115 protein-coding genes, 1 tRNA gene and 1 riboswitch (2 of these 117 only partly in view) are annotated in these 111,527 nt (G+C 71.4%); of the genes, 54 read left to right on the plus strand and 62 right to left on the minus strand.

Translation table 11 applies throughout. From position 1 onward, the window contains the following. The 5 genes in view from moaC to L1857_RS34005 are tightly spaced (at most 30 nt apart) and all read right to left on the minus strand, a layout consistent with a single transcriptional unit that may run on beyond the window. Nucleotides 1-294, minus strand: the 5' portion of a protein-coding gene (moaC, locus tag L1857_RS33985) for a cyclic pyranopterin monophosphate synthase MoaC (RefSeq protein ID WP_094005777.1). Its footprint begins 177 nt before the window's first position; only the first 294 of its 471 coding nucleotides appear in the window; the start codon lies at nucleotides 292-294; its stop codon lies off the left edge, out of view. Between the two features lie 30 nt (nucleotides 295-324). Continuing rightward, entirely contained in the window at nucleotides 325-741 is a 417-nt protein-coding gene (locus L1857_RS33990) for a VOC family protein (RefSeq protein ID WP_094005776.1), read from the minus strand. A 14-nt stretch (nucleotides 742-755) separates the two neighbouring features. Further along, nucleotides 756-1,178, minus strand: a complete 423-nt coding sequence (locus tag L1857_RS33995) for a helix-turn-helix domain-containing protein (RefSeq protein WP_094005775.1) — start codon at nucleotides 1,176-1,178, stop codon at nucleotides 756-758. Beyond that, nucleotides 1,178-2,572, minus strand: a complete 1,395-nt coding sequence (locus tag L1857_RS34000; protein WP_094005774.1) for an NAD-dependent malic enzyme — start codon at nucleotides 2,570-2,572, stop codon at nucleotides 1,178-1,180. Before L1857_RS34000 ends, L1857_RS33995 begins: the two co-directional genes overlap by 1 nt. Before the next feature lie 19 nt (nucleotides 2,573-2,591). Then, nucleotides 2,592-2,780 carry a hypothetical protein gene (locus L1857_RS34005; RefSeq protein ID WP_094005773.1) on the minus strand — a complete coding sequence of 63 codons (189 nt, stop codon included), beginning with the start codon at nucleotides 2,778-2,780 and terminating at the stop codon, nucleotides 2,592-2,594. An 88-nt stretch (nucleotides 2,781-2,868) separates the two neighbouring features. Here L1857_RS34005 and L1857_RS34010 point away from each other — a divergent pair, with 88 nt between their 5' ends. After that, a complete protein-coding gene (locus tag L1857_RS34010; protein ID WP_116111325.1) occupies nucleotides 2,869-5,103 on the plus strand; it encodes a helicase-associated domain-containing protein in 2,235 nt (744 codons plus the stop codon). 41 nt (nucleotides 5,104-5,144) lie between these two features. Here the strand turns inward: L1857_RS34010 and L1857_RS34015 are convergent, their stop codons facing one another. From L1857_RS34015 to L1857_RS34040, 6 genes are all read right to left on the minus strand, one after another. Further along, nucleotides 5,145-5,489, minus strand: coding sequence for a DUF742 domain-containing protein (locus tag L1857_RS34015; protein WP_233157288.1), 345 nt, complete (start codon nucleotides 5,487-5,489; stop codon nucleotides 5,145-5,147). A gap of 536 nt (nucleotides 5,490-6,025) precedes the next feature. After that, nucleotides 6,026-6,451, minus strand: coding sequence for a roadblock/LC7 domain-containing protein (locus L1857_RS34020; RefSeq protein ID WP_094005770.1), 426 nt, complete (start codon nucleotides 6,449-6,451; stop codon nucleotides 6,026-6,028). 128 nt (nucleotides 6,452-6,579) lie between these two features. After that, nucleotides 6,580-7,188, minus strand: a complete 609-nt coding sequence (locus tag L1857_RS34025) for a GTP-binding protein (protein ID WP_116111324.1) — start codon at nucleotides 7,186-7,188, stop codon at nucleotides 6,580-6,582. After that, nucleotides 7,169-7,885 carry a DUF742 domain-containing protein gene (locus L1857_RS34030; RefSeq protein WP_116111323.1) on the minus strand — a complete coding sequence of 239 codons (717 nt, stop codon included), beginning with the start codon at nucleotides 7,883-7,885 and terminating at the stop codon, nucleotides 7,169-7,171. Before L1857_RS34030 ends, L1857_RS34025 begins: the two co-directional genes overlap by 20 nt. A gap of 26 nt (nucleotides 7,886-7,911) precedes the next feature. Then, complete coding sequence (locus L1857_RS34035; protein ID WP_249467272.1) at nucleotides 7,912-8,364, minus strand: roadblock/LC7 domain-containing protein; 453 nt, start codon at nucleotides 8,362-8,364, stop codon at nucleotides 7,912-7,914. After that, complete coding sequence (locus L1857_RS34040; protein ID WP_429728461.1) at nucleotides 8,361-11,267, minus strand: sensor histidine kinase; 2,907 nt, start codon at nucleotides 11,265-11,267, stop codon at nucleotides 8,361-8,363. The genes L1857_RS34035 and L1857_RS34040 overlap by 4 nt, the downstream gene beginning before the upstream one ends. A gap of 529 nt (nucleotides 11,268-11,796) precedes the next feature. Here L1857_RS34040 and L1857_RS34045 point away from each other — a divergent pair. The 3 genes from L1857_RS34045 to L1857_RS34055 all read left to right on the plus strand — a co-directional run bounded on the left by L1857_RS34045 (nucleotide 11,797) and on the right by L1857_RS34055 (nucleotide 15,197). Beyond that, a complete protein-coding gene (locus L1857_RS34045; protein WP_116111320.1) occupies nucleotides 11,797-12,726 on the plus strand; it encodes a glutamate ABC transporter substrate-binding protein in 930 nt (309 codons plus the stop codon). Beyond that, entirely contained in the window at nucleotides 12,723-13,367 is a 645-nt protein-coding gene (locus L1857_RS34050) for an amino acid ABC transporter permease (RefSeq protein WP_116111319.1), read from the plus strand. The genes L1857_RS34045 and L1857_RS34050 overlap by 4 nt, the downstream gene beginning before the upstream one ends. Before the next feature lie 927 nt (nucleotides 13,368-14,294). After that, nucleotides 14,295-15,197, plus strand: a complete 903-nt coding sequence (locus tag L1857_RS34055) for an amino acid ABC transporter permease (protein WP_249467279.1) — start codon at nucleotides 14,295-14,297, stop codon at nucleotides 15,195-15,197. Here L1857_RS34055 and L1857_RS34060 read toward each other — a convergent pair. Beyond that, entirely contained in the window at nucleotides 15,100-17,640 is a 2,541-nt protein-coding gene (locus L1857_RS34060; RefSeq protein ID WP_116111317.1) for a sensor histidine kinase, read from the minus strand. The genes L1857_RS34055 and L1857_RS34060 overlap by 98 nt on opposite strands. A 232-nt stretch (nucleotides 17,641-17,872) precedes the next feature. Further along, on the minus strand, nucleotides 17,873-18,511 hold the full coding sequence (locus L1857_RS34065) for a TetR/AcrR family transcriptional regulator (protein ID WP_116111316.1): 639 nt from the start codon (nucleotides 18,509-18,511) through the stop codon (nucleotides 17,873-17,875). A gap of 72 nt (nucleotides 18,512-18,583) precedes the next feature. Here L1857_RS34065 and L1857_RS34070 point away from each other — a divergent pair, with 72 nt between their 5' ends. The 5 genes from L1857_RS34070 (at nucleotide 18,584) to L1857_RS34090 (ending at nucleotide 24,515) form a co-directional block, all read left to right on the plus strand. Continuing rightward, complete coding sequence (locus L1857_RS34070) at nucleotides 18,584-20,056, plus strand: FAD-dependent monooxygenase (protein WP_116111315.1); 1,473 nt, start codon at nucleotides 18,584-18,586, stop codon at nucleotides 20,054-20,056. An 8-nt stretch (nucleotides 20,057-20,064) separates the two neighbouring features. Continuing rightward, complete coding sequence (locus tag L1857_RS34075) at nucleotides 20,065-21,702, plus strand: DNA repair helicase XPB (protein WP_116111314.1); 1,638 nt, start codon at nucleotides 20,065-20,067, stop codon at nucleotides 21,700-21,702. A gap of 572 nt (nucleotides 21,703-22,274) precedes the next feature. Continuing rightward, nucleotides 22,275-22,724: a hypothetical protein gene (locus L1857_RS34080; protein WP_116111350.1), complete on the plus strand. Its 450-nt coding sequence runs from the start codon at nucleotides 22,275-22,277 to the stop codon at nucleotides 22,722-22,724. Between the two features lie 137 nt (nucleotides 22,725-22,861). Next, nucleotides 22,862-23,638: a DUF4253 domain-containing protein gene (locus tag L1857_RS34085; protein ID WP_094005758.1), complete on the plus strand. Its 777-nt coding sequence runs from the start codon at nucleotides 22,862-22,864 to the stop codon at nucleotides 23,636-23,638. Between the two features lie 37 nt (nucleotides 23,639-23,675). Continuing rightward, nucleotides 23,676-24,515: a DUF72 domain-containing protein gene (locus L1857_RS34090; protein ID WP_094005757.1), complete on the plus strand. Its 840-nt coding sequence runs from the start codon at nucleotides 23,676-23,678 to the stop codon at nucleotides 24,513-24,515. 28 nt (nucleotides 24,516-24,543) lie between these two features. Here L1857_RS34090 and L1857_RS34095 read toward each other — a convergent pair whose 3' ends face one another. After that, nucleotides 24,544-25,116, minus strand: a complete 573-nt coding sequence (locus L1857_RS34095) for a type 1 glutamine amidotransferase domain-containing protein (protein WP_198958240.1) — start codon at nucleotides 25,114-25,116, stop codon at nucleotides 24,544-24,546. A gap of 64 nt (nucleotides 25,117-25,180) precedes the next feature. Between L1857_RS34095 and L1857_RS34100 the strand changes: the two genes are divergently transcribed. Then, entirely contained in the window at nucleotides 25,181-26,002 is an 822-nt protein-coding gene (locus tag L1857_RS34100; protein ID WP_116111312.1) for an IclR family transcriptional regulator domain-containing protein, read from the plus strand. Between the two features lie 248 nt (nucleotides 26,003-26,250). On the opposite strand, the gene L1857_RS34105 is transcribed toward L1857_RS34100, so the two are convergent. After that, nucleotides 26,251-27,216: a zinc-dependent alcohol dehydrogenase gene (locus tag L1857_RS34105; protein WP_116111311.1), complete on the minus strand. Its 966-nt coding sequence runs from the start codon at nucleotides 27,214-27,216 to the stop codon at nucleotides 26,251-26,253. A 433-nt stretch (nucleotides 27,217-27,649) separates the two neighbouring features. On the opposite strand from L1857_RS34105, the gene L1857_RS34110 reads away from it, so the two are divergent. Beyond that, nucleotides 27,650-28,606 (plus strand): o-succinylbenzoate synthase, encoded by a 957-nt coding sequence (locus L1857_RS34110; protein ID WP_249467540.1) that lies wholly within the window; start codon nucleotides 27,650-27,652, stop codon nucleotides 28,604-28,606. Nucleotides 28,607-28,726: 120 nt separating this feature from the next. Then, nucleotides 28,727-29,200: a nuclear transport factor 2 family protein gene (locus L1857_RS34115; protein ID WP_116111310.1), complete on the plus strand. Its 474-nt coding sequence runs from the start codon at nucleotides 28,727-28,729 to the stop codon at nucleotides 29,198-29,200. Here L1857_RS34115 and L1857_RS34120 read toward each other — a convergent pair. Next, entirely contained in the window at nucleotides 29,162-31,516 is a 2,355-nt protein-coding gene (locus tag L1857_RS34120) for a xanthine dehydrogenase family protein molybdopterin-binding subunit (RefSeq protein ID WP_116111309.1), read from the minus strand. The genes L1857_RS34115 and L1857_RS34120 overlap by 39 nt on opposite strands. 104 nt (nucleotides 31,517-31,620) lie before the next feature. Between L1857_RS34120 and L1857_RS34125 the strand changes: the two genes are divergently transcribed. Beyond that, entirely contained in the window at nucleotides 31,621-31,821 is a 201-nt protein-coding gene (locus L1857_RS34125) for a PspC domain-containing protein (protein WP_094005751.1), read from the plus strand. Between the two features lie 55 nt (nucleotides 31,822-31,876). Here L1857_RS34125 and groL read toward each other — a convergent pair whose 3' ends face one another. From groL to L1857_RS34145, 4 genes are all read right to left on the minus strand, one after another. After that, entirely contained in the window at nucleotides 31,877-33,508 is a 1,632-nt protein-coding gene (gene groL / locus L1857_RS34130) for a chaperonin GroEL (protein WP_094005750.1), read from the minus strand. 210 nt (nucleotides 33,509-33,718) lie between these two features. Further along, nucleotides 33,719-35,494, minus strand: a complete 1,776-nt coding sequence (locus L1857_RS34135) for a protein kinase domain-containing protein (protein WP_249467282.1) — start codon at nucleotides 35,492-35,494, stop codon at nucleotides 33,719-33,721. 23 nt (nucleotides 35,495-35,517) lie between these two features. Continuing rightward, on the minus strand, nucleotides 35,518-35,724 hold the full coding sequence (locus L1857_RS34140; RefSeq protein ID WP_094005748.1) for a cold-shock protein: 207 nt from the start codon (nucleotides 35,722-35,724) through the stop codon (nucleotides 35,518-35,520). Nucleotides 35,725-35,818: 94 nt separating this feature from the next. Further along, nucleotides 35,819-36,406 carry an AIM24 family protein gene (locus tag L1857_RS34145; RefSeq protein ID WP_094005747.1) on the minus strand — a complete coding sequence of 196 codons (588 nt, stop codon included), beginning with the start codon at nucleotides 36,404-36,406 and terminating at the stop codon, nucleotides 35,819-35,821. Between the two features lie 70 nt (nucleotides 36,407-36,476). Between L1857_RS34145 and moeA the strand changes: the two genes are divergently transcribed. Next, entirely contained in the window at nucleotides 36,477-37,700 is a 1,224-nt protein-coding gene (moeA, locus tag L1857_RS34150; RefSeq protein WP_116110855.1) for a molybdopterin molybdotransferase MoeA, read from the plus strand. 53 nt (nucleotides 37,701-37,753) lie between these two features. Here the strand turns inward: moeA and L1857_RS34155 are convergent, their stop codons facing one another. Next, a complete protein-coding gene (locus L1857_RS34155) occupies nucleotides 37,754-37,963 on the minus strand; it encodes a hypothetical protein (protein WP_094005745.1) in 210 nt (69 codons plus the stop codon). A gap of 214 nt (nucleotides 37,964-38,177) precedes the next feature. Between L1857_RS34155 and L1857_RS34160 the strand changes: the two genes are divergently transcribed. Both L1857_RS34160 and L1857_RS34165 read left to right on the plus strand, forming a co-directional pair. Beyond that, a complete protein-coding gene (locus L1857_RS34160) occupies nucleotides 38,178-38,897 on the plus strand; it encodes a phosphatidylserine decarboxylase (protein ID WP_116110856.1) in 720 nt (239 codons plus the stop codon). 2 nt (nucleotides 38,898-38,899) lie between these two features. Continuing rightward, complete coding sequence (locus L1857_RS34165; RefSeq protein WP_094005743.1) at nucleotides 38,900-39,850, plus strand: CDP-alcohol phosphatidyltransferase family protein; 951 nt, start codon at nucleotides 38,900-38,902, stop codon at nucleotides 39,848-39,850. On the opposite strand, the gene L1857_RS34170 is transcribed toward L1857_RS34165, so the two are convergent. Beyond that, nucleotides 39,847-40,458: a TetR/AcrR family transcriptional regulator gene (locus L1857_RS34170; RefSeq protein WP_116110858.1), complete on the minus strand. Its 612-nt coding sequence runs from the start codon at nucleotides 40,456-40,458 to the stop codon at nucleotides 39,847-39,849. The genes L1857_RS34165 and L1857_RS34170 overlap by 4 nt on opposite strands. Nucleotides 40,459-40,505: 47 nt before the next feature. Here L1857_RS34170 and L1857_RS34175 point away from each other — a divergent pair, with 47 nt between their 5' ends. Next, nucleotides 40,506-41,123, plus strand: coding sequence for a nitroreductase family protein (locus L1857_RS34175; RefSeq protein WP_116110859.1), 618 nt, complete (start codon nucleotides 40,506-40,508; stop codon nucleotides 41,121-41,123). Here L1857_RS34175 and L1857_RS34180 read toward each other — a convergent pair. Further along, nucleotides 41,116-42,051 carry a zinc-binding dehydrogenase gene (locus L1857_RS34180; protein WP_116110860.1) on the minus strand — a complete coding sequence of 312 codons (936 nt, stop codon included), beginning with the start codon at nucleotides 42,049-42,051 and terminating at the stop codon, nucleotides 41,116-41,118. The genes L1857_RS34175 and L1857_RS34180 overlap by 8 nt on opposite strands. An 83-nt stretch (nucleotides 42,052-42,134) precedes the next feature. On the opposite strand from L1857_RS34180, the gene L1857_RS34185 reads away from it, so the two are divergent. Together L1857_RS34185 and L1857_RS34190 are read left to right on the plus strand one after the other, a co-directional pair. Further along, nucleotides 42,135-42,728 carry a TetR/AcrR family transcriptional regulator gene (locus tag L1857_RS34185; protein WP_116110914.1) on the plus strand — a complete coding sequence of 198 codons (594 nt, stop codon included), beginning with the start codon at nucleotides 42,135-42,137 and terminating at the stop codon, nucleotides 42,726-42,728. A 4-nt stretch (nucleotides 42,729-42,732) separates the two neighbouring features. Further along, nucleotides 42,733-44,937 carry an AAA family ATPase gene (locus L1857_RS34190; RefSeq protein ID WP_249467285.1) on the plus strand — a complete coding sequence of 735 codons (2,205 nt, stop codon included), beginning with the start codon at nucleotides 42,733-42,735 and terminating at the stop codon, nucleotides 44,935-44,937. A 28-nt stretch (nucleotides 44,938-44,965) separates the two neighbouring features. Here L1857_RS34190 and L1857_RS34195 read toward each other — a convergent pair whose 3' ends face one another. Both L1857_RS34195 and L1857_RS34200 read right to left on the minus strand, forming a co-directional pair. Next, on the minus strand, nucleotides 44,966-45,637 hold the full coding sequence (locus L1857_RS34195; RefSeq protein WP_094005738.1) for a LytR C-terminal domain-containing protein: 672 nt from the start codon (nucleotides 45,635-45,637) through the stop codon (nucleotides 44,966-44,968). Next, entirely contained in the window at nucleotides 45,634-45,951 is a 318-nt protein-coding gene (locus L1857_RS34200; protein WP_094005737.1) for a DUF3263 domain-containing protein, read from the minus strand. The genes L1857_RS34195 and L1857_RS34200 overlap by 4 nt, the downstream gene beginning before the upstream one ends. A gap of 128 nt (nucleotides 45,952-46,079) precedes the next feature. Here L1857_RS34200 and L1857_RS34205 point away from each other — a divergent pair, with 128 nt between their 5' ends. Together L1857_RS34205 and L1857_RS34210 are read left to right on the plus strand one after the other, a co-directional pair. Continuing rightward, nucleotides 46,080-46,634 (plus strand): peptide deformylase, encoded by a 555-nt coding sequence (locus L1857_RS34205; RefSeq protein ID WP_094005736.1) that lies wholly within the window; start codon nucleotides 46,080-46,082, stop codon nucleotides 46,632-46,634. 148 nt (nucleotides 46,635-46,782) lie between these two features. After that, nucleotides 46,783-47,697 (plus strand): S1C family serine protease, encoded by a 915-nt coding sequence (locus tag L1857_RS34210; protein WP_094005786.1) that lies wholly within the window; start codon nucleotides 46,783-46,785, stop codon nucleotides 47,695-47,697. On the opposite strand, the gene L1857_RS34215 is transcribed toward L1857_RS34210, so the two are convergent. Further along, nucleotides 47,694-48,242 (minus strand): Uma2 family endonuclease, encoded by a 549-nt coding sequence (locus L1857_RS34215; protein WP_116110862.1) that lies wholly within the window; start codon nucleotides 48,240-48,242, stop codon nucleotides 47,694-47,696. The genes L1857_RS34210 and L1857_RS34215 overlap by 4 nt on opposite strands. A gap of 64 nt (nucleotides 48,243-48,306) precedes the next feature. Then, nucleotides 48,307-49,029 carry an alpha/beta fold hydrolase gene (locus tag L1857_RS34220; protein WP_116110863.1) on the minus strand — a complete coding sequence of 241 codons (723 nt, stop codon included), beginning with the start codon at nucleotides 49,027-49,029 and terminating at the stop codon, nucleotides 48,307-48,309. An 87-nt stretch (nucleotides 49,030-49,116) separates the two neighbouring features. Here L1857_RS34220 and L1857_RS34225 point away from each other — a divergent pair, with 87 nt between their 5' ends. The 4 genes from L1857_RS34225 (at nucleotide 49,117) to thiD (L1857_RS34240) (ending at nucleotide 53,166) form a co-directional block, all read left to right on the plus strand. Further along, complete coding sequence (locus L1857_RS34225; protein WP_116110864.1) at nucleotides 49,117-49,671, plus strand: TetR/AcrR family transcriptional regulator; 555 nt, start codon at nucleotides 49,117-49,119, stop codon at nucleotides 49,669-49,671. A gap of 177 nt (nucleotides 49,672-49,848) precedes the next feature. Further along, nucleotides 49,849-51,492 carry a phosphomethylpyrimidine synthase ThiC gene (thiC, locus tag L1857_RS34230; protein WP_162831059.1) on the plus strand — a complete coding sequence of 548 codons (1,644 nt, stop codon included), beginning with the start codon at nucleotides 49,849-49,851 and terminating at the stop codon, nucleotides 51,490-51,492. Further along, a complete protein-coding gene (gene thiD / locus L1857_RS34235) occupies nucleotides 51,492-52,307 on the plus strand; it encodes a bifunctional hydroxymethylpyrimidine kinase/phosphomethylpyrimidine kinase (protein WP_116110865.1) in 816 nt (271 codons plus the stop codon). Before thiC ends, thiD (L1857_RS34235) begins: the two co-directional genes overlap by 1 nt. Nucleotides 52,308-52,332: 25 nt before the next feature. Beyond that, nucleotides 52,333-53,166 carry a bifunctional hydroxymethylpyrimidine kinase/phosphomethylpyrimidine kinase gene (gene thiD, locus L1857_RS34240; RefSeq protein ID WP_094005731.1) on the plus strand — a complete coding sequence of 278 codons (834 nt, stop codon included), beginning with the start codon at nucleotides 52,333-52,335 and terminating at the stop codon, nucleotides 53,164-53,166. A gap of 122 nt (nucleotides 53,167-53,288) precedes the next feature. Here thiD (L1857_RS34240) and L1857_RS34245 read toward each other — a convergent pair whose 3' ends face one another. The 4 genes from L1857_RS34245 to thiO form a co-directional block, all read right to left on the minus strand. Then, nucleotides 53,289-53,720, minus strand: a complete 432-nt coding sequence (locus tag L1857_RS34245; RefSeq protein ID WP_094005730.1) for a MarR family winged helix-turn-helix transcriptional regulator — start codon at nucleotides 53,718-53,720, stop codon at nucleotides 53,289-53,291. Nucleotides 53,721-53,805: 85 nt separating this feature from the next. Continuing rightward, entirely contained in the window at nucleotides 53,806-54,567 is a 762-nt protein-coding gene (thiG, locus tag L1857_RS34250; RefSeq protein WP_116110916.1) for a thiazole synthase, read from the minus strand. A 4-nt stretch (nucleotides 54,568-54,571) separates the two neighbouring features. Beyond that, nucleotides 54,572-54,772: a sulfur carrier protein ThiS gene (gene thiS, locus L1857_RS34255; protein ID WP_094005729.1), complete on the minus strand. Its 201-nt coding sequence runs from the start codon at nucleotides 54,770-54,772 to the stop codon at nucleotides 54,572-54,574. Continuing rightward, the gene (gene thiO, locus L1857_RS34260; RefSeq protein WP_116110866.1) at nucleotides 54,772-55,878 is read right to left on the minus strand and encodes a glycine oxidase ThiO; all 1,107 of its coding nucleotides are present in this window, start codon (nucleotides 55,876-55,878) and stop codon (nucleotides 54,772-54,774) included. Before thiO ends, thiS begins: the two co-directional genes overlap by 1 nt. After that, nucleotides 55,874-55,982: riboswitch (TPP riboswitch) on the minus strand. It overlaps the preceding gene by 5 nt. 31 nt (nucleotides 55,983-56,013) lie before the next feature. On the opposite strand from thiO, the gene thiE reads away from it, so the two are divergent. Beyond that, nucleotides 56,014-56,670: a thiamine phosphate synthase gene (gene thiE, locus L1857_RS34265; protein WP_116110867.1), complete on the plus strand. Its 657-nt coding sequence runs from the start codon at nucleotides 56,014-56,016 to the stop codon at nucleotides 56,668-56,670. A 175-nt stretch (nucleotides 56,671-56,845) separates the two neighbouring features. Here the strand turns inward: thiE and L1857_RS34270 are convergent, their stop codons facing one another. After that, the gene (locus L1857_RS34270) at nucleotides 56,846-57,430 is read right to left on the minus strand and encodes a TetR/AcrR family transcriptional regulator (protein WP_116110917.1); all 585 of its coding nucleotides are present in this window, start codon (nucleotides 57,428-57,430) and stop codon (nucleotides 56,846-56,848) included. Nucleotides 57,431-57,510: 80 nt separating this feature from the next. Between L1857_RS34270 and L1857_RS34275 the strand changes: the two genes are divergently transcribed. After that, nucleotides 57,511-57,744, plus strand: coding sequence for a hypothetical protein (locus tag L1857_RS34275; RefSeq protein WP_116110868.1), 234 nt, complete (start codon nucleotides 57,511-57,513; stop codon nucleotides 57,742-57,744). A gap of 132 nt (nucleotides 57,745-57,876) precedes the next feature. Here the strand turns inward: L1857_RS34275 and L1857_RS34280 are convergent, their stop codons facing one another. Continuing rightward, nucleotides 57,877-58,779 (minus strand): hypothetical protein, encoded by a 903-nt coding sequence (locus L1857_RS34280; protein ID WP_205413260.1) that lies wholly within the window; start codon nucleotides 58,777-58,779, stop codon nucleotides 57,877-57,879. A gap of 169 nt (nucleotides 58,780-58,948) precedes the next feature. Further along, nucleotides 58,949-59,677 (minus strand): GntR family transcriptional regulator, encoded by a 729-nt coding sequence (locus tag L1857_RS34285; RefSeq protein ID WP_094005725.1) that lies wholly within the window; start codon nucleotides 59,675-59,677, stop codon nucleotides 58,949-58,951. A 127-nt stretch (nucleotides 59,678-59,804) separates the two neighbouring features. Here L1857_RS34285 and L1857_RS34290 point away from each other — a divergent pair, with 127 nt between their 5' ends. Together L1857_RS34290 and L1857_RS34295 are read left to right on the plus strand one after the other, a co-directional pair. After that, the gene (locus L1857_RS34290) at nucleotides 59,805-60,812 is read left to right on the plus strand and encodes an SIS domain-containing protein (protein WP_094005783.1); all 1,008 of its coding nucleotides are present in this window, start codon (nucleotides 59,805-59,807) and stop codon (nucleotides 60,810-60,812) included. Continuing rightward, complete coding sequence (locus L1857_RS34295) at nucleotides 60,809-61,723, plus strand: N-acetylglucosamine kinase (protein ID WP_116110869.1); 915 nt, start codon at nucleotides 60,809-60,811, stop codon at nucleotides 61,721-61,723. Before L1857_RS34290 ends, L1857_RS34295 begins: the two co-directional genes overlap by 4 nt. Nucleotides 61,724-61,830: 107 nt before the next feature. On the opposite strand, the gene L1857_RS34300 is transcribed toward L1857_RS34295, so the two are convergent. Next, a complete protein-coding gene (locus L1857_RS34300) occupies nucleotides 61,831-62,484 on the minus strand; it encodes a DUF3159 domain-containing protein (protein ID WP_249467287.1) in 654 nt (217 codons plus the stop codon). A gap of 220 nt (nucleotides 62,485-62,704) precedes the next feature. On the opposite strand from L1857_RS34300, the gene L1857_RS34305 reads away from it, so the two are divergent. The 3 genes from L1857_RS34305 (at nucleotide 62,705) to L1857_RS34315 (ending at nucleotide 65,250) form a co-directional block, all read left to right on the plus strand. Further along, a complete protein-coding gene (locus tag L1857_RS34305; RefSeq protein WP_167481460.1) occupies nucleotides 62,705-63,508 on the plus strand; it encodes an SGNH/GDSL hydrolase family protein in 804 nt (267 codons plus the stop codon). A gap of 381 nt (nucleotides 63,509-63,889) precedes the next feature. Then, nucleotides 63,890-64,369 carry a DUF6932 family protein gene (locus tag L1857_RS34310; protein WP_162830506.1) on the plus strand — a complete coding sequence of 160 codons (480 nt, stop codon included), beginning with the start codon at nucleotides 63,890-63,892 and terminating at the stop codon, nucleotides 64,367-64,369. A gap of 2 nt (nucleotides 64,370-64,371) precedes the next feature. Further along, nucleotides 64,372-65,250 (plus strand): hypothetical protein, encoded by an 879-nt coding sequence (locus tag L1857_RS34315; RefSeq protein WP_198958241.1) that lies wholly within the window; start codon nucleotides 64,372-64,374, stop codon nucleotides 65,248-65,250. A 420-nt stretch (nucleotides 65,251-65,670) separates the two neighbouring features. Here the strand turns inward: L1857_RS34315 and L1857_RS34320 are convergent, their stop codons facing one another. From L1857_RS34320 to L1857_RS34355, 8 genes are all read right to left on the minus strand, one after another. After that, on the minus strand, nucleotides 65,671-68,379 hold the full coding sequence (locus L1857_RS34320) for an AfsR/SARP family transcriptional regulator (RefSeq protein WP_249467290.1): 2,709 nt from the start codon (nucleotides 68,377-68,379) through the stop codon (nucleotides 65,671-65,673). 246 nt (nucleotides 68,380-68,625) lie between these two features. Continuing rightward, on the minus strand, nucleotides 68,626-69,519 hold the full coding sequence (gene thpD, locus L1857_RS34325) for an ectoine hydroxylase (protein ID WP_369806799.1): 894 nt from the start codon (nucleotides 69,517-69,519) through the stop codon (nucleotides 68,626-68,628). Nucleotides 69,520-69,585: 66 nt separating this feature from the next. After that, complete coding sequence (locus L1857_RS34330) at nucleotides 69,586-69,999, minus strand: ectoine synthase (RefSeq protein ID WP_020416992.1); 414 nt, start codon at nucleotides 69,997-69,999, stop codon at nucleotides 69,586-69,588. A 22-nt stretch (nucleotides 70,000-70,021) separates the two neighbouring features. Next, complete coding sequence (gene ectB / locus L1857_RS34335) at nucleotides 70,022-71,275, minus strand: diaminobutyrate--2-oxoglutarate transaminase (RefSeq protein WP_094005718.1); 1,254 nt, start codon at nucleotides 71,273-71,275, stop codon at nucleotides 70,022-70,024. 68 nt (nucleotides 71,276-71,343) lie between these two features. Then, nucleotides 71,344-71,844, minus strand: a complete 501-nt coding sequence (gene ectA, locus L1857_RS34340) for a diaminobutyrate acetyltransferase (RefSeq protein ID WP_162830505.1) — start codon at nucleotides 71,842-71,844, stop codon at nucleotides 71,344-71,346. A 209-nt stretch (nucleotides 71,845-72,053) separates the two neighbouring features. Beyond that, a complete protein-coding gene (locus tag L1857_RS34345) occupies nucleotides 72,054-72,830 on the minus strand; it encodes an Abi-alpha family protein (protein WP_116110872.1) in 777 nt (258 codons plus the stop codon). A 33-nt stretch (nucleotides 72,831-72,863) separates the two neighbouring features. Next, nucleotides 72,864-73,208, minus strand: a complete 345-nt coding sequence (locus tag L1857_RS34350; RefSeq protein ID WP_094005716.1) for a LapA family protein — start codon at nucleotides 73,206-73,208, stop codon at nucleotides 72,864-72,866. Nucleotides 73,209-73,250: 42 nt separating this feature from the next. Next, a complete protein-coding gene (locus tag L1857_RS34355; RefSeq protein WP_116110873.1) occupies nucleotides 73,251-74,045 on the minus strand; it encodes a class I SAM-dependent methyltransferase in 795 nt (264 codons plus the stop codon). Nucleotides 74,046-74,107: 62 nt separating this feature from the next. Between L1857_RS34355 and L1857_RS34360 the strand changes: the two genes are divergently transcribed. Genes L1857_RS34360 through L1857_RS34370 form a run of 3 tightly spaced genes read left to right on the plus strand, consistent with a single transcriptional unit; the run spans nucleotide 74,108 to nucleotide 76,547 of the window. Continuing rightward, nucleotides 74,108-74,674, plus strand: a complete 567-nt coding sequence (locus L1857_RS34360) for a helix-turn-helix domain-containing protein (protein WP_116110874.1) — start codon at nucleotides 74,108-74,110, stop codon at nucleotides 74,672-74,674. Continuing rightward, complete coding sequence (locus L1857_RS34365; protein WP_116110875.1) at nucleotides 74,671-75,822, plus strand: NADH:flavin oxidoreductase; 1,152 nt, start codon at nucleotides 74,671-74,673, stop codon at nucleotides 75,820-75,822. The genes L1857_RS34360 and L1857_RS34365 overlap by 4 nt, the downstream gene beginning before the upstream one ends. Before the next feature lie 5 nt (nucleotides 75,823-75,827). After that, entirely contained in the window at nucleotides 75,828-76,547 is a 720-nt protein-coding gene (locus L1857_RS34370; RefSeq protein WP_240323205.1) for an SDR family oxidoreductase, read from the plus strand. A gap of 387 nt (nucleotides 76,548-76,934) precedes the next feature. Here the strand turns inward: L1857_RS34370 and L1857_RS34375 are convergent, their stop codons facing one another. Together L1857_RS34375 and L1857_RS34380 are read right to left on the minus strand one after the other, a co-directional pair. Beyond that, on the minus strand, nucleotides 76,935-77,336 hold the full coding sequence (locus L1857_RS34375) for a DUF4259 domain-containing protein (RefSeq protein ID WP_116110876.1): 402 nt from the start codon (nucleotides 77,334-77,336) through the stop codon (nucleotides 76,935-76,937). A 98-nt stretch (nucleotides 77,337-77,434) separates the two neighbouring features. After that, entirely contained in the window at nucleotides 77,435-78,388 is a 954-nt protein-coding gene (locus tag L1857_RS34380; protein WP_249467294.1) for a ring-cleaving dioxygenase, read from the minus strand. Between the two features lie 95 nt (nucleotides 78,389-78,483). Between L1857_RS34380 and L1857_RS34385 the strand changes: the two genes are divergently transcribed. Both L1857_RS34385 and L1857_RS34390 read left to right on the plus strand, forming a co-directional pair. Continuing rightward, nucleotides 78,484-78,936: a MarR family winged helix-turn-helix transcriptional regulator gene (locus tag L1857_RS34385; RefSeq protein ID WP_116110878.1), complete on the plus strand. Its 453-nt coding sequence runs from the start codon at nucleotides 78,484-78,486 to the stop codon at nucleotides 78,934-78,936. Between the two features lie 62 nt (nucleotides 78,937-78,998). Further along, nucleotides 78,999-79,382 (plus strand): VOC family protein, encoded by a 384-nt coding sequence (locus tag L1857_RS34390; RefSeq protein ID WP_116110879.1) that lies wholly within the window; start codon nucleotides 78,999-79,001, stop codon nucleotides 79,380-79,382. A gap of 170 nt (nucleotides 79,383-79,552) precedes the next feature. On the opposite strand, the gene L1857_RS34395 is transcribed toward L1857_RS34390, so the two are convergent. From L1857_RS34395 to boxC, 4 genes are read right to left on the minus strand one after another with little or no spacing between them, the layout of a single operon-like run. After that, complete coding sequence (locus L1857_RS34395) at nucleotides 79,553-80,410, minus strand: amidohydrolase family protein (protein WP_116110880.1); 858 nt, start codon at nucleotides 80,408-80,410, stop codon at nucleotides 79,553-79,555. Continuing rightward, a complete protein-coding gene (locus L1857_RS34400; RefSeq protein ID WP_116110881.1) occupies nucleotides 80,407-81,969 on the minus strand; it encodes a benzoate-CoA ligase family protein in 1,563 nt (520 codons plus the stop codon). Before L1857_RS34400 ends, L1857_RS34395 begins: the two co-directional genes overlap by 4 nt. Nucleotides 81,970-81,990: 21 nt before the next feature. Continuing rightward, complete coding sequence (gene boxB, locus L1857_RS34405) at nucleotides 81,991-83,409, minus strand: benzoyl-CoA 2,3-epoxidase subunit BoxB (protein WP_116110882.1); 1,419 nt, start codon at nucleotides 83,407-83,409, stop codon at nucleotides 81,991-81,993. 1 nt (nucleotide 83,410) lies between these two features. Then, a complete protein-coding gene (gene boxC / locus L1857_RS34410; protein ID WP_116110883.1) occupies nucleotides 83,411-85,027 on the minus strand; it encodes a 2,3-epoxybenzoyl-CoA dihydrolase in 1,617 nt (538 codons plus the stop codon). Between the two features lie 76 nt (nucleotides 85,028-85,103). On the opposite strand from boxC, the gene ilvD reads away from it, so the two are divergent. The 4 genes from ilvD to L1857_RS34425 all read left to right on the plus strand — a co-directional run bounded on the left by ilvD (nucleotide 85,104) and on the right by L1857_RS34425 (nucleotide 88,565). Then, complete coding sequence (gene ilvD, locus L1857_RS34415) at nucleotides 85,104-86,771, plus strand: dihydroxy-acid dehydratase (RefSeq protein WP_094005779.1); 1,668 nt, start codon at nucleotides 85,104-85,106, stop codon at nucleotides 86,769-86,771. Nucleotides 86,772-86,855: 84 nt separating this feature from the next. Continuing rightward, on the plus strand, nucleotides 86,856-86,990 hold the full coding sequence (locus L1857_RS35530) for a hypothetical protein (protein ID WP_283258029.1): 135 nt from the start codon (nucleotides 86,856-86,858) through the stop codon (nucleotides 86,988-86,990). A 40-nt stretch (nucleotides 86,991-87,030) separates the two neighbouring features. Then, nucleotides 87,031-87,684: a TetR/AcrR family transcriptional regulator gene (locus L1857_RS34420; RefSeq protein WP_116110884.1), complete on the plus strand. Its 654-nt coding sequence runs from the start codon at nucleotides 87,031-87,033 to the stop codon at nucleotides 87,682-87,684. Beyond that, entirely contained in the window at nucleotides 87,681-88,565 is an 885-nt protein-coding gene (locus L1857_RS34425) for a TIGR03564 family F420-dependent LLM class oxidoreductase (RefSeq protein WP_116110885.1), read from the plus strand. The genes L1857_RS34420 and L1857_RS34425 overlap by 4 nt, the downstream gene beginning before the upstream one ends. Here the strand turns inward: L1857_RS34425 and L1857_RS34430 are convergent. From L1857_RS34430 to L1857_RS34445, 4 genes are all read right to left on the minus strand, one after another. Beyond that, entirely contained in the window at nucleotides 88,562-89,041 is a 480-nt protein-coding gene (locus L1857_RS34430) for a hypothetical protein (RefSeq protein WP_094005701.1), read from the minus strand. The two genes, L1857_RS34425 and L1857_RS34430, sit on opposite strands and share 4 nt — an antisense overlap. Before the next feature lie 72 nt (nucleotides 89,042-89,113). Then, a complete protein-coding gene (locus tag L1857_RS34435) occupies nucleotides 89,114-90,811 on the minus strand; it encodes a SelB domain-containing protein (protein WP_249467297.1) in 1,698 nt (565 codons plus the stop codon). Then, nucleotides 90,799-92,079, minus strand: coding sequence for an L-seryl-tRNA(Sec) selenium transferase (gene selA / locus L1857_RS34440; RefSeq protein WP_094005699.1), 1,281 nt, complete (start codon nucleotides 92,077-92,079; stop codon nucleotides 90,799-90,801). Before selA ends, L1857_RS34435 begins: the two co-directional genes overlap by 13 nt. A gap of 18 nt (nucleotides 92,080-92,097) precedes the next feature. Then, a tRNA-Sec gene (locus L1857_RS34445) sits at nucleotides 92,098-92,192 on the minus strand. A gap of 66 nt (nucleotides 92,193-92,258) precedes the next feature. Between L1857_RS34445 and selD the strand changes: the two genes are divergently transcribed. From selD to L1857_RS34460, 3 genes are read left to right on the plus strand one after another with little or no spacing between them, the layout of a single operon-like run. Beyond that, nucleotides 92,259-93,251, plus strand: a complete 993-nt coding sequence (gene selD, locus L1857_RS34450) for a selenide, water dikinase SelD (protein ID WP_116110887.1) — start codon at nucleotides 92,259-92,261, stop codon at nucleotides 93,249-93,251. A gap of 15 nt (nucleotides 93,252-93,266) precedes the next feature. Continuing rightward, nucleotides 93,267-95,414, plus strand: a complete 2,148-nt coding sequence (locus L1857_RS34455; protein WP_249467300.1) for a KAP family NTPase — start codon at nucleotides 93,267-93,269, stop codon at nucleotides 95,412-95,414. 28 nt (nucleotides 95,415-95,442) lie between these two features. After that, complete coding sequence (locus L1857_RS34460) at nucleotides 95,443-95,847, plus strand: CoA-binding protein (RefSeq protein ID WP_116110889.1); 405 nt, start codon at nucleotides 95,443-95,445, stop codon at nucleotides 95,845-95,847. Nucleotide 95,848: 1 nt separating this feature from the next. Here the strand turns inward: L1857_RS34460 and L1857_RS34465 are convergent, their stop codons facing one another. After that, nucleotides 95,849-96,625: an SDR family NAD(P)-dependent oxidoreductase gene (locus L1857_RS34465; RefSeq protein WP_094005695.1), complete on the minus strand. Its 777-nt coding sequence runs from the start codon at nucleotides 96,623-96,625 to the stop codon at nucleotides 95,849-95,851. Between the two features lie 108 nt (nucleotides 96,626-96,733). Here L1857_RS34465 and L1857_RS34470 point away from each other — a divergent pair, with 108 nt between their 5' ends. The 3 genes from L1857_RS34470 to L1857_RS34480 all read left to right on the plus strand — a co-directional run bounded on the left by L1857_RS34470 (nucleotide 96,734) and on the right by L1857_RS34480 (nucleotide 100,238). Then, the gene (locus L1857_RS34470) at nucleotides 96,734-97,840 is read left to right on the plus strand and encodes a PucR family transcriptional regulator (protein ID WP_116110890.1); all 1,107 of its coding nucleotides are present in this window, start codon (nucleotides 96,734-96,736) and stop codon (nucleotides 97,838-97,840) included. Nucleotides 97,841-97,960: 120 nt separating this feature from the next. Further along, a complete protein-coding gene (locus tag L1857_RS34475) occupies nucleotides 97,961-99,256 on the plus strand; it encodes an MFS transporter (RefSeq protein WP_094005693.1) in 1,296 nt (431 codons plus the stop codon). A 127-nt stretch (nucleotides 99,257-99,383) separates the two neighbouring features. After that, nucleotides 99,384-100,238 (plus strand): endonuclease/exonuclease/phosphatase family protein, encoded by an 855-nt coding sequence (locus L1857_RS34480; RefSeq protein WP_205413265.1) that lies wholly within the window; start codon nucleotides 99,384-99,386, stop codon nucleotides 100,236-100,238. Nucleotides 100,239-100,278: 40 nt separating this feature from the next. Here L1857_RS34480 and L1857_RS34485 read toward each other — a convergent pair whose 3' ends face one another. From L1857_RS34485 to L1857_RS34495, 3 genes are all read right to left on the minus strand, one after another. Next, the gene (locus L1857_RS34485) at nucleotides 100,279-100,716 is read right to left on the minus strand and encodes an ester cyclase (protein WP_116110893.1); all 438 of its coding nucleotides are present in this window, start codon (nucleotides 100,714-100,716) and stop codon (nucleotides 100,279-100,281) included. A 305-nt stretch (nucleotides 100,717-101,021) separates the two neighbouring features. After that, a complete protein-coding gene (locus L1857_RS34490; protein WP_249467301.1) occupies nucleotides 101,022-102,122 on the minus strand; it encodes a Glu/Leu/Phe/Val family dehydrogenase in 1,101 nt (366 codons plus the stop codon). A gap of 13 nt (nucleotides 102,123-102,135) precedes the next feature. After that, nucleotides 102,136-102,948 (minus strand): HpcH/HpaI aldolase/citrate lyase family protein, encoded by an 813-nt coding sequence (locus L1857_RS34495; protein WP_198958238.1) that lies wholly within the window; start codon nucleotides 102,946-102,948, stop codon nucleotides 102,136-102,138. 332 nt (nucleotides 102,949-103,280) lie between these two features. Between L1857_RS34495 and L1857_RS34500 the strand changes: the two genes are divergently transcribed. From L1857_RS34500 to L1857_RS34515, 4 genes are all read left to right on the plus strand, one after another. Then, nucleotides 103,281-104,117: an HpcH/HpaI aldolase/citrate lyase family protein gene (locus tag L1857_RS34500; protein WP_116110895.1), complete on the plus strand. Its 837-nt coding sequence runs from the start codon at nucleotides 103,281-103,283 to the stop codon at nucleotides 104,115-104,117. Nucleotides 104,118-104,382: 265 nt separating this feature from the next. Then, on the plus strand, nucleotides 104,383-105,672 hold the full coding sequence (locus L1857_RS34505) for an ArsB/NhaD family transporter (protein ID WP_249467304.1): 1,290 nt from the start codon (nucleotides 104,383-104,385) through the stop codon (nucleotides 105,670-105,672). A gap of 803 nt (nucleotides 105,673-106,475) precedes the next feature. Beyond that, a complete protein-coding gene (locus L1857_RS34510; RefSeq protein WP_116110897.1) occupies nucleotides 106,476-106,658 on the plus strand; it encodes a hypothetical protein in 183 nt (60 codons plus the stop codon). An 11-nt stretch (nucleotides 106,659-106,669) separates the two neighbouring features. Beyond that, a complete protein-coding gene (locus L1857_RS34515) occupies nucleotides 106,670-106,981 on the plus strand; it encodes a hypothetical protein (RefSeq protein WP_205413261.1) in 312 nt (103 codons plus the stop codon). 38 nt (nucleotides 106,982-107,019) lie between these two features. Here L1857_RS34515 and L1857_RS34520 read toward each other — a convergent pair whose 3' ends face one another. Next, complete coding sequence (locus L1857_RS34520) at nucleotides 107,020-107,553, minus strand: hypothetical protein (protein ID WP_162831061.1); 534 nt, start codon at nucleotides 107,551-107,553, stop codon at nucleotides 107,020-107,022. 546 nt (nucleotides 107,554-108,099) lie between these two features. Between L1857_RS34520 and L1857_RS34525 the strand changes: the two genes are divergently transcribed. From L1857_RS34525 to L1857_RS34535, 3 genes are read left to right on the plus strand one after another with little or no spacing between them, the layout of a single operon-like run. Next, nucleotides 108,100-108,342, plus strand: coding sequence for a hypothetical protein (locus L1857_RS34525; RefSeq protein ID WP_116110900.1), 243 nt, complete (start codon nucleotides 108,100-108,102; stop codon nucleotides 108,340-108,342). Then, nucleotides 108,335-108,844 carry a DUF6879 family protein gene (locus tag L1857_RS34530; RefSeq protein ID WP_116110901.1) on the plus strand — a complete coding sequence of 170 codons (510 nt, stop codon included), beginning with the start codon at nucleotides 108,335-108,337 and terminating at the stop codon, nucleotides 108,842-108,844. The genes L1857_RS34525 and L1857_RS34530 overlap by 8 nt, the downstream gene beginning before the upstream one ends. A 12-nt stretch (nucleotides 108,845-108,856) precedes the next feature. After that, complete coding sequence (locus L1857_RS34535; protein ID WP_116110902.1) at nucleotides 108,857-109,684, plus strand: helix-turn-helix domain-containing protein; 828 nt, start codon at nucleotides 108,857-108,859, stop codon at nucleotides 109,682-109,684. 53 nt (nucleotides 109,685-109,737) lie between these two features. On the opposite strand, the gene L1857_RS34540 is transcribed toward L1857_RS34535, so the two are convergent. The 4 genes from L1857_RS34540 to L1857_RS34550 all read right to left on the minus strand — a co-directional run. Further along, nucleotides 109,738-110,109, minus strand: a complete 372-nt coding sequence (locus tag L1857_RS34540; protein WP_116110903.1) for a hypothetical protein — start codon at nucleotides 110,107-110,109, stop codon at nucleotides 109,738-109,740. A gap of 378 nt (nucleotides 110,110-110,487) precedes the next feature. Continuing rightward, the gene (locus L1857_RS34545; protein ID WP_116110904.1) at nucleotides 110,488-111,048 is read right to left on the minus strand and encodes a hypothetical protein; all 561 of its coding nucleotides are present in this window, start codon (nucleotides 111,046-111,048) and stop codon (nucleotides 110,488-110,490) included. Then, nucleotides 111,045-111,173, minus strand: coding sequence for a hypothetical protein (locus L1857_RS35535; RefSeq protein WP_275895902.1), 129 nt, complete (start codon nucleotides 111,171-111,173; stop codon nucleotides 111,045-111,047). The genes L1857_RS34545 and L1857_RS35535 overlap by 4 nt, the downstream gene beginning before the upstream one ends. Nucleotides 111,174-111,189: 16 nt before the next feature. Continuing rightward, a protein-coding gene (locus L1857_RS34550; RefSeq protein WP_162831062.1) for a hypothetical protein crosses the window boundary here: on the minus strand, nucleotides 111,190-111,527 show its 3' portion. Its footprint extends 22 nt past the window's final position; 338 of the gene's 360 nt are visible here — the last part of the coding sequence; the start codon falls outside the window, past its right edge; its stop codon occupies nucleotides 111,190-111,192.

Raw genomic sequence — 111,527 nt, forward strand, 5'->3', positions numbered from 1 at the left:
CGTGATGCGCACTTCCGCCGGCCCCAGGTCGAACTCGACCGTCACGCCGGACAGGGCGATCTGGTGGCACAACGGGATCAGCTCCGGGACCTTCTTGGCCCCCATGATCCCGGCGATCCGCGCGGTCGCTAGAGCGTCACCCTTGGGCAGGCCGTCGCGGGACAGCAGGTCGATCACCTCGGCCGTGGTGCGCACGACCCCGGTGGCGACCGCGGTGCGCGCGGTGGCCTCCTTGCCGGAGACGTCGACCATCCGGGCAGCGCCCTTGTCGTCGACGTGGCTCAGTTCACTCACGCCGACAAGGCTAAACGCCCGGGGACCGGCTCAACCCACCCGCACCGGCTGGTTGATGCGAATCGCGTTGCCGAACGGGTCCCGCAGCCCGCAGTCGATGCCGTACGGGCGCTCCGTCGGCTCCTGCGTGAACTCCACGCCCTTCGCCAGCAACTCCTCGTACGTCTTGCGGCAGTCGTCCGTCGTCAGGCCGATCCAGCCGCCCGTCGCGCCCTTCGCCAGCAGCTCGCGCACCTGCGAAGCGGTCGCCTCGTCCATCGCGGGCGGGCCGGGCTTCTCCAGGAGGATCTCGCGCCCGGGCTCGCCGGGCACGCACACCGTCAGCCATCGCATGAAGCCGAGGTCCTGGTCGATCTTGACCTCCAGCCCGAGCTTGCCCACGTAGAAGTCGAGCGCCTCGTCCTGGTCGGTCACGAAGATCTGGGAGAGAGTGATCGCGTTGAACATGCCCGCAACGCTAATCAGCCGGCCCCGCCCCTGGCTTCTCCGAAACTGCTCGGTCGCGTCCAGGCCATCGCGAAGCACGTGGGCGCCGCCACCGCCCCTGCGCCGCCGGCGCGGTACTCCGACGGCGACTGCCCGACGATCTCGCGGAACGTGCGGCTGAACGTGCCCAGGCTGGTGAACCCCACGGCGAGGCAGATGTCGGTGATGCTGCGATCGCTCTCCCGCAGCATGAACATCGACCGCTCCACCCGCCGCCGCTGCAGGTACCGGTGCGGCGTCTCGCCGAAAGTGGCGCGGAACGTGCGGATGAAGTGCGCCTCCGAGACGTGCACCATCCGGGCCAGGGCCGCGACGTCGAGGGGCTGCGCGTAGGCGCGGTCCATCGCGTCGCGGGCCCGCAGCATCCGCCGGTTCGACTCCTCGACGGCGCGGCTCATCAGCTCGTGGCGCCGGACTTCCGCGCCGCCGCCTTGACCGCCTCCGCGACGGCCGGGGCCACCGCCGAGTCGAACACGCTCGGCACGATGTAGGAGGCGTTGAGCCGGTCGTCCACCACGTCGGCGATCGCGTTCGCGGCGGCGAGCAGCATGTCGTCGGTGATCTCGTGCGCCTGCGCGTCGAGCAGGCCCCGGAACACGCCGGGGAACGCGAGCACGTTGTTGATCTGGTTCGGGTAGTCGCTGCGCCCGGTGGCGACGACCGCCGCGTGCTTCTGCGCTTCGAGCGGGTCGATCTCCGGGTCCGGGTTGGCCAGCGCGAACACCACCGGGTTCGGCGCCATCGTCGCGACCTGCTCGGCCCCGAACAGGTTCGGCGCGGACACCCCGATGAACACGTCGGCACCGACGAGCGCGTCGTGCAGCGTGCCGGACACGTTGTCCTTGTTGGTGTTCTCGGCCAGCCACCGCAGGTTCTCGTCCAGATCGGACCGGCCCAGGTGGACGATGCCGTTGATGTCGGCGGCGATGATGTCGCCCGGCTTCTTGTGCATCAGCAGCCGCATGATCGCCGAGCCGGCCGCGCCCGCGCCGCTCACCACGATCTTGCAGTCCTCGATCTCCTTGCCCACCACGCGCAGCGCGTTGCGCAGGGCGGCGACCACGACGATGGCGGTGCCGTGCTGGTCGTCGTGGAACACCGGGATGTCGAGCTGCTCGCGCAGCCGCTTCTCGATCTCGAAGCAGCGCGGCGCGGCGATGTCCTCGAGGTTGATGCCGGCGTACACCGGCGCGAGCGCCTTGACGATCTTGATGATCTCCTCGGTGTCCTGGGTGTCCAGGCACACCGGCCAGGCGTCGACGTCGGCGAACTTCTTGAACAGCGCCGCCTTGCCCTCCATCACCGGCAGGGCCGCGGACGGGCCGATGTTGCCGAGGCCGAGGACGGCCGAACCGTCGGTGACGACCGCGACCGTGTTGCGCTTGATGGTCAGGCGCCGCGCGTCGGCCGGGTTGGCGGCGATCGCCTGGCACACCCGCGCCACGCCCGGCGTGTACGCGCGGGAGAGGTCGTCACGGTTGCGGAGCTGGACCTTCGGCGACACCGACAGCTTGCCGCCGAGGTGCATGAGGAAGGTGCGGTCGGAGACCTTGCGCACCCGGACGCCGGGCAGCGCGTCGAGCGCGTCGGTCACGACCTCGACGTGGTCGGCGTTGGAGACGTTCGCCGTGATGTCGACGACGATCGCGTCGGCGTGGGACTCGACCACGTCGAACGCGGTCAGCACGCCGCCGACCCGGCCCACCGCCGAGGTGAGGTCGCCCGCGGCGCTCGCGGACGGCGGCGCCTCGACACGAACGGTGATCGAATACCCGGGGCCGGGAACCGGCACGGCAGTAACCCCCTGCTGTCTACTTGTTGATCTCGGTCTCGGGGTGCACGTACGGCACGGTGTCGAGCGGGAACGTCACGTTCCCGAACGGCGACAGCGCGCCCTGGCGGTCCGCCGAGAGCTCGGTGACCGGGTGCTCGCCGTCCGGCAGATGCGGCCAGGTGGGGTCGATACGACCGCTCTTCTTGTCCTTGTCGCCCTTCGCCACTTCATCCTCCAGTGCTCGGCACCTACGGTTCCCAGTTTGCCTCACAGCCACCCGAACCCGATGGTCAGGGCAGGTATCCTCACCTGTGATGCCCGCGACCTCCCTGGCGGACTGGCTGCGGTCCGCGTCCGACGACGAGCTGGGCGTGCTCCTGCAGGCCAGGCGCGACCTGGCGACCCCGCCGCCGTCCGACAGCACCGTGCTGGCCACCCGCGCCGGCACCCCCGGATCGGTCGCCAGGGCGATGGAGGACCTGGACACCTTCACCCTTTCCGTGCTCGACGCGCTGCTGGTCGCCGACGCCGACACCGAAGCCGTCCCGCTCGCCCGAGTCGCCGAACTGGTCGGCACCGACGTCCGGTCCGCCGTGGACCGGCTGCGCTCGCGGGTGCTGGCCTGGGGCGACGACGACGCGGTCCGCGTGATCCCCGCCGCGCGCGAGCTGGCCGGGCCGTTCCCGGCCGGGCTCGGCGCGTCCGCGCCCGGCCTGGACGCCGAGTCCGCGCTCGCCGAGGTCGGCGACGACGAACGCGGGCTGCTCGGCGCCCTCGCCGCCGGTCCGCCCATCGGGCGCACCCGGGACGCGGCGGCCGAACCGTCGCTGGCCGCGGACGCGAAACCGGTGCAGAAGCTGCTCGCCCGCGGACTGCTGCTGCGCCGCGACGACGACACGGTCGAGCTTCCCCGCGAGGTGGCGATCGCGCTGCGCGGCGGCCGGATCTGCTCGCCCAAGGCGTTGCGGGAACCGGAGCTGCCCACCAAGCCGCACCAGCAGTCCACAGTGGACGCGGCGGCCGCGGGCGAGGCGATGGAGTTCCTGCGGCAGACCGAATCGCTGCTCACGCAGTGGTCGGAACAGCCGCCACCGGTGCTGAAGTCCGGTGGTCTCGGGGTGCGTGAGCTGCGGAAGCTGGCCCGCGAACTGGACACCGACGACAACCGCGCGACGCTGCTGGCCGAGCTGGCGGTGGCGGCCGGGCTGGTCGCGGACAGCCAGAGCACCAGCCCGGAGTGGGTGCCGACGACGCTGGCCGATTCGTGGCTGGCGTCCGAGCCGGCGCAGCGGTGGGTCATCCTCGCCGAGGCGTGGCTGGACCTGCCGCGGCTGCCCGCGCTAGTCGGTCAGCGCGACGCGAAGGACAAGCCGATCGTCCCGCTGTCCGACGACCTGCGGCGGCCGCTCGCGCCCGCGGTGCGGCGGCGGGTGCTGGGGACGCTGGCCGAGCTGCCGCGCGGCGCCGGTGTGCACGGCGCGGACGACCTGGTCGAGCTGCTCGCGTGGCGGGCGCCGCGCCGGGGCGGGCGGTTGCGGGACGAGATGGTGCGGTGGACGTTCGCCGAGGCGTCGGCGCTGGGCGTGATCGCGCTGGGTGCGCTGACCACGGCGGCCGGGGCGCTGGTGGACGGGGATCGCGCGGGCGCGCTGAACGCGGTGTACGACGCGATGCCCAAGCCCATCGGGCACGTGCTGGTGCAGGCCGATCTGACGGTGGTGGCGCCGGGGCCGCTGGAAATGGACCTGGCCGCGGAGATCGCCGCGGTGGCCGACGTCGAGTCCGCCGGGCACGCGACGGTCTACCGGATCACGGAGGCGTCGGTGCGGCGGGCGCTGGACACCGGCCGGACCGCCGACGAGCTGCACGAGCTGTTCCGGAAGCGGTCGGCGACCGAGGTGCCGCAGTCGCTGACGTACTTGATCGACGACGTCGCGCGGCGGCACGGCAGGCTGCGTGGCGGGGCGGCGGGCTCGTTCCTGCGGTGTGACGACGAGGTGCTGCTCGCGGAGGTGATGGGCAACTCGGTGTCCGGCGAGTACGAGCTGCGCAAGATCGCGCCGACGGTGCTGGTCAGCCCGTATCCGCTGGCCGAGGTGCTGGACGGGTTGCGGGCGGCCGGTTTCGCCCCGGCGGCGGAGGGGCCGGACGGGCGGGTGATGGACCTGCGCCCGGCGGGACGGCGGGTGCCCGCGCGGCCACGTGCGGCGCGGCGGGTGGTGCCCGAGCCGGCCGGGTTGACCGGCGAGCAGGCCGCGTCGGTGGTCGCGCACGTCCGGGCGGGCGACCGCGCGGCGGCGAGCCGCAAGGGGGCGGCCGTGCGCCTGCCGGGTGGCGGTGGGGGTTCGGACACGGCGGCCACGATGGCGCTGCTGGCACGAGCCCACCGCGAACGGCGCGAGGTGTGGATCGGCTACGTGGACGCCCACGGAACGGCCAGCCAGCGAATCGTCAGGCCGACCCAGGTGGGAGGCGGCGTACTGATCGGCAGCGACGACGAGCGGTACCCGCTGCACCGGATCACCTCAGCCGCCCTGGTGGACGACTGAGGGTTGGGTTTTCGGGCTCGCGGGCAGCACCCACGACGGAGTCAGAGCCGCCGCAGGCCTTGCAGCACCCGGTTCATGAACTCGCGCGACGAGCGGTCGCCGAAGGACAGCCCGGACTGGTGGATCAGCACCAGCCCGGCGTTGTCCAGGTCGCTGACCAGCACCTTCACCACGTTGAGCGGCAGATCCAGGTACGCGGCGATCTCCGCGATCGACCGCGGCTCGGCGCACAGGCAGCAGATCCGACGGTGCTGCACGCCGGTCACGGCCTGCGGCACGCGACCCCGGTCGGTGGTCGACACCAGCGCCTCGAGCGCCAGCTCGTAGTCCGGCCGGGTGCGGCCGCCGGTACGGGCGTAGGGGCGCATGATCATCCGCGTCCGCACGGACGCCTCCGAGCCCCTCGACTGCGAGGGCGGCACCCCCGGCAGCGCACCGTTGGCCGCGAAGCCGGCCCCAGTCCCACCGCGAGCGCGGGTCGCAGCAGCAGCCCCGGCACCAACGCCGACGGCCGCCCCGGCTTCCAAGCCCGAGCCGGTATCGAGACCGCCCCGCGCTCCAGCGCCTAGCCCAGCCCGCGCAGCGGCACCAGCACGAGCGTCGGCCGCAGGGGCGACCCCGGGGCCGGCCTCAAAACCAGCCCGCGAACCGGCACCCGCGCCGGCCTCAGCACCGCTCCGCGCACCAGCGCCACTCCGCGCGCCAACCCGCGAACCCGCGCCGGCCTCAACCCCGCTCCGCACCGAAGCCGTCCGCCCCACACCGGGCGTCGTCCGGACGGGGGTGCGTACCGGCAGCACCACCGGCTTCTTCGTCAGCACGAACCGCGCCGGCGAGTCGATCCCCTCGCGGTCGGTGCCCTGGTGCAGCCGGTCCCACGCGTCGGCCCCGGGGCGGCCCGCCCCCTGCGAAAGTCCCCGCATCAGCGCACGCCACCCTGGAGCTGGCTGCGCAGCTCCGGCGTCATCTGCATCCCGACCCGGTCCACCAGCAGCGTCATCTCGTACGCGACCGTCCCGATGTCCGAGTTCGGCGCCGCCAGCACGGCCAGGCTCGACCCGTCGCTGATCCCCATCAGGAACAGGTACCCGCGCTCCATCTCGACCACCGTCTGGTTCACGAAGCCCGCTTCGAAGCACCGCGCGGCACCGGAGGTGAGGCTCACCAGCCCGGACGCGACCGCGGCCAGCTGGTCGGCCCGGTCCTTGGGCAGCCCCTCCGACCCGGCCAGCAACAGACCGTCGGCGGAGACGACCACGGCGTGTGCCGCGCCGGGGACCCGTCGCACGAAGTCGGTGATCAGCCAGCCGAAGCCGAAGCCGCTCGACTGCTGTGCCGATGCCGTCATGTGCCTCCTCACCGGTCGAGCCTGTTTTGCGATTATTCCGACCAGGGTATTGCCGAACCCGGCCCTGGTGGCCTGCCGTGCGGGGTGATCTCACATCGATTCACCCTTCCGGCGGCACGGTTACCCGATCACCCCGGTTGTAACGCGCGGTCCCGGTTGATCGCGTGCTCCACGACCGTGATCAGCACCTGCTTGGCCGACTCCTTCTCCCGCGCGTCGCAGGCGATGATCGGCACCGACTCGGAGATCGTCAGCGCGTGGCGGACGTCCTCGATCTGGTGGTGCAGCAGCCGGTCGAAGCAGTTGATCGCCACGATGTAGGGCAGCTTCCGGTTCTCGAAGAAGTCGATCGAGGGGAAGGCGTCCGCCAGCCGCCGGGTGTCGACCAGCACGACCGCGCCGATCGCCCCCACCGCGAGGTCGTCCCACATGAACCAGAACCGGTGCTGCCCCGGGGTGCCGAAGACGTAGAGCACGAGGTCGTCGCCGAGCGAGAGCCGGCCGAAGTCCATCGCGACCGTCGTCGTCACCTTGTTCGGGGTGGCGGTCGTGTCGTCCACCGACACGCTGGCCTCGGTCATCACCGCCTCGGTGGTCAGCGGATCGATCTCCGAGACCGCGCCGACCAGGGTCGTCTTGCCCGCACCGAAGCCGCCGGCGACCACGATCTTGGCCGACTGCGTCGGTCCCGTCGCGGCCGACGTGTTCGCGTCGGAGTCAAATTCTCCGAAGCCCACTGAGCACCCTCTCCATGAACTCGATACTGGGACGATCGCCGACGACCGACGTCGTGGAATGGACCAGGACCAGGCCGAGATCGACGGCGTCGCCGATCAGCACCCGCGCGACCCCCAGCGGCATGCGCAGGTACGCCGCCACCTCGGCCACGGAGCGCGTGTCCAGGCACAGGCCGCAGATGGACCGGTGCTCGGGCACCCGCACCCGGTCGAGCATCCGTCCCCGCTCGCTGGTCGAGACGAGTGCTTCGATCGCCAGATCGTAGCTGGGACGTGTCCGCCCGCGCGTCCGGAAGTACGGCCGGACCAGACCGGAGGTCTCCTCCGCCGCCACCGGCGCCGGGACCGGCGGGAAGCTGGGGTGGCTCTCCGCGGCGGGTCCGGACGGCAGCTGACCGGCCGGGGCCAGCGGCCCGCCCGAGTCGCCGAACAGGTCCGCCGCGGGACCGGACATGAGCCGGTCGCCGGAGATCTCCGGGTATTCGGTCGCCCCGTAGCCCGGTGGCTCGGGGTCGCTCAGGGTACTGGACCGCTTCTCGCCCGCCGCCGCCCGGCGCAGGCGCCAGGCGCGGTCGACCTTGGCCCGGAACGTGGTCCAGTCCTCGGTCCGCGCCGCCTGCGCCTCGTCCGGCCAGGCGGTTTCGGCGTCGTCGTCCAGCCGTCCCGAGCCCACGCCCGTCGGCTGCCCACCGTCCACTGCAGTCCCTCTCGTGCCCGGCGCGCTCAACCGCGCGCGGCTCCTTGGAGCTGTGCCCGCATCTCGGGTGTCATCTGCTGACCGACCCGATCCACCAGAAGCGTCATCTCATACACCACGAGGCCGATGTCACTGTCGGGCGACCCCAGAACCGCCAGGCAGGAGCCGTCCGACACGGACATGAGGAACAGGAAGCCGTTGGCCATCTCGACCACCGTCTGCGCCACGGGCCCGCCCTCGAACACCTTCGACGCGCCCCGCGCCAGGCTGGTCAGCCCCGACGCCACCGCGGCCAGCTGGTCCGCGCGGTCCTTCGGCAGCCCCCGCGACGCGGCCAGCAGCAGCCCGTCCGCCGACACCACGACCGCGTGCGCCGCACCGGGTACCCGGTGCACGAAGTCCGTGATCAGCCACGCGAAGCCGTTCCTCGGCGCCTGCGGCGTGAAACCTCCCGGCTGCAGCGATCCCGCCCGTGTCACTCCTCACTCCTCACTGCCTCGTCCGGCGGGGTGGTTCCCCCGCCACTCACCGGGTCGCCCTGGTCAGAGGGGCCCGGCGTGTTCTCCTGCAGCGCGTGACGGCCACTGACGTAGCCGCGCTGGAAGCTCGCCATCCGTTCGCGCGCCGCCTCGGCGGAGCGGGCCAGTGCGCCCTGCCCCGGCCGCCCGACGGTGGTGTCGGTGAAGGCATCGGGCTCGCCCACCGGGATCGATCCGGGGACGAGGTGCGCGTTGGGCACCCGCTTCGGCAGTCCGGCCGGAGTGATCTCCTCCTCCCGCGACTCGAGCAGGGATTGCGCCGCGCGCCAGCCCTCATCGGACACACTGTGCCAAAGATCGGCGTTTTTGTCGTCGGCCTCCGGTGCTTCCTCGGCGGCGGGTGCGGGTTCCTCCTCCAGGTCGCCGCTCACCGAGGCGGGGTCCTCCCCCTCCGCACTGAACCACCTCGACACAACCGACTGGTAGATCGGCAGCCGCTTGGTGGGCACGTCGTCGTCGAAGATGCTCTCGGTGACCGGCGGCGGCTCCTCGGCCGGCTGCTCGGTGACCGGCACGTACTGCGGCTCGCGCTGGGGCAGGGCCAGTGAGCCGAAGTGGTTCGGCGGCTCCTCGTGGGGCGGGGCGGAGCCGTTCGACGACGGTTCCTCGGCCCGCGGCTTGCCCCGGCTGAGGTAGGCCGCGTCGGACGAGCCGGCGACCAGGTCGTCGAGGCTGATCGGCTGGTCCAGCGGTTGCAGCACACCGGTCGGAGCCTGGTCCTGGTCCGGCCGCCGGGCGGGCTCGCGGCGCGCCAGGTTCGACGGCGTGCGCTGCGCCGGCACCGGAGGCAGGTTCGGCGACGACGTCTCGGCCGGCCGCGGCAGCGGCTCCGGCGCGACCGGGCCGAGCAGGTCCGGCGGCACGACGACACGGGCGATCACCCCGCCGTCGATGTCCTCGTTCTCCCGCAGCCGCACCTCGATGCCCTGCCGCTGGGCCAGTCGCGCGACCACGTACAGGCCCATCCGGCGGGTCACCGACACGTCCAGGTCCGGCGGGTCGGCGAGGCGCCTGTTGGCCTCGGCGATCTGCTCGGGCGACATGCCGACACCGCGGTCGGTGATCTGCACGGCGAGCGCCTTCTTGCGGGTCACCACGGCCCGGACGCTGACCTTGGTCTCCGGCTCGGAGAAGTAGGTGGCGTTGTCGAGCAGCTCGGCGAGCAGGTGCACCAGGTCGTGCACGGACGGGCCGCGGACGGCGACCTCGGGGATCGCGCCGACGTCGACCCGCGCGTACTGCTCGATCTCGGACACCGCCGCGCCGATCACGTCCGCGGCGGAGACCGGTTTGGGCATCGACTTGCTCAGGCCCGCGCCGGAGAGCACCAGCAGGCTCTCGCCGTTGCGGCGCAGCCGGGTCGCCAGGTGGTCCAGCTCGAACAGGCTGGCGAGATGGTCGGGGTCCTGCTCGTCGGCCTCCAGCACGTCGATCACCGCGAGCTGGCGCTCGACCAGGCGCTGCGACCGGCGCGAGAGGTTGACGAAGATGCCGTTGACGTTCTCGCGCAGCAGGGCCTGCTCGGCGGCGAGGCGCACGGCCTGGCCGTGCACCACGTCGAAGGAACGGGCGACCTGCCCGATCTCCTCGGTGGTGTGGACCGGCACCGGCTCGATCGCCTTGGCGGCGGCCGCGGCCGGGTCGGCCTCGCGCATGATCCGCTCGACCGCGTCCGGCAGGTGCACCTCGGCGACCTGCAGCGCGGTCGAGCGCAGCGTGCGCAGCGGCCGGATCAGGGAGCGGGCCACCACGTACATCAGCGTGAGCACGATCAGCAGCCCGGCGAGGATGATCGCGATCGTGATCAGCAGGTTCTGCTGCTGGACGCTGATCAGGCCGTCGGTGTAGGTGGCGGCGTCGGCGAGCAGCCGGTTCTGCACCTGGCTGATCAGGTTGAGCGTGTCCGACGAGGACTGCGCCACCGCGGCCGGGTCGATGGCCAGCGCGAGCGGCGGGTTCGCCTGGGCGCGCAGCAACGCCAGCTGCTGCAGGGTGAACCGCTGCGAGACCTGGGGGCCGGACAGCGTGGTCGAGTAGTCCAGCTGGGCCTGCGGGGTGGCGACGGCGTTGAACCGGTCGATCGCGGCGACCAGGTTCGACTGCGCGGTCGTGAGGTTCTTCAGCTCGGCCGGGTCGAACTTGCCGCGGATCGCGGCGCTGCGCAGGTAGGAGTTCTGCTGGGCGGAGTACTCCTTGGCGTCGGCGAGGAAGCCGAGCGCCTCGTGGCGGTCCTGCAGGCCCTGGTCGGTGACGTCGGCGTCGAACTCGTCGGCGATCAGCTGCAGCGCGTCGATGACGCCGGTGTAGCCGGCCTGGGCAGCCAGGCTCGGGAAGTCCGCGGCACCGGCCGAGGACCGCAGCTGGCTCAGGCCGTCGAGGCGCGCGAGGCCCTGCTGGTAGCGAGCGGACGTGGCCTGGTCGCTGATCGCGGAGACCTCGCTGACGGCGCCGCGCACGGTGTCGGCGGCGGTCTCGGCGGTTCGGATCGCGTTGTCCAGTTCGGTCCGGGCGGCCGGGCGGCCGGAGGCGATCCACGCCGACATCGCGTCCCGCTCGCGTTGCAGCGCGTCGACCTCGGCGGCGACCTTCTGGCTGAGGTCGATGCGTTGCTCGGCGTGCTGGTAGACGGTCATCGTCTCGAAGCTGTCGTACACGCGCAGGCCGGCCAGGGACAGCGCGGCGGCGGTCGGCACGGCGACCACCGCGGCGATCTTGGCGTTGACGCGCCAGTTCGCGAGACCACGGACCCGACGTCCGCGCTCACCACCGGTCGATGCTCCGATCGCGTTGTCCTGCGCACTGACGTCGTTACTCTGTGCGACAGGCGACTCCGCCGGGGACACTGCCTTGCGACCGCGCTCCCCGCTCGTGGGCTGGGGCACCGAGGACTTCCTTCCCGGTTCGAGCTGTCCAGTTTCCGCGTTTCCGCACTCGGGTCCCACGCCATGAGAACCAGGACGTGAATGGTTAACACGGGGCCACCCGATTGGGGGTAGAGGCTATCGGCTGCCGGAAGGAAAGGGAAGCCGGGCAGATGGCTCTCACCACGAACTTTGCCCCTCACTCCGGTGACGAATTCTCACCAACTGTCTCAGTGACACTGCGAATGCACATCACGCAGCGTGCACCGCCGGAGGCCGGGCGGGCTGTTATCTATCTCACTATCCGGAGGCTGGGACGAGGCTGTGACAGGCGGCCGGTGAATGTCCCACTAACCCCGGCGCGAGCTCACAAGGACTTGACGCGAGCGTTGGACCTGCACAATCCTGCGCCTTGACTCGTGATCTACTCCCACCCGTTCGGGTACCCCTTGCGTCACTGAGAGTAGATAGCGGCGACAGGCTCCACGTCCAGGAGGGATCCGGCCACACCATGACGGCTTCGATACGGCGACGGCGCCTCGCGGCCCTGCTCACAGCGGTCGCGCTCGGCGCGGTGACCGCGTGCACCTCGAGCGGGGGCGCGGTACCACCGACCAGCGGGACCGCGGACCAGGAGCAGAGCCTCCTCGATCGGGCGCCCGTCGCGTCCGACGCGGACCTCGCGACCAGCCCGACGGCGCAGGCGATCAAACAACGCGGGCAGATCCTCATCGGCAGCCAGCTGGACACCCCGCTGCTGTCCCAGCAGAACCCGACGACCGGGCAGACCGAGGGGTTCGACGCGATCCTCGGCCGGCTGCTGGCGAAGTACATCCTGGGCCAGCCGAACGTCAAGATCGTCAATTCCACGTCGCAGATCCGCGAGGCGTTGCTGCAGAACAACACCGTCGACGTGGTCCTGCACACCTATTCGATCACTCCGGTGCGGGCGGAAAAGGTGTCCTTCGCCGGGCCGTACTTCGTGTCGGGGCCGGCGATCATGGCGCGCAAGGGCGATTCCACCGTGACCAAGCCGCAGGACCTGAAGGGCAAGCGGGTGCTGGCGGTGACGAACTCGACCGGGGCGGCGCTGGTCGAGCAGTACGAGCCCGCGCAGGTGATCACGCTGAGCACGAACTCGGAGTGCGTGACGGCGCTGGAGCAGGGGCGCGGCGACGTGTACGTGAACGACCTGACGCAGCTGGCCGGGAACGCGCAGACGAACGACAAGGTGCAGATCAACAGCGGGACGTTGGGTCAGGACCCGTACGGCATCGGGATCCACCACGGCGACGAGACGTTCAAGCGGTTCATCAACGCGTGGCTGGAGAAGATCCAGGCGGCGGGGCTGTGGCAGGAGGCGTACAAGCAGACGCTGGGGACGGTCATCCCGGGGGACGCGCCGGTCCCGCCCAAGACGGGTTCCGTCCCGGGATCGTGACCGGCTGGGGCGGTTACCTCGGGGAATTCGCCGAGGGCGCGCTGAACACGGTGTTGCTGACCGTGTTCAGCGCGGCGGGCGCGATCGTGCTCGCGGTCGTCATCACGGCATTCCGGATTTGCCCGGTTCGCCCGTTGCGCGCGTTCGGGACCGGCTATGTCGAGCTGTTCCAGAACATTCCGCTCGCCGTGTGGCTGGTGCTGTTCGTATTCGGCCTGCCGACGGTGGGGATCAAGTTCGGCCTGTTCACGACCGCCCTGCTCGCGACGGCGCTGTACATGGCTTCGTATTACGCGGAAACGCTGCGGGCGGGCGTGAACGGCGTGGAGGCCGGCCAGGCGGAGGCGGCGCGGGCGCTGGGGCTCGGTTTCGGACAGTCACTGTGGGCGGTGGTGCTGCCGCAGGCGCTGCGCACGATCATCCAGCCGCTCGGAAACGTGACCATCCAGCTGCTGATGAACACGGCCCTCGCCGCGGCGGTCGGTGTGGTGGAGCTGACGGAGGCGACGAACCGGGTGAACCTCGCCCTGGCGGAGCCGCTGCCGCTGTACATCGGGGCGGGCGTCTGTTACGCCGTGCTGGCGCTGCTGATCTCCACGGGAGCCGCCGTACTGGACCGAAAGCTGGCGGTACCCCGATGAGGGCGGGATGCTTGAGCGGGACTGGGGGCATCGGTCGCCTTCTGGCGGCCATTGCTGCACGACCGGGCAACCATCACGGCGCGACTGGCACAACCGCTGGTGCACGAGCGGCCCAGCCGCAGGCGCACCACCGGGCCAACCGTCGCGGCACCACCGACCCAACCGTCACCATACGAGCGCCCCAACCACCGCTGCACCACTGGCCCAACCGCTGCGGCACCACCGACCCAACCGTCACCATACGAGCGCCCCAACCACCGCTGCACCACTGGCCCAACCGCTGCGGCACCACCGACCCAACCGTCGCCATACAAGCGGCCCCAACGGCGGCGCACCACTGGCCCAACCGTCGCTGCGCGAATGGCCCAGCCGCCGCCACACAGCCAGCCAGCCCTGGCGGTACCGCTGGCAAAGCCATCGCCCCACCACGTATTGCCGCACAACGGCCCCGGTTATCCCTGCACCACTGGCCCAACCACTGCTACACCGCTGCGCCAGTCGTCGCCACGCCACCTGCCCAGCCATCGCCGCACGAGTGGACCAATCATCGCCGCGCCAGTGGCCCAACCACTGCTGCACCACCGGCCGCTGTCACCGCACGGGCGGCTCAACCGTCACCACGCGAGCGCCCCAGCCATCGCGGCACCACTGGCCCAGCCACCACGGCACGACTGGCCCAGCCATCACCGCATGACTGGCCCACCGATCGCCTCACGACCGGCCCAGCCATCACCGCATGACTGGCCCACCGATCGCCTCACGACCGGCCCAGCCATCACCGCACGAGCGGCCCAACGATCGCCACACCACCAGCCCAACCACCATCGCACCACCAGACCAACCACCACCGGCCCAGCCGCCATCCCATGAGCCGTCCAACCGTCGCCCTGCGAGAGGGACTCTCGTGCTGACTCAGGCAGTTCGCGCATGACCTCCGTTCTCTTCGACAGCCCCGGTCCGCGCGCCCGGCGGCGGATCCGCATCGCCACCGTCGTCGCGACGGTGGCCGGCCTCGTGCTCCTCGCGTTGGCCGTGCGGCAGTTCGCGATCAACGGGGAGCTGTCCGCGGACCGCTGGGCGCCCTACGGCTCCTGGCCGATGTGGCGCTACCTGCTCGGCGGCCTCGGCGGCACGGCCCTCGCCGCGGTGCTGGCTGTCGTGATCGCGATGGTCGCCGGGCTCGTGCTCGCGTTCGGGCGGATCTCGCGGCACCTCGCCGCCCGCGCGCCGGCCCGGGCGTACGTCGAGGTCGTCCGGGTCGTCCCGTTGCTCCTGCTCATCTACTTCGCGATGTTCGCGCTGCCGCGGTACGGCGTGGACCTGCCACTGCTCTGGAAACTCGTCCTCCCGATCGCGGTGTCCCGCGCCGCCCAGTTCGCCGAGATCTTCCGCAGCGGCTTCCGCTCGCTCGAAGCCGGCCAAGGCGAGGCCGCCGCCGCGCTCGGGATGCGCCCCTACCAGTCGATGCGGTACGTGATCTTCCCGCAGGCCATCCGCCGCGTGGTGCCGGCGCTGATCAGCCAGACCGCGGGCGTCGTGAAGGACACCTCGCTCGGGATCGTCGTCAGCTACGCCGAACTCCTGCAGAGCGGCAAGGTCCTCGCCGGCTACAACCGGCTCCTGATCCAGACCTACCTGGTCATCGCGCTGCTCTACTTCTTGATCAACTACGCGCTGTCCCGCCTGGCCCGCGCGATCGACGCCCGCCAGCGGCTCGCCGGGATCGAACCGGTCAGCCCTCGGAACCCCGCGCGTCGCGGGCTCGGGCGAATCCGTTCTGCAGCCGCGACATCCGGTGGCGGACCTCGTGGGGATCGAGTGAGAGCGTAGGCGTGTCGAACGACTCCGGCCGTCGCCGCACCTGCTGCGGGAAGTTCGGCGGATTCCCGTCGACCGCCGCGTCGTCGTCCGCCGACGGCCACTCCGGCTCCGCCGGCCAGTCCGGCTCCTCCGCCGCCGAGCGGCGACTGACCGGCCAGTGCTCACCCGTCGTGAACCACCGCGACAGCACCGCCTGGTAGGCGGGCATCCGCTCGGTCGGCTCCTCGTCCTCCGGCGGGAAGGCGTCGTTGTCCGAGGTCGGCCAGTCGACCCGGCCCTCCTGTTCGACCGGCGTGCGGGCCGGTTCGTCCCGCACGACCGGGATCGAGACCGTGTCGTCCGGCTCGGGCTCCGGCGCGGGCGCCGGCTCCGCCAGCGGGATCGGCTTGAGCGACGGCAGCGCGACCGGCACCGGAGGCGGCTCCGGCGCGGGTGGCGTGACCGGGGCGGGAAGCGGTTCCGGCACCGGTGCGACGTTCTCGATCACCAGCCGGGCCGGGACGACGACCGTCGCGACCAGCCCGCCACCGTCCGCGGAGCGCAGCCGCACCTGGATGTCGTGGCGCTTCGCGAGCGTGGCGACCACGAACAGGCCCATCCGCCGCGACACCTCGACGTCCACCTCGGGCGGATTCGCCAACCGCTTGTTGGCGCGGTCGATCTCCGGCTGCGGCATCCCGGCGCCCTGGTCGGTGATGTGCACGTGCCAGGCACCGTCCTCGGCGAGCGAGCTGACCACGGTCACCGTCTTGTCCGACGGCGAGTAGAGCGTGGCGTTCTCCAGCAGCTCGGAAATGACGTGCACCAGGTCGTTGCACGCCTCGCCGCGGATCGCGATCTCCGGCATCGCGGTCAGCTCGATGCGCTGGTAGTGCTCGACCTCGGACAGCGCCGCGCCGATGATCTCCTCGGCGGCGACCGGTTCGGCCTTCTCGTCACCGAAGTCGTGCCCGGACAGCACGAGCAGGTTCTCGCTGTTGCGGCGCATCCGCGTGGCCAGGTGGTCGAGCTCGAACAGGCCGCCGAGGGTCTCCGGGTCCTGCTCGTCGGCCTCCATCCGGTCCAGCACGGACAGCTGGCGTTCGACCAGGTTCTGGCTGCGCTTGGACAGGTTGACGAACATCGCGTTGATGTTCTCCCGCAGCAGGGCCTGCTCACCGGCCAGCCGCACCGCTTGCCCGTGCACCGCGTCGAACGCGCGGGCCACCTGTCCGACCTCCTCGCGGGTGAACACCGGCACGGGCGCCACGCCGCGGTGCGCGGTCATGAAATCGGGATGCGGGTCGGCGAGGATCTCGTCCACCGCCGCGGGCAGGCGGTGCTCGGCGACGTCGAACGCGGTGTTGCGCAGGATCCGCAGCGGCCGCAGCAGCGAGCGGCCGATGACCACGGCGAGCACCGCGCACAGCAGCAGAGCGCCGAAGACCACCGCGGCGTTGACGATCGCGGAGCGGCGCGCGTCGGTGGCGAGCGCGTCGCACCGCTGCTGCGTCCGCACCTGCAGCGTCTGCTGGAACTGGTAGGTGAGGTCGATGGTCCCGGTGATCGCCTGGTCCCACTGGCGTGAGTCGAGGCCGGACAGGCTCTGCCCGTTCTCCGTCCTGGTGATCGCGAGTTCGAACACCGAATTCGCCGTCTGCACCGCCGGGCCCGCCACGGTCTGCTCGTGGGCGCGCTGCTCCGGCGGGGTGGCGAACTTCCGGTAGTCGTTCTGCGCGGCCGCGAGCTGGGCGTCCGCGCCGAGGAGCTTCCGCAGCCGGTCGTCGGACACCTCGCCCTCCGCGAACGCCTGGCCGAGCACCGCCCGTTTGACCGACATCTGGTCCTTCACGCGGGCGAGCGCGTTGGCGGCCAGCCGCAGCCGCGCGACCTCCGCGTCCGCGATCTCGGCGACGGCCTGGTCGGACAGGTCGAGAACCCCGGAGATGAGGTCGCTGTAGGAGGTCAGGATCGAATCGGCCGACGAGTTCGAGAACTCACCCGAATAGCGCAGTCCCGGCAGGGAGTCGAGCCGGGACTGGGCTTCCGTCAGCTCCTCGGCGCTCGCCGTGGACAGCAGCGACTGCTGGGCGGCGAGTTCCCGGGCGAACGCGCCGGCGGCCTGGTCCACCCGGGTGCGCTGGTCGCGCACCTCGTTCAGCCCGTTCCGGCGGTGCCCGGCGACGTACCGCACGGTCAGGTCCCGCTCGCGCTGCAGTTCGTTGACCACCGCGTTGACGCCCGCGTCGACGCGCGCGTGCGCGGCGAGCTCGGCCAGCTGTTCGGCGTGCCGCAGGTTGGCGCGCACGTGCAGGGTGATGAGCGCCAGCACGGTCAGCATCGGGATGAGCAGGACGGCGATCAGCTTCGTGCGCAGCCGCCAGTTCCTCAACCGCCACCGGCTGCCTGCACGGGTGTCCGGTCGCCGGTCCAGCGCCTCACCGCTCTCGGGACGCTTGTGCCGCCGGGCCACCTGACTTCCTTCTCTAGCCGTCTTGCCGGACTCGGATCGGCACCGGCTGGGTCACCAACCCCGGAGAGGGTAGCGACCGCGGACACGCGCCCCGCCCGCACTAACCGTGATGCGGTCCGTCGGCGATCGTATTGGCCCCGGACCGCGGCTTCTACCCGCTGGCCGAAATCTTTCGCTGGGCAAGACGCCCGGCACTCCGCGTGGCGTTCCGCGCTGTGGTGTTCGCCACGGCCTACGACGCGCCAAGCTCGCCGAAGCCGCCGTCCAGCAGCCCGAACGCCACTTCCGCCGCCGCCCTGGCCTGCTGAAACACCTCGTCCGCGGAGCGTCCGGCCGCGACCGACCGGTGGTTCTCGCGGGCGAGGGTCCACAGCACCGCGACGATCGCGGACGCGGCCACCTGCGCCTCCCCGCGCGCCACCGCGGCGGTCTCCGTGAGGGCCTCCGCCAGAGCCTCCTCGGCCGTCTGGTTGAACTCCAGCATCCGCGCGACCAGGGCCGGCGTGGCGAAGATCATCCGGTACAGCGCGAGGATCTCCGGGGCGTCGTTGAGGCCGGTGATGGGGTCCCGCCGGTCGAGTCCGTCGAGGAAGTGATCGCGGATCGCCACCAGCGGCGTCCGGCCGTCCGGCCGGTTCCGCACCACGCGGGCGCTCTCCGTCTCGTGGTCGGCGAAGCGGTGGACGACCAGGGACTCCTTCGTCGGGAAGTAGGCGAACAGCGTGCGCCGCGACACCTCGGCCACTTCGGCGACCTGCGCGACGGACACCTGGTCGAACCCGTGCGCGAGGAACAGGTCGATCGCGGCGTTCGAGATCGCCTCGCGCGTGCGCTGCTTCTTCCGTTCGCGGAGCCCGGCCGGTTCGGTCACGAATCCAGGCTAGCAATCTCCTTTCACTCGGTAGTACTCTGCACTCAGTCTACTTTTGCACTCGGAGGACTTGTGCACACCGATGTCATCATCGCCGGAGCCGGCCCCACCGGCCTCGCCCTCGCCCACGAACTCGCGCTGGCCGGAGTCCGGACCGTGGTCGTCGAACCGCTGACCGAACGCGTCGAGCAGACCAAGGGCGGGACGATCCAGCCACGCACCGCGGAGCTGCTCGAACAGCGCGGCCTGCTCGAGGCCATGCAGGACCGGGCGCACGAACGCGCACCGGTCGGCGGCCACTTCGCCACCCTGCCGGTCCCGCTCGACTACTCGTCCTGGCCGACCCGGCACCCCTACCCCCTCTCGATCCGTCAGGACCTCGTGGAAGAGGTCCTCGAACTAGCGGCCCTCGCCCGCGGCGCGGAACTACGCCGCGGACGTCCGGTCACCGGCGTCGCACAGGACGCCGATGGCGTCACCGTCACCGCGGCCGACGACACCCTCCGCGCCCGGTACCTGGTCGCCTGCGACGGCGCACACAGCACCGTGCGCAAGCTGCTCGGCCTGCCCTTTCCCGGCCGGCCGGGCACCTTCCAAGCCGTGCTGGCCGAAATCCGGCTCGCCTCGGTGTCCGCGCTCGTGCCCGAGCGAGCCGGACACATCAGCGGCCTGACCCGCCACGCCAACGGCTACTGGTCGATGCTCGTGCCGGTCGGCGGTGACCGGTACCGCCTCACGTTCAGCCTCGAAGAGCAGGACCAGCACCAGGACCAGGGCCCGGTGGCGGAGAGCGAGACCGCCGACGCGCTCACCGCGGTGTACGGCTCGGACACCCGGCTGGCCCACGTCCTCGCCGCGTCCCGGTGGAGCGACGCGACCCGGCAACTGGAGCGGTACCGGCACGGCCGGATCCTCTTCTCGGGGGACGCGGCGCACATCCACCCGCCGCTCGGCGGCCAGGGCCTGAACCTCGGCGTGCAGGACGCCGTCAACCTCGGCTGGAAGCTGGCGGCGGCCGTGCACGGCTGGGCTCCGGGTGACCTACTGGACACCTATCAGGAGGAACGGCATCCCGCGGCCGCCCGGGTGTTGCACCACACCTCGGCGCAACGCGTGCTCGCCGCGCCGAAACCGTCCGAAGACGTCGCCGCGCTGCGCGACATCTTCGTCGACCTCCTGCGTCTCCCCGACACCAACCACTACCTGGCCGGCATGATGTCCGGTTTGGACGCCTCCGGCCGCGTGCCCGACGCCGAACTGCTCACCGGCGACGGGACCACCCGCCTGTCGGCACTCCTGCGCTCCGGACGCGGCCTGCTGCTCGACCTCACCGGCGACCACCCACTGCCGCCGGGCTGGTCCGACCGCGTCGACCGCGTCCAGGCCAAACCGGACCACCAGCTCACCGAGTCCGCCCTGCTCATCCGGCCGGACGGGTACCGGTGCTGGTCCCCCGGCGGCGGGCCTCTGGGCGCCGCGCTGACCCGCTGGTTCGGCGCCCCCGCGGACGACCAGCACGGCTCGGCCGCCCGCAACGCCGTATAAAGGAGTACGTGACCGATGGCCCGTTGATCGTCCAATCCGACAAGACCGTGCTGCTCGAAGTCGACCACCCGATGGCCGACGACGCCCGGATCGCGATCGCCCCGTTCGCCGAACTGGAACGGGCCCCCGAGCACGTGCACACCTACCGCGTGACGCCGCTCGCGTTGTGGAACGCCCGCGCGGCGGGCCACGACGCCGAGCAGGTCGTCGACGCCCTGACCACCTACTCGCGCTTCCCGGTGCCGCAGCCGTTGCTGATCGACATCGTCGACACGATGGCGCGTTTCGGGCGGCTGCAGATCACCAACAACCCCGCGCACGGCCTGGTCATGACCACGACCGACCGGGCCGTGCTGGAAGAGGTGCTGCGCAACAAGAAGATCAGCCCGATGCTGGGCACCCGCATCGACGACGACACCGTCCTCGTGCACCCCTCCGAGCGGGGCCGGCTCAAGCAGGCCCTGCTCAAGGTGGGCTGGCCCGCGGAGGACCTGGCCGGCTACGTCGACGGCGAGGCGCACCCGATGCAGCTGGCCGAGACCGGCTGGGGACTGCGCGACTACCAGCGGCAGGCCGCCGAGGCGTTCTGGGCAGGCGGTTCCGGCGTGGTCGTGCTGCCCTGCGGAGCGGGCAAGACGCTCGTCGGCGCGGCGGCCATGGCGCGCGCGCAGGCCACCACCCTCATCCTGGTCACCAACACCGTCGCCGGGCGCCAGTGGAAGCGTGAACTGGTGGCGCGCACCTCCCTGACCGAGGACGAGATCGGTGAGTACTCCGGCGAGAAGAAGGAGATCAGGCCGGTCACCATCGCGACCTACCAGGTGATCACGCGCAAGTCCAAGGGCGAGTACAAGCACCTGGAGCTGTTCGACTCGCGCGACTGGGGCCTGATCGTCTACGACGAGGTGCACCTGCTGCCCGCGCCCGTGTTCCGGATGACGGCGGACCTGCAGTCCCGGCGCCGGCTCGGCCTGACCGCGACGCTGGTGCGCGAGGACGGCCGCGAGGGCGACGTCTTCTCGCTCATCGGACCCAAGCGGTACGACGCGCCGTGGCGCGACATCGAGGCGCAGGGCTGGATCGCACCCGCCGAGTGCATCGAGGTGCGGGTGACCCTCACCGACAACGAGCGCCTGCTGTACGCCACGGCCGAATCCGAGGACAAGTACAAGCTCGCGGCCACCGCCCGCACGAAGATCACGGTCGTCAAGTCCATTCTGGACAAACACCCGGGCGACCAGACGCTGGTGATCGGCGCGTACCTGGACCAGCTCGAGGAACTCGGCGCGGAGCTGGACGCGCCGGTGATCCAGGGCTCCACGCGGAACAAGGAACGCGAGGCGCTGTTCGACGCCTTCCGTCGCGGTGAGATCGACAAGCTCGTGGTGTCGAAGGTCGCGAACTTCTCGATCGACCTGCCGGAGGCGACCGTCGCCATCCAGGTGTCGGGCACGTTCGGCTCCCGGCAGGAGGAGGCGCAGCGCCTGGGCCGGCTGCTCCGGCCGAAGGCCGACGGCAGGCAGGCGCACTTCTACTCGGTGGTCTCGCGCGACACGCTGGACACCGAGTACGCCGCGCACCGGCAGCGGTTCCTCGCCGAACAGGGCTACGCGTACACGATCCACGACGCGGACGCCTACCTGTAGCGCGGCGTCGCGGAGCCTGCGCGGCAGCGTGGTGCGGAGTCGCCGCGTTGCGGCCGCGTGGTGGCCCGCCGCGCGCGACAGGCGAAGCCGGCGGAGGAACGTGGAACACCTGCTTGGTGACGTGGGGAGAAACGGCCTTCGCCCTGGCGTTCCTCGCCGCGGTCGTGTCGCCGCTTCGTCGCCCTCAGGTGCGACACCCGGACGCAGTCCGGCGGCCACCCACTGAGCCGTCGCGCGGACGACGCGTAGGCACAGCACGAGCGCGGGTTTCCCGGTACGTGCCTTGAGTAGGGGTCGTCGTCGTGGCGCGCCCACTGGGATGAGGTCGTCAACCGCGCGTTCGACCACCGCGTGGACAAGGCAAAGGCGACGCACGAAAGCAGCACGCCCGCACCTCAGCCTCCGCAGGCGTGAGCTTCCCACCGGCCTTTCTCGCCGCCGTGGCAATGCCCCGCCGTGACCGCCACCCGGGTGCGCGATGCGCGGTCCCGCAACCGCACGGTGGATCACCGCGCCGACGAGGCATAGTCGCCGCACTAGCGTGGAATCCCCGGTGCGTGGTGTGGGCAGGCGTGGTCTTCGTCGTCGTGGTGGTTCTCGCTGCGGCCATGGTGACACTGCGTCGTGCCCGTCGTTCAGGCGCGGCGGAGGCGCGCCGCCTGTCGCGGGCATGCTCGTGGACCGGCTTCGTGCTGGCAGCGGTACCCAGCACGACCTGGCTGGTCCTGTGGCTCTCCGGCGGTGAGCCGAAGGCGCTGATCGGTCTCGCCGGGCTGGTGTTGTCGGCGGCTCCGGTGCTCGCCGGATACCGGTGGCCGCGTCTGGTCGTGCCGTCATTGGTCCTGTGCCTCCTGGCTTCGATCGGGATGGCTCTCGCCTGGCAGCACCTGTACGTGTTGCTGCCGCTCGCGTTGACGTTGACGGGGGCCTGGCTGCTGGCCCTCGCCCTGCACGTGCGGTCCAGTACTCACGCAGGTGCGGGCGAAACCCCAGTTCAACGGCGGGATACGACCCGCTCATGACCGAAGCTACCACGAATCTCGAACACCCGTTCGACCGATCGGGTGAAGTGGCGAAAACTGATCCTCGGGCTCCGAAACTGTCGTACCCTCGAACTACTGTTCGACCTCATCGAAGCAGTCCATCCCGAGGAGGTCTCGTGACCACCGCCGCCACACCCGAGGAAAGCCTCGTCGCCGAGGCCCTCACCAGCATCGATCTGCCGCCCGGCCGCTGGATCGGGCAGATGTGGGTCTCCGACGACCCGTTGGCCGACCCCGGCCTGTACCGCGCCTGCGTCGCCGGGTTCGACCGGTCCGGGTTGTGGCCCGTGCTGATCCCGCACGACCCGCGCTTCGCCGCGAACGGCGAGGACTGGCTGACCGACCGCCGCCGCCTCGCGCCCGCCGTCCACCGCGTCGGCGACGTCGACGCCGGGGCGACGCTCGCCCGCTGGTGGGATCCCTTCTGCTGCCCGAACGGCACCGGCTGCCTGCGCCCGTACGGCGCCACCTTCCCCGGGCTCGCGAAGAAGTCCCAGCTGCGGGTGGATCCGCTCGCCGAGGCCGGCAACACCGGTTCCATCCTCGTCCGGCGCGCGCCCTACCGCCTGGGGCTGGTGCCGGTCGAGCGGCCCGCCGACGTCCCCGCCACGCTCGGCTGGACCGGGATGATCAAGTCGACGGACGAGGTCGCCGCGGTGTCCGCGGTCCTGCGCAGCTGGGAGGACCGGTTCGGGGCGACGCTCATCGTGCTCGGCTTCGACGAACTGGAACTCTCGGTTGCGGCGCCGCCCCGCAACCAGGGCCGGTCGCTCATCCTCGCCGCCGAGCACCGCGCGTTCAGCCTGCGCAGCTTCTCCGGACAGCCGGGCACCCTCCGCGAGTACGCCGCGGGCCTGGTGCACCGGCGGCACTGGAGGTTCTCCTGGGACTGACGGAACGGTTGAGGAGGTCACCATCGCCGAAATCCGGGTGGGCACCTCGGGCTGGCGGTACCCGCCGTGGCGGGGCACGTTCTACCCGAAGGGCCTGGCGCAGCGCCGCGAGCTGGAGTACATCTCGCGGCAGGTGAACTCCGTGGAGATCAACGGCTCGTTCTACTCGCTCCAGCGGCCGGAGCGGTACCGGGCCTGGGCGGAGCAGACGCCTGACGACTTCGTGTTCGCCGTGAAGGGCGGTCGCTTCATCACCCACATGAAGCGCCTGACCGACACGGAGACACCGCTGGCGAACTTCTTCGCCTCGGGGGTGCTGGCACTGGGCCACAAGCTCGGGCCGATCCTCTGGCAGCTGCCGGCGAACTTCGCGTTCGAACCCGACCGGTTCGCGGAGTTCTTCGCGACCCTGCCCGGCGACACCCGGGCGGCCGCGGAGCTGGCCCGCAAACACGACGACAAACTGAAGGGAGAGGCCCACACCGAAGCCGGCCCGAACCGGCGACTGCGCTACGCGCTCGAACCCAGGCACCCGAGTTTTCACTCGGACGAGTGCCAGAAGCTGTTGCGGGACAACAACATCGCCTTGGTGGCGGCCGATTCGGCCGGTACCTGGCCGAGTTTCGAGGAGGTGACCGCGGACTTCGTCTACGTCCGCCTGCACGGCGACGAGGAACTCTACGCGAGTGGCTACACCGACGAGGCCCTGGAGCGCTGGGCCGGCAAGATCCGCCGCTGGCGGCGCGCCGGCGGCAAGAAAACGCGTGACGTGTACGTCTACTTCGACAACGACATCAAGGTGAAGGCGCCCGGCGACGCCATCTCGCTCGCGACCCGGCTGGGGGTCACGAGCCGCCCGATCGACCTGCCGTCCTGACAAGTCGACCGGGCGTCCTGAAGACGGGTCAGGCGCTCTTCGCCTGGGCGCGGTGCTTGCCCTCCGCGAACTCCTCGACGAGCTTGCGGCAGAAGGCGGGCAGGTCGTCCGGCTTGCGGCTGGTGACGAAACCGGAGTCGGTCACGACCTCCTCGTCCACCCACTCGGCGCCGGCGTTGCGCAGGTCGGTCTGCAGGCTCGGCCAGGAGGTCATCCGGCGGCCGCGCACCACGTCGGCCTCGATCAAGGTCCACGGCGCGTGGCAGATCGCCGCGACGGGCTTCTGCTGCGAGAAGAACCCGCGGACGAAGCGGACGGCGTCGGGGACGGTGCGGAGGAAGTCCGGGTTCGCCACGCCGCCCGGCAGGACCAGCGCGTCGAAGTCGTCCGGGGAGACGTCGGTGACGACCTTGTCGACCGGGAACGTGTCGGCCTTGTCGAGGTGGTTGAACGCCTGGATGCGGCCCGGCGAAGTGGACACCAGCTCCGGCTGGCCGCCCGCGTCCTGGACCGCCTTCCACGGCTCGGTCAGTTCGACCTGCTCGGTGCCCTCGGGCGCGACGACGAAGGCCACTCGCTTACCGGAGAGTGTGTTCGCCACGATTGCACTCCTTCCGTTCAGGGGATTCAGCGCTGAACTACCCGTGTCCCGGCGGGCGCGAAACATGCGGACGTACGATGAGAACGAGCCGATCGGGTGGCAGCCGGAGGGTTCGATGACGAGCACGACGCCCGGCGAAAGCCCTGGCCACGGCCCTCATTTCGTGCAGGCCGTCGGCCGGGCGTTCGCGATCCTGCGGTGCTTCGGCGCGGACCGCCCGGCGCTGTCGGCGGGCGCGGCGGCGAAACTGACGGGCCTGGACCGGGCCACCGCGCGACGGTTGCTGCTCACGCTCGCGGACCTGGGGTACGTGCGCTACGACGGGCAGGTGTTCCGGCTCACGCCGCGGACCCTGGACCTGGGTTACGCGTACCTGTCCGGGCTCGCGCTGCCCGAGATCGCGCACCCGCACCTGCACGACCTGGCGCACAAGCTGAACGAGACGGCGTCGTTGACCGTGCTCGATCGGGGTGACGTGGTGTACCTGGCCGTGGTGCCCGGGCACCGGCACGCTCCGCCGACCCTCACCGTCGGTGCTCGCCGGCCCGCGCACACCACGTCGAGCGGGCAGGTCCTGCTCGCCGCGTTGCCGAAGGACGAGCTCACGCGACGGCTCGGCGCGCTCGAGGACGTCGCCGGACTGCCGAAGGAGATCGAGCAGGTCCGGGAGCGCGGGTGGGCGATGGCGGAACACGACCTCGAGGGCGACCTGCGGGCGATCGCGGCTCCGGTGCGGCACCGGCGTGGGCGGGTGATCGCCGCGGTGAACGCGTCGGTGCACCCGGACCGGCTCGGGCACGGGCTGGTCGAGCGGGACTACGTGCCCGAGTTGCTGCGCGCGGCGTGGTCGATCGAGGCGGAGCTGGCGAACCTGCCCGAGGAGTGAGCGGTCGCCGGGCGGAGGCTGTGCAGCCGCTGAAGCCCAGTCGCTGGCCGTGGCCGGACATCGGCCGAGGCTGTCCGGCCGACCGGAGCTGGACGCCGGCCCGAAGCGGATCGGCCGCCGCAACTCGCCGATGGCGGAAGCTGGCCGGCAGCCGTGCTGGAACGGGCCGGAGCCGGGCATCGGTCGCAGCTGACCGGCCGTCCCGGGCCGGATGGTGGCTGGAGCCGAACGGCCGTCCCGGGCCGGACTCAGTCGAAGCTGATCCAGGACTTGCCGGCCACCGACTGGACCGATGCGAACGCCTGCGCGGCCTCTTCCAGCGGGAACCGTGCCTGCAGCACCTTGCCCGGCCGGACCTCGTCGCGGTTGAGCAGGTTCACCGTCGTCTCGAAGTCGACCGGGTGGTCGTAGATGAGCGAGCCCTTGAGGGTGTGCTGGCGGTAGACCAGGTCAGCGGTGGTCAGCTCAAGCGGGCGCGAGTTGATGCCCACGAGCAGGGCAGTGCCGCCGCGGCGGAGGTGCTCCAGTCCGGCGCGCAGGGCCTGCGGGACGCCGGACGTCTCGAAGACGAGGTCGAACTCGCCGTCGACGGTGGTTTCGGCGCCGAACGAGTGGGCCAGCTCGGCGCGTCCCTCGTGCGGTTCCTGGACCGCGACCGTCGTGCCGAGCGCCCGCAGCGCGAGGCACAGCAGCAAGCCCTGCGAGCCCGCCCCGACCACGAGCACCCGCTGACCGGGCTCGACGCCGGAACGCCGGATCGCCGACCGCGCGACGGTCAGCGCCTCGGTGCAGACGAGGTCCTCCAGGCCGACCGTCTCCGCCGCCGGCCAGGCGAACTCGGCCGGGACCGCGACGTACTCGGCCAGCAGACCCGGGTGGTTCATGCCCACGATGACCCGCTCGGTGCAGGCGGAGGTGAACCCGCTGGTGCACGCCGCGCACCGGCCGCAGCAGTAGTTGGGCTCGATCGCGACCTGCTGGCCGACCGCGCGGTCCGCGACGTCCGCCCCGACGGCCACGATCTCGCCGACGCCTTCGTGACCCATCAGCCAGGGCCGCTCGGGCACCTCCCGCGCACCGCGGTAGACGCCGAGGTCCGACCCGCACAGCCCGAGCCCCCGCATACGCACGAGCACCTCGCGCGGCCCGATCTCGGGTTCCGGCAGGTCGACGAGCCGCATCACCTCGGGCTCGGCCAGCACTACGGCCTTCATTCGCTACCTCCACATGTCCGCACCTCGCATGCTAACCGCTAATTAACCGTTTAGTCCATTAGCGGTGAGGTGCTGGGCGGCCGGGAGGGGTCGCGCGACAGCGGGCCGAGGAGTGCCGCCGGGGGGAAGCCAGCAGATGGGACCGCGACCGGCAGCGGTGGGCGCACCGAGGGCGCAGCTACCAAGACGACTGTCACCGAGGCGAGAACCCTTGAGCAGCCGCCCGAAGTGGATGGGGTAGCGCAGCACGCACATGTGGCCCCAATGACACGGCCACCCGGGGTGAGCACCCAAGCGTGGCCACCCGGGCTGAGTGGAGTCGCCGGCCCTGCGAGACCGAGCGCGCAGCCATCAAGACGAAAGTCACCAGCGTAAGAACCCAGGCGTGACCGCCCGGCCTGGGTGGCGTGGCCGGTCGTGCGAGGATGGCTGCGTGGATGAGCCCCTGGTCTACGCGATCCCCCTGCGGAATCGGTTTCGCGGGGTCACCGTGCGTGAAGGGGTTCTGCTGCGCGGCCCCGCGGGGTGGGGTGAGTTCTGCCCGTTCGCCGATTACGACGATCGTGAGAGTGCGCCTTGGCTCGCGGCTGCCGTCGAGGCGAGTCATCGGGGGTGGCCGGCGCCCGTGCGTGCTCGGGTCGAGGTGAACACCACCGTACCCGTCGTGGGGGCCGATGCGGCTCACGACATGGTCGCCAGGTCGGGGTGCCGGACCGCGAAGGTGAAGGTCGCCGATCCGCGGACGTCCATTGTGGAAGACTGCGAACGGGTCGCGGCGGTGCGGGACGCACTCGGGCCGCGGGGGGCGATCCGCGTGGACGCCAACGCGGCCTGGGATGTCGACACCGCGACGAAAGCCATCCGCGAGCTGGATCGCGCCGCGGGCGGGCTCGAATACGTCGAGCAGCCGTGCCCCTCGATCGACGAGCTGGCGGCCGTGCGCCGCAAGACCGATGTGCGCATCGCGGCGGACGAGTCGATCCGGCGGGCCGAGGATCCGCTCCGGGTGGCCGTTGCGAACGCCGCCGACATCGCCGTGATCAAGGTGGCGCCCCTCGGCGGCGTGCGGCGGGCGCTGGAGGTCGCGGAGGCCGCCGGGTTGCCGTGCGTCGTCTCATCCGCGGTGGAGACCAGCGTCGGGCTCGCGGCGGGGCTCGCGCTCGCCGGGGCGCTGCCGGAGCTGGACTTCGCGTGCGGGCTGGGCACGATGTCCCTGCTCACCAAGGACACAGCCAGCCACTCACTGACCCCTGTGGACGGTTACCTGCCCGTCCTGCGGCAAGCCCCCGAACCCGACCTCGCGCACGAAACCGCCGCCGACGAGGCCACCACGCAGGCCTGGCTCGACCGGCTCCGGCGAGTCGAGGGCTGCGGCGAAGCGAAGGCCTAATACCCGCGAGGCCAGTTTGGCAAGAAGGCACCGGATTCCCGATCTTGACGAAATCCGCGGTATCCATTGGATCACGCCACGCGGTACGCTCTGATTCCAGTTCACCTGGGGACGAGCACGATGACGGAATCGAGCGAACTGACGCACGCGGAGATCGTCGAAGAACTCAGCCGGGGAATCGATCGATACGACGTCGAACTCCGGAGCTGTTATCACCCCGACGCCGTTGACATCCACGACATCTACAACGGTGGCCTGGAAGGCTTCATCGAGCTGGCTCACCAATTCCGCAACCCGAACTCGGACTTCGGAATCATGCGGCACATCCTCACCAACTCCTTGATCGAGCGCACCGGGGATGTCGCGCACGTGGAGTCCTACTTGTACAACCCACTGGTGCCACGGGATCCACTGGGCGATAGCGCATCGCCGGCTGGTGTTCGACTATTCCAGGATGGAAGCGCCCACCACGAAATCGTGGAATGCCTGGCAGGTCGAGAAACCGCTGCTGGGTCAGCCGAACCAGGACGATCCTTCGTACGATCCGGCGCAGGACTAGGCCACCGCTTCATCGGCGTCCGCCGACGCCGATGAAGCTCGTACCGGCAAGGCGTCGAATGCCGCAGGTGGCTCACGCCAGGGATCCGCACCGCCGGCCCGCGCCGCGCGCCACACGCGCTGCGGCGTCAACGGCATGTCGATATGCCGGACGCCCAGGTGGGCCAGCGCGTCGATCACCGCGTTCTGCACCGCGGGGGTCGAACCGACCGTGGCCGACTCGCCGATTCCCTTGGCGCCCAACGGGTTCCGGTCGGTCAGCGTCTCCGTGTTGCTGACCTCCAGCGCCGGCACGTCGGCCGCCGACGGCAGGTGGTAGTCGGCGAACGTGGCGGTCACCGGGTTGCCGTCCTCGTCGTAGGACACCTGCTCCCACAGCGCCTGCGCGATCCCCTGCACCGCACCGCCGTGCTGCTGCCCACGCACGATCATCGGGTTCAGCACGCGCCCGCAGTCGTCCACCGCGATGTGCCGCAACGGTTTCACGAAGCCGGTTTCGACGTCCACCTCGACCACCGACACGTGTGCCCCGAAGGGGAACGTCGCCCCGTCCGGTTTGAAGTCCGTCGTCTCCAGCAGCGGGCGCCCGTCCGCCGAAGCCACCTCGGCCAGCTCCGCCCACCCGATCGTCGCCTGGGGAACGCCCGCCACGCCGAGCCCGCCGTCGGTCAGCACGATGTCATCCACGCCCGCCTCCAGCCGCGACGCGGCCAGCTCCCGAGCCCGCGACAGCACCAGATCCGCCGCCTGCCGCACCGCGCTGCCACCGACCTGCAGCGACCGCGAACCACCGGTCCCACCGCCACGGGGCACCGCGGCCGTGTCCGACTGCACGAACTCGACCGACTCCAGCGGAATCCCCAGCGCGTCGGCCACCAGCATCGAGAACGACGTCGCGTGGCCCTGGCCGTGCCCGGACGTGCCGACCTTGATCCCCGCCGTCCCGTCCGCCCGGATCTCCACCGACGCGAACTCCCCGCTGCCGCCACCGGTGATCTCGACGTACGCGCTCACGCCGATCCCCAGCAGCCGCGACTCGCCCGCCGCGATGCGCCGCTTCTGCTCGGCCCGCAGCTCGTCGTAACCAGCGACCTGCAGCGCCGTGCGCAACGGCAGGTCGTAGTCGCCGCTGTCGTAGCTCGCGCCGCTGAACGTCGTGTACGGGAACTCGTCCGGGCGCAGGAAGTTGCGCCGCCGGATCTCCGCCGGGTCCACGCCCAGCTCGGCCGCGGCCAGGTCCATCAGCCGCTCCAGCATCGCGGTCGCCTCCGGACGGCCGGCACCGCGGAACGCGCCCACCGGCGCGGTGTTGGTCAGCGCCGCGATCGCCGCGTAGCTGATCTCCGGGATCCGGTACACGCCCTGCGCCATCGTCCGCGTCGGACCGAGCGCGAGCCCACCGCCGAACCCGGCGTACGCCCCCGCGTCCCCGACGACCCGGCACCGCAGGCCGACGATCGTCCCGTCGCGGCGCAGCCCCAGCTCGCCGTACTGCACCTGCGCCCGGCCCTGCGGCGCGGCCTGCAGGTTCTCCGACCGGGTCTCCGTCCACTTCGCCGGACGCCCGAACCGCCGCGCGGCCTCGATCACCACCGCGTGCTCGGCCGTGACCCCGACCTTGCCGCCGAACGCGCCACCGACGTGCGGCGCCACCACGCGGATCCGGTCGGCGTCGTAGCCGAACAGCTTGGCGGCCGCGGCCCGGAAGCCGTGCGGCATCTGCGTCGACACGTAGACCGTCAGGTCGAATTCGTCGTCGGCGGGCAGCGCGACGATCGCGTTGCCCTCCATCGGCGCCACCGCCAGGCGCTGGTTCTCGATGCGCGCCCGCACCACGACGTCCGCGCCGTCGAGGACCTCCTCGCCCGGGGCGTCGCGTTCGCCGGCCGCGATGTTCGAGCCGAGCTCGGGGAACTGCAGCGGTGCGCCGTCGTCCAGCGCCCGCTCGGGATCCACCGCGGCGGGCAGCGGCTCGTAGTCCACGTCGACCAGTTCGAGCGCGTCCGCCGCGGCCGTCGCGCTTTCCGCGACCACCGCGGCCACCGGTTCCCCGGCGAAGCGCACCCGGTCGGACGCCAGCGCGTACCGCTTCGCCCGCGGGTTCAGGTCCAGGAACACCGGCAGCTCGGCCAGGTCCAGGTCCGCGGCGGTGAGCACCGCGATCACCCCCGGGGCCGCGGCCGCCGCGGCGGTGTCGATGCCGTTGATCAGCGCGTGCGCGAACGGCGACCGGACGAACGCGACATGACAGACGCCGTCGAACTTCAGGTTGTCGACGAAGGTTCCACGACCACGCACCAGATCCGGGTCTTCGACCCGCCGGACCTCGGTACCGAGCAACGATCCCGCCATGTGATCGACCTTATCCGCCCCCGGGCACCCCGGCCCAGGTTTTCCGGGTGCGCTCCGGGTTCGTCCCCGATGTGCGGCCGCGCGCCGCGGCCGACGATGGACACATGACGAACACAGTGACCACCAAGAAGCTCCGCCGCAGCTCCACCGACAAGATGATCGCCGGCGTGGCCGGTGGCTGGGCCGCGCTGCTCGGCGTCGACGCGGCGGTCATCCGCATCGTCCTCGTCGCCGCGACCCTGCTCGGGTTCGGCGCGCCGATCCTGCTCTACGCCATCTGCTGGATGCTCATGCCGCAGGAATAGACGGCAAAAAGCCCGGATGCGCGGTGCGCACCCGGGCTTTCGCCGGACTAGTGGATCAGAAGTCCATGCCGCCCATGCCACCGGTCGGGTCGCCCGCCGGAGCGGCGCCAGCCTTCTCCGGCTTGTCGGCCACGACGGCCTCGGTGGTCAGGAACAGACCCGCGATCGAAGCCGCGTTCTGCAGCGCCGAACGGGTGACCTTGGCGGGGTCGATGACGCCGGCCTTGACCAGGTCCTCGTAGTCGCCGGTCGCCGCGTTCAGGCCGTGGCCCTCCGGCAGACCCTTGACCTTCTCCGCCACGACGCCGCCCTCGAGACCGCTGTTGACCGCGATCTGCTTGAGCGGAGCCTCGACGGCGACCTTGACGATGTTCGCACCGGTCGCCTCGTCGCCCGAGAGGCGCAGGCCCTCGAAGGCAGCCTTGGACGCCTGGAGCAGGGCCACGCCACCACCGGCGACGATGCCCTCCTCGACGGCGGCCTTCGCGTTGCGAACGGCGTCCTCGATGCGGTGCTTGCGCTCCTTGAGCTCGACCTCGGTGGCGGCACCGGCCTTGATGACGGCCACGCCGCCGGCCAGCTTGGCCAGCCGCTCCTGCAGCTTCTCGCGGTCGTAGTCGGAGTCCGACTTCTCGATCTCGGCGCGGATCTGGTTCACGCGGCCCTGGATCTGGTCCGCGTCGCCGGCACCCTCGACGATGGTCGTCTCGTCCTTGGTGATGACGGCCTTGCGGGCCTTGCCCAGCAGGTTCAGGTCCGCGTTCTCCAGCTTGAGGCCCACGTCCTCGGAGATGACCTGGCCACCGGTCAGGATCGCGATGTCCTGCAGGATGGCCTTGCGGCGGTCACCGAAGCCCGGAGCCTTGACGGCGACGGACTTGAAGGTGCCGCGGATCTTGTTGACGACCAGGGTCGCCAGGGCCTCGCCCTCGACGTCCTCGGCGATGATCAGCAGCGGCTTGCCCGACTGCATGACCTTCTCCAGGACCGGCAGCAGGTCCTTGACGTTCGAGATCTTCGAGCCGAACAGGAGGATGTACGGGTCCTCCAGAACGGCTTCCTGACGCTCGGCGTCGGTGACGAAGTAACCCGAGATGTAGCCCTTGTCGAAGCGCATACCCTCGGTGAGCTCGAGCTCGAGCCCGAAGGTGTTCGACTCCTCGACGGTGACGACGCCTTCCTTGCCGACCTTGTCCAGCGCCTCGGCGATCAGCTCACCGATGGTGCGGTCCGCGGCCGAGATCGAGGCGGTGGCAGCGATCTGCTCCTTGGTCTCGACCTCCTTCGCGGCCTTGTGCAGCTGCTCGACGACGGCCTCGACCGCCTGCTCGATGCCACGCTTGAGGGCGATCGGGTCGGCACCGGCGGCCACGTTGCGCAGACCTTCGCGCACGAGCGCCTGGGCCAGCACGGTGGCGGTGGTGGTGCCGTCACCGGCTACGTCGTCGGTCTTCTTGGCGACTTCCTTGACGAGCTCGGCCCCGATCTTCTCCCACGGGTCCTCGAGCTCGATCTCCTTCGCGATGGAGACACCGTCGTTGGTGATCGTCGGCGCGCCCCACTTCTTTTCGAGCACGACGTTGCGGCCACGGGGGCCAAGCGTCACCTTGACGGCGTCGGCGAGGGTGTTCAGACCCCGCTCAAGCCCGCGGCGGGCGTCCTCGTCGAACGCGATCAGTTTGGCCATTGGGGTGTTGTCCTCCGGTAGTGGTCGCTGCCATGACCTGCTTTCGGACTGGCAGCAGGACACTTAGCTCGGCCAGGCTCGGTGCCCGCGACGGACGACCTGCTCGGTGTTCCGAGCCGGCCTCACCGTCCCGACCATGGTTGGCACTCGACGCTGCCGAGTGCCAACGTCTGTTTAGCACTCTCCGGGGGCGAGTGCAAGAACCGCACGTCAGGGGCTCGGTTTGATGGAGATCGTCGCGGGCGGCGGGTTGTTGGCGGTGGACTGGCCGGTCGCGCCGCCGGTGGGGCCGACGGGGATGTTGGGCGCGGTGGTCGGGGCGGGCGCGGAGCCGCCGTCGCGATTCACCAGAACGAGCGTCACGACGACCGCCGCCACCACGACGAGCCCGGCCAGGCTCGCCCACAGCCACTTCAGGCCGCGGCCCTTCTTCGCGGGTTGCTGGGCGTAGCCGTAGGGCTGTTGCTGGGGTGGCCAGCCGGGGGGCTGGTGCCAGGGCTGGCCCTGCGGGGGCGTGTGCGGGGGGAACTGGGGCATGCCGGGGTGGCTCTGCACGCCGGGGTGGCCGTACGGGGACGGGCCGGGGGCGGCTTGCTGGTGGGGTGGGCCGTAGGGGCCCGGCTGGGCGCCGTGTCCGGGCGCACCGGGGTGGGCGGGGTGACTGCCCTGGCCCGGCTGGTCCTGGTGACCGGGGTGGCTGCCCTGGCCCGGGTGGCCGCCGGAGCTCGGCTGGCCGAAGTTGCCGGGCTGGCCGGGCTGCCCTGGCTGACCGCCGTGGGCTGGCGGGCCGAAGTTGCCGGGCTGGCCCGGCTGATCGCCGGAGCCCGGCTGGCCGGGGTAGCCGCCATGGGCGGCGTCGGGCTGACCGCCCGGACCGGGGACGCCCGGCGGGCCGAAGTTGCCGGGCTGGCCGGTGCCCTGCGGGCCGCGGTAGCCGCCTTGGGCGGCGTCGGGCTGACCGCCCGGACCGGGCTCGCCGGGCTGGCTGGCGCCCTGCGGGCCGGAGTAGCCGGCGCCGGGCTGCGCGCCCGGCGTGATACCGCCCGCGCCGGGGTGGCCGCCCGGCTGTCCCGCTGAGTACGGCTGCATCCCGGCCTCCCGGGTCGTCGGCTGGGGTGGTCCCGGCGGGGTGGTCGAGCCGGCGGCCGGGCCGAGGGACTTGCGCGCCGCGGTGATCAACTCGACGCAATTGTCGTAGCGGTCGGCGGGGTTCTTCGCCATGCCTTTGCGCACGACCTCGTCCACGGCGGAGGGCAGCCCGACCACCCCCGACACCGCGGGCGGCTCCACGGCCAGGTGTCCCTTGATGACCGTCGGCACGTCGCCGCTGAACGGGGGCTGCCCGGTGAGGCACGCGTACAGCACACAGGCCAGCGCGTACTGGTCGGTGCGCCCGTCCAGCGGCTCCCCGCGCAGGTGTTCCGGCGCGGCGTACGTCGGCGACCCGAGGAAGTCGCCGCCCCGGGTGCGGTGCCCGGTCGCGCCGCGGCGGGTCAGCCCGAAGTCGGCGACGTAGACGTGCTCGCGCGCCGACTCCCGGCTGGTGACCAGCACGTTGGCCGGTTTGACGTCGAGGTGGACCAGGCCGCGCTCGTGCAGGCAGTCCAACGCGTCGGCGACCTGGTCGAGCAGCCTCAGCGTGCGGTCCGGGGAGATCGGCCCGTCCGCGATGAGACTGGCCAGATCGGCCCCGTCGACCAGGCGCATGGCGATGTAGAGCATCCCGTCGAGCTCACCGAAGTCGTACAACGGCACGACGTTCGCGTGATCCACGGCGGAGGTGTTGCGCGCCTCGTCCACGAACCGTTCGCGGAACTCGGCGTCGGCACCCAGGTGCTCGCCGATCACCTTCAAGGCCACCTTGCGACCAAGCCGCACGTCGGTGGCCTTGTACATGACGCTCATACCACCCTTGCCGAGCACTCCGTCTATGCGGTAGTTGCCCAGCCGGCGACCGGTGAGGTCCCCCGACACATCGCCTGTCACACCGCGCAGCCTAGCCGCCGCGGCTACGACACCTTGCGGACGTCCGCTGCCTGCGTCCGGCCGTCCCGGCCCGACTCGATCTGGAACTCGACCTGATCGCCTTCGTCCAGGGTGCGGAATCCATCCGACTGGATGGCCGAGTAATGCACGAACACATCAGGCCCCTCGGGGGACGCGATGAAGCCGTAGCCTTTTTCGGAATTGAACCACTTGACCGTGCCAACAGCCACGGTTTCCTCCTTGCGAAAACCACCGGGAGCCGTGCCCGCCCGGCTCCCGAAGTGGAAGTCACGGTACCGGAGAAACGCGAAGGATCAATAAGATTCAGCGAGATTTCCGCGCTTGCACCAAAAGCGTTCCCGGTCCGGCGAAGTCGAGCATCAGCCCTTCGCCCGTCCGGATGGACTGCTGCCCCGAAGGGTCCAGCGCGCGCAGGCGGACCTGGACGCTGTCCGGATACGCCAGCAGGTGCCCCGGCCGCACCGAGATCAGCTCGCCCGCCGCGAGGTGGAACTGGTCCACCGGGCCGGCGCAGGCGAGCACGAGCGGGCCGGTTCCGCTGTAGTGCTCCAGGAACCCGTGCTCCGCGCCGAACATCGCCTGCAGCCCCGGCCACGAGTCGGCCCGCACCGACGCCGGGCGGGCGAGCACGGCGTGCCGCGCGACGCACCAGCCGGTGCGGCCGTCGAACTCCAGCGGGTAGACGTCACCGGCGCCGGGCGGCGCGAGGTCGAGCCAGCCGCCCTCCTTGGGCGCGGTGAACACCGATGGCGACCGGCGGCCGTTCGACGCTTCGGTGAGGCCGAAGCTGCTCGCGAACATCGACTCGCCCGGGGCCTGCACGGCCTCCCCGGGACCCAGGATCACTCGGGCGACGCCGAACGCGGGCGTGTGCCGGGTGCGGACCTGCATGCCTCCCCCTTGCGGATCAACGAGCGGGGGAAGTGTTGCACGGCCACCCCCGCGAGGCAGGATGGTCCGCGTGATTTCCGTCGACACCTACCGCGCGGCCGTCGTCGAGCTGCTCGGCACCGCGCCGCCGAAGGCGCTCCCGCTGGCCGAGTGCGCCGGGCTGGTGCTGGCTGAGGACGTGCCCGCGGGCGTTTCGCTGCCGCCGTTCGACAACTCGGCGATGGACGGCTACGCGGTGCGCGCGGTCGACGTCGCCTCGGCCACCGCCACCACGCCGGTCGAGCTGCCGGTCGCCGAGGACATCCCGGCCGGGCGCACCGACGTGCCGCCGCTGCTGCCGGGCACCGCGCACCGGATCATGACCGGCGCGCCGATGCCGCCGGGCGCGGACGCCGTGGTGAAGGTCGAGGACACCGACGGCGGCACGGAGAAGGTGTCGATCCGCGAACCGGCCCCGGTGGGCACGCACCTGCGGCGCACCGGTGAGGACGTGGCGGCGGGCACGATCGCGCTGCACGCCGGCACCGTGCTCGGGCCGGCGCAGCTCGGGCTGGCCGCCGCGGTCGGCCTGGACCGGCTGACCGTGCACGCGCCACTGCGGGTGCTCGTGGTGTCCACCGGTTCGGAGCTGGTGACCCCGCCCCAGGAGCTGCGGCACGGGCAGATCTACGAGTCGAACAGCATCATGCTGGCCGCCGGGATCCGCGCGCTGGGCTGCGCGGTCGAGGTGGTGCGCAGCGTGGTGGACGACGTCGCCGAGTTCCGCGCGGTCATCGAGCCGCGGCTGGCGGAGACCGACCTGGTGGTCACCTCCGGCGGGGTCAGCGCGGGCGCCTACGAGGTGGTGAAGGACTCGCTGACCGGCGCCGGCGTCGAGTTCGTCAAGGTCGCGATGCAGCCGGGCGGGCCGCAGGGCAACGGCCGCTGGCACGGGGTGCCGGTGGTGACCCTGCCCGGCAACCCGGTCAGCGTGCTCGTGTCGTTCGAAGTGTTCCTGCGCCCGGCGATCCTGACCGCGCTCGGCCACCGCCAGGTCGACCGGTCGCGGGTGCGGGCGCGGCTGACCGAGGCCCTGCGCTCGCCCGCCGGGCGGCGCCAGTTCCGCCGCGGGTTCTACTCGCACCACGACGGCGAGGTGACCGGCGAGGTCGGTCCGCGCGGCGGCCCCGGATCGCACCTGCTGGCCGCGTTCGCGCAGGCCAACTGCCTGATCGAATTGCCGGAGGACGTGGTGGACGCGCCGGAGGGCAGCGAGGTGGACGTCCTGCTCCTGCCAACGCGTGACTTCTTGTAACAGTTGGCCTACGACTCGTTACTCATTCGCTTGCCGAAGCTAAGATTCAGCCCTTACGGCACCAGCCCGTCGTGCCGGGCCGCTGGGCCGTCGGGGGGTTCAGCGGCTCGGCGCGACGCATCGAGGGCTCGCGCGCAGCGCACCAGGGCCACCGCGGTTTCGGTCGACACCAGCCGGGGTATCGGGACACTGTTCACGTCGTCGCGCCAGGCCTGGAACAGCTCGGAAAGGCGCTCTTCGCGGATGCGCTCCGGGGCCGACATGACGGTTCCTCTCTGCTGTTACTACGGTCTGCATCGGGCGTCGCCACGAAGTGTTAGCAGCGCCTGACCCGTGTGGGGGGCCGTTTGGCGGGACGCGGAACGGTCCACGCAGACCTGGCGGTAGCGTGGATACCCGGATCGGCGAACCGCCACGCCTGGCCAGGCGTCACGGACCGGTCACACGTTGGACACGAATCACCGGGACACCGCTTCGATGAGCAGCACTGCGCCGGACAAGGCGAGCAATCCGATCACCCATGCCCTGAACCTCGCGCGCGAGACACTGCCGCCGATGCACCCCGCCGGGCGGCCGTTCGTCGCCGGCGGGGTCGCGGCCACGCTGCTGCTGCGCCGGGCCTGGAAGCCGCTGGGCGCCGTCGGCGCGCTGGCGACCCTGGCCACCGCGGCGTTCTTCCGCGAGCCGAAGCGCGTGCCGCCGGAGCGGGACGACCTCGTCCTCGCCGCGGCCGACGGCATCGTCTCGCTGATCGAGGAGGCCACCCCGCCCGCGGAGCTGGGCCTGCCCGCCGAACCGCGGATGCGGGTCAGCGTGTTCCTGTCGGTCTTCGACGTGCACGTGCAGCGCGTGTCGGCCACCGGGGTGGTCGAGCGCGTGGCCTACCGGCCGGGCAAGTTCCTGTCCGCCGACCTGGACAAGGCCAGCGACGACAACGAGCGCAACTCGGTGCTGCTGCGCACCGAGGCCGGGCACGAGCTGGTGGTCGTGCAGATCGCCGGCCTGGTCGCGCGCCGGATCCTGTGCCAGGTCGCCGACGGGGAGAAGGTCCGGGCCGGTGACACCTACGGGCTGATCCGGTTCGGCTCGCGGGTGGACATCTACCTGCCGCCGGGCAGCGAGGTGCTGGTGCGCAAGGGCCAGCGGACGATCGGCGGCGAGACGCCCCTGGCCGCGCTGCCGGAGCGAGGAGCCTGATCATGGTCCGGGTGATGACACCGTCGGTGCGGCTGCTGCCGAACGCGATCACGGTCCTCGCGCTGTGCGCGGGCCTGTCCGCCGCGCAGTTCGCGCTCAACCGGCAGTTCGTGCTGGCGATCGGCGCGATCGGCGTCGCGGCCGTCCTGGACAGCCTGGACGGCCGGATCGCCCGCCTGCTCGACGCGACGTCGAAGATGGGCGCGGAGCTGGACTCGCTGTCCGACGCGATCTCCTTCGGTGTCTCCCCGGCCCTCGTGCTCTACATCTGGTTCGGCGACACGTCCGGCATCGGCTGGATCGTGTCGCTGACCTTCGCCGTGTGCATCGTGCTGCGGCTGGCCCGGTTCAACACGCTGCTGGACGTGGAGAAACCGCCGTACGCGAAGGAGTTCTTCGTCGGCGTGCCCGCGCCCGCGGGTGGCCTGTGCGCGTTGATGCCGGTGATCCTGACGCTGGAGTTCGGCGACGGCTGGTGGTCGTCGGCGCCGGTCGTCTACGTGTGGACGGTGGCGATCGCGCTGCTGCTGATCAGCCGGCTGCCGACGCTGTCGCTGAAGTCGGTCAAGGTCCCGGCGAAGGCGGCCGCGCCGCTGCTGGTCGGCGTCGGCCTCGCGGCGGCGGCGATCATCCAGTACCCGCTGATCGCGCTGGCCGTCGCGCTGCTGCTGTACCTGGCGCACATCCCGTATGCGATCCGGCGCTACCAGTGGCTGGCCAGCCACCCCGAGGCGTGGGGCGTGCCGCTGCGCGAGCGGCGGGCGATCCGGCGCAGCACGAGCCGCCTGCGCCTGCGGCGGCCACGGATCCGGGTGGCAGGCAACCAGCGGCTGTCCGTGCGCCGGACGCAGGACCACGTGGTGCGCGGGGTGCGCACCTACCCGGCGGAGAGCCAGGACCGCGCGCGCCGCCGCAGCTGGCGTCGCATCGGCCTGCGCCAGCGCAACCGCTAACGCAGGCCCTTGATGAACAGGTCGAGCTGGTAGCGGAAGTCCTGCAGGCAGTCGATCCCGGCGAGCGCGGGCATCGCCCGGTGCAGGTTCGGGTGCCGCTGCGGGGTGACGGTCCGGCGGAACCACTCGACGGCGGGCTCCTCCCGTTCCGCGGCCAGCCCACCGGCGCCGACGAGCACCGCGCCGAACACCATCCCGATCAGCGACCGGTACCCGCGGGCCGCGTGGTGCTCGTCGAGCCCGGCGTCCAGCAGCGCGCCGAGGATGGCGTCCATCAGCCGGACGGCACCCTCGGACAGCGGGTTGGCCTGCTCGGCGGTCATCGCGCGGACGACGGCCGGATGCCGGTTGAGCGTCTCGAACGCGCCCAGCCCGAGCGCACGCAGCCGCTCGTCCCACGGCAGCTCCGGGTCCGGTAGCTCGACCTGCTCGAACACCCGCGCCGCGACGCCGTCCAGCAGGTCCTGCTTGTTCGCGACGTGGTTGTAGAGCGACATCGCCTCCACGCCCAGCTCGGCGGCGAGCTTGCGCATGGACAGGCCGCTCAGGCCGTTCTCCCCGACCAGCCGCAACGCGGCGTCGAGCACCTTCTCCCGCGTCAGCGCCATGACGTACAGCGTAAGTACTTACAGTGTAAGTCTCTGGGAGGATTCAGATGGACGCGGACACGTTGCTGACCACCACCCGCTCGGTGCGGCGCAAGCTGGACCTCGATCGGCCGGTCGAGCCGGAGGTGATCACCGAGTGCCTGCGGATCGCGATGCAGGCGCCGATCGCCGGCAACCAGCTGAGCGCGATCCGCTGGCTCGTGGTCCGCGACCCGGAGCTGAAGGCCCGCATCGCCGAGCCGATCCGCGAGGTCGGCCAGGCCGCCCAGCGCGAGTACGGGCACCTGGTCGCGCCGCGCTCGCTGGAGTCGGCGAAGTTCCTGCTGGACAACATCCACCGCGTCCCGGCGCTGGTGCTGGCCTGCCTGGCCGGGCGCCCGACCGGCGGCAACGGCGAGCTGACCGGGTTCTACGGCTCGATCTACCCGGCGATCTGGAGCTTCCAGCTCGCGCTGCGCGCCCGCGGCCTGGGCAGCACGATCACCGGCTACCACCTGTTCGGCCACGAGGAGGAGGTCGCGCGGGTGGTCGGCATCCCGGAGGACTTCACGCAGGTCGCGTTGCTGCCGGTCGCCTACACCACGCAACGGGACTTCCGGCCGGCCGCGCGGCCACCGGTCGAGGACATCACCTTCCTCGACCGGTGGGGCTCGCGCGTCAGCTGATCTCGAGCACGGCCTTGCCGCGCAGGCGGCGGCCGAGCAACGCCGCGGTCGCCTCGGCGTGCCGGGACCAGTCGCCACGCCAGGTGATCCCGGCGTCGAGACGGCCCGCGGCGACCTCGGCGGCCAGCCAGGTCAGGTCCTCGCGCACGTCCGCCCGCGGGTCGGCCAACAGGAAGAACGTGCTGATCGACCGGTCGTGGCGGCCCTCGGTGGCCACGAACGCGCCGACCGGGAACACCACGTCCTGCCCCGCGGAGTGCCCGACGCTCACCAGCGTCCCGCCGGGCCCCAGTGCGTTGAACGCGGCCACCATCTGCTCGCCCTCCACGTTGTCGAGCACGCCGTGGACGGGCCGGCTCGCCTCGGCCGGGTGCTTGATCACCTCGCGCGCGCCGAGCGCTTCGAGCACGCTCACCTGCGCGGGATCCGCGCTGACCGCCACGACCTCGGCGCCGGCCCGCGCGGCGAGCTGGACGGCGAAGCGGCCGACCCCACCGGACGCGCCGGTGATCATGATCCGGCGCCCCAGGGTCTGCCCGAACCGCCGCAGGACGTGCAGCGCGGTCAGCCCGGCGACGGGAACGGTGCTGATCGCGCCGCCGTCCGCCGCCTCCGGCACGGTGCCCATCGTCGCGGTCGGCACGGCTCGCAACTCCGCCCAGGCGCCGGCCAGCCCCAGGGTGATCACGCGGGTTCCGGGGGCCGGGCCGGAGCCGTCGGCGGCCGCCCGCACCACCACGCCCGTCGCGTCCCAGCCCGGCACGCTCCCCTCGGGCACCTGGGCGGTGTCCACCATGAACGCCTCGCCGTAGTTGAGCGAGACGGCCTCGACCCGGACCAGGGCCTCGTCCGGCGCCGGCACCGGATCGGGCACCTCGGCGAGTTCCAGGTGTGACGACGACGAGTGGTCGACGACCAGCGCACGCATGTTCTCTCCTTCGCAGCGATCTCGCCGCCATAGTGCCACCGAGTGGCACTTGCCATCAAGGAGCATCAACTAGACTGGTGGTGATGACGACGACCGAGCAGTCGCTCTCCCTGCGTGAACGCAAGAAGCTGCGCACCCGCCAGGCGCTGGCCGAGACCGCGGTGGCCATGTTCACCGAGCGCGGCTTCGACGCGACCACGCTCGACGAGCTGGTCGACGCGGTCGAGGTCTCCAAGCGGACCTTCTTCCGCAACTTCACGTCCAAAGAGGACGTCGCGCTCACCGCGATCAAGCAGCTGTGGGAGACCTGCCTCGGCGTGCTCGCCGAGCGGCCGCCGTCCGGACCGCTGCTCGGCGTCCTGAAGGACGCGTTGCTCACCGCCATCGACCGGATGGACGACTACTGGTACCGGCAGTTCCTGCCGACGGTCCGGCTGACCGAGGGCTGCGCCGCGCTGCACGCCCACACGCTGCGGTACTGCGCCGAGGTCAAGACCGAGATCATCCGCGTCCTCGGCGTCCCGCCCGGACTGGAACAGCGCCTGCTGGTCGAGGTCGTGATCGGGGCGTGGAACTGCGCGCTGGCCGAGTGGAGCCCGTCCGGCGAGCGCGACCTGCTGCCGGTCCTCGTCGATCGGGCGTTCGCCGCCATCCCGGCCGCGCTCGCCCTAGAGTGAGGGCGTGAGCGCGCCCCAGATCACGCTGACCATCCGGCACACGCCGTCCGCCCTCGACACCCGGCGCGGCATCGTCCGCCTGCACCCGGAAGTCCTCGACGCGCTCGGCCTGCGCGCCTGGGACGCCGTGCACCTCACCGGCGCCCGGGTGAGCGCCGCGCTCGCCGCGCCCGGCGACGCGAGCGGCACCCCCGGCGTGGTCTACGCCGACGACGTGACGCTGTCCAACCTCGGCGTCACCGAGGGCTCGGAGGTCGTCGTCGCGCCGGCGGACGTCTCGCAGGCCCGCTCGGTGACCGTCGCCGGGTCGCGGCTGGCCAGCGCGTCGGTGTCGCCGAACACGCTGCGGCTCGCGCTGACCGGGAAGGTCCTCACGGTCGGCGACGCGGTGTCGCTCCTCCCGCAGGACCTCGCGCCCGCGCCCGGCTCGGACGTGACGACCGTGCGCGGCCAGCTGTCCCGGGCGATCGGCGCCGGCTGGACCACCGAGCTGCTCACCGTCACCGCGACCGAACCCGGCGGGCCGGTCGTGATCAGCCCGTCCACGGTGGTCAGCTGGCGGGACGGCGCACGCGCCACCGCGCCCGCGGCCCCGGCCGCCCCGCAGGCGGCACCCGAGGTGATCGCCGAGCCGGAGGAGCCCGCCCCGCCGCTGGCCGACCTGTGCGGGGCGCACGACCAGGCCCGCACGCTCGCCGAGTGGGTCGATCTGACCTTCCGCCGCCCCGAGCTGCTCGCCCGCCTGGGCACGTCGGCCCGGCTCGGCGTGCTGCTCTCCGGCGCGGAGGGCGTCGGCAAGACGACGCTCGTGCGGTCGGTCGCCGCGGCCGAGAAACTCCGCCTGGTCACGCTGACCGCGCCGTCGATCGCCGTGCTGGAGCCGAACGCGATCGCCACCCGGCTGCGCGAGGCGATCGACCAGGCCGCCGCGGGCGGTCCGGCGGTGCTGCTGATCACCGACATCGACACGCTGCTCCCGGCGACGCAGCCGCCGCCCGTCGCCACGGTGGTGCTGGACGAGCTGCGCGGCGCGCTGACCCGGCCGGACCTCGCGGTCGTCGCCACCACGGCCCGTCCCGAGGCGTGCGATCCGCGGCTGCGGGCGGCCGACCTGCTCGACCGCGAGCTCGCGATCCCGCAGCCGGACGCCCGGGTCCGCACCGAACTGCTGCGCGTGCTGCTGCGGGACGTGCCGCTGGAATCCACTGTGGACTTCGGCGAGATCGCCGACCGCACACCGGGTTTCGTGGCCGCGGACCTGCTGGCGCTGCGCCGGGACGCCGCGGTGCGGGCCGCGCTGCGGCAGCGGGAGGCCGCGGAGCCGCACATCTCGCAGCAGGACCTGCTGGACGCGCTGCAGTCCGTCCGTCCGATCTCGATGTCCACTTCGGACAGCCTGGCGACCGGCGGGCTGACGCTGGACGAAGTCGGCGACATGACCGAGGTCAAGCAGTCGCTGACGGAGGCCGTCCTGTGGCCGCTGCGGTACCCGGATTCGTTCTCGCGGCTGGGCATCGCGCCGCCGCGCGGGGTGCTGCTGTACGGGCCGCCGGGTGGTGGCAAGACGTTCCTGGTGCGGGCGCTGGCCGGCACCGGCGCGCTGAACGTGTTCGTGGTCAAGGGCGCCGAGCTGCTGGACAAGTGGGTCGGTGAGTCCGAGCGAGCGGTGCGGGAGCTGTTCCGCAAGGCCGCCGACGCTGCGCCGTCGCTGGTGTTCCTGGACGAGATCGACGCGCTGGCGCCGCGCCGCGGGCAGTCCGGGGATTCGGGGGTGTCGGACCGGGTGGTGGCCGCGCTGCTGACCGAGCTGGACGGGGTCGAGCCGATGCGCGACGTGGTGGTGCTCGGCGCGACCAACCGGCCCGAGCTGGTCGACCCGGCCCTGCTGCGGCCCGGGCGGCTGGAGCGCCTGGTGTACGTGCCGCCGCCGGACGCCGAAGCGCGAGCCGACATCCTGCGCGCCACGGCCCGGCACACGCCGCTGGCGTCCGATGTGGACCTGGACGCGATCGCGGCCACTTTGGACGGCTACTCGGCGGCGGACTGCGCGGCACTGATCCGCGAGGCGGCGCTCACGGCGATGCGCGAGTCGCTGGAGGCCGCCGAGGTGACGGCGGCGCACCTGGAGACCGCGCGGAAGACGGTGCGGCCGTCGCTGGACCCGGCGCAGCTCGCGGCACTGGAGGCCTACGCGAAGAACCGCGCCTGAGGCGCCGGCCGCCCTTCCGCGCCCGGCGTCAGGAACCCTTGACCTGCGAACCCTTGTAGTCGTTGGTCACGATCACGATGACACCCGGGCTCGCGTCCTGGATGCCCTTGAACCGCGGCTCGACCTTCATCCCGAACGCGGCGGCCAGCGACCGCGCCGCCGTCTCTTCGTCCGTGCCGGGCGTGTAGTACGCCGTGGTCGTCGGGATGATGCCGTGCGGGTAGTTGCCCACCTCGACCACGTTCCAGCCGTTGGCCTTCAGCTCGTCGGCGGCGCGGGCGGCGAGTCCGTGGATGGTGCTGTTGTTGTAGACGCGCACGGGCACCCACTTGGCCGCGGTCTGGTCGGCAGGCACGCCGCCGTCACCCGCGCCCGGGGTTCCCGCGGTGCCGCCCGGCTGGGTCGCCGTGCCACCGGGCGCGCCCGGGGCGACGGTGTCCGTCGGCTGCCCGGGCGGCGGCGTCTCCGACGTCGGCGAGGCCGGGACCGACGGCGGCGGCTCGGTGGGGCTCGCGCCGGTGGTCTCGGTCGGCGCGGTCGTCCCCCCGGTGGCCGTGGGGCTCGGCGCCGCGGTCTGGCCGTTGTCCCCGTCGCCGTTCAGCGCGGTGATGCCGCCGATCACGACCGCCACGAGGGCGACGCCGATCAGCACCACACCGGCCAGGCGCAGCGGGCGGGACAGGCCCTGCAGGAAGTTCATCGCGCCTCGATCCCCAGTCGGCGGGCGACCCGTTTGCGCTGCCGCGCGGTGCGCATCTTGCGCAGCCGCTTGACCAGCATCGGGTCGGCGGCCATCGCTTCCTCTTTGTCGAGGAGCTGGTTGAGCAGCTGGTAGTAGCGGGTGGGCGAGAGGCCGAACTCCTCGCGGACGGCCTGCTCCTTCGCGCCCGCGTAGCGCCACCACTGGCGTTCGAACGCCAGCACCTTGAGCTCGCGGGGCGTGAGCCCGCCCTCGTCGCCGGTGGGCTCGGGCGACGGCCGGTCGCCCTCGGCCATCGACTCCGCGGCGTCCATCTGACTCCTCAACTCGCAAACCACACGGTTGTGATCCCGCGGGCGTCATTCAACCACGGGTCGAGGGTCCGGTTGTGGGATCACGGCCCGGCGCGTCACGGCTCGTCCGCTGGGTACGATCGCGGATTGTGACCATCCACCCGATCCGGATCGCCGGCGACCCGGTGCTGCACAACCCCACCCGCGAGGTGGAGAAGTTCGACGACGAGCTGCGCACCCTCACCGACGACATGTTCGAGACCATGTACGCCGCCGAAGGGGTGGGGCTGGCGGCCAACCAGATCGGCGTCGACCTGCGCGTCTTCGTCTACGACTGCCCCGACGACCAGGGCGTCCGGCACAAGGGCCTGGTGGTCAACCCGCGGCTGGAGACCTCCGAGATCCCGGAGACCATGCCCGACCCGGACGACGACTGGGAGGGTTGCCTGTCCGCGCCCGGGGAGTCGTATCCCACCGGGCGCGCGAGCTGGGCCAAGGTCACCGGCTTCGACCTGGACGGCAACCCGATCGAGGTCGAGGGCACCGGCTACTTCGCGCGCTGCCTGCAGCACGAGACCGACCACCTGAACGGCTACCTCTACCTGGACCGGCTGGTCGGCCGCCACGCGCGGGACGCCAAGCGCATGCTCAAGCGCAACAAGTGGGGCGTGCCCGGGCTGTCCTGGCTGCCCGGCTCGGAGTGAGCTTTCGCCCTCGGTGAACGGGGCGCTTTTCCACGTGCCCGCGAGCGCACACTGGAAAAGCGCAGCAGCCGCGCAGCGGCTTCCATCAGGGGTGGTGGCCGGGCTGACGGGTGGGCGTAACCGTGTAATCGCAGGGGTGGTGGTCGTGGTGGATGACACCGATGCCCTGGACGCCTACTCACGCGCGGTGAGCACGGTGGCCGCCGAGGTGACCCCGCACGTGGCGAGCGTGCGGCTGTCCCGGGGCAGCGGTTCAGCGGTCGTGTTCGCCGACGACGGCCACCTGGTGACCAACGCGCACGTGGTCGGCGACGGCTCGCACGGCACGGCGACGTACGCCGACGGCACCGAGGCGCGGTTCACGGTGGTCGGCGCGGATCCGCTGTCGGACCTGGCCGTGCTGCGCGCGTCGGAGGCGCCACCCGCGGCCCGGCTCGGGGACGCGGACAAGCTGGTCGTCGGGCAGCTGGTGGTGGCGATCGGCAGCCCGCTCGGGCTGGCCGGGTCGGTGACCGCCGGGGTGGTCAGCGCGCTGGGCCGGTCGCTGCCGGTGCGCACGCGCAGCGCCGGGCGGGTGATCGAGAACGTGATCCAGACCGACGCGGCCCTGAACCCGGGCAACTCGGGCGGTGCGCTGGCCGATTCGGCGGGCCGGGTGGTGGGGGTCAACACGGCGGTCGCCGGGTTCGGGCTGGGGCTGGCCGTGCCGGTCAACGAGACCACCCGGCGGATCATCGACACGCTGCTGGTGGAGGGCCGGGTGCGGCGGGCGTACCTCGGGCTGGTCGGGGTGCCGGCGCCGCTGCCGGACGAGGTCGCCGAGCACACCGGGCAGCGCGCCGGGCTGCGGATCGCCGAGGTGGTGCGCGGCGGACCGGCCGAGCGGGCGGGGCTGCGGCCGGGCGATCTGGTGCTGACGGTGGGGCGGTCGCGGATCACGGACGCGCAGGACATCCAGCGGCAGCTGTTCGCCGAGGTGATCGGCACGCGGCTGGCCATCACGGTGCTGCGGAACGGCGCGATGGTCGACGTGTTCGCGACACCGAGCGAGCTGGTGAGCTAAAAGGCCGCGGTCGCGAGCACGAGATCGAACGGCGCGGGCAGGCGGATCTCCTCGCCGAACGAGACCTGCTCCGAGCGGCGGTAGTGCCCGTCGACGGGATCCGAGAACAGGGTGACCGACGGTTTCGGCTCCGCGTAGCGGTCGATCAGGAGGTAGAGGGGCACCGGCGCTTGGGCGTAGGCCCACAGCTTCTCGACGCGATCCGTGCGGGCGTTGCCCTGGGAGACGATCTCCACCACCAGTTCCGCGGCCTCCGCCGGAACGGGCACGTTGTCCGGGCGCGACAGCTCCCGCTCGGGTACCACCACCAAGTCGGGCAGGTAGAGCCGGCTCGCGCCCCGGATGGCGATGCCGAGCGTCTGCAGGATGACCCGGTCCTCCGGCACCGCTCTCGCGAAGGCACGATGGACCGACGCAGCGATTCTGCTGTGCCCGTTGTCGACGGGCGGCGTCAAGCGCACCCCTGCCGAAGTGATCTCCGCCCGCCAGCCCTCGGGCACGTCGAGGTTCTGCCACTCGCGAAGCCGGGTATCCCAGTTGCTCACGTGCCGCAGCCTAGAAGTGCGTTTTCCGTGGTCAACCGCGGTCCGGCGCTCCAGTCCGCGGCCCTCAGGCGAGCTTCAGCAGCAGCTCCGCGAGCTCTCCGGGCGCCGTGATCATGCAGTCGTGGCCGGTGGGCAGCTCCCAGACCTCCGCGGGCGTTCCGTTGGGCTGCACGGCGGGCACCGGGCGCCGCTCGAAGCCCTCGGGCTTGATCGTGCAGTGGATGTGCGTGCGCGGGATCCGCCGCGCCGCCGGGTTGTCCAGCCGCACCGGTTGCTGCAGGCAGCGCACCGGCTGGTCGGACAGCATCGTGCGCAGCCACGCCACGTCGGCCGGGTCGGTCACGCCGAACAGACCCGCAGGTGGTGGCAGCTCGGGCATCGGCGGGACCCGCCAGCCGCTTTCGGACGCCAGCGCCGCGTCGATCAGCCCCTGGGTGACGGGGAGGACGTCCGCCGCGGATTCGCCGTGCTCGGGGACCATCGCGTCGAGGTAGACCAGCCGCGCGATCCGGTCCGGCACCTCGTTGGCCGCCGAGGAGATGACCAGCCCGGCGTAGCTGTGCCCCACGAGCACCACGTCGGTGAGGCCCTCCGCGCGGATCAGCCGGACGACGTCGCCGACGTGGGTGTCCAGCCCGACCTCCGGCCCGGCCAGGTGCACCGTCTCGCCGTAGCCGGTCAGCGTCGGCGCGAGCACCCGGTGCCCGGCCGCCTCCAGCAGCGGCACCACCCGTGCCCAGGCCTGTCCGGTGTGCCACGCGCCGTGCACCAGCAGATACGTCGTCATCAGCCCTCCAACCAAAACGGGACACTGTCCCACTTACGATACGGGACACTGTCCCGCTTAGCCATCACCGGGTGCGACAATGGGCTGGTGGACGACAGCGCACCCAAGCGAGCCGACGCGCGGCGCAACCAGAAGGCGCTGCTCGACGCGGCCGCCGCGGTCTTCGTCGCGTCCGGGGTGGAGGCGCCGATCCGCGACATCGCGGCCAAGGCCGGCGTCGGGACCGCCACCATCTACCGCCACTTCCCCACGCGCGCGGACCTGATCGTCGCCGTCTACCGGCACCAGGTCGAGACCCTCGCCGAAGCCGGCCCCGAGCTGCTCGCCTCCAGCACCACCCCGTACGACGCCCTCGCGACGTGGCTCGACCAGTTCGTCGACTTCGTGATCACCAAGCAGGGCCTCGCCGCGGTGCTGCAGTCCGACGATCCCTGCTACGACCCGCTGCACTCCTACTTCCTGGACCGGCTCGTCCCCGTCTGCACCCAGCTGCTCGACGCCGCCGCCGGGGAGATCCACGACGGCCTGGACGCCTACGAACTCATGCGCGGCATCGGCGGCCTCTGCGCGGGCGCGAGCCGGAAGCACCCCTACGACGCGCGCCGCCTGGTCGGCTTCCTCGTCGCCGGTCTGCGGGTGTGAAACCGCCGTCGCGGGGTTGAGGTCTGCGGTCCCGCATGGCATGGTCGGACGGACAACCGAACAACGCGGGAGCTCGCGCCTTGGCGGGCTGAGAGGGCGGCTGGTGTCCGTTGGGACCCGGCGCCGCCGACCGCCGAACCTGACCGGGTAATGCCGGCGTAGGGAGTGAATTTTCGCGTGACGACGCTGGAAAACGGCAAGACCGTCGCACCGACCGTGACCACCGGGCCGATCACCGGCTCGCGCAAGGTCTACCACCACACCGAGAACGGGCTGAAGGTCCCGGCCCGCCGCATCGAGCTGACGAACGGCGACCACTTCGACGTCTACGACACCTCCGGCCCGTACACCGACCCGGACGCCCCGATCGACGTCCACAATGGACTCTTTCCGCTCCGCTCCGGCTGGCTGGACGGCCGCGAGCACAACACCCAGCTGGGCTTCGCGAAGGCCGGCGTGATCACCCGGGAGATGGAGTTCGTCGCGGCCCGGGAGCGGGTGAGCCCCGAGTTCGTGCGCGACGAGGTCGCCGCGGGCCGCGCGGTGATCCCGGCGAACCGGCGGCACCCGGAGAGCGAACCCATGATCATCGGGAAGAACTTCCTGGTGAAGGTCAACGCGAACATGGGCAACTCGGCCGTGTGGTCCTCGGTCGAGGAGGAGGTCGACAAGATGGTGTGGGCGACCCGCTGGGGCGCCGACACGATCATGGACCTGTCCACCGGCAAGCGCATCCACGAGACCCGCGAGTGGATCCTGCGCAACTCCCCCGTCCCGGTCGGCACGGTGCCCATCTACCAGGCGCTGGAGAAGGTCGACGGCGATCCGGCGAAGCTGTCCTGGGAGGTCTACCGGGACACCGTGATCGAGCAGTGCGAGCAGGGCGTGGACTACATGACCGTGCACGCCGGGGTGCTGCTGCGCTACATCCCGCTGACCGCGAACCGGGTCACCGGCATCGTCTCGCGCGGCGGGTCGATCATGGCCGCGTGGTGCCTGGCGCACCACAAGGAGTCGTTCCTCTACACGCACTTCGCGGAGCTGTGCGAGATCCTGCGCGCCTACGACGTCACCTTCTCCCTCGGTGACGGCCTGCGCCCGGGCTCGATCGCGGACGCCAACGACCGCGCCCAGTTCGCGGAGCTGGAGACGCTCGGCGAGCTGACGCACATCGCGCGCGAGCACGACGTCCAGGTGATGATCGAGGGCCCCGGCCACGTGCCGATGCACAAGATCAAGGAGAACGTGGAGCTGGAGGAACGGCTCTGCGGCGAGGCCCCGTTCTACACGCTCGGTCCACTCACGACGGACATCGCGCCGGCCTACGACCACATCACGTCGGCCATCGGGGCGGCGCAGATCGGCTGGTACGGCACCGCGATGCTGTGCTACGTCACGCCGAAGGAGCACCTGGGCCTGCCCAACCGCGACGACGTGAAGGCCGGGGTGATCGCGTACAAGATCGCCGCGCACGCCGCGGATCTCGCCAAGGGCCACCAGTACGCCCAGGAGTGGGACGACGAGCTGTCCAAGGCCCGGTTCGAGTTCCGCTGGACCGACCAGTTCAACCTCTCGCTCGACCCGGACACCGCGCGCTCCTACCACGACGAGACCCTGCCCGCGGAGCCGGCCAAGACCGCGCACTTCTGCTCGATGTGCGGGCCGAAGTTCTGCTCGATGCGGATCACCCAGGACGTGCGCAAGTACGCCGAGGAGCACGGGCTGTCCACTGTGGATGCCATCGAGGCCGGGATGCAGGAGAAGTCGGCCGAGTTCCAGCAGGGCGGCAAGCAGGTCTACCTCCCGGTGGTCCAGCCGTAATGAGCGTCACCCCGAAGACCGCGCTGACCATCGCCGGGAGCGATTCCGGCGGTGGCGCGGGGATCCAGGCGGACCTGCGCACGTTCTTCGCCTGCGGGGTGCACGGGATGACCGCGGTCACCGCGGTCACGGTGCAGAACTCGCTGGGCGTGCAGGGATTCACCGAGATCCCGCCGGACGTGGTGTCGGCGCAGATCAAGGCGGTCGCCGGCGACATGGGCGTGGACGCGGCCAAGACCGGCATGCTCGCCACGGCGGAGATCATCGGCGAGGTCGCCAAGACGCTCGACGAGGTCCACATCGGACGCGCGACGAACGTGCCGTTCGTGGTCGACCCGGTCGCGGCCTCGATGCACGGGGATTCCCTGCTGCGCGAGGAGGCCCTGGCGGCCATCCGCACGGAGCTGTTCCCCCGCGCGACGCTGGTGACGCCGAACCTCGACGAGGTCCGGTTGCTCACCGGCGTGGAGGTCACCGACCGGGCGAGCCAGCGCGACGCGGCGCGGGCGCTGCTGGCGCTGGGGCCGGTGTGGGTGCTGGTCAAGGGCGGGCACCTCTACGACGACCCGGAGTGCGTCGACCTGCTCTCCGACGGCGTGCAGTTCATCGAGCTGTCCGCGCGCCGGATCGACACGAAACACACCCACGGCGGCGGCGACACGCTGGCGTCGTCGATCACCGCGTTCCTCGCCAAGGGCCTGGGCGTGCCGGACGCGGTGGACGAGGGCAAGCGGTTCATCGAGCGGTGCGTCGCCGAGGCGTACCCGCTGGGCGAGGGCGTCGGGCCGGTGTCCCCGTTCTGGCGGCTCGCTTGATCGACGGGTTTGCGACACTGGAGGCATGAGCCAGAACGCGAGTCCGCCTGCCGCCCTGACCATCGCCGGATCCGACTCCGGTGGTGCGGCGGGGTTGCAGGCGGACCTGCGCACGTTCCTGACCTGCGGGGTGCACGGGCTGGTCGCGGTGACGGCGGTGACCGTGCAGAACACGCTCGGCGTGCACGACCGGTCGGACATCCCGGCGCGGATCGTGGCCGGGCAGATCGAGGCCGTCGCCGCCGACATGGGCATGCAGGCGGCGAAGACCGGGATGCTCGCCTCGGCGGAGATCATCGAGGCGGTCGCGCGGGCGTGTGACCGGGCGGAGATCGGCCGGGACACGAAGGTGCCGTTCGTGGTCGACCCGGTGGCCGCGTCGATGCACGGGCACCCGCTGTTCGACGCGGCCGGGCTGGCCGCGCTGCGCGATCTGCTGCTGCCGCGGGCCGCGGTGATCACGCCCAACCTCGACGAGGTGCGCCTGCTGACCGGGCTCGAGGTGACCGACCGCGCCGGCATGCACGACGCGGCGGTGGCCCTGAAGGAGCTGGGCCCGAAGTACGTGCTGGTCAAGAGCGGTCACCTGACCACTGATCCGGAATGCGTGGACCTGCTCTACGACGGCCGCTCGTTCGTCGAGCTGCCCGGGCCGCGGTTCGCCACGCCGCACACGCACGGCGCCGGGGACGCGATGGCGTCGGCGCTGACCGCCGGCCTCGCGCGCGGCATGTCGGTGCCGGAGGCGGCGCGGTTCGGGAAGTGGTTCGTCAGCAACGCGGTGGCGAACTCCTACCCCATGGGCGCGAAGGTCGGCCCGGTGTCGGCGTTCTGGCGGCTGGCGCCGGAGAACCGCTGACCCGCGAGTCCCACGCTCCCGCACGCGAGTCCCACGCTCAGCCGCGCGAGTCCCACACTCACGCACGCGAGTCCCACGCTCACGCAGGCGAGTTCCACGCTCGTGGCCAGGGCGCCGGTCCGTCAGCTTTCGTCGCCGGCCAGCAGTGCCTCCAGCGCCGGCAGCGCCTGGCCGAGCGCGGCCTGGTGCTCCGGCGACAGCCGGTCGATCCGCTTCTGCAGCTCGTGCACCCGCGTGGACCGCAGGTCGAGCAGCATGCGCTCGCCCGACGGGGTGGCCGTCGCGAGCCAGGCGCGGCGGTCGATCGGGTCGGGCTCGCGGCTGGCCCAGCCCGCGTCGACCAGCGAGGCGACGATCCGCGACATCGTCGCGGCCGCCACGCCCTCCTTCGCCGCCAGGTCACCGAGCCGCATCGGTCCGAAGGCGACCAGCGTCGACAGCGCGGAAATGGAGCCGTGGCCGGGACCGGGTGTGCCGGCCTGCCGCAGCGACCGGGACAGCCGGCCGACGGCAAGGAACAACCGCCCAGCGACATCCTCGGTTGACTCAACCACTCTCGAGCTCCTTCGCCTCGCCGACCGCTCGGGTGCGGTAAACCATACGTGCTCGCCGCGGTAAACCGAGGTGAAGGCGGTCAATTCAGCGCGGCGGGCTGGACGCCTGCGCCCAGAACCGCTGCGGGATCCGCCCCGCCTGCCGCGCCAGCCGCCCCGCGACCACCGCCGAGCGCATCGCGCACGCCATCCGCTCCGGGTCCTGCGCGCGGGTGACGGCCGTGGCCAGCAGCACCGCGTCGCAGCCCAGCTCCATCGCCAGCGCCGCGTCGGAGGCCGTGCCGATCCCCGCGTCGAGGATGATCGGCACGCCGGCGCGGGACACGATCAGTTCGATGTTGTGCGGGTTGCGGATGCCGAGGCCGGTGCCGATCGGCGCGCCCAGCGGCATCACCGCCGCGCACCCGGCCTCCTCCAGGCGCAGCGCGAGCACCGGGTCGTCGTTGGTGTAGGCGAACACGGTGAACCCGTCGGCGACGAGCTGCTCGGCCGCGTCGAGGGTTTCCACCGGGTCGGGCAGCAGGGTCCGGTCGTCGGCGTGCACCTCGAGCTTGATCAGGTCGGTCTCCAGCGCCTCGCGCGCCAGCCGCGCGGTGAGCACCGCCTCGGCGGCGCTGCGGCAGCCCGCGGTGTTCGGCAGGAGCCGGATGCCCAGGCGCCGCACCAGGTCCAGGACACCGGAACCGCCCTCGGCGTCCGCGCGGCGCAGCGCGACCGTCGTCAGCTCGGTGCCGGACGCGACGAGCGCCCGTTCCAGCACGGACAGGTTCGCCGCGCCACCGGTTCCGATGATCAGCCGTGAGCCGAGCTTGTGCTCGCCGATCACGAGCTGGTCGCCGTCGAACATGACCTCACCCACCTTGCACCGCCGTCAGGATCTCCAGCCGCGCCCCCGGGGGCACGGCCGTGGCCGCCCACTCGCCGCGCCGCACGACCTCGCCGTTGAGCGCGACCGCCACCCCGCGCTCGGGCGCGTCGATCGCCTTGAGCACGTCGGTCACCGTCGCGTCGTCGGGGACCTCCCGCCAGTCCCCGTTGACCTGCACTTCCATCAGACCCCTCCTGTTCCGAGCCGGGCCGGGTCCGCCGCGAGCGCCTCCTCGGGCGGTTTCTCCCCGGCCAGGCGAGCCACGACGGCGTCGGCGGTCACCGGCGCCATGAGCAGACCGTTGCGGTGGTGACCGGTGGCGGCGAGGACACCGTCGCCGAGGTCACCGATGAACGGGAGCGTGTCGGTGCTGGCCGCGCGCAGCCCGGCCGCGGTCTCGACCAGCTCGTACTCGTCGATGCTGGGGAAGATCCGCTCGGCGCCCTCCAGCAGCTCGCGCACGCCGCGCGCGCTCACGGTGTCGTCGAAACCGGCCTCGTACTGGGTCGCGCCGAGGACGAGTTCGCCGTCCGCGCGCGGCACCAGGTACACCGGCCGCCCCTCGACGACCGCGCGCACCGTGCGCGTGGGAGGTGGCAGGCTCGTGCGCCGCGCACGCAGGCGGAGGATCTCGCCCTTGAGCGGACGGACACCTCGCGCGAGCAGCGGGTGGAGCCGCGCGCTGTGGGCGCCCGCGGCGATCACGACCACGTCGCAGTGGACCTCGCAATGGGCCGTGCGGACACGGCCGGGTTCGACGGCCTGCGCGGCGTCTCCGGTGAACTCCGCGCCGCGCCGGAGTGCGGCGGCTTCCAGGGCGCGGAGCAGCTTGCGGTTGTCGACAGCCAGGTCACCGGGCACGAGCAGGCCGCCGCGGACGGCGCCCAGGCCCGGTTCGAGCGAGCGCAGCCGTCGGCCGGTGACCTGCTCGACGTCGCGGCCGACCGACCGCAGGTAGCCGGCGACGATGTCCAGCTGGTCGGCGTCGGCGCGGTCCAGCGCCACGACGAGGGTGCCCGCGGTGGACAGCCCCGGGTCGCCACCGTCGTGCGCAAGCGCTTGCGCGAACGCCGGCCAGCGCTTCAGGGACTCCTCGCCGAGTGCGAGGGACTCTTCTTCGCCGGGCCAGGCCTCGGTGACCGGGGCCAGCATGCCGCCGGCGACCCAGGACGCGCCGCGGCCCGGCGTGGGGTCGACGACGGTGACGCGGTGCCCGGCCGCGGCGGCGCGCCAGGCCACGGACAGGCCGATGACCCCGCCGCCGACGACGGCCACGTGCTGGTTGCTCATGAGGAATCACGCTCCCTGCGCCGGCATGATCCGGATCAGGTTCCACGGTCGGAGCGCTGACAGCTCCCTCTCAGCCCGTGGCTCGGGCTCCCGTGCGGACACCCCCACCCTAACGTGCGAGATAGGGTTCGGGCCATGCCAGGGCTCAGTGGTGACGAGATCAGGAAGCGCCTCGACGCGGCGCGGCTCTACCTGTGCACGGGAGACCGGCCGGATCTGGCGGAGTTCGCCGATGCCGCGCTGGCCGGCGGGGTGGACATCATCCAGCTGCGGGACAAGCGGGACGGGGCGCCGCTGGAGGCCCGTCAGGAGCTGGCCGCGCTGGAGATCCTGGCCGAGGCGTGCGCGCGGCACGGGGCGCTGCTGGCGGTGAACGACCGGGCGGACATCGCGGCGGCTGTCGATGCGGACGTGCTGCACCTGGGCCAGGACGACCTGCCGGTCCCCCTGGCGCGGCGCGTGATCGGCGAGGAGCCGGTGGTCGGCCGCTCGACGCACGACCTTCCACAGGCCCAGGCGGCGGCTGTGGAAGAAGGTGTGGACTACTTCTGCACCGGCCCCTGCTGGCCGACGCCGACGAAGCCGGGCCGCCCGGCGCCCGGCCTGGAGCTGGTGCGTGACGCCGCCGCGCTCGGCACCCCGCGGCCGTGGTTCGCCATCGGCGGTATCGACGCGGAGCGGCTGCCGGAGGTGCTCGCGGCGGGCTCGTCACGCATCGTGGTCGTGCGTGCGATCACCGAAGCCGACGACCCGGCGGCGGCAGCCCGCGCACTGCGGGCACAGCTGGACTGAGCCGGACGGACCCACGCCACCGCTGAGCCGCTGCCCGGGTTGGCGCGGCGTGCACGTCGCGCCGCAGCCCGCGTACGGCGGGCACCGCCGGACTGACCTCGACGCGCGCGCCGTCAGGGGCCTCCCGCGTCTGCACTCAAACAGCGGCCACCAGCGCGCCGAGCCCCCGCAGCGCTCAAGCCGTCCGCAGCCCGTCGAGGCGGGTGTGCAGTTGCTCCCGTGCCGAGGCCACCGTGCGGCGGCCGAGCAGGATCTGCACCGTGAGGCCGTCCGCGAGGGTGATGAGCGTCTCCACCTCCGCCGCCACGTCGAGGCCGGCCCGCACCTGCCCCGCGTCCTGCGCGGCGCGCAACAACACGGCGAGCAGTTCGGCCAGCCCGGCGTAGTGGCCGCGCTGCACCTCCGCCAGCGCCGGGTCCACCGCCGACTGCGCGGTGAACGCCATCCACACGCGCGCCTCCACCAGGTCGTCGGCCGCGAGCATGGCCGTCAGCGTCTCCGCGAGCATCCTGATCGGCGATGTGGAGCCCGCGATCCGGGCCTGCGCCCGCTCGGTGATCCGCCGGTTCACGTGCTCCTGCGCGAAGACCAGCATGTCCTCCTTGGTGCTGAAACACCGTTGCACCGCGCCCATCGACACACCCGCCTCGCCGGCCACCTCGCGCAGGCTCACCCCCTCCAGCCCGCGCCTGCCGATCAGCGCGCAGACGGCGTCCGCGATCCGCCGCCGCCGGTCCTCGTGGTCGATCTTCCTGGGCACGCCACCCACTTTACCGATGCGAGTGCATCGGATCGTGCTACCGTTTCGATGCACTCGCATCGGAAACCATCGGAGGCACCATGAAGACCGGCACGGCCCAGGGGGCGCGCTGGATAGTCGGCACACTCCTGTTCGTCCAGGGCTTCGGCTCCGCCGTCACGGCCGCCCTGTGGCAGACCACGTTCGGCGTCGCCGGGCTGCTCCGGGCGGCCGGACTGCCAGGCTGGTCCGACTACGTGGTCGGCACGGCCGGCGCGGTCCTGCTGATCTGGGCGCTCACCCGCAGCCGGACGCAGCAGAACGCGGTCAGGTAGACCAGCCGGGCGACGAAGCCGGAGATCTGGTTGGCGACGCCGGTGATCGTCCCCCGCCGAGGCCGTGGCCCACGAGGGATGAAAAAGGGCCCTTCGCGAAAACTCGCGAAGGGCCCTTCTCCGTCTCGGCTCTTACGGGCTGCTCGGCGCCGTCGTGGCGGTCTCGGACGCCTGCGACGGGGTCTCCTGCACGCTGGTGCTCGGCGTGGTCGTCACCGGCGATTGCGTCTCTTCGGCGCTGGAGGACGTCGTGGGCGCGCTGCTGCGGGTGCTCGCCGGCGCCTGCTCGTCCGCGGAGGAGCTCTCCGTCACCGTCGAGACCTGCGGGGTCGTCTTCTCGGCGGGGCCGCTGCCGCCGACCACCCGGCCCAGCGTCGTGCCGTTCCCGCCGGACACCGTGCTGCCGGTCGCCGCCTCGAAGCTGGTGATCGCCAGCATCCCGACCACGAACGCGACCACGCTGGTGGCCGCCGCGAGCGTCCACCGGCTCTTCCACCAGGGCTTCTTCCCGGCCGGCGGCGCCTCTTCGGCCGCGGGCGGGTCCACCGGCTTCGGGATGAACACCGTCTTCTCGCCACCCCGGGAACCACCCTGCCCGGCGATCGGCATCCGGCGCGTCGTGCCCGACAGCGGCGGCGTGATCGGGTGGATGACCCGGGTCCGCTGCACGTCGGTGAGCTGGGCCGCCGGTCTGGCGACCGTCGTCCCGTTCTGCTGCTGGTGCCTGATCAACGGGTGCGTCGAACGCGGTGCGACGGCGGGTGGGACCACCTTGGTCTGCTGCCGGGTCTCGGCCACGGCCAGCAGCTCGGCGGTCTTGCGCGCCGCCTGCCGCGTACGCCGCAGCGACCGCAGGTAGACCTCGCCGCCCACGGTCGTCACGATGCTCGCGACACCGGCGCCGATGACCGTCCCCGCCACGCCCAGGGTGGAGCCCAGGAAGGCAGCCGTCACCGCGGCCAGCGCCGACGCCACCACCTGCGCCGGAGACAGCCCGGTCTTCTTCTCGCCGCTTGCTTCCTTCTCCTCGGTCATGATCGCGGTGTGTTCGCTCTCCCTCTCGTGTTAACCCCATCGTGTCCAACGTGTTTGTCGATTGAGATGCTCCCAGCGTTGCCGGAAGGTGACGCAGGACACCTCCATCGTCCACAGTGGACACGACGGGCTTAACGATCCCTTGACACGGCAAGGGATGTTGCGGGAGTTACGGACGCCGCAGCGTGGTCACGAACTTGTACCGGTCACCGCGGTAGATCGACCGCACGAATTCGACCGGTTTGCCGTCCGCGGCGAACGAATGCCGCGACAGCAGCAGCATCGGGGTGCCGACGTCGGCGCCCAGCAGGTCCGCCTCCTGTGGCCCGGCCAGCGCGGTCTCGATCGTCTCCTCCGCGCTGTCCATCTCCACCCCGTACTGCTCCCGCAACACCGCGTACAGGGAACCGCCGGCCGACACGTGTTTGCGCAGGCCACGGAACCGCCCGAGCGGCAGGTGCGTGGTCTCCAGCGCCATCGGCTCGCCGTCGGCCAGCCGGAGCCGGCGCATCCGCAGCACCTTCGCGCCGTTGCGGATGCCGAGCAGCTTCGCCAGCTCGGGCTCGGCCGTCAGCTCCTCGACCTCCAGCAGCTTCGACGACGGCTCGCGCCCCTTCGCCCGCATGTCCTCGGTGTACGACGACAGCTGCAGCCGCTGCGCCAGCTTCGGCTCGGCGGCGAACGTGCCCTTGCCCTGCACCCGGTGCAGCCTGCCCTCGGCGGTCAGGTCCGCCAGCGCCTGCCGCACCGTGGTGCGGGAGACCGCGAACTCGGTGGCCAGCGAGCGTTCGGTGGGAATCGGCGAACCCGGCGGCATCGTCTCCAGCAGGTCGAGCAGATGCTGCTTCAACGCCCAGTACTTCGGTTCGCGCTGACCGCGCGTGGCTGACTCCAACATGACCGACTCCTCCTCGAACCGCGCCCGTGGCGCAGGATGAAACTACCCTTTCCGGATGGAACCTCGCCCGGGGTAGCATTGGTCTAGACCTCCGAAGGGATCAGGGATGAGCAACCCCGGACAGCACATGGCCGCGGAAATCGCCGAACAGCCCGCCGTTCTGGGTGGGCTGGTGGCCCGCCGCGGGGACATCGCCGACGTCGCGGCCGCCATCTCCCGGCGGCCGCCGCGGTTCGCCCTGCTGGCCGCGCGCGGCTCCAGCGACCACGCGGCGCTGTACGCGAAATACCTCATCGAGGTCCTGCTCGGGCTGCCAGCCGGGCTCGTCTCACCCTCCACGGTGACCCTCTACGGCGCGCGTCCCGACCTGCGGGACGTGCTGCTGGTGTCGGTCAGCCAGAGCGGCGGCTCGCCCGACCTGCTCGAGTTCACCCAGACCGCGCGCAAGCAGGGCGCGCTGACCGTCGCGGTCACCAACACGCCCGCCTCGCCGCTGGGCGGGGCCGCCGAGCTGGCCGTCGACATCGGGGCCGGCACCGAGACGGCGGTGGCCGCGACCAAGACGTACTCGGCCACGCTGCTCGCGTTGTACCTGCTCATCGACGCCGTCCGGGGTGGCGACGGCTCGGCCGCCGCGGAGATCGAGCCGCTGGCCCGGCAGGCGCTGGAGGCCGACGTGCACCGCGCCGTGGACCGCTACCGCTTCGTCGACCGGATCATCACCACCGGCCGCGGCTACTCCTACGCCACCGCGCTGGAGTCGGCGCTCAAGCTCGCCGAGACCAGCTACCTCGCCGCCCGCGCGTACAGCGGCGCGGACCTGCTGCACGGGCCGGTCGCCGCCGTCGACGAGGAGACCGCGGTCCTCGCCATCACCGGCGCCGGGCGGGGCGGCGCGGCACTGCGCGACGTGCTGGCCGCGGTCGCCGAGCGGGGCGCCGACGTGCTGGCGCTCGGGTCGTCCGCCGACGCGGTGCCGGCCGCGGTGCGCATCCCCGTACCGTCCGTGGCCGAGGAACTCGCGCCAGTGCTGGAGGTGCTGCCGGTGCAGCGGATCGCGCTCGGGCTGGCCCTGGCCCGCGGCTTCGACCCGGACCGCCCGCGCGGGCTGAACAAGGTGACCCGGACGCGATGAGGTTCGTCCTCGGCGTCGACGCGGGTGGCACGTCCACGCGCGCGCTGGCCGTCGCCGCGGACGGCACGGTGCTCGGCACCGGGCGCGCGGGCGGCGCGAACCCGAACTCGCACCCGCCGGCGGAGGCGGTCGCCAACCTCGCGGCGGCCATCCGCGCGGCGGCCGAGGTCCCGGGCCGGGCAAGCGCTTGCGTCATCGGCATGGCCGGCACCTCGAAGCTGACCGACCCGGCGGTCGCGGCCCTGTTCGACGCCACCTGGCGGGACCTGGGCCTGGACCGGGTGGTGGTCCTGACCGACGCCGAGGTCGCGTTCGCCTCCGCCACCGACGCGCCCGACGGCACGGTGCTGATCGCCGGCACCGGCTCGATCGCGGGCCGGATCCGCAAGCGCCGCATGGTCGCGACCGAGGGTGGCTACGGCTGGCTGCTCGGCGACGAGGGCTCCGGGTTCTGGCTGGGGCGGGAGGCCGTGCGCGGCACGCTGGCCGCGCTGGGCCGGGACGGCGACCTCGGCCCGCTGGCCACCGCGGTGCTCGCCGAGGCCGGGATCGACGCGACCGACCGGAGGTACGCGTGGCGGCGGCTGATCACGGTCGCCAACGCCGAGCCGCCGGTCCGCCTCGCCCGGTTCGCGCCGCTGGTCGCGGTGGACGACCCGGCCGCCGCGGACATCGTCGAGCGCGCGGCGGACCTGCTGGTCGCGACCGCGCTGGCGACCCGCGAGCCGGGCGAGGACACGCCGGTCGTGCTGGTCGGCAGCGTGCTCGGCGAGGGCAGCCGGGTGGGCGAGCGGGTGCGGGCGAAGCTGGCCGGGCTCGAGGTCCGGACCAGCTCGGACGGCGTGTTCGGGGCGGCCTGGCTGGCCGCGGTGGAGGCGTTCGGGGAGGCCGCGGCACACCGCCCGGCCTGACCGGACCAAAGAACCGGACATTTTTCGTGCGCGCAGCACGAATGCCCAGGTGCGCCACCGGGCGTACGGTGTGGACGGCCCCCGGACCTCCCCCTCGCCGGGGGCTCTTACTCGCGCCCCGGTCCCCGCACGACCCGCAGCCCCGGGTGCTCCTTCGGCAGCGTCCGGTACAGCACCCAGCCGCTCACCGCGATCGTCAGCGCCTGCAACGGCCAGGTCAGGACCGTGCGCGCGACGCCCAGCGCGACCAGCTCGCCCGCCCACCACAGCGGCAGGTAGACGACCACGCGCAGCACGTACTGCAGCGACCACACCAGGCTCGCCCGCGAGTAGGCGCGCATCAGGTCGGGGTCCGTGCGCCAGCGGGTCTTCTGGCCGAGCAGCAGCCCGACCACGACACCCAGCAGGGGCCACCGGACGACGACGCTGGTCACCCACAGCAACGCGCTGGCGACGTTGGACAGCACCTGGATGAGGAAGAAGTCCTGGGCGCGACCGGTGTGCAGCGCGATCAGCGCGGCCACGATCACCGCCGCGAGGCTGACCACGACGGCGCGCGCCTTGTCGCCGCGGGTCAGACGGAGCACGCCCACCACGACAGCGGTGGCGATCGCCGCGGCCGCGCCCCAGGCGATCGAGTTCCCCGCGACCAGCCAGCCGACCACGAACGCCAGCGGCGGCAGGCTCGCGTCGATCGCGCCCTTGCGCCCACCGAGGATGCTGCCCAGGGACTCCCGCTGCGGCGTGGCTTGTTCGGTCACCCTTACAGCGTGCCCCAAAACTGTCGGTGGGGGCAGCTACCATCGAGATCTTCGCCACACCATCCGGCGAAGAGCGGTAATAAGGAAGCTCAGGAGGCCGACAACGTAAGAGACTGTGACCTTGCTCTGAACCGACGGTGGCGTAGGTCGGGACTACAGGTGCATCCTGCTGAGTTGTTCTAGGGGCGATCAACAGGTGCTGGCGAAAGGGGACGGCAGCGTGCGTGCGTACGACAGCTATGTCGCACTGGGTGACAGCTTCACCGAAGGTCTCAACGACTTCAACCCGGACGGGACCTTCCGAGGCTGGGCCGACCGGCTCGCCGAGATCCTGGCCGAAGGACAACCCGGCTTCCAATACGCCAACCTGGCGTTGCGGGGGAAGATGCTCGCCGAAATCATCGAAGAGCAGGTTCCCCTCGCTCTCGATCTCAAACCCGATCTCGTGACGTTGTGCGCCGGGGGCAACGACGTGATCGTGCCCGGTTCGGACGTGGACGAGATCGCGGCCCAGCTGGACGAGGTGATCGGCAAGCTGCGCGCGGCGGGGATCGACGTGCTCGTGTTCAACGGGCCGGACACCAAGCACCTGCCGGTGATGAGCGTGCTGCGCGGCAAGATCGGCATCTACAACGCGCACCTGTGGACGAGCGCGCTCCGGCACGGCGCCAAGATCGTCGACCTGTGGGCGATGGACCCGCTGCACGACCCGCGCGCCTGGAGCGACGACAGGTTGCACTTCACGGCCGAGGGTCACCGGCGGATCGCGTTGCGCGCGGCGGAGGTGCTGGGCGTGCCGACGGCCGAGGACTGGCGCGAGCCGTGGCCGCTCACGGAGACGCGCGCGGACTGGATCGCGATGCGGCGATCGGACCTGGCGTGGACGAAGACGCACCTGCTGCCGTGGATCCGGCGCCAGCTACGCGGCGAGTCGATGGGCGACGGGTTGTCCCCGAAGCGCCCGCAGCTGACCCCGTTCGTGGCGCGGCCCCCCGTATCGGAGGACCGCGCCCCGGCGAGTTGAGGCAAGCCGGCTCCCTCGGCGGGGCGATTCGTTCGCCCCGCCGTTTCGCCGTGCGCGGGTGAATGGCGGTGCCCACGCGCGATCGAGAAACCCGACCTCGTCTCGGCGCGCACCCACCCGTCGCCTCCAGACGGACACCGCGCGCTCAACAATCCACGCGCCGCCCAGCCACGCCTCGCCGAGTGCCCGCCCATCGGCCATCGCCGCGACGCCGCCCCGGGCGCCCACCCGTGACCCATCACCACCCTCACCAGAGACCCGGCGCCTCGCTGACGGCCCAACCACCACCCTCAACGGAAACGCGGCGCCCCACCGAGAGCCCACCCGTCAGCCACCACCACCCTCAATGGAGACGCCGCGCGTCGCTGATAGTTTCTGGGCATGCCGCTGCCCCATTGGACCCCGGAGGGGGTTTTGCCGCCTGGGCGGCTTCCGGCGGACGTGGCCGACATCTACGAACGTCTCGTCTTCGACGCGCCGCACCAGAACGCCCGCGAGATCCTGTTCAGCGCCCTCAACAGCTATCTCGGCGCGGTCGCCCGCATCATCCCGAGCGGGCGCGCGTGGATCGGCGGGCAGTTCATCACGCGCACCCCGGACGTGCCCAGCGGGCTCGACGTCGTGCTGCTCCCGGACGACTGGGGCGGTCTCAAGCGCATGACGGGCCGGGTGCGGGATTCGCTGTACGGGTTGCTGACCCTGCGCGGGGTCATCGTCGGGCAGCCCGCGATGTACCTCGATCAGGTACAACCCGTCGGCGGTTTGCTGGACGGGTTCCTGTGCTTCCCCGGTGACGAGGAAACGTGGGCGAACACCTGGTCCTACGAGGGGCGCCGCGGGTTCCCCGAGGTGGTGTGGTGATGATGGACTTCCGCCGGATCGCCGACGAGATCCCGGGCGGCACGTGGCTCGACGACCTGGCGCGCGCATCGGCGATGGCCGCGCACGCGAAGTTCGAGCGCACGGCGCGGTCGCCGTTGCTGCGGGTGTCGATGCTGGGGCCGACGAACCTGGACGCGTACACGTTCTCCGACATCAGCCGGGCGCTGCAGGACGCGACGGCGAAGGTCGGGCACATCATCCGCAACCCGCAGGGTGAGATCACCTACGTCCAGCAGGCCGACCGGGACAAGGCGCCGCTGATCCAGCGCGGGCAGGCGGGCAACACGATCTTCTTCGGCTTCCCCGAGCCGGCGCCGGACGACGCGTTGATCCACGACGGGATCGAGACGCTGTCCGAGCGCGCGGTGAAGGAACTGTGCGATTTCCTGCCGGCGAACGGTTCCGACGACGGCGCCCTGGACGCGGTGCTGCTCCAGCGGGACACGGTGCGCAACGCGGTGAGCGACATCGTCAGCGCGGTCGTGAAGAACACCGGCATCGGGCTGCAGCTGACCCCGACGGCCGGCGAGGACGTGACGCGCAGCATGACGACCGACCAGGCGAAGGTGCTGCACAACAGCCTGCGGGAGTCGCGCGAAGAGGTCGGCTACGAGACGGTGTCCGGCCGCCTGGACGGGGTCCGCACGCGCCGCCGGATCTTCTACCTGGAGCGCGAGTCCGGGGGGACGATCCAGGGAGCGGTGGCGCCGGACCTGCTGGACCAGATCAAGGAGAACCTGGACCGCCCGGTGACCGCCCGGCTACGCGTGGTGCGCACAACAACGATCGACGGCCGCCGCGGCCGCCCGGTGCACGAGCTGCTGGAGATCACGCCGGAAGTGAACCTGTTCGACCAGTGACTCCCAGGGGGCAGTCCTGGCGCTCGGTGCCCGTAGGGGCCGGCGGCCCGGTGGTTGGGTGGCAGGTGCCAGCGGGGGCTGTCGGCTAGCGCCCCCGGGGCTCCCGGCTGGCGCCAGCGGGACCGGGTGGCTGGCGCCCGGAAAGCCAGGTAGCTGTGCTCGGGGGCCCGGGAGCCCGGTGGCTGGTACCCGTCGCTGGTTCTGGTGATCGCCGCCGGGTGAATGGACCATTCGTCCGCGCGCGGGTCAACGACAGGGCCGTCCAGCGGAAGCGAGACGGCCGTCTGGCGCTCCCCCACTGCGCCAGACAGCCAAGCGGCACCATACGCCCTCGGCAAGATCCATCGCTAAGGATTCGCTAAGTGCGGGGTTTCTTCTACTCGAAAGCGTCAGTTCGATTGGCCGATCGGGGGAGCAACCTCAGGCCTCACCAGCGGCATCCGTGCTGGGCGCCTCGGCGGGCAGGCCCAGCTCCTCCAGCTCCCGGGCCACCTCGGCAGGCAGCCCGGGGCCCACCCGCTGGTACAGCTCCGCCGCCAGCCCGACCTGCAACCGCGCCTCCTCGAGATCGCCTCGGCGGCGGCACACCCGGCCGAGCGTCAGCCGTCCGACGGCCTCCTGCAACAGGAATCCCCGCCGGGCCGCCAGGTCCACCGCCTCGGCCGCGTACGACGCCGCCATCCCGGCATCACCGAGCCCGAAATACGACTCCGCCAGGTTGTTCAGCGACACCACCACATAACTGTCGTCCCCGAGACGGCGGTCGATCTCCAGCGACGACAGCTGGTGCGCGATCGCCTCGGCATACCTGCCCCGCGCCTTCTCCGCCTCCGCGCAGTTCGCCAGCGCCTGCCCCCGCAGCTCGTCCGAACCCGCGGCCGCCACCGCCTTCGTCAGGCACTCCACCGCCTCGTCGTGCCGGCCCACGCTGTTCAGCGCGCACCCCAGGTGGATCATCGCGCAGGTGTGGCTCCGCTCGTCCGCCGCGATCGACAACGCCTCGGCCGCGTCCACCAGCGACGCCGCACCCAGGTCGAACGTCAGCGACATCGCACAACGCGAGATCAGCATCCAGAACCGCGCCTCGGCACCGCCGCACGCCCGAGCCGCCGCCATCCCCAGCGCCACCAGCCGCTGCCACTCGCCCCACAGCGGGCGCACCACCCGGTACGTGTGCGCCACCCGCGCCAGCCGCCAGACGTCCTCGTCCAGCCCGGCCGCCGCCGCGGCCTCCAGCACGGCCAAGAGGTTCGGCCACTCAGCCACGAACCACGCCAGCGCGTCGTCGAAGCCCTCCAGCGAAGGCACCGGCACCGCAACAGCAGAAAAGTCCAGCGGGTCCACGACCCGCAACAACCGCCGCCGCGCCGCGTCGGCCGCCGCCTGGTAGTACCGCACCGCCCGCGACAGCCCCGACGAATCCGCCAGTTCGTGCGCGTACAACCGCACCAGGTCGTGCCGCGTGAACACCTCCGGCCCGCTCTCGGTCAGCAGGTGGTGCGCCGCCAGCACCCGCAACCGCCGCCGCGCCTCCGCGACCGGCACCCCGCACAACGCCGCCGCCACGAACGGTCCGACCGTCGGCCCGGGAAACGCCCCCAGCGCCCGGAACATCGCCGCGACCTCGTCCGGCAACCCCCGCACCGACACGTCCAGCGTCGCTCGCACCCCGGCGTCGTCCACGTCCAGCGCCGCCAGCCGCGTCCGCTCGCTCGCCAGCTCGGCCACGAACTCCGGCACCGTCCACGCCGGGCCGGCCGCCAGCCGCGCCCCCGCGATCCGCAACGCGAGCGGCAGGTCCCCGCACAACCCCGCCACCCGCGAGTGGTACTCCGCGAACGCCCCACCGGCGACATCCGCGATCAGCCGCACCGAGTCCCGCCGCGCCAACGGCTCCAGCGCCCGGACCCGCGCCCCGTGCGACACGGTCAGCCCGTCCAGCCGCGCCCGCGAGGTCACCACCGCGACCGAGCCCGGCCCCGGCGGCAGCAACGGCCGCACCTGTTCGGCCGACCGCGCGTCGTCGAGTACCACCAGCATCCGCCGCCCGCCGGCCAGCGACCGGTACAGCGCCAGCCGCTCCCCCTCCGGCTCCGGCACCTCGGCCGCCGGCACCCCGAGCCCGAGCAGGAACCGCGCCAGCACCTCCGCCACCGGCACCGGCGCGTCGAACCCGCGCAGCGCGGCGAACAGGACCCCGTCCGGAAACCGCGAAGCCGCCCGGTGCGCCCACGACACCGCGAGCGCGCTCTTGCCGATCCCGGGCGGCCCGGTGATCACCCCGACCGCGCCGGCACCGTCCAGCCACGCCAGGTCCGCGGCCCGCCCGGCCAGCATCGGCACCGCGGGCGGCAGCTGGCGCGGCACCACCCGGGTCACGTCGATCGCCGACACCACCGGCGCCAGGTCGTCGTGCAACACGTGCGAGTGCAGCGCGCGCAGGTCCGGCCCGGGGTCGAGGCCGAGCTTCTCCGACGCCACCCGCGCCGCCTCCCGGTAGACCTCGAGCGCGTCGGCCCGGCGACCCGAGTAGTACAGCGCGCGCATCAGCTGGCCCACGGTCCGCTCGCGCCGCGGATCGTCCCGGACGATCGTGGTCAGCTCGGTGATCAGCTCCTCGTGCCGGCCCAGCGCCAGGTCGGCGTCGACCCGGGCGCCGTGCACCGCGATCCGCAGCTCCGCCAGCTCGGGCGCGCGCACCGGCACCCCGCCCAGCTCCGGCCCCTGCCACAGGGCCCACGCCTCGGCCAGCAACGCGGCACGTTCGCCGAGCGGCGCCGCCTCGGCGCGCTCGAACAGCGCGCGGGCGCGGTGCACGTCGACCAGCAGCGGGTCGACGGTCAGCCGGTAGCCGGGCGCGGCGGTGTCGATCCGGGCCTCCGGCGCGTCGACCGACCGCAGTGCCCGGCGCAGCTGGGAGACGTTGCCGTGCACGATCGTCCGCGCCGTCGGCGGCGGGTCGTGGTGCCACAGCGCGTCGATCAGGTCGTCGAGCGCGACGACGCGGTTCGGGCTCAGCGCCAGGATCGCGAGCAGCCCGCGCGCCCCCGGCCCGCCGATCGGCACCGGCCGGTCGCCGGCGAAGAGCTGGACGGGACCGAGCAGCTGGATGCGCAAACCCTTGAGCACAGGCCCCTCCCCGAGCACCGCGCCGGAGGAAACGAGTACGGCCCCGCACCATCAGTCCCGATCTGATGGTGCGGGGCCGCACTCGGTGAAACAAGTGACGGGGCCGGGTTCGCCTCGCCCATCGCTACCGGCGTCACACGGGATTCACCCCGAGCAAGGAAGACCCATGCTGCCGCCGTTCGCAGTGGCGGCACTGTAACAGGGCGCGATGAACCGGCTACACCCGACCCGCACTTCTTCCGGTGTCTATCGCGTCACAGGCGTGAAGTCCCGGCTGCCGATGAAGGTCGGCCGGGGCTTCGTCGCCGCGTACGGCTCGACGAGCGCGTTCTCGACGCTGTTGAACACCAGGAAGATGTTCGAGCGCGGGTACGGCGTGATGTTGTTGCCGGACCCGTGCATGATGTTGGAGTCGAACCACAGCGCCGAGCCGGCCGGCCCGGTGAACTGGTCGATCCCGTACTCCGCGGCGAGCTTGGTGATGTCGTTCTCGCTGGGAACGCCGATCTCCTGCTCCTTCAGCGACGACTTGTAGTAGTCCTCCGGGGTTTCGCCGACGCACGGGACGAACGTCCGCTGCGAACCCGGCATGACCATCAGGCCGCCGTTGAAGGGGTAGTTGTCGGTCAGCGCGATCGAGCAGCTCACCGCCCGAGGCCGCGGCATGCCGTCCTCGGCGTGCCAGGTCTCGAAGTCGGAGTGCCAGTAGAACCCGGTGCCCTTGAAGCCCGGCATGTAGTTCACCCGGCTCTGGTGGATGTACACCTCGGAGCCGAGGATCTGCCGGGCCCGGTCGAGGACGCGGGGGTCGCGCACGAGTTCGGCGATCAGCTCGCTGATCTTGTGCACCTCGAAGATGGACCGGACGCTGCCGGTCTTCTTCTCGGTGATGACCCGCTCGTCGGCCTTCAGCTGCTCGTCGCTGGAGAGCCGGACGAGCTCTTGCCAGTAGCCCTGCACTTCGGCGGGCGACAGCAGGCCCTCGACGATGTGGTACCCCTTCGCGTCGTGCGAAGCGAGTGTCGCCGCATCGATCGGACCGTCGGCCTCGCTGCCCCAGACAGTCGGGTCGACACGATCGAAGGGCTCGGCCGGGACGGGAACCCTGGTCGGGTAACTGTCCTCGACACCGGTTTCCATGATCGTCAAATCGGTTCGCCTCCTTTTATGCGTTGCCTTTCGGTAGGGGCCTCGCTCCGTGGTGGCTCAGGCGGACTTCTCGTCCGCCTCGTCCTCCTCGACGACCAGCGGGTACACGCCGTTCTCGTCGTGCACCTCCCGGCCGGTGACCGGCGGGTTGAAGACGCACACGGTCTTCATGTCGGTCTTCGGGCGGACCTGGTGCTTGTCGTGGTCGTTGAGGAGGTACAGGGAACCCGGCTTGAGCTGGAACGTCTCGCCGGTCGCCTTGTTGGTGATCTCGCCTTCGCCCTCGTAGACGAAGACCGCCTCGATGTGGTTGGCGTACCAGAAGTCGTTGACGGTCCCCGCGTACAGCGTGGTCTCGTGCACCGAGAAGCCGACCTTCTCCTTGGCCAGGATGATCCGCTTCGAGCGCCAGTTCGGCGTCTTGATGTCGGCGTCGGTGTCGGTGATCTCGTCGAGGGTCCGGACGATCAAAACTTTTCCCCTTCTCGTTCTTCTACTTACCGAGCACGGCCTTGACGGAGGCGTCGATGATCTCCAGCCCCTCGCCGACCTCGGCGTCCGTGAGCGTCAGCGGCGGCAGCAGCTTCACCACCTCGCCGTCCGGCCCGGAGGTCTCCATGAGCAGGCCGCGTTCGAACGCGGCGGCGCAGACCTTGCCGGCGAGTTCCCCGTTCTGGAACTCCAGACCGCGGGCCAGGCCACGGCCCTTGGCGGTCAGCTGCGCGTCGGGGTAGGCGTCGACCAGGCCCTGCAGCGCCGCGCCGATGCGCTCGCCCTTGGCCCGGACCGACTTCTCCAGCTCGTCGTCGCTCCAGTAGGTGCGCATCGCCTCGGCGGCGGTGACGAACGCCGGGCTGATGCCGCGGAACGTGCCGTTGTGCTCGCCCGGCTCCCAGACGTCGAGGTCCGGGCGGATCAGGGTGAGCGCCATCGGGATCCCGTAGCCGGACAGCGACTTGGACAGGCAGACGATGTCCGGCTTGATGCCGGCGTCCTCGAAGCTGAAGAACGGGCCGGTGCGGCCGCAGCCCATCTGCACGTCGTCGACGATCAGCAGGATGTCGTGCCGCTTGCACAGGTCGGACAGGCCGCGCAGCCACTCCAGGCCGGCGGCGTTGATGCCGCCCTCGCCCTGCACGGTCTCCACGATCACCGCGGCCGGCTCGTTGAGCCCGCTGCCGGAGTCCTGGAGCAGCCGCTCGAAGTACAGGAAGTCCGGGTAGGCGCCGTCGAAGTACTGGTCGTAGGGCATCGGCGTGGCGTGCACCAGCGGGATGCCGGCGCCGTGGCGCTTCATCGAGTTGCCGGTGACCGACAGCGCGCCGATCGTCATGCCGTGGAAGGCGTTGGTGAAGTTGATGACCGACTCGCGGCCGGTCACCTTGCGGGCCAGCTTCAGCGCGGCTTCGACGGCGTTGGCGCCGCCCGGGCCGGGGAAGATGACCTTGTAGTCCAGCTCGCGCGGCTTGAGGATCTTCTCGTCGAGCGTCTCGAGCAGGTCGCGCTTGGCGACGGTGAACATGTCGAGCGCGTGCGTGACGCCGTCGCGCTCGATGTAGTCGATCAGCGCCTTCTTGAGCACGGGGTTGTTGTGGCCGTAGTTCAGCGCCCCGGCGCCGGCGAAGAAGTCGAGGTACGGGCGCCCGTCCTCGCCGTAGAGGCGGCTGCCCTGCGCGCGGTCGAACACGACCGGCCATCCCCGGCTGTAGCTGCGCACTTCGGATTCGAGCTTTTCGAAGATGCTCACTTTGGGTTTTCCCCTCACTGGTGCTTGTCGACAGCTGATCGCACGGGCGTCCTCGCCCAATTCCGGCGTTATCTGGGGCTCAGCGGGCCGATTCGGTAAAGGTCTTCCGGCTCGTGCCGCGTGCCGTCGTCCGGAAAGTCCGCCGAGCCGAACAGCTCGGTGCACTCCAGCTCCGCGCCCCATCGCTCGGCGAATGAGGTGAACAGGCGGATGGACGCTTTGTTGTCGGGCGTGATGGTGGTCTCCAGGTGTCGCACCCCGTCGGCCACCAGCCGCGTGAACAGGTTGTCGAGCAGGGCTCCGGCCAGCCCCTGCCCGCGTTGCGACGCATCGACGGCGACCTGCCAGACGAGCGCGGTGTCCGGCGCCGAGGGACGGCGATAAGCGATCACGAATCCGACCGCGTCACCGTCCACCCGCGCCACCACCGAGGTGTCGGCGAAATCGCGGCACCACAACAGATATGCATAAGGCGAGTTGAGATCGAGCTTCTGCGAATCGCGTGCGATTCGCCAAAGCGCAGCCCCGTCGGCCTTGGTCGGATTTTCGATCAAGTGCTTTCCGGACATGTCAAAACAACCTAACAGAGTTGTTTGGGTCGTTCAGCGCATCGCGGACCGGGCAGGCGAACTACCTGCAACAACGGCGAAACACACGTGAGAATGACAACAGGAAGCTGGCGCTGCGGAGCCCAGGTGTGGTATGGCCCCAGCCTGGGCGGGGCCTTATCACGTAGAGCGCTCGATGCGCGCCGTCCGTTACACGGTAGTGGCAGCGCTCACAGGATGCGAGTCCACTCGCCGGGATCGCACGCCGCCCAGAAGCGGACGCCGAACCGCGACAGGCGAACCGTGCGCCGCACCAGCCGTGCCCGCCGGGCCGATTTCACGGCCGTGCGGACCAGGTCCTCGGTGGCCAGGATCTCGTACTGCGATTCCAGCTCGGCGGATTCGGCGTCCAGCTCGACCAGGCCGAACCCGGCCAGCCGGGTCAGGTAGCCGGGCACCTCGTCGGGCAGCGTGACACCGGCCGTCTTGCCTACCGTCGAGGCGTTGCGCAAGATCGTCCGGCCGCCACCGAATCCGCGCTCGGTGACGTCGATCACAGGGAACGCGGTGCCGCTGGCGAGCGTGGCGACGATGCGGGCCTCGTCCGGGGTGAGCTGGCGCAGCACGGTCGCGTAGAGGTACTCGCGGGCCTGCTCCCGGCCGAAGCCCACGGACCGGTCGAGCAGCTCCTTCATCGCGGCGCGCAGCGGTTCCCGCACCGGCACCAGTTCGCCGGCGCCGTTGGGGGTGTGCTCGGAGCCGGCCGCGCTCAGCGCGACCACGTACGGGTCGTCGACCTCGTCGAGACGGCGGCGCAGGCCGGTCAGGACCTGCCGCTCGACCTGCCGCAGCCCCTCACCAGCCAGTTCGAGGCCGGGCAACGGCAGACGGCGTCCGATCGTGAACCCGGTGCGCGCGGCCCACCCGGCGAGCCGTCCCGCGCGGCGCAGCAGGTTCTCGTCGCCACCCTCCGGCGAACTCGGCAGGTTCTCGCTGGTCAACCACATCACCCCGTTTCCCGGGATGATGGTACGGCCGGATCAGCGCAGAGCCTTGTTCGCCTTCCGCGTCGCCTTCCGCAGCTGGACGATGCGCGCGCCACCGACCAGTGCGACCAGCAGCGCGCCGGCGATCGCGGAGAACAGCATGGCCACGGCCAGCGGCATGCTGCCCTCCATGCCGAGGAAGGCCACCGTCGTCGAGGCCAGGTTCTGCAGGATGAAGATCAGCAGGAACACCAGGATGATCAGCGCGACGATGATCGCGACCCAGGTGCCGCTGACCCGGGTCCGTTTGATCTTGACCGGCTTCGCGGGCGCGGGCTCCGCCACGGGCGGCTGGGGCGGGGTGCCGGTGACCGGTTCGTCCCCCTGCGCGTGAGTCATACACCGATTGTGCTCGGGTGCGAAGGTCTCCGCAGGTCGAAATCACACGGAACGGCCAACCGGCCAGCTGAGCGTGACCACATCGCGACCCGCGGAACCGAAGTCGGGTGCGCCGCGCAGCGCTTCGGCCACTTCACCGGCGCGGTCCGGGGGCAGGCACAACCGGCGGCGGGTGACGTCGACCAGCTCGTCGAAGCGCTGGTACTCCGGCTTCGCGTGCTGGTGCCACCGCACGATCTCCGGCTCGACGCCGAGTTCGCGCAGCGCGGCGACGGCGTCGTCGGCCGTCGGGCCGTCCGGGCGCGCGATGCCGTGGAACCGCCGCCACAACGGGTTCAGGCTGGTCATCGGGTGGACGGCGGCGAGTTCGACGACCACCCGGCGGCGCGCGTGGGCGGTCAGCGCGCCGGCGAACGGCGCCAGGTCGGGGGCGTTGTAGAGGACGTGGGCGCAGACCACGACGTCGGCGGGTTCGGCCTCGACGTCCGGCCACCGCCCCTCGATCGTCGTGCAGGGCACGGACAGCGCTTTCGCGCGGTTGGCGAACTCGGCGAGCAGGCGGGCGTTGGTGTCCACCGCCGTGACCCGCGTGATGGCTCGCGCGCAGGGCAGGCTCGCCGCGCCCGCCCCCGCGCCCACGTCGAGCACGGAACCCGGAAGGGCCGCGAGAACCGCGTCGTGGGTCGGGGTGGCGGGTCCGGCGATGAGGCGGTCGGCGCGGCGCGCGAACGCCCGCGGCGGCACGAACCAGGGCGATTCCGGGGCCGCGGACAGGATGTGCTCCGGGATCGCCCAGCCGGCCAGCTGCTCCGACCACCTGCGCACCGCGTCCGCCATGCCTCGATTGTGCCGGTCAATCAGTGATTGATTCGGTGATGGAAGTGTGGTGTGCTGGACGGGTGCCGAGCACCGACGCCCGCGAGCGACTGCTGACCGTCGCCGAGCGGCTGCTGCTGGAATCCGGCTACGACGCGGTGTCCGTGCGGGCGATCAACAGCGCGGCCGGCATGAACCCGGCGGCGGTGCACTACCACTTCGGGTCGAAGGACGCGCTGATCGCGGCGCTGCTGGAGGCCCGGCTCGCGCCGGTGTGGCAGCAGCGGCTGGACGAAGTCACCGAGCGGCGGCGCGACGGCTGGGCGCCGACCGTGCCCGAGCTGGTGGACCTGGTCGTGACCCCGCTGGCCGAGCTGGCCGCGGATCCGGTCGGGCGGTTGCGGTTGCGGCTGCTGGCGCGGTTCGTGCTGGGGCGGCGGGAACCGGCGTGGACATCCCGGTGGTTCGGGCTGGGGCCGTGGATCGAGCTGCTGCGGGACGCGCGGCCGGAGCTGTCGAAGGCGGGCGCGGCACAGCGCTGGCTGCTCGCGTTCGGGCTGGTGCTGCAGTTCTTCGCCGACGGAATGCCCGGCGAGGTGCCGGTGGAGACGCTGCGGGCGTTCGTCGCGGCGGGATTGGCGGGGTCATGACCGACGTCTTCGCGCCCGCGCGGCTGGGGCCGGTGCGGCTGCGCAACCGGATCATCAAGGCGGCGACGTTCGAGGGCGCGACCCCGGACGCGCTGGTCACGGACCGGCTGATCGAGTTCCACCGGCGGCCGGCGCGCGGCGGGGTGGGGATGACGACCGTGGCGTACTGCGCGGTGTCGCCGGAGGGACGCACCGACCGGCACCAGATCTGGATGCGCCCGGAGGCGCTGCCCGGGCTGCGGCGGCTGACCGACGCGGTGCACGCCGAAGGGGCGGCGGTGAGCGCGCAGATCGGGCACGCGGGTCCAGTGGCGAACGCGGCGTCGAACCGCCTGCCGGCGCTGGCTCCGGGCCGGTTCCCGAACCCGCTGGGGATGCGGATGACGCGAGCGGCCACTGTGGACGATCTCGCGCGGGTGGTGCGGGCACACGCTTCGGCGGCCCGGCTGGCGGCCGAGGCCGGGTTCGACGCCGTGGAACTCCACTTCGGACACAACTACCTGGTGAGCTCGTTCCTGAGCCCGCGGCTGAACCGGCGCCGGGACTCCTACGGCGGGTCGCTGGCGAACCGGGCGCGGCTGGCGCTGGAGGTCGCGCGGGCGGTGCGGGACGCGGTCGGCTCACGCATCGCCGTGACGGCGAAGCTGAACATGGACGACGGCGTGCCCGGCGGGTTCTGGCTGGACGAGAGCGTGCAGGTCGCGCGGTGGCTGGAGGCGGAGGGGACGGTCGACGCGCTGGAGCTGACCGCCGGGAGTTCGCTGCTGAACCCGATGTACCTGTTCACCGGGGACGCGCCGGTGCGGGAGTTCGCGGCCGCGTTCCCGGCGCCGGTGCGATGGGGCATCCGCGCGGGTGGCGGGGCGTTCCTGAAGAGTTACCCGTTCCAGGAGGCCTACCTGCTGGACCGGGCGCGCCAGTTCCGCGCGGCGCTGGAGCTGCCGTTGATCCTGCTCGGCGGGATCACGCGGCTGGAGACGATGGAGCGGGCGGTGGCCGAGGGTTTCCAGTTCGTGGCGATGGCGCGCGCGTTGCTGCGTGAGCCTGACCTGCCGCGGCGGTTGCGGTCCGGGGCGCGTTCGCTGTGCGTGCACTGCAACCGCTGCATGCCGACGATCTACCGGGGGACGCGATGTGTGCTGACGTGATTGCCGTGACGGGGTCCGCGTCGGGGATCGGGGCCGCGGTAGTGGCGGCGCTGCGGGCGGACGGGCACGAGGTGATCGGCGTGGACCTGCGTGACGCGGAGGTGTGCGCGGATCTGTCCACTGCGGACGGTCGCCGGGCGGCGGTGGACGGGGTGCGCGGGCTGGCGCCGGAACTGGACGGGCTGGTGGTGTGCGCGGGGCTGGGGCCGCACGTCCCGGATCCGCGGCAGATCGTCGAGGTGAACTACCGCGGTGCGGTCGAGGTGCTGGACGGGTTGTTCCCGGTGTTGCGCGGGGCGGCGGTGGCGGTGTCGTCTTCGGCGTCGACGATGGTGAAGTGGGCGGACAACCCGATCTCGCGCGGCGAGGAGGCCGCGGCGCTGGCCGACGCCGGCGAGTACGCGGGGCACCTGGCCTACTCGTGGTCGAAGAACGCGTTGACGGTCGCGGTGCGGCAACGGGTCGCCACGTGGGGCGCGGCGGGCGTGCGGCTGAACACGGTGGCCCCCGGCGCGGTCGACACGCCACTGCTGCAGGCGGGCCTGGACTCCCGCTTCGGCGACGCGATCCGCGGCTACCAGGCCCCGATCGCGCGGCGGGGCCGGCCGGCGGAGATCGCGTCGCTGATCCGCTACCTGCTCGGCCCGGAGGCGGGCTACATCCACGGCGCCCAGTTCCTGATCGACGGCGGCTCGGACGCGTTGCTGCGGCCCACGGAGTTCTAGGCACGCGGCCGCCGGGCGAGCCGGACAGCGCAGAGGTGCGGATGGACTCACCCCCCGCGTCGGCTCCCGCGGACGGGAGCGGCACCGCACGCGGTCGAGACCTTCTTCGTGGCTCGTTCCGCGCCCCGGCCGCCGGCACCGCGGGACGGCACACCGGCGAGACTTCCCGTGAGCGCTTGGATCGCGGAACCGGCCGCCAGCACCACAGCCCACGCCCGCCGTCGCGCCTTTCCCACAACCCGGCCGCTGGCGCCGCACCGCATGACTTCCCGCGGGCTCCTTCCGCTCAACCGGCCGCCAGCACCACAGCCCACGCCCGCCGTCGCGCCTTTCCCACAACCCGGCCGCTGGCGCCGCACCGCATGACTTCCCGCGGGCTCCTTCCGCTCAACCGGCCGCCAGTACCGTGCGCAGCCGGTCGATTTCGGCCGGCCAGGACGGCCGGTCCGGCTCCTCCCACAGTTCGTCCAGTTCGGACTTCTCGCCCAGGACGCGGTCGATCGCGCGCACCGCGAGCGGTCTCAGCTCGGCGGGCAGCGCGGGCAGCGGCTCCTCCGGCCCGTAGCTGTCGTCCACCGGATCGCCGTCGGGGACCTGTGACGCCACGAGCGCGGCCGCCGCCACGGCGAGCATCCCCTCCGGCGCCTCGAGATACCCGGAATCGTCCGCGGCGGTCTCCAGCGTCGTGCGGATCAGCGCCACCCGCTCACCAGCCGGCAGATCGTCCAGCTCGTTCGCGAAGTCGGCGGCCTCGTCGTTGTCGAAGTGCCCGATTCCCCCTGTGCCCATTGGCGCCTCCTCGAAGTTGCCGTGATCTTCTCAGGAGGCACCGACAAAACCGGTCGTTACGCCACCGGCGCACCCCTCGGTGAACTCGGGCTCCAGCGTCAACGGTTGTTCTCGCCAGGGATGTCCAGCTTCGGCAGCGCGCGCTCGATCTGCTCGCGGTCCGGTTCCAGCCACGGCGGCAGCTTGAGCGCACGGCCCAGCTCCAGCAGCGGCTCGTCGATGGCGAACCCGGGCTGGTCGGTCGCGATCTCCAGCAGCGTGCCGCCCGGCTCGCGGAAGTAGATCGAGCGGAAGTACTGCCGGTCCAGGATCGAGGTGACGTGCACGCCCCGGTCGGCCAGCTCCGCGCGCCACGCGGCCTGGCTGTCCTCGTCCGGCGCGCGCCACGCGACGTGGTGGACGGTGCCCGCGGCGACGAGCCCGCGCGGCACGTCCGGCGTGACCAGGACGTCGACCAGCGCGCCCGGCCCGCCCGCGCCGGCCGTGAAGCGCAGGCGGTTGCTGTCCTGGCTGCTGAAGGTCAGACCCAGGTCGCCGAACATCTCGGCGGTCGCGTCCTCCTCGGCGACCGACAGGGTCACCGAGTGCAGGCCGCGGATCGCGTGCTCGGCCGGGACGTGCCCGTTGTCCCACGGGTCACGTGGGTCGCCCTGCGGGTGCGCGACCAGGGCGAGCTGGAGGCCGTCCGGATCGCGGAACGTCAGGACGTCCTCGCCGGCCCGGTTGGCGATGCGACCGGTGGTGAGGCCGGCTTCCGCGAGGTGGTCCTTCCACCAGCCGATCGAGTTCGCCGGCACGGAGAACGCGGTCGTGGTGGCCTGGCCGGTGCCGAGGCGGCCGCTGGGGGCGCCGGGCCACGGGAAGAAGGTCATCAGCGTGCCGGGCTTGCCGGACTGGTCGCCGTAGTAGAGGTGGTAGGTGCCCGGGTCGTCGAAGTTGACCGTGGTCTTCACCAGGCGCAGGCCGAGCGTGCGCAGGTAGAAGTCGGCGTTGCGCTGGGGGTCGCCGCCGATCGCGGTCACGTGGTGCAAGCCGCTCGTCTTGATGGACATCCGTCTGCTCCTTCGCCGGGGCCTCAAGGTAACCCGGAGAACCTCTCGCCAGCAAGATATATTCCAGGAAGAGTTCTGGGCGGTATAGTCATGGCGTGACCACTCCCGGCGATGACGAGATCGTGACCTGGTGGGGCTTCGTGATCGAGGGGTACCTCGCCACGCAGGATCGACTCATGGGCGAGATCGCCGAGCGGTTCGGACTGGCGCCGGCGCCGTTCGACATCCTGCTGCGGCTGGTGCGCACGCCCGGTCACCGCATGCCGATGACGCGCCTGGCCACCGAGGCGGCGCTGTCCAGCGGCGGGTTCACCAAGGTGGCGGACCGGCTGGTCGCCGCCGGGCTGATCACCCGCAAGCCGAGCCCGGACGACCGGCGCGTGACGTTCGCGTGCCTGACCGAGCACGGCCGCGAGGTGGCGGAGAAGGCGCGCCAGGCGTGCGCGGAGATCCTGCGGCGCCGGGTGCTGGAGCCGCTGGGCCCGGAGGCGTCGGAAGCCCTGGCCGACGCGATGCGCACGCTCCGCGAGGTGAACGGCACCAGCTGAAACCCCCGTTGCCTCGACCGGATCCGCGGCGCACCATGGGTGCTCTCGTGAAGGAGGCGGCCATGCTCACCACGTCCACCATCACGCACATGCTCCCCGCGCAGGACACCGACCGCGCCCGGCACTTCTACGGCGACCAGCTCGGCCTGCACCAGACCGGAACCGGCCCGGACGGCACCTGCTACTTCGAAGCCGGCTCCGGGCACGTGATCGGCCTGCGCCCGCTGCCGGACACCGCACCGAGCGAGAACACGGTGCTCAGCTTCGAGGTCGACGACATCTCCGCCGAGGTGCACGACCTGGAGGCCCGCGGCGTGCGCTTCGCCGACTACGACTCCGGTGACCTCCGCACCGAAGGCCACATCGCCACGCTGGGCAACGAGAAAGCCGCGTGGTTCTCCGACTCCGAAGGCAACTGGCTCTGCCTCCACGAGGTGATGCGCTAGCCGACCCCGGCGCCCGCGAGTCCCACCTTCGGCGCTGAGAGTCCGACCTGCCCGGAACCGCATCGGGTGTGGGACTCGCGCGCGGGAGCGCGGGACTCGCGCGCGGGAGCGCGGGACTCGCGAGCCGGAGCGTGGGACTCGCGCGCGGGAGCGTGGGACTCGCGGCTGCGTCAGATCCCCAAGCCCGGGTAGATCTTCGCTGCGTTGCCGGACAGCACGTCGCGCAGCACGGGGTCCGGCAGGTCCAGCTCCATCAGCGCCCGGACGTTCCGCGCGACGCCCGGGACGCCTGGCCAGTCCGTGCCGAACACGAACCGGCCGGCCAGCCGCACGAAGTCGAACCGCGCGTAGTACTCCGGCAGCTTCCGCGGCGGCAGCCCGGACAGGTCCAGCCACACGTTGTCCCGCGCCAGGGCCAGGAACGCGGCCACGTCGTACCACCACCCGCGGCCGCCGTGGGCGAACACGAACTGCACCGACGGGAAGTCCTCGACGACGTCCGCCATCAACTCCGGGTTGCCGAAGCTCGCGCGGGCGCCGGGGAAGCTGCTCGTGCCGGAGTGGATGATCACCGGCACCCCGCGCTCCGCACAGACGTGGTACGCGGCGTACATCTCCTTGTCCCCCGGCGAGAACGCGCCGTGCACGGGGTGGATCTTCAACGCCACCGCACCCAGGTCCAGCTGCCGCTCCACCTCGGCCGCCACCGGGTGGTGCAGGTACGGGTTCACGTTCGCCACCAGCCGGAACCGCGTCGGGTTCTCCGCGACCAGCGGCAGGTTGTCCTCGATCGGCTGGATCCCGGTCGCGCGCGGGCTGTACTCGCAGAACAACAACGCGCGGTCGACGCCCTCGGACTCGAACAACGCATCCAGCCGCGAAGGCACGACGTTCCCCTCCGCGTCGTACGCCGACCGCCAGTCGTGCGGCCCGGAGAACCGCTCCGCCCACTCCAGCCACGCCGGCTTCAACGTGCCCAGCCGCGGCGCGTGGACGTGCGCGTCGACCACCGCATACCCGTCGATCACGTGAGCGCTCCCGGCCGCAGCGAATCCCGCACCAGCTCGCGGATCACGTTCCGGCGGATCTTGCCCGTCGCGGTCTTCGGCAGCTCCTCGACCCCCACCACGGCGCGCGGCCGTTTGAACGCGGCCAGCCCCTCCCGGCAGAAGCCGATCAGCGCGTCCGGGTCGACCGTCCGCCCGGCGGCCGGCACCACGCACGCCACCGGCTTCTCGATGCCGTCGGAGTCCGGCGCCGCCACCACCGCCACCTCGGCCACGTCCGGGTGCTGCAGCAACCGCTGCTCGACCTCCGCCGGCGACACCCAGATCCCGCCCGCCTTCAGCATGTCGTTGAACCGGCCGAGACACGTGTACGTGCCGTCCGGGTTGCGCACGAAGCTGTCGCCCGTCCGCAGCCACTCGCCCTGGAACACCTGCTTCGACGTCTCGTACCGGCTCCAGTACCCGAACGCCGTCGACGGCCCGCGCACGTACAGCTCGCCGGGCTGCCCGGTGGTCTCGATCACCGTGCCCAGCGGATCGCGGATCTCCAGGTCGTACCCGGGCACCGCGACGCCCGTCGTGCCCGGCACCACCGCGCCCGGCCGGTTGGACAGGAAGATGTGCAGCGCCTCGGTGGACCCGATGCCGTCCAGGATCTCCACCCCGAACCGCTCCCGGAACCGCTCGAACAGCACCGCGGGCAGCGGCTCACCGGCGGAAACCGCCTGGCGCACCGAGGAGAACGTGTCGCGCGGCAGGTCGGCGGACAGCAGGGCGGAGTAGAACGTCGGCACGCCGAAGAACAACGTCGGCCGCTCGGCGCGCACCCGGTCGGCCACCAGCTGCGGCGTCGGGCGGCCCGGTTCGAACACCGTGCTCGCGCCCACCGACAGCGGGAAGAACGCGGAATTGCCGATGCCGTAGGCGAAGAACAGCTTGGCGACCGAGAAGCACCGGTCGTCCGGCCGGATGCCGAGCACCTGCCGTCCGTAGGTCTCGCACACCGCGCGGATGCTCGCGTGCCGGTGCATCGCGCCCTTGGGACGGCCGGTCGTGCCGGAGGTGTACAGCCACAGCGCGGGCGAATCCTCCCAGGTGGCGTAGGTTTCCCGCGGGTCCGCCGTGGACAGACGCGACCAGTCGTGTGTGGACATCGAAGAGAACTGGGCCGCGTCCGCCCGGTCCAGGACGACGTCGGTGACCTCCGGCGCCAGCTCGACCGCCTCCTTCGCGGCCGCGGCGAACTCGCCGGACACGCACAGCACGCGGGCCCGCGAGTCGGCGAGCACCCGGCCCAGCTCGGGCCCGGTCACCATGGTCGACACCGGCACCGGCACCGCCCCGGCGCACATCGCGCCGAGGATGCCGGTGAGCATCTCGACGCCGTCCACCATGCACAACATGACCCGTTCCTCGGGCCGCACACCGATGCCGGTCAACCCGCCCGCGACGCGGTGCACCGCTTCGGACAGTTCCGCGTAGGTGAGCGTGCGGGAGACCGTGACGACCGCGGTACGGGCGCCGTCACCGTCCCGGACGTGCCGGTCGACCAGGTAGTCCGCGGCGTTGAACTCGGCCATCGCGCCCGCCCTTCGCAGGATTCACAGGTACACGTACTCGTAGTCGAACGGCTTCCCGTTGATGCCCTGCCGCGGCGGCGCCACCCAGCTCGCGATCTTGCCCCGCTCGTACACCGGGTGCATGAGCGAGCGGACGAACGCCAGGTCCTCGTCGGTGGGCAGCCAGTGCCTGCGGCTGCGCTCCCAGGTCGCTTCGTCCACGATCGTCCCGTCCGGCGTGATGTGGTGGCCGGAGTTTATGCCGACTTTCCGGTTGAAACCAGGGTGCGGCAGGCGGAACCGGAAGTCGATGCCGGCATCGGCGAGGATCTTGTTCCACCGCTTGACCCCGGATTCGCAGTCGGCGATGTACTCGGTGCGCAGGTCGAGGTTGAGCAGCAGGATCTTCTGCATCTCCTCGGTGGTCCAGGTGCCGTCGTCGCGCGGTTTCTCCAGCAGCGCCGCGTCGTCGGTGAGCTGGTGGTCGTCCTTGCGGCGGGTCTCCATCCAGCGGCCCTTGAGGCCGGAGGTGTAGTAGTTGGCCGCGTTCGTCGACGTCTCGCTGCCGAACAGGTCGAGCGAGACGGTGTAGTGGAAGTTCAGGTAGCGCTGGATGATGTCCAGCGGGATGCCGCCGTGCGCGGCGATGTCCATCGTGTCGTGCTCGCGGATCAGCTCGGCGCTGCGCGTGACCACCCGGTCGACACCGGTGGTGCCGACGAACATGTGGTGCGCCTCCTCCTTGAGCATGAACTCGCAGGTCCGCGACAGCGGGTCGAACGCGGACTCCTTGAGCGTGCCCAGCTGGTACTTGCCGTCGCGGTCGGTGAAGTAGGTGAACATGTAGAACGCGAGCCAGTCCGCGGTCTCCTCGTTGAACGCGCCGAGGATGCGCGGCGTGTCCGGGCTGCCCGAGTTGCGGTAGAGCAGCGCTTCGGCCTCCTCGCGGCCCTCCTTGCCGAAGTAGGCGTGCAGCAGGTAGACCATCGCCCACAGGTGACGGCCCTCCTCCACGTTGACCTGGAAGAGGTTGCGCAGGTCGTACAGGCTGGGCGCGGTCAGGCCGAGCAGCTTCTGCTGCTCCACCGACGCCGGCTCGGTGTCGCCCTGGATGACGATCAGCCGCTGCAGGTCGGCGCGGTACTCGCCGGGCACCTGCTGCCACGCCGGCTCGCCGCGGTGCTCGCCGAACGCGATCCGGCGGTCCGGGTCGCGCTCGGACAGGAAGATGCCCCAGCGGTAGTCCTGCGGCACGACGTGGTCGAAGTGCGCCCAGCCCTCACGGCCGACGCTGACCGCCGTGCGCAGGTACACGCCCTGCGTCTCCAGCGCCGGGCCCATCTCGGCCCACCAGTGCATGAACTTCGGCTGCCAGCCCTCCAGCGCCCGCTGCAGGCGCCGGTTGTCGGACAGCTCCACGTTGTTCGGGATCTTGGCGTCGTAGTCGATCCTGGTCGGCATCTCACACCCGCTTGCGGTCGAAGGTCGCCTTCTGGCCGGTGCCGTAGCGGCGCAGCGCGCCGTCCGGGCCCGAGGCGTTCGGTCTCGTGAAGATCCAGTTCTGCCAGGCCGTCAGGCGGCCGAAGATCTTGGTCTCGATGGTTTCCGGGCCGACGAACCGGTGGTTGGCCTCCATGCCGGTGAGCGCGTCCGGCGACAGCGCTGCGCGCCCCTCCAGCACGATCCGGATCTCGTCCTCCCAGTCGATGTCGTCCGGCGCCTCGGTGACCAGGCCCAGCTCGACGGCCTCGCCCGCGGACAGGCGCCGGTCGCGTTCGCGTTTGAGCCAGTCGAGGTGGTCGTGCTCGCCGTAGAACCGGGATTCCAGGCGGGACAGGCCGTTGCCCATCGGGAACGCGCCGAAGTTCGCGTCCGACAGCACGAGGCACGCGCGCTCCTCGCTGTCCTCGTCGTCGATCGGAGGGCCGTCCAGCATGTACTGGCGGTCGCAGGCCAGCGCCAGTTCCAGCAGCACCCCGGCGAAGCAGCTGCCCGGTTCGATCAGGGCGATGAGGCTGCGGCTGGTGACGTCGAGCCGTTTCAGCGTGCGCTTGTAGTAGTGCAGGATTTCGTTGGACAGCCAGTCGGAACCGGTGAGCACCTCGCGTTCGGCGGCGAGCACGGCGTCCGGGTCGCCCTCGGTGCGGAAGACCCAGGTGCCCAGCTCGGGTTCGTTGGTGCGCAGGCGCAGGATGAGGTCGTCCAGCTCGCGGGTCATCGCGAGCAGCCAGCCGTCCTCGTGTGGCCCGTGGACGGTGATGGTGACGACGCCGGCGGCCCGGTCCAGCTCGGCGGTGGTGTTCGGGTAGGTGATGCGGTCGTCGTCTTCGGTGCGCTCGAGCGGTTCGAGCACGATGCCCTGCGCGTCCTGCGGCCGGGTGCTCCGCGCGGCGAGTTCGCGGGCCCGCTGCTCGACGATCGCGCGGAACTCCTGGCGCGGGACCAGCTCGTCGACCAGGCGCCAGTCGACCGCGGTGCGGCCCTTCACGCCGTCCGGGCGGGTGGCGAACACGTCGGCGCGGTCCTTGCGGACGCGGCGCTTGTCGGTGACCCGGGTGAGGCCGCCGGTGCCGGGCAGCACGCCGAGCAACGGCACCTCGGGCAGCGCGACGGTCGAGGAGTTGTCGTCGACCAGCAGGATCTTCTCGCAGGCCAGGGCGATTTCGTAGCCGCCGCCGGCGCAGCTGCCGTTGACCGCGGCGAGGTAGATCTGACCGGAGTTCTCGGTGGCGTCCTCGATGCCGTTGCGGGTCTCGTTGGTGAACTTGCAGAAGTTCACCTTCCACTCGTGCGAGGAGCCGGCCAGCATCCGGATGTTCGCGCCGGCGCAGAACACCTTGTCCTTGGCGCTGGTGAGGATGACCGCGCGCACCTCGGGGTGCTCGAAGCGCAGCCGCTGGACGGCGTCGTACAGCTCGATGTCGACGCCCAGGTCGTAGGAGTTGAGCTTGAGCTCGTAGCCGGGAACCAGGCCGCCGTTCTCGTCGACGTCCATCTCCAGCCAGGCCAGCGGCGGCTCGATGCGGAGCCGCCAGTGCCGGTAGGAGTCCGGTCGCCGATCGAATGACACCGTCGTCATGACTTCGATTCTCTACAACTTGCTCTCGGTCGTCAACGTTGTGTAGATAATGGATCTCCGGCCTATCGTGCTCACCATGGCTGACCTCAAACCCCGGTCGCGGGACGTGACGGATGGGCTGGAACGCGCGGCGGCGCGGGGCATGCTGCGTGCGGTCGGAATGGGCGACGAGGACTTCGCCAAACCGCAGATCGGCATCGCCTCGTCATGGAACGAGATAACACCGTGCAACCTGTCCCTGCAACGGCTGGCGCAGGCGAGCAAACAGGGGGTGCACGCCGGCGGCGGCTTCCCGATGGAGTTCGGCACGATCTCCGTCTCCGACGGCATCTCGATGGGCCACGAGGGCATGCACTTCTCGCTGGTGTCCCGGGAGATCATCGCCGACTCGGTGGAGACGGTGATGGAGGCCGAGCGGCTGGACGGCGCGGTGCTGCTGGCCGGCTGCGACAAGAGCCTGCCCGGGATGCTGATGGCCGCCGCCCGTCTGGACGTCGCCGCGGTGTTCCTCTACGCCGGGTCGATCCTGCCGGGCAACGTCGACGGACGCGAGGTGACGATCATCGACGCGTTCGAGGCCGTCGGCGCGTGTGCCCGCGGGCTGATCTCGCGCGCGGAGGTCGACAAGATCGAACGCGCGATCTGCCCTGGCGAGGGCGCGTGTGGCGGCATGTACACGGCCAACACGATGGCCTGCGCGGCGGAGGCGCTGGGCATGTCGCTGCCCGGGTCGGCCAGCCCGCCGTCGGTGGACCGGCGGCGGGACCGGTTCGCGCGGGAGAGCGGCGAGGCCGTGGTCGGGATGCTCGCCGCCGGGATCACCGCGCGGGACGTGCTGACGCGCGAGGCGTTCGAGAACGCGATCGCCGTCGTGATGGCGCTGGGCGGGTCGACCAACGCGGTGCTGCACCTGCTGGCGATCGCGCACGAGGCGCAGGTCGAGCTGACGCTGGACGATTTCACCCGGATCGGTGACCGGGTGCCACACCTGGCCGACGTCAAGCCGTTCGGGCGGCACGTGATGACCGCGGTGGACCGGGTCGGCGGGGTGCCGGTGGTGATGAAGGCCCTGCTCGACGCGGGTCTGCTGCACGGCGACTGCCTGACGGTGACGGGCAAGACGCTGGCGGAGAACCTGGCCGAGCTGGCGCCGCCGGAGCTGGACGGCGAGGTGGTGCGGAAGCTGTCGAACCCGATCCACCCGACCGGCGGGCTGACGATCCTGCACGGCAGCCTCGCGCCGGAAGGTGCGGTGGTGAAGAGCGCCGGGTTCGACTCGTCGCGGTTCGAGGGCACGGCGCGCGTGTTCGACGGGGAGCAGGCGGCGATGGACGCGCTGCCGACGCTGCAGCCCGGCGACGTGGTGGTGATCCGGTACGAGGGGCCGCGCGGCGGGCCCGGGATGCGCGAGATGCTGGCCGTGACGGGCGCGATCAAGGGCGCCGGGCTGGGCAAGGACGTCCTGCTGCTCACCGACGGGCGGTTCTCCGGCGGGACCACCGGGTTGTGCATCGGGCACGTCGCCCCGGAAGCCGCGCACGGCGGCCCGATCGCCTTCGTCCGCGACGGCGACCCGATCGTGCTGGACATGGAGACGCGGACGCTCGACGTGGGGATTTCCGCCGAGGAACTGGAGGCGCGGCGCGCCGGCTGGGAACCGCCGGAGCTGCCGCGCCGGACGGGCGTGCTGGCGAAGTACGCGCGGCTGGTCGGGTCCGCGGCCCAGGGCGCGATCTGTTCCTAGCGGCAGCCGACGAACTGCCGGATGCCGTGCAGCCCTTCCAGACCTCGCACCTGCGGAACGCCGCTCACCGAGCTGACGCCGGGCGTGTGCCTGACGATCCCGCTCGGCACGACCTTCCAGTTCCGCGCGGGCCCGCACGGCCTGGAGGTCGTCGCGGCCACCGCCCCACCCTGGCCCGGCACGCCGGACGAGACCACTCCGACGACGGGACACTGCTGACCGTTGACTGAAATTCAAAATCAGTCATAAGATCACCCGCATGGATCGGCGGGAGCGGGCGGAACGCATCCTCGACGTGGCCGCCGGCCTGCTGCTGCGCTGGGGCTACCAGAAGGTGACCGTCGACGACGTGGCCGAGCGGGCCGGTATCGGCAAGGGCACCGTCTACCTGCACTGGAAGTCGCGGCAGGACCTGTTCCGCGCGGTGTTCCGGCGCGAGCTGGCCGCGGCCGCCGACGAGCTGGTGGCCGCGATCCGCGCGGACCCGCGCACGGTTCTGCTGCACGAGCTGACCCGCGTGAACTTCGAGTCGGTCGCCGGCCGTCCCCTGCTGCGCGCCCACGTGCGCGCCGATCCCGCCGTGCTCGGCAAGCTGGCTCGCGACCGGGCGGAGTCGCGGCACGACGAGGCTTTCGCCGATTACCTGTGGCTGCTCGCCGAGCACGACCTGGTGCGCACCGACCTGCCGTTCGACGACCTGCGCTACGCCTGGCACGCCACGCTCGAAGGCTTCTTCCTGTCCCCGCCGCACCCGGGCGCCGCGGATCTGCTCGCCGCGACCGTGCGCGGCGCCTTCGAACCGGCGGCCGAACCGGACCCGGCGGTGCTGGCCGAGCTGGCGCCCCGGGTCGCCGACCTGTTCACCGAGATCGGGAACCAGCACCGCGCCGCCTACGAAGGGGGAAAACCATGAGGATCGGCCTGATGGTCGACACCGCGAGCAAGACCATCGACGACATCGTCGCGGCGGCGCGCTCCGGGCTGCCCGCCCTGTGGCTGGGCCAGCGGTTCAGCTGGGACCCGCTGACCGCGCTCGCCGTGGCCGGGCGAGAGGTGCCCGGGATCGAACTGGGCACCGCGATCGTGCCGACCTGGCCGCAGCACCCGATCACGCTGGCCACGCGGGCGCTGAGCACCCAGTCGGTCACCGGCAACCGGCTCAGCCTCGGCGTCGGGCTCAGCCACCCGGTGATGATCGAGGACCAGTACGGCCTCTCCTACGACAAGCCGGCGCGGCACCTGCGCGAGTACCTGACCGCCCTGGGCCCGCTGCTGCGCGGGGAATCCGTTGCCTACCAAGGCGAAACGCTGGCCGCGCGGGCACAGGTGGAGGTCACCGGCGCGCAGCCGCCCGCCCTGCTGGTGTCCGCGCTCGGCGACCTGACGTTGCGCATCGCGGGTGAGCTGGCGGACGGGACGATCACCACCTGGGCCGGACCGCGGACGCTCGGCGACCACATCGTCCCGAAGATCCGGAAAGCCGCGGCGGGACGGGCGGAACCACGGGTGGTCACCGGCGTGATCGTGGCGGTGACCGACGATCCGGCCGCGGTCCGCGCGCGGATCACGCGGGAGTACGGCATGGCCGCGACGATGCCCGCGTACCGCGCGGTCCTCGATCGGGAGGGGGTGCGGGAGGTCGCGGAGACGGTCGTCGCCGGGGACGAGGATGCGGTCGAACGGCAGCTCCGGCGCCACCTGGACGCCGGAGCCACCGAATTCGCCGCCGCGCTCGCCGGGTCACCGGCGGAGCAGGCCCGCACGCTGGAACTGCTGCGGAGCCTGAACCGCTAGTACCGGTCGGTCGTGTACGGGGTGCCGCTCTCGATGCTGGGGCTGACGCGCGGGTCGCGGCCCTCCTGACCAGGCACCGGGGAGACGACCGGGTCGTTCAGCGAATGGTCCGCGGGGCGCGGGGTGTTCATCCGCGTGTTGATCTGCTCGACGACCTGTTCCTCGCGCTGACGCGACAGCACGGCGATCGTGATGCCGTGGGCCAGCGCCAGTACCAGCAGGAACACGCCGACGCGTCCCACGATCGCCGTCGGCGTGGTGCCGCCGGGGAAGTCGATCGTCGAGATGAGCGCGAGCACACCCAGCGTCGCGATGTGGAACAACACCGCGACCAGCCGGGCCATGGACGCCCCCGATTCCGATTCGCCCTGCCCGTTCGCCAGGTACCGCTTCCCGCTGTGGTAGACGAACTGGCCGTCGACCAAGACGATCAGCGCGCCTATCACCAGGAAGGCCACATAGGCGTTCGTGTCCATGACGAGCTCCTCTCCTCACCGTGAGTCGAGTACCCGTCACGCTTCCGAGCGAAACCCGCGTGTCGCTCCAGCTCAGCGCAGGTGGCGGCGGGAATCCGCGCCCTGGACCGTGATCCCGCGGGCGTCGAGCAGCTCCAGCAACGGCACCGCCGCCCGGCGGGTCGTGTCCAGGGCGCGCCGGGCCTCGCTGACCGTGAACGGCTGCGGCAGCGTCACCAGCGCCTCCGCCGCGCGGGCCGGCGCGTCCGGACCGAGGAACACACCCTCCCCGATCCGGACCAGCCGTCCCGCCCGCACCGCCGCCGCCAGCTCGCGCTGGCCCAATCCCAGTTCCGCGAGCTCGTCGGCCTCGGGAGCGCGGAACGGATGTGCCCGGAACCGCTGGTCCAGCCGCCCCAGTGCCGACAGCACCCGCGCCGGCAGCCCCGCACCCGGGCGCCGCACGGTCCCTTCGGTGATCTCCAGCCCCGTGCCGTCCAGCGCGGCCGGCACCAGCTCGGCCGCGGGCAGGCCCACCGCCTGCCGCAGCGCCTCCACCGGCATCCCGGCCGCCACCTGATGATGAGATGACCACTCGTCGAACCGCGACAGGGCCTTCTCGCGCGCCCGGGTGAGCGCGTCGTAGTCCACGACCCACTCGCCGATCCGCTTGCCGGCCAACGGAAAGCCCATCGCGCGCAGCTCGCTCGCACGCGCGATCGGCGGTGGCGGCACCCGCCCGGACGCCAGCTCCGCCGCCCGCTCCCGCGCGGCCCCGCGACGCCCCAGCGGCGGCGGCCGCACGTCCAGCACCGTGATCCCGGCCGCGATCCGGTGCTCGCCCGGGTCCCGCAGCAGCCCGGTGTCCCCGATCCGCAGCGGCAACGCCACGCGCAGCCGCAACCGCGCCGCGTCCGTCCCGAGTGGACGGACGTGCACCGGTACCGCCGCCGCGCCCAGGTGCAGCACCAGCTCCCGGTGCAACTCCCCCTGCGCGCGCACCGCCACGTCCACCTCCGACGTGTGCACCCACGCGCCGGGCGTCAGCAACGCGTCCCCGCGCCGCACCCGGTCCCGGTCCACGCCACGCAGGTTCACCGCGACCCGCGCCACCGCGGTCACCTCGGTCTCCGTCTCCCCGAGCGACTGCAGGCCACGCACGCTCACCCGCTCGCCGCCCAGCTCCAGCTCGTCCCCGGCGCGCAGGGTGCCGCCCGCGAGCGTCCCGGTCACCACCGTCCCGGCGCCGCGGACAGTGAACGCCCGGTCCACCCACAGCCGCACGTCCGCCGCCGGATCCGGCGCGGGCAGCCGGTCGACCAGCGTGCACAGCGCCCGCCGCACCGGCGCGAGGTCGCCGCCGCGCCCGATCGACACCGCGTCGACCCGGCCCAGCACCGCCAGGTGGGAAAGCGCTTCCTCCGCCGCCGGCCCCGGGTCGGCGAGGTCGGCCTTCGTCACGACCAGCAGGGCGTGCCGGACGCCGAGCGCCGCCAGCGCCGCCAGGTGCTCGGCCGACTGCGGCATCCACCCCTCGTTCGCGGCGACCACGAACACCACGGCCGGCACCGGTCCGACCCCGGCGAGCATGTTCGGCACGAACCGCTCGTGCCCGGGCACGTCGACGAACGCCAGCCGCCGCCCGTCGATCTCCGTCCACGCGAACCCCAGCTCGATCGTCAGCCCCCGCCGCTGCTCCTCCGCCAGCCGGTCGGGCCAGGTGCCGGTGAGCCGCTCGACCAGCGTCGACTTGCCGTGGTCGACGTGCCCCGCGGTCGCTACGACGTACACGCGCGCACCGCCGCGAGCAGCAGTTCGTCCTCGTCCGGGCCGACCGTGCGCAGGTCCAGCAGGCACCGGCCGTGCTCGACGCGGCCCACCACCGACGGCGTCCCGGTCCGCAGCGGCTCCGCGCACGACTCGGGCAGGCTCACCGCGACCGACGGCAGCTCCACCCCGGGCGCCCCGCCACCACCGACCGCCGCCCGGCAGGACACCACGCTCGCGCCGGGAATCCGCGCGGCCAGCGCTTCCGCCCGGCGGCGCAGCTCCGCGACATCGGCGACCAGTGCCCGCGCGACCGGCGGTTCCGGCCCGCGCAGGGTCGCCTCCAGCGCGGCGAGGGTCAGCTTGTCGACCCGCAGCGCCCGGGCGGCGGGATGGCGGCGCAACCGCTCCACCAGGCCGGCCGAGCCCAGCAGCAACCCGGCCTGCGGGCCGCCGAGGAGCTTGTCCCCGCTCGCGGTCACCAGATCGGCGCCGTCGCGCAGGGCGGTGGTCGCGTCCGGTTCGTCCGGCAGGACCGGGTGCGGCGCCAGCAGCCCGGACCCGATGTCGACGACCAGCGGCGCCTCCAGCGTGGCGAGCTCACGCACCGACGCCTCCGCGGTGAAGCCGGTGACCCGGAAGTTCGACGGGTGCACCTTGAGCACGAACCCGGTGTCCGGGCCGAGCGCGGCCGCGTAGTCGCGCAGGCTCGTCCGGTTCGTCGTGCCGACCTCGCGCAGCCGCGCGCCGGTGGACGCCAGCAGTTCGGGGATGCGGAACCCGTCGCCGATCTCGACCAGCTCGCCGCGGCTGATCACGATCTCCCTGCCGGGCGCGAGCGCGAGCGCGGCCAGGAGCAGGGCGGCGGCGTTGTTGTTCACCACGTGCACCCCGCCCGCGGCCGGCACCGCGTCGGCGAGCGCGGCCAGCGCACCGCGGCCACGGCGCGCGCGGCGGCCGGTCGCGAGGTCGAACTCGACGTCGGTGCTCCGCCCGGCCGTGACCACCGCGTCCAGCGCGGCCCGCGACAACGGCGCCCGGCCCAGGTTGGTGTGCACGACGACGCCGGTCGCGTTGACCACCGGCCGCAGCGTGGTCGCTGCCACCGGCAGCGCCGCGATGGCCTGCTCGGCGACCTGTTCCGGCTCGATCTCCCCGGCGCGGGCCCGGTCCTGCGCCGCCACCACCGCGGCCTTGACCAGGGCGCGGCCGAGCACGCGCTCCGCCTCGGCCAGGCGCGGGTGCGCGAGCAGCACGTCGGTTCGCGGCACGCGGCGACGGGGGTCCGCCACTCCTCGCTCCTCCCTGGGTGGCGGAGGCGGACGGGAATCGAACCCGCCAGCGACAGCGCCTGCCGCTCAACGGTTTTGAAGACCGCGCCGGCCACCAGACCGGATACGCCTCCCTGCGGGATACCCCATGATCGCAACTTCGCGCGGCCGCCGCAGCGCGAAGGCGGCACGATGAGGGCATGGGCCATCGACTCACGCAGTACGCGCACGGCGGCGGGTGCGCGTGCAAGATCCCGCCCGGGGAGCTGGAGGACGTGGTGCGCGGGCTGGTCGGCAGGCGGCCGTCCGATCCGGTGGGCGAACTGGTGGTCGGCCTGGACGACGGGGACGACGCCGCCGCGGTGCGGATCTCCGATGGGCTCGCGCTGATCGCCACCACCGACTTCTTCACCCCGGTGGTCGACGACGCCTACGACTGGGGGCGCATCGCGGCGGCCAACGCGCTGTCCGACGTCTACGCGATGGGCGGCCGCCCGGTCGTGGCGGTCAACCTGCTGGGCTGGCCGCGGGAGGTGCTGCCGTTCGAGCTGGCGGCCGAGGCGCTGCGTGGCGGGGCGGACATCTGCGCCGACGCCGGCTGCCACCTCGCCGGCGGGCACAGCGTCGACGACCCGGAGCCGAAGTACGGGCTCGCGGTGACCGGCGTCGGCGACCCGGACCGCCTGCTGCGCAACGATTCCGCCCGGCCGGGGATGGCGTTGTCGCTGACCAAGCCGCTGGGCATCGGTGTGCTGAACTCCCGGCACAAGGTGACCGGCGAGCGTTTCCCCGCGGCCATCGACGTGATGACCACCCTCAACGCCCCGGCCGCCCGGGCCGCGCTCGACGCCGGTATCCCGGCCGCGACCGACGTGACCGGCTTCGGCCTGCTCGGGCACCTGTACAAGATGGCGCGCGCCAGCGGGGTGACCGCCGTCGTGGACGCCGCCGTGGTGTCCTATGTGGAGGGAGCACGGGCGGCGCTGGCGGCGGGTTACGTCAGCGGCGGCACGCGGCGCAACCTCGACTGGGTCCGGCCGCACACCGACCTGTCCGCGGTGCGCGAGGAGGAGGCCCTGCTGCTGGCCGACGCCCAGACCTCGGGCGGCCTCCTGCTGGCCGGCGAGATCCCGGGCGCCCCGGTGATCGGCGAGTTCGTCCCCCGCGGGGAGCACGTCGTGGTGGTGCGCTGATCTAGTCTGATCGCCGTGGGGGACGACGGGCTGATCGCGAACGTCCTGGTGACCGACGACGCGCGCGAGCTGCTCGCCGCCGAGCGGATCCCGGTGCGGGAGGCGCACGAGGCGCTGGCCGGGGACCCGGAGCTGCGGGAACGGCTGGACACCGAACGCGCCACCTTCCTGCGCGACCCTGCCTTCGAAGGCGTGATCGCGTCGCGCCTGCCCGGGCACCGGCCGGCCGACCTCCGGCTCGCCGCCGCCTTCGCCGTGGTGTTCGGCTACCACCTGCTGCTGGTCCGCGCGTGGCCGAACCTGCCGTGGGGGTTCGCCGTGTTCGGGGTCGCCGCTTACCTCGCCGTGCTGGCGATCGCCTGCCGCATCGGGTACCGCTGGATCGCGCCGCTGCGGCGGCTGTTCCGCCGCGTCGGCACACTGCCGGTGGAGGACCTCTGGCGCGTGTACGCGGTCGAGCGGATCGTGTGGCCGGCCCTGGTCCGGTTCGTCGAGGAGAAGCGGACTCCGCCGGACAGCACCGAGTTCACCTACCGCGCGGTCGACGGTCTGCACGCCGAATCCCCCACCGCGACCCCGGTGATCACGGGCGCCGGGGAGCGGTTGCGCACCGCCGTCGCGCGGTCGGCGACCGGGGCGATCGCGCTCGCCGGGCACCGCGGCGTGGGCAAGACCACCGCGATCCGGTTCGTCGCCGACGGGGTGCTCGGTGATCCGGACCGGCCGCCGCTCGCGGTGATCGCCTCCGCGCCCGCCCGCTACGACGCCCGCGACTTCGTCCTGTACCTGCACGCCCTGCTGTGCAAGGAGGTCATCACCCGCACCCACGGCACCGGCCGGCCGCGACGCTGGGCGACCTTCGCGCGCCTGGTGGCCCCGGTCCGGCGGCGGGAGCGGGCCGCGCAGCTGGTCCGCTCCCTGCTCGCCCACCTCGTGGCCATCGCGGTGCCGGTGCTGCTCGGGGCGTGGGCGTGGGGCCGGCCACCGCTGCGGTTCGTCACCGATCCGCCCCCGCTGTTCACCGGCCTGACCGGCTGGCGGATCGCCGTCCTGGTGCTCGCCGCGCTGGTCGCGCTCGTGGTCGTGGTGGACCTCGCCGCGTCGGTGTGGCGGACGGCGCGCGGGCTGCGTCCGGCGCGGCGGGCCGACCCGCGCCTGCGCGAGCTGCGGGCGGTCGCCGGGCAGCAGCTGCGCCGCATCCGGTTCCTGCAGACCTACACCACCGGCTGGTCCGGCAAGCTCACCCTGCCGCTCAAGGGCGAGGCCGGCTGGACCCGCTCCACGCAGAGCGCCGAGCAGCAGCTCAGCTACCCGGAGGTGGTCGACGAGTTCCGCGCCTTCGCCGAGTACGCGGCCGGCGTGCTGCGGGCCGCGCACGTGACCGACCGGCTGGTGATCGCGATCGACGAGCTGGACAAGATCGCCGAGCCGGAGAAGGCCCAGGAGCTGATCAACGACATCAAGGGCGTCTTCGACGTGCCCGGCTGCCTGTTCCTGGTGTCGGTGTCCGACGACGCGATCGTCTCGTTCGAGCGCCGCGGCATCCCGGCGCGGGACGCGTTCGACAGTGCGTTCTCCGAGATGGTCCGGCTGGACAACTTCACGCCGGACGACACGCGCGCCTGGATCAGCCGCCGCGTGCCCGGGTTGCCGGAGCAGTTCGTCTGCCTGTGCCACTGCCTGTCCGGCGGCCTGCCCCGCGACCTGCGGCGCACCGTCGTCGAACTGCTCGACCTCCCCGCCGGACAGCCGTTGAGCGCCGTCGTCGAGCTGCTGGTCCGGCGCGAGCTGGACCGCAAGGCACACGCGTTCACCGGAGCCGCGCGCACCGTCGAGCCCTCGCCCGAGCGGTCGAGCCTGATCGCGGACCTGGTGCGCATCCCGGCCGTGCGCGGGCCCGGCGAACTGCGTGCGCTGGCGGCGAGGATCACCTCGGGCGAGGGTCTGGCGGCGCTGCGCGCGCAGGCCGCCGCGTACCTGCTGTTCAGCGCGACGATCCTGGAGGTGTTCACCGACGACCTCACCCGTGACCGGCTGTACGGCGTGCCCGGCGGCGAGCCGCAGCTGCTCGCGCTGGCCCGGCAGCAGATGGCGTTCGACCCGCGGGTGTCGATGGACCTGCTCGCCTCGGTCCGCGCCGCCCGCGGGCTCGCGGTGGAATAGCGCCTGCTCGCCGGGGGTTTCACGAGGTATGGCCGACCTAGCCGAAGAAGTCCTGAAAGCCGCGAAGACCATCGCCGTGGTGGGGCTGAGCCGCGACCCGGCGAAGGCCGCGCACTCGGTCCCGGCCGCGATGCAGGCCGCCGGATTCCGGGTGATCCCGGTCCACCCCTCGGCGGACGAGCTCCTGGGCGAGAAGGTCTACCGGACCCTGGCCGACATCCCGGAACCGGTGGACCTCGTCGACGTGTTCCGGCCGTCGCGCGAGGCACCCGGCGTGGCGGAGCAGGCGGTCGCCATCGGGGCGAAGACGCTGTGGCTGCAGCAGGGCATCGTGTCGGCGGAGGCCCGGCGCATCGCCGAGGCCGGCGGGCTGAACTACGTCGAGGACCGGTGCATCGCGGTGGTCCGCGCCCTCGGCCGCATCCGGAAGTGACTCACGCGCACCGCGCGGTCAGCCCGCCGTCCACCGGCAGGCACACCCCGTTGACGTAGGCCGCCTCGTCCGAGGCGAGGAACACCGCCGCGGCGGCCACGTGCCACGGGCTGCCCATCCGTCCCGTCGGGCTGGCCGCGTGCCGCCGCGCCAGCTCAGCGGGGTCGGCCGCGATGCCACGCGTCACCAGGGGCGTCTCGATCAGGCCGGGCAGGATCGCGTTCACCCGGATCCCGCTCGCGGCGTAGTGCAGCGCCAGCGACACCGTCAGCTGGTTCACCGCCGCCTTCGCCGCGCTGTAGGCCGGGTAGACGTAACCGGTGTCCCGGATCGAGGCGATCGACGAGACGTTCACGATCGCGCCGCCGCCGGCCGCGAGCATCCGCGGCACCACGTACTTGCAGGTCAGGAACACCGGCCGGAGGTTCACCGCCAGCGCGGCGTCCCACTCCGGCAGGGACAGGTCCACCACGTCCCCCACCCGGGTGGCGCCGACGTTGTTGTGCAGCACCGACGGCGGCCCCAGCACCGAGGCGGCCTCGACGGCAGCGGCGACCTGCGCTTCGTCCGTGACGTCCGCGGTCAGCGCCACGGCCGAACCGCCAGCCGCCGCGATGTCCGCGGCCGTGCGCTCCGCCTCCGTGGCGCGGATGTCGATCGCCGCGACCCGCGCCCCCTCCCGCGCGAACGCGAGCGCCGCCGCCTTGCCGTTGCTCATCCCGTCGCCGCTGGAGCCCGCGCCGAAGACGAGCGCCACCTTGCCGTCCAGTCTCCCCATGCGCCGCAGTATCGGCACGCCACCGGCCCACCGGGAACCGCCGGGCGTCGAAGATCGCCCGGCGGCCGTTCCGAAAACCAGAGAAACGGGCTGGTGGATCATGTATCCATGGTCGAGAGCGAACTGCAGCGGAAGGTCGACGCGCTCGCCGAAGCCCTCGGCCGGTCGGTGGCGATCAACGATCCGTCGGTCCGGCTGCTCTGCGCGAGCAGGCACTTCGGCGACGAGGACGCCGTGCGGGTGCGGGCGATGCTGCAGCGCAGCGCGGGCAGCGAGGCGATCGGTCACATCCTCGCGCAGGGGGTGACCCGCTGGACCGGCCCCGGCGTCATCCCGCCACGCCCCGACCTGGACATGCTCGCCCGCGTCAGCATGCCGCTGCGCTGGCGCGGCACCCTGCTCGGCCTGCTGATGGTCATCGACCCGGACGGCTCGCTCACCGCCGCCGACCTGGCGGCGATCAAGGCCGCCGCCGAACCCATGGCCGCCCTGCTGTACCGGGACTTCCTCGTCGCCGACTCCGAACGCGCGGCCCGCGAGGACAACCTCCGCAAGCTGCTCAGCGGCGAGCCGGCCGACCGTGCCGGCCTCGCGCACGACTCCGCGACGGTGCTGATCGCCGAGGTCATCGACGGGGAGAGCGCCTGGACCGAGGTCGCCCTGCGCACCGCGCTGGAGGCCGCCACCCGTGGGCGCGAACCGTCCTTCTACGTCTCCGGTCACCAGGGCGTGCTGCTGGGCGGCGGCGATCCGGAGATGATCGTCCGGCAGGTTCAGGACGTGCTCGGCGGCTCCGCCCGCTGCGTGGCCGGCATCGGCAGCGGCAGCAGGCCCTGGACAGCCCGGGACCGCGCCGCCACCGCCGTCCGGGCCGCCGCGACGCTGCCCCGGTTCGGCGGCATCGCGCGCTGGGAGGACCTCGGCGCCTACGCGACACTCCTGCAGATCCCCGCCCCGGCCCGCGCCCAGCTGCCGGAACCGCTGCTCGACCTGCTCGCGCAGGACACCAGCGGCCGGCTGGTGGAAACCCTCGCCGCCTACCTCGACCACGCCGGGTCGAGCCTGGACACCGCCGCCGCGCTGCACATCCACCGCACGTCGCTGTACTACCGGCTGCACCGGATCGAGGAGATCACCGGGCTCGACCTCGGCGACGGGGAGCACCGCCTCACCCTGCACCTCGGCCTGCGACTGCTCCCCCTGGTGCGGGACTGACCTGGCCGTTTCGACAGGATGAGGAAAGACGGCCGGCAAAACCCGACCACCGTAGGTCGTCAGCGGGCGGGGTGGCACCGATACTCCGACCCGGATCACCAGGCCCCGAAGGAGCAGCCGATGAGTACCGCCGCGCAGACGTCCGCCGCCCCGGTGTCGGCCTCGCGCATCGCTGTCGCCAGCTTCATCGGCACGGCCATCGAGTTCTACGACTTCTACCTCTACGGCACGGCCGCGGCGCTGGTGTTCGGGCACCAGTTCTTCCCGACGTTCTCCGCGCTCGCCGGCACGCTGGCGGCGTTCGCGACCTTCGGCGTCGGGTTCATCGCGCGACCGGTCGGCGCGGTGGTGTTCGGGCACTTCGGCGACCGGGTCGGGCGCAAGGCGATGCTCGTCGCGTCGCTGCTGGTCATGGGCACCGGCACGGTCGCCATCGGGGTGCTGCCGACCTACGGCGCGATCGGCATCGGCGCGCCGATCCTGCTCGTGCTGTGCCGGTTCCTGCAGGGCTTCGGCCTCGGCGGCGAATGGGGTGGCGCGGTGCTGCTGGCCACCGAGTACGCGCCGCGCAACCGCCGCGGGCTGTGGTCGAGCTTCCCGCAGATGGGCCCGGCGATCGGGTTCATCATCGCCGGCGGCGCGTTCCTGGTGCTGGGCCAGACGATGTCGCAGGAGTCGTTCGACGACTGGGGCTGGCGGATCCCGTTCCTGGCCAGCTCGCTGCTGATCGTCATCGGCTACTACATCCGGATGAAGATCGCGGAGACGCCGGTCTTCGAGCGCGCGATGGCCGAGCACGACAAGGCGAAGGTGCCGATCGTCGAGGTCGTGCAGCGGCAGCCGAAGACGTTGTTCCTGAGCACGTGCGCGTTCATCCTGGCGCACACGCTCTTCTACACGATCACCACGTTCTCGCTGTCCTACGGCACGACGGTGCTGGAGCTGGACAAGAACATGCTGCTGATCTGCGCGATGATCAGCGCGCTGGTGATGGGCCTGGCGACCCCGCTGCTCGCCACGTGGTCGGACCGGGTCGGCCGGCGCCGGGTGTGCCTGGGCGCCGCGGTGCTCGCGGTGGTGTGGGCGTTCCCGATGTTCGCGTTGATCAACACGGGCGAGCCGGTGCTGATCGCGCTCGCGATGGCCGTCGGGATGATCGCGTTCGCCGCGTTGTTCGCGCCGATGGGCGCGTTCCTGCCGGAGCTGTTCGCGACCCGCTACCGCTACACCGGCGCGTCGATCGCGTACAACGCCAGCGGCGTGATCGGCGGCGGGGTGAGCCCGATCCTGGCCACGCAGCTCATCGCCTCGACGGGTTCGTCCCTGCCGGTTTCCGGGTACGTCGCGCTGATCGCGGTGATCTGCGCGGTGTGCGTCTGGTTCCTGCGCGAGACCCGGGGCACCGAACTCGAGTGAGATCGACGCGCGTTGTTCGCCCGGGTGTTGCCTGACGGTCGGCGCCGCCACACGCGGAACGGACAAAGTGCGCCACATGTCTGACATCACTCGAAGGGGTGCACTTGGTCTCGCCGGCGCGGGTGCGGTGACGCTGATGACCGCGAACGGGGCGCAGGCCCGGACCGACGAGGCGGTCATCGGCCGCGCGTCCGGCGACACCCTGCACGTGACCACGTTCAACATCCGCCTGGACACCAAGGCCGCGCCGGGCACGCCGGACTCGTGGACCGACCGGCGGCCGGTGATCGCGCGGTTCCTGGAGATCGAGCAGCCGACCGTGCTGGGCATCCAGGAGGGCCTGTACCACCAGGTCAAGCAGATCGCGGCCGACCTGCCCAAGCACTACGAGTGGATCGGGCTGGGCCGTGAGGGCGGTGGGCGCGGCGAGTTCATGAGCATCTACTACGACACCCGCCGCGTCGAGCCGATCGACTTCGACCACTTCTGGCTGTCCGACACGCCGTACGTGATCGGGTCGAAGACCTGGGGCAACAACGTGGTGCGCATGGTGACCTGGGTGCGGTTCCGGGATGCCCGCACCGGCAAGGAGTTCGTGCACGTCAACACGCACTTCGACCACCAGTCGGAGAACGCGCGGCAGCGCAGCGCGGCCCTGGTGCGCGACCGGATCGCCGGCTTCGACCCGGCGCTGCCGGTGGTGCTGACCGGCGACTTCAACACCCCGGCGGACTCGGTGTCGTACCGGACGCTGGTCGAGAGCGGGCTGTCCGACACGTGGCGCACCGCCGCGAAGCAGCTGACGCCGGAGTGGGGCACGTTCCCGAACTACCGCGAGCCGGTGCTGGGCGCCAACCGCATCGACTGGGTCCTGGCGAACTCGCGGGTGTCGGTCCTGGCGGCGGCGATCAACACGTTCCGCGTGGACGGCCGCTACCCGTCCGACCACGTGCCGGTGCAGGCGCTGGTGCGGCTGCGCTGAGGCTGGTGGGCGCTGCACGGACCGCGCAGCGCCCACCACTTCAGCCCGCCGTCTCCCGCGGCGCCATCTCCGAGATGATGCCGAGCTGCTGCAACGCGCCCAGCAGGTCGTAGTTGACCCACATCTCGACCAGGCGGTCGTCGGCCCACTTGCCGCACATCATGCCGGTCATCACGTACGTCTTGCCGGTGGCGGGCAGGCCGCGGAACTCCGCCCGCGACGTGCCGCCCACCGTGAACCGCATCGCGCACAGGTCGCCGTCGACGAGCACGTCGTGGATGTCCATGTGCAGGTCGGGGTTGGCCGTGCGCAGGTCGCTGACCTGGCGCTTGAACCCGGCCACCCCGTCCACCTCGAAGTTCGGATCGTGGAACGTGCAGTGCGGCGCGCAGAGGTCTTCGCAGGCGTCGAGCTCGCCCTGGTTCCACATCAGGTCCAGCACGCGGCGCAAGCGCTCCCGCCGCTCGTCGGAAGTCATCGAGCTGCCTCCTTCCGGCCACGCCCGAGCGGGCGGCGCCCGCTGACTCCTGCCGCGGCCGCGTCCCGCAGTGGACACCCGCGGCGCGCATGGCGGCCAGAGGATTTGGGCTCTTCATCGCCCCACCCGGGCGGTGGTGTCCGATGCGGCGCACGGCCAGCGCCAGTGGCCCGAGGCTGTGGGTGGCCGGGCTGAGCACCCACGCCCAGCGCCCGACCACCACTTTCCGCGTCGCGGGTCGCTTCCGCATGGCACCTCCGCTCGGGCCCGGCCAGTGCCGGAAGTCGCCCCGCCGGCGGGCGGTGTTACCCGGTGCCCGTGGGTGCCTCGACCCGCTCCCGGGCCCGTGCGGTGCGCTGTCGTGCCTCCGCCATCCGGCGTTCCGCGACCCGGTCCGCCGCCGTGGCAGGCGGCAAGCCCTCCTCGTCGGCCAGTTCCAGCACGTACCGCGTCGCTTCGAAGATCTTCGCGGCGCGGCGTTTGGCCCGCTGGAAGGTGAACCCGTGCAACTCGTCCGCCACCTGGATGACCCCGCCGGCGTTCACCACGTAGTCCGGCGCGTACAGCACGCCGCGATCGTGCAGCTCCTTCGCGATTGCCGGCTCGGCGAGCTGGTTGTTGGCCGCGCCGCAGACGATCTCCGAACCCAGCAGTCCCACCGCCTGTTCGTCGAGGACCCCGCCCAGGGCGCAGGGTGCGAAGATGTCCGCCTTCGTGCGCATGAGGGCAGGCCCGTCGACCGCGGCGCGGATCTCGGGACGAGCCAGGCGCAGGCGCCGCACCGCCTCGTCGTCGACGTCGTGGACGACCACCCGCGCGCCCTGCTCGACGAGGAGTTTGGCCAGCAGCGACCCGACTTTGCCGACACCCGAGACCGCGATCCGCAGCCCCTTCACCGACGGCGTGCCCCACCGGTACTCGGCGCACGCGAGCATCGCTCGGTAGACCCCGAACGCCGTCAGCACCGACGAATCGCCGGCACCACCGTCGGCTCGTGAGCGGCCGAGGACGTAATGCGACTCCTGAGCTGCGACGTCCATGTCCCGCACTGTGGTGCCGACATCGCAGGCGGTGATGTACGTGCCGTGCAGAGACTCGACGAACCGGCCGTACGAACGCAGGAGGGCGTCTGACTTGTCCACTCGCGGGTCGCCGATGATCACGGCCTTGCCGCCACCGTGGGGAAGCCCGGCCACGGCGTTCTTGTAGGCCATGCCCTTGGCCAGCTCGAGAACGTCGGCCAGCGCGGCTTCCTCCGACGGGTACGGGTGGAACCTGGTCCCGCCCAACGCCGGTCCGAGCGCGGTCGAATAGATGGCGATGATCGCCCGCAACCCCGACTCGCTGTCCTGGCAGAACACCACCTGCTCGTGTCCTGACCGACGTTCGAACACGCCCTGGTGCATCCGACCTCCCCGGCTAGCAACCGGCCTGCGCCAGCAACCGCTTGGCCCGGTCGATGATCGGTTTGCCGACGATCTGGTTGTCCACGGCCTTGATCGAGCCACCGCTGTCCGCGGCGGCGAGAACCCGGCGGGCCCACTCGATCGCCTCGGGCGAGGGCGTGAAGACCGCGTTGACCACGTCGACCTGCCTGGGGTGCAGACAGACCTTGCCGGTGAAGCCCAGCTCCGCCGCATGTGTCGCGTCGGCGGTGATCACGTCCCGGTCGGTGAGGTCGAGCGTCGCGCCGTCGATGGGGGGCACGATCCCGGCGGCCGCGGACCCGAGCACGACCTGCGCGCGGGCGTGGACCAGCGACGCCTGGTGCGCCGGGTCCAACCCCAGCTCACTCCCGAGATCGGCGTTCCCGAACGCGGCCCGGACCACGCCTGGCACGGAGCAGATCGACTGCGCGTTGAGCACTCCCGCCGCGGTCTCCAGGATCGCGATCACGCACGAACCAGGCGCGAGCGCGCGGACCAGGTCGACCACCTGACCGGGGTGGGTGATCTTCGGCAGCATCACCGCTGCCTGCCGCTCCGCGAGCATCGCGACGTCGTCGGAGTACCAGGAGGTGTCGGCGTCGTTGATCCGGACGATGCCCTGTCCGCCACCGGCGAGCCACTCGGCGACGTTCTTGCGCGCGACGGGCTTCTCGTCGGGACCGACCGCGTCCTCCAGGTCGAGGACGATGGTGTCGGCGGTGGTCGCGGCCGCCTTGTCGAAGCGGTCCGGCCGGTGGCCAGGCACGAACAGCACCGATCGCGCCCGTGCGAGGGATTCGGACATCGCCGTCATGACACAACCTCCGTCGGGATTTCCGTTGATACCGAAGAATGTCATCGCGAGATTTCCGCGGGCCATGGAGTCGAGTTTCGTTCCACCGACTCCGAGCGCGTCACCGCAGCTCGAACACCCAGAGTCGGCCACGGTGAATTCAACCGACACATTCCGGGAAATGTCGGCCGTCGATTTTCGCGAACGTTTCCCGGAACCGATTTCAACCGATCCGCCCGACGCGTCCGACCGCAACGCGGCTTGTCCCACCACGTGTCGCGCACCTACCATCGTTTCAATAGACGGCATGATCAGTTCGCTGACCGGTTCGAAGGGGTTTGCCGATGAACGAGCACCGAGACAGGGACTTCTCGGCGGATTTCGGCCGGATCGCCTCCGCGCGCACCATCCTGTTCGTACCCGGCGATCGCCCGGACCGGTTCGGCAAGGCCGCGACCAGCGGCGCGGACGGCATCGTCCTCGACCTGGAGGACGCCGTCGCACCCGGCCGCAAGGACGAGGCCAGGGAGAACGTCCGGCAATGGCGGGCCACGGGCGGGCCGGGCCTGGTACGCGTGAACGACGCGACGAGCCCTTGGTACGAGGACGACGTCGCCGCCCTCAAGGACGGGCCCTGCTCGGTCGTGCTGCCCAAGGCCACGGGACCGGACCAGGTCCGCGACCTGATCGATCGCCTGCCGGAGGGTTCCTGCGTGGTGCCAACGCTGGAAACGGCCGCGGGCATCCTCGAGGCACGGGCGATCTGCTCGGTGCCGGGAGTCGTCCGCGTCGCGTTCGGCAACGGGGATCTCGCGCAGGAGCTGGGCGTCGACCACGGCGATCATCTCGGGCTGGCGCACGCTCGGTCGGCCGTCGTCCTCGCGTCTGCCGCGGCGGGGGTCGCACCCCCGCTCGACGGCGTCACTATCGCCATCCGGGACGAACGCAAGCTCGTCGAGGACACCCGGCACGCCGCGCGGCTCGGCTTCACCGGCCGGATGTGCATCCACCCGGCCCAGATCTCCGTGATCCACGAGGTCCTCGCCCCGACCGAGGAGGCCCTCGCGTGGGCGCGCGGAGTGCTCGAATCGGCCACCGACGGCGCGAGCACCGATTTGCACGGCAACATGATCGACAAGCCGATCGTCGAACGTGCCCGGCGCCTGCTCGAACACGGCTGAGCCGCCCCTGGTGTCCCGCCGGTGAGCGAGGTCACCCTCGTTTGCCCCGCCCGCCTCCGTACGGCATTTTTACGGGCGGCGCGCCGGGAAGTCTGGTCGGCACACCCGTCCCCAGCAGGGCCGGGCGGTAGGTCGACGGCAGGAGTGGCTCGGTGGTGCTCGTCAGGATTCCGGCAAGGACCTGGGACCCCGCTGGTCGCGTCGGATCCGGGTGCTCTCGCGGCGGCCCGGTTGCTGGGGCTGGCTCCGCGCCAGGCGGTGCGCGGTGACCGTGCTCGCGATCGCCGTGTTCGCGGTGGCGTACCTGCTCATCGCGACGGAACGCATCCCGAAGACGGCCGCGGCGCTGGGCGGCGCCGGGATCGTGCTGGCGGCCGGCGTGGTCGGCTCGGACGAGGCGTTCTACTCGCACGACACCGGCGTCGACTGGGACGTCATCTTCCTGCTGCTCGGGATGATGATCATCGTCGGGATCCTGCGCCGCACCGGTGCCTTCGAGTTCACCGCGATCTGGGCGGTCAAGCGCGCGCGGGGCTCGCCGCTGCGGGTGATGGTCCTGCTGGTGCTGCTCACGGCCGTGGCGTCGGCGTTCCTGGACAACGTCACCACCGTCCTGTTGATCGCGCCGGTGACGCTGCTGGTCTGCGACCGGCTCGGGATCAACCCGGTGCCGTTCCTGATCGCGGAGGTGTTCGCGTCGAACATCGGCGGCGCCGCGACGCTGATCGGCGATCCGCCGAACATCATCATCGGCAGCCGGGCCGGGCTGACGTTCAACGACTTCCTCGTCCACATGGCGCCGATCGTGGTGGTCGAGGTCGCCGTGTTGGCACTGGTGCTGCGGTGGCTGTTCCGTGGCTCGTTCGACGCCGACGCGCAGCGCATCGCCGAGGTGATGACCCTCGACGAGCGCGAAGCCATCCGTGACAAGCGGCTGCTGGTCAAGTGCGGCGTCGTGCTGGCGCTGGTGTTCGCCGGCTTCATCGGGCACTCGGTGTTCCACCTGGACCCGTCGGTCGTGGCGCTGCTGGGTGCCGGGATCCTCGTGCTGGTCTCGGGCAGCCGGCCGAAGGACTACCTGGCCGCGGTCGAGTGGGAGACGCTGCTGTTCTTCGCGGGCCTGTTCATCATGATCGGAGCGCTCGTGCACACCGGCGTGATCGGCCACCTGGCGCGACTCGCGGCGGACGCGACCGGCGGGCGGGCCCTGCTGGCCGTGATGCTGATCCTGGTGGTCTCCGCGGTGCTCTCCGGGATCATCGACAACATCCCCTACGTGGCGACGATGAGCCCGCTGGTCGCGGGCATGGTGGCGGACCTGCCGGACCCCGGGCAGGGCCAGGCGCTGTGGTGGGCGCTGGCGCTGGGCGCGGACTTCGGAGGCAACCTGACGGCGATCGGCGCCAGCGCGAACGTGGTGATGCTGGGAATCGCCGCGCGCGAGGGAACGCCCATCACGTTCTGGGAGTTCACCCGCAAGGGCGCGGTGGTCACGCTGATCACCGTCACCCTCGCGGCGCCGTACCTGTGGCTGCGGTACTTCCTGCTGGCGTGAGTCCGGGGTGCCCAAGCCAGCCGAGGCGAGCGAGACCGCGGGAATGCGTTTCGATCATCTGCTCCTGCCGGTGCCGGAGGGCCTGTCCTCGGCTGCGGAGCAGCGCGACCCGCTGCAGGCAGTCCTCGCCGCCACCGTGCGCACGTCCGTGGTCCCCCTGCTGACGCAGGGACGGTTGGCAACCTCGCCTCATCCACGGCGGTGCCTGCGGCAGGAAGGCACCAAGCCGGCAATCTGCAACAGCTCCACGTCGCACTCCGCGTCTCGCGCCGAAGATCGAAGAGGCCGAGATCGAACCTCTGACCGTCGACGACGCGATGGCGATCTTCGGCGTCGGCTCGCGGGCGGCGAAACGGCGTGCGCGGTGGGGCGAGGCCATCGGCACCGACAAACGACGAGCCGGCCGCCGCTTCGGTACCGGCCGGAACGAACCACTGAGACGGGCCCGGACCAGGGTGTTTCCCACCACAGGGGAACACCCTGGTCGGCCGGGGAGCCGACTAGGGGGCTCGAACCCCTGACCTGCTGTTTACAAGTGAGTATTCGTCTACCTGACGACGTATGACCGAGCATGACAGCAGAAGCGAACTTCGCAGGTAGGTTGCAAGATGCGGCTTCCGGGACACGCCCACTCATGACACGTGATGAGTACGTGTGTTGTCACACTGGTGAACACAATCGCCTGCCCTCGCGTAGGCATGGCGGAGACCTTGGCGACGCAGGGTCACAACTTCCCATGGATCACCTGACTTCGCTGGTCATCGCGTCTTACGTTGCTGCCTCCTCGCCACCAAGGAGACGCGATGCTGTACCTCGTTCGACGGCCCGACGGGCATGTCTATGCCCGCGACACCGACCTTGGCCTGTGCCGCTTCGCAGCCGACGGGCTGGGTTTGGGCGCGACGATCGAACAGCCCGACGGCGAAGTGATCTACCGCGTGACCGAGGAATCGCTGCACGACGACTACGACCTGTTCAACGAGTAGGGAGATCATTCATGGCCGAGAAGAAGGTCGAGACGCTGACGACCAAGCAGGTCGCTGAGGCGTTGGGCACCACGCCAAAGGAGCTTCGCGTGTTCCTCCGCGCGAGCGAGCACTACAGCAACGCCGGCTCCGGCGGCCGCTACGCGTTCGCACCCAAGGATGTGGGCCCGATGAAGACCCACTTCACCACGTGGAAGAAGGAGCGGGAGGAGGCGCGCCAGGCCGCGAGGGTTGCCGCCGAGCCTGAGGTTGAAGACGTCGCCGACGAGGCCGAAGACGTCGAGACGTCTGCTCCCGCACGTCGCGCACGCAAGACCGCCTGATCCACACCACGACAACTGGCGCCTTCGGGCGCCTTTTGTCAGAGACGGCTCGTTTGCTTGTGCAGACCGGCGCTGAGATCGTCCGTACGGCGGCTGCGATGCGACGAACGAGTGACGACACCAGCGAGCACGTGCAGAGGCGCCACAATCGCCCTCAGGTGTGGATGCGCACGTGCGACGATGACGCGATGATGTTTCGACGGCGTCTGACCAGCGCACATGTCCACGAGGCGGGTCACGTCGTCGCACACCTTGCCCTGGGCATCCCGTTCGAGTTCGTACAGGCTGGCCGCGAAGAGGGGTACGTGCGCCGTCGTAAAGATCACGGGGCGGACTCGCTCGACACAATCCGGACTTACCTCGCCGGTCCGATAGCCGAGTCGTTGTGCTCGGGCTTCGACGACCTCGAAGACTGCATGAAGATCTACGGGCGGCACGACCTTAAGCAGGCCGCGGAAATCCACCGCGAACTTGGGTGTGGACCGATCCCCCACGTCTTTCACGACACGATCAAGCTGGTGATAGGTCGAACCACGGAGCTGTTGACTGTGGCGCAAGTGCTGCGAGATCACCCGCGCGGGCTCACTTACGAGCAGGTCTTGACTCTGACGGGTCCGCGCTCGAAACGCTGGACGTGGTTTCGAGGCTGACAATGCCGCACGAGTCCCATTGCACCGGGAACAATGTTCCGTGCCGCCACTTGCCAGTTGTCTCGTCGAGCCAGCCATAGGGAAGCACCCGGCCGTACTCCCACGCCTCGTGGCGCGGATGTTCGCGCCGGACCCGCATCCCGGGTGTGGGCATCGCGGGCAGCATGATCACGGCCCCTCTAAGCAGGGCTGGCACGCACCGGCCGGTTCCCACTTCCGCCCAGCCCCGACGACGTACGTTGCCCCGCACGCGAAGCGCACGACCTCGCCGGGGAGGACCACTCCCTCAACAACGATGTGCTCGATACCGCCCACGACAGCCGTGGACGTCGGTCGCGCCAGCATCATGATTTCGCCCAATCGCATCTCGATTTCTCGAAATTTCATCGTACAACCACACGATTGGCGCAATCAACAGCACCGGCCTCTGTGTCATGCTCGGAGCACCCAGATCAACAGGAGGGCGACATGACCGAACCGGCCAAGCTCAACGAGCCGTTGGGCGAGCTGACGTTCCTCGGCAAGGACGCCGACAGCGTCGGCGGCAACTGTCCCAGCGTGTTCAAGACCAGTCGGGGCAGCTACGTCGTGCAGGGTTGGAAGATCAAGGATCCGGACGCAATGGCCCAGCTCAAGGCGGCCGGGATGCCCGACTGGGAAGACGCGGTGGAGATTCCCGCAAACCTTGTGCGCCTGTTCGACCATGGGTGAACGCTTGTCTGGCGAGGCGTGGACGAAGGCGTTCTCGTCGTTCACCCGCACGGCGTTTCGCTGGGAAGCGCAGGGGGTCTACCGCGAACCGTACGAGCAGGAACCCCTGCGACAGTTCCTCTCCGGTGAGGAACCGGACACCACGTTCGTACAGGGCTGGCTGGCCGAGGTTCGCGCGAACACAGCAGCCGGGCGACGGTACTCACGTGTCCGCGTCCTGACCGACCCTCTTACTGACTACCTACAGTTCGAGCTTGCCTTGACGCCACTCAACATCGCGGCAGGTGAGGACGTGCGCCTTATGCCCGAAGCACGCCGCCGTGAGTTGGACCTACCCGATCAGGATTTCTGGCTGTTCGATGACGAGTGGGTCGCCCTGATGCACTTCGGGCCTGAGGGGTTCGAGTACGCCGAGGTCATCCGCGATTTCCACACCGTGGCGAGATTTCGCGAAATTCGTGCTCTAGCATGGGAGGAGGCACGCCCGTTCGCAACGACCTGACGTAGGAGAGGTGTGGCGACCTTCGAGCAGCGACGAGCCAAGTTCGGCGAACGCCTGCGTCAGATCCGCGAGGAAGCTGGGCTCAACGGCAAGGAAGCCGCGGCCCAGATCGGCTGGAATCCGCCCAAGGTATCGAAGATCGAGAAGGGCCGTCAGGCCATGACCTCGGCCGACCTTGAGGAATGGATCGCCGGGCTCGGCGTGTCCGCCAAGGTCGCCACACAACTCCGACTGGAACTGGCTGACCTCGACGCCGAGCACATCGCGTGGAAGGAACGCCTCCGCGCCGGCCACAAAGCACGGCAGGAAGAGTCAGCCCTCCGCGAGGCTCGGGCAAAGGTCATACGCGCGGTCGATATCGGCGTGGTCCCCGGCGTACTCCAGAACGCCGACTACGCGAGGTACGTCCTGGAGGCCGTCTCGAAGTTGCACGGGGCACGCGACGTGGACGAAGGCGTGAAGGCCCGGATGCGGCGTCAGCAGGTGTTGTACGAACCCGGCAAGACCATCGAGATCTTGATGTCGTACTCAGCGCTCATCCACCCGATCGCCCCGCCCGATGTGATGGTCGGGCAGATCCACCGCTTGATCGCCACCATCGGAATGCCCAACGTGCGCTTCGGCATCATCAAGCCGCACGTGCAACTGCCCTATCCCCTCACGCACGGGTACTGGGTTGTGGACGACCTGGTGATGATCGAGCAGACGCACGGTGAAGTGATCTTGCACGACCCTGACGAGATCACCGTCTACAACCGGCTCACGGACTTGTTGTGGGACTGCGCCGCAGAAGGCACCGAGGCCCGCGAGCTGCTGATGTCGGTACGAGCCGCCTCATAGGCTGATCACACACCCTCCGACCAGGTGTGGAACAGGCGCTTTCTGACGAACGATCAGGACTGATCATCCGGCTTCATGAAGTCGTCGGTCAGCCGGTACAGGTGTGGGCGTGTCGTGGCGTCCTTCTCCACGATGCCTTGCTGAATGAGACCTTTGAGCGTCAAGTAAACGTTGGGCTGGTCGTAGTTCATCTTGCGGTGGAGGTATCCCGTGTCCGCCCCCTTGGGATACAACTCATCGAGCAGAGTGATGATCTCCGCTTGACGCGGCCCCAACTGCGGGTTCATGATCCGCGCTCGGTCAACGGCACTCAAGGCCCGCGCCTCTACAGCCGGGCTCAGCGCCAAGGCGTGCTGTCTGAGCACCGCACTCGCAGCGCTCAAAGCATCTGACCACGCGTTCAACACTGCGGCAGCCTCGTCCATGACGTCCCTCCGACACTTGTAGCTTATGTGAAGAAATATATGCCCCCATAAGTCGGTCTGTCCAGCCCTCAGATCGCCGCTGACGCCTCGACGGACGCACCGCGACGAATCACGCGTGCGGCACATGCGCAGGTCCACCAAGAACCCCCGACAGGGTCTGAGGTATCGGGGGCCTTGGCCGTCTCGGAAGGAGAGGGGGAACGAGACGTATTCAGTTAGCTTGTATGGCCCTGTCGACGGCCCGCACCGTTGAGCATGGCCACTTGTCGCAGCCATTGGTGGCGACGCAGTGATCGGATCCGGTGTACCGGCCGTGGACTTCTAAGACAGCCTTGAGCGCAGCCCGCACCTGCTCGTCGGACATGTCGTCTACGTTCATCAGGCGTCCGGATGCGTGAGCTGCGACGGGTCGACCGCGCCAGGTGCCACAGGACGGGCACGAACGGCCGCCCGATGCTTCGCCTCCGCGACATACTCTTCCACGGCCTGCTGCAGGGTCGGCGTGTGCTCGCGATCAGACGGGAAACGCTGGAAACACTCGTCCTGGAAGTCGTCCACACTCTTGGCTTCGAACTCGGCCAACGAGGGTTCCATTTCCGCGATCGCCGCGTGCTGCTTGGTCAGTTGGTCGTGATAGCTGAACACGTCGCGCAGCCACGCCCGCCCTTCCTCCGGGCTCATGAGTCCGTCAGTCACCTTGGACAGGATTTCCTTGGCGCTCTGCGCAGTGGCTGTCGCAACCTCGACAACTTCCGCGTGCTGCCGATCGCGCATCGCAAGGGCTTTGCTGTACTGCTCCTGCTTGCGCTGCAACCACTGCGTCTCGATGCGACCGATGGCCTGATCGACGGCGCGCCGGCTCATCGGCGACAGCGCGACCGATTCGGCGAACAGACGCATATCCGCCAGTCGCCGCGAGTTCACGAGTTCTTCCATCATCGATCACCCTTCAGTGCCGGGAAACGCTCGGCCATGTCCTTGGGCACCCCGGCTGCTCCCATGCGAGCCTTGCGCTGCTCTGCCTCCGTAATGGCCTGCTCCACCTTGACGAGTTCACGATGCATGATGCCAAGGTGATATTCACGCTCGGCGCCGCTTGACTCCTGGTGTGGCATCAGAGTCTCCCTTCATGATTTCCTCAGCGATTTGCTTCTTGTATTCCTCGACAACCGCGCGCAGACGAGCACTCGGCGCATCCCTGCTTTTGAGCAGCCGCGGGTCCAGCTGAGACACGGTCTCAAGGGCGTGTTTGATGGTCTTGCCGAATGGGTCCTCGGGGACGGTCCGCCTCTCCAAGCCTTCTCTGATGAAGGTACGGATGAGCGATGAAACAGGGACACCGTCAAGTTCTGCAAAAATGCGAAGACGCGCATTGGTCGAACGACTCAACCTGAGCGGAATCGTTTTCTGATACTCAG

Source organism: Amycolatopsis thermalba (genome assembly GCF_023376025.1).
Classification (GTDB): Bacteria; Actinomycetota; Actinomycetes; order Mycobacteriales; family Pseudonocardiaceae; genus Amycolatopsis_E; species Amycolatopsis_E thermalba.

Coding starts and splice junctions, on each gene's coding strand:
- L1857_RS33990 (WP_094005776.1), bottom strand. CDS start 741: ATGTTCAACGCGATCACTCTCTCCCAGATCTTCGTGACCGACCAGGAC.
- L1857_RS33995 (WP_094005775.1), bottom strand. CDS start 1,178: ATGAGCCGCGCCGTCGAGGAGTCGAACCGGCGGATGCTGCGGGCCCGC.
- L1857_RS34010 (WP_116111325.1), top strand. CDS start 2,869: ATGCCCGCGACCTCCCTGGCGGACTGGCTGCGGTCCGCGTCCGACGAC.
- L1857_RS34020 (WP_094005770.1), bottom strand. CDS start 6,451: ATGACGGCATCGGCACAGCAGTCGAGCGGCTTCGGCTTCGGCTGGCTG.
- L1857_RS34045 (WP_116111320.1), top strand. CDS start 11,797: ATGACGGCTTCGATACGGCGACGGCGCCTCGCGGCCCTGCTCACAGCG.
- L1857_RS34055 (WP_249467279.1), top strand. CDS start 14,295: ATGACCTCCGTTCTCTTCGACAGCCCCGGTCCGCGCGCCCGGCGGCGG.
- L1857_RS34100 (WP_116111312.1), top strand. CDS start 25,181: ATGCGGACGTACGATGAGAACGAGCCGATCGGGTGGCAGCCGGAGGGT.
- L1857_RS34105 (WP_116111311.1), bottom strand. CDS start 27,216: ATGAAGGCCGTAGTGCTGGCCGAGCCCGAGGTGATGCGGCTCGTCGAC.
- L1857_RS34115 (WP_116111310.1), top strand. CDS start 28,727: ATGACGGAATCGAGCGAACTGACGCACGCGGAGATCGTCGAAGAACTC.
- L1857_RS34120 (WP_116111309.1), bottom strand. CDS start 31,516: ATGGCGGGATCGTTGCTCGGTACCGAGGTCCGGCGGGTCGAAGACCCG.
- L1857_RS34125 (WP_094005751.1), top strand. CDS start 31,621: ATGACGAACACAGTGACCACCAAGAAGCTCCGCCGCAGCTCCACCGAC.
- groL (WP_094005750.1), bottom strand. CDS start 33,508: ATGGCCAAACTGATCGCGTTCGACGAGGACGCCCGCCGCGGGCTTGAG.
- L1857_RS34145 (WP_094005747.1), bottom strand. CDS start 36,406: ATGCAGGTCCGCACCCGGCACACGCCCGCGTTCGGCGTCGCCCGAGTG.
- L1857_RS34155 (WP_094005745.1), bottom strand. CDS start 37,963: ATGTCGGCCCCGGAGCGCATCCGCGAAGAGCGCCTTTCCGAGCTGTTC.
- L1857_RS34160 (WP_116110856.1), top strand. CDS start 38,178: ATGAGCAGCACTGCGCCGGACAAGGCGAGCAATCCGATCACCCATGCC.
- L1857_RS34165 (WP_094005743.1), top strand. CDS start 38,900: ATGGTCCGGGTGATGACACCGTCGGTGCGGCTGCTGCCGAACGCGATC.
- L1857_RS34170 (WP_116110858.1), bottom strand. CDS start 40,458: ATGGCGCTGACGCGGGAGAAGGTGCTCGACGCCGCGTTGCGGCTGGTC.
- L1857_RS34175 (WP_116110859.1), top strand. CDS start 40,506: ATGGACGCGGACACGTTGCTGACCACCACCCGCTCGGTGCGGCGCAAG.
- L1857_RS34180 (WP_116110860.1), bottom strand. CDS start 42,051: ATGCGTGCGCTGGTCGTCGACCACTCGTCGTCGTCACACCTGGAACTC.
- L1857_RS34185 (WP_116110914.1), top strand. CDS start 42,135: ATGACGACGACCGAGCAGTCGCTCTCCCTGCGTGAACGCAAGAAGCTG.
- L1857_RS34195 (WP_094005738.1), bottom strand. CDS start 45,637: ATGAACTTCCTGCAGGGCCTGTCCCGCCCGCTGCGCCTGGCCGGTGTG.
- L1857_RS34200 (WP_094005737.1), bottom strand. CDS start 45,951: ATGGACGCCGCGGAGTCGATGGCCGAGGGCGACCGGCCGTCGCCCGAG.
- L1857_RS34220 (WP_116110863.1), bottom strand. CDS start 49,029: ATGACGACGTATCTGCTGGTGCACGGCGCGTGGCACACCGGACAGGCC.
- thiD (WP_116110865.1), top strand. CDS start 51,492: ATGAGCGTCACCCCGAAGACCGCGCTGACCATCGCCGGGAGCGATTCC.
- thiD (WP_094005731.1), top strand. CDS start 52,333: ATGAGCCAGAACGCGAGTCCGCCTGCCGCCCTGACCATCGCCGGATCC.
- thiG (WP_116110916.1), bottom strand. CDS start 54,567: ATGTTCGACGGCGACCAGCTCGTGATCGGCGAGCACAAGCTCGGCTCA.
- thiS (WP_094005729.1), bottom strand. CDS start 54,772: ATGGAAGTGCAGGTCAACGGGGACTGGCGGGAGGTCCCCGACGACGCG.
- thiO (WP_116110866.1), bottom strand. CDS start 55,878: ATGAGCAACCAGCACGTGGCCGTCGTCGGCGGCGGGGTCATCGGCCTG.
- thiE (WP_116110867.1), top strand. CDS start 56,014: ATGCCAGGGCTCAGTGGTGACGAGATCAGGAAGCGCCTCGACGCGGCG.
- L1857_RS34275 (WP_116110868.1), top strand. CDS start 57,511: ATGAAGACCGGCACGGCCCAGGGGGCGCGCTGGATAGTCGGCACACTC.
- L1857_RS34280 (WP_205413260.1), bottom strand. CDS start 58,779: ATGACCGAGGAGAAGGAAGCAAGCGGCGAGAAGAAGACCGGGCTGTCT.
- L1857_RS34285 (WP_094005725.1), bottom strand. CDS start 59,677: ATGTTGGAGTCAGCCACGCGCGGTCAGCGCGAACCGAAGTACTGGGCG.
- L1857_RS34290 (WP_094005783.1), top strand. CDS start 59,805: ATGGCCGCGGAAATCGCCGAACAGCCCGCCGTTCTGGGTGGGCTGGTG.
- L1857_RS34295 (WP_116110869.1), top strand. CDS start 60,809: ATGAGGTTCGTCCTCGGCGTCGACGCGGGTGGCACGTCCACGCGCGCG.
- L1857_RS34310 (WP_162830506.1), top strand. CDS start 63,890: ATGCCGCTGCCCCATTGGACCCCGGAGGGGGTTTTGCCGCCTGGGCGG.
- L1857_RS34315 (WP_198958241.1), top strand. CDS start 64,372: ATGGACTTCCGCCGGATCGCCGACGAGATCCCGGGCGGCACGTGGCTC.
- thpD (WP_369806799.1), bottom strand. CDS start 69,519: ATGGAAACCGGTGTCGAGGACAGTTACCCGACCAGGGTTCCCGTCCCG.
- ectA (WP_162830505.1), bottom strand. CDS start 71,844: ATGTCCGGAAAGCACTTGATCGAAAATCCGACCAAGGCCGACGGGGCT.
- L1857_RS34345 (WP_116110872.1), bottom strand. CDS start 72,830: ATGTGGTTGACCAGCGAGAACCTGCCGAGTTCGCCGGAGGGTGGCGAC.
- L1857_RS34350 (WP_094005716.1), bottom strand. CDS start 73,208: ATGACTCACGCGCAGGGGGACGAACCGGTCACCGGCACCCCGCCCCAG.
- L1857_RS34355 (WP_116110873.1), bottom strand. CDS start 74,045: ATGGCGGACGCGGTGCGCAGGTGGTCGGAGCAGCTGGCCGGCTGGGCG.
- L1857_RS34365 (WP_116110875.1), top strand. CDS start 74,671: ATGACCGACGTCTTCGCGCCCGCGCGGCTGGGGCCGGTGCGGCTGCGC.
- L1857_RS34375 (WP_116110876.1), bottom strand. CDS start 77,336: ATGGGCACAGGGGGAATCGGGCACTTCGACAACGACGAGGCCGCCGAC.
- L1857_RS34380 (WP_249467294.1), bottom strand. CDS start 78,388: ATGTCCATCAAGACGAGCGGCTTGCACCACGTGACCGCGATCGGCGGC.
- L1857_RS34390 (WP_116110879.1), top strand. CDS start 78,999: ATGCTCACCACGTCCACCATCACGCACATGCTCCCCGCGCAGGACACC.
- L1857_RS34400 (WP_116110881.1), bottom strand. CDS start 81,969: ATGGCCGAGTTCAACGCCGCGGACTACCTGGTCGACCGGCACGTCCGG.
- boxB (WP_116110882.1), bottom strand. CDS start 83,409: ATGCCGACCAGGATCGACTACGACGCCAAGATCCCGAACAACGTGGAG.
- boxC (WP_116110883.1), bottom strand. CDS start 85,027: ATGACGACGGTGTCATTCGATCGGCGACCGGACTCCTACCGGCACTGG.
- ilvD (WP_094005779.1), top strand. CDS start 85,104: ATGGCTGACCTCAAACCCCGGTCGCGGGACGTGACGGATGGGCTGGAA.
- L1857_RS34420 (WP_116110884.1), top strand. CDS start 87,031: ATGGATCGGCGGGAGCGGGCGGAACGCATCCTCGACGTGGCCGCCGGC.
- L1857_RS34425 (WP_116110885.1), top strand. CDS start 87,681: ATGAGGATCGGCCTGATGGTCGACACCGCGAGCAAGACCATCGACGAC.
- L1857_RS34430 (WP_094005701.1), bottom strand. CDS start 89,041: ATGGACACGAACGCCTATGTGGCCTTCCTGGTGATAGGCGCGCTGATC.
- selD (WP_116110887.1), top strand. CDS start 92,259: ATGGGCCATCGACTCACGCAGTACGCGCACGGCGGCGGGTGCGCGTGC.
- L1857_RS34460 (WP_116110889.1), top strand. CDS start 95,443: ATGGCCGACCTAGCCGAAGAAGTCCTGAAAGCCGCGAAGACCATCGCC.
- L1857_RS34465 (WP_094005695.1), bottom strand. CDS start 96,625: ATGGGGAGACTGGACGGCAAGGTGGCGCTCGTCTTCGGCGCGGGCTCC.
- L1857_RS34470 (WP_116110890.1), top strand. CDS start 96,734: ATGGTCGAGAGCGAACTGCAGCGGAAGGTCGACGCGCTCGCCGAAGCC.
- L1857_RS34475 (WP_094005693.1), top strand. CDS start 97,961: ATGAGTACCGCCGCGCAGACGTCCGCCGCCCCGGTGTCGGCCTCGCGC.
- L1857_RS34485 (WP_116110893.1), bottom strand. CDS start 100,716: ATGACTTCCGACGAGCGGCGGGAGCGCTTGCGCCGCGTGCTGGACCTG.
- L1857_RS34490 (WP_249467301.1), bottom strand. CDS start 102,122: ATGCACCAGGGCGTGTTCGAACGTCGGTCAGGACACGAGCAGGTGGTG.
- L1857_RS34495 (WP_198958238.1), bottom strand. CDS start 102,948: ATGTCCGAATCCCTCGCACGGGCGCGATCGGTGCTGTTCGTGCCTGGC.
- L1857_RS34500 (WP_116110895.1), top strand. CDS start 103,281: ATGAACGAGCACCGAGACAGGGACTTCTCGGCGGATTTCGGCCGGATC.
- L1857_RS34510 (WP_116110897.1), top strand. CDS start 106,476: ATGCTGTACCTCGTTCGACGGCCCGACGGGCATGTCTATGCCCGCGAC.
- L1857_RS34515 (WP_205413261.1), top strand. CDS start 106,670: ATGGCCGAGAAGAAGGTCGAGACGCTGACGACCAAGCAGGTCGCTGAG.
- L1857_RS34525 (WP_116110900.1), top strand. CDS start 108,100: ATGACCGAACCGGCCAAGCTCAACGAGCCGTTGGGCGAGCTGACGTTC.
- L1857_RS34530 (WP_116110901.1), top strand. CDS start 108,335: ATGGGTGAACGCTTGTCTGGCGAGGCGTGGACGAAGGCGTTCTCGTCG.
- L1857_RS34540 (WP_116110903.1), bottom strand. CDS start 110,109: ATGGACGAGGCTGCCGCAGTGTTGAACGCGTGGTCAGATGCTTTGAGC.
- L1857_RS34545 (WP_116110904.1), bottom strand. CDS start 111,048: ATGATGGAAGAACTCGTGAACTCGCGGCGACTGGCGGATATGCGTCTG.
- L1857_RS35535 (WP_275895902.1), bottom strand. CDS start 111,173: ATGCATCGTGAACTCGTCAAGGTGGAGCAGGCCATTACGGAGGCAGAG.